Here is a 113202-nt window from a genome sequence, read left to right on the forward strand (position 1 = left end):
TCACATGTCACTGACGATCGGTTTTTCAAACCCGGGTACAGTCACTATCGGCGGTAAAACCGCAGCGACGATCAATGCGATGAACCAGGCAGAAGCGGACGCTTCCGACGAGGCGCTGGGCGTTGAAAAAGAGCCGAGCAACCAGGTCAGGACCGGCGGCCCTGCGCAAGAAGCCAGTCAGGCCGATAGCGCGGACAGCGGCGACAGTCTGAATGTCACCGTGAAAATGCTGCTCAAGCGGATGAAAGAGTTGCAGAAGCAACTGCAGGAGCAGCAACAGCAACTGGCGGCGGCTCAGGCTGCGAGCTATCCGACGCCTGAGGCCAAGTCGCAGGCGGTGATGTCCATTCAGGGTCAGATCGCGCAGACCAGCGGCGCACTCATGGAGGTCGCGGCGGCGTTGCTCAAGGAAATGTCCCAGGGCTCCACCAGCGGCAACGTGGTCAACACCACTGCCTGAGCATCGAGGGGCGAAGCAACGGATTCGTCCTTTAATCAATACCGATTTCTGATTGTTGACAAATGTCGGCGGGATTCGCATAGTTCGGTCTACGCAAACGTTTGCGCGGCGCTCTCGGGGCACTATGGCCCTGCAGATAGCCAAGTAGCTTACGCCAGCGCAAGCGTTGCTCACAATAATCATAAGATCGGAGTGAACCCATGAAGCTGCCATTCGCTGGACGTCTTCTTGCTGTCGCTATGCTGGCTGCCACAGCCGCCGCACTACCTGTCTCCTCGGCATTCGCCGAATCCGCCGAAAAACCCAAAGTTGCGCTGGTCATGAAGTCTCTGGCCAACGAATTCTTCCTGACCATGGAAGATGGCGCCAAGGCGTACCAGAAAGAACACTCCGCCGATTTTGACCTGATCTCTAATGGCATCAAGGATGAAACCGATACTGCTGGCCAGACCCGCATCGTCGAGCAAATGATCCTGGCCAAGGTCAATGCACTGGTGATCGCGCCTTCCGATTCCAAGGCCATGGTGCCGGTGATCAAGAAAGCCGTCGATGCTGGTATCACCGTGATCAACATCGACAACCAACTCGATCCGGCCATCGTCAAAAGCAAAAACATCAGCGTGCCCTTCGTAGGTCCGGACAATCGCAAAGGCGCCCGTCTGGTCGGTGAGTACCTGGCCAAGCAGCTCAAGGCCGGTGACGAAGTCGGCATCATTGAAGGCGTGTCCACCACGACCAACGCTCAGCAACGTACCGCTGGCTTCAAGGATGCGATGGACGCCGCACAGATCAAGATCGTTTCCCTGCAATCAGGTGACTGGGAAATCGACAAGGGCAACAAGGTTGCCGCTTCGATCCTCAGCGAATACCCGGACGTCAAAGCGCTGCTGGCCGGTAACGACAGCATGGCCGTCGGCGCCGTTTCCGCAGTACGTGCCGCTGGCAAGGCCGGTCAGGTTCAGGTGGTCGGATACGACAACATCAACGCTATCAAGCCAATGTTGAAGGATGGCCGCGTGTTGGCCACGGCTGACCAGTTCGCTGCCAAGCAGGCAGTGTTCGGCATCGAAACCGCGCTGAAAATCATCAAGGGCGAGAAAGTCGACAGCGGCGCCAACGGCGTGATCGAAACACCGGTCGAGCTGGTCACCAAGTAAGTCTTCTGGCGACACAACGGCGCTCGTCCGTCCGGGCGAGCGCATGGAGAGTTTTTATGTCAGTTTCCGCCCCGAACGCTGTCCTCTCGGTCAGCGGTATCGGTAAGACCTATGCGCAACCGGTGCTCACCGGCATCGATCTGACGCTGATGCGCGGTGAAGTGCTGGCGCTGACCGGCGAGAATGGTGCCGGCAAAAGTACCCTGTCGAAAATCATTGGCGGACTGGTCACGCCGACCACCGGCCAGATGCAATTCCAGGGCAAGGACTATCGTCCGGGCAGCCGCACCCAGGCTGAAGAGCTCGGCGTGCGTATGGTCATGCAAGAGCTCAATCTGTTGCCGACACTGTCGGTCGCGGAAAACCTGTTTCTCGACAACCTGCCAAGCAACGGCGGCTGGATCAGCCGAAAACAACTGCGCAAAGCAGCGATCGAAGCCATGGCGCAAGTCGGTCTCGACGCGATTGATCCGGATACGCTGGTCGGCGAGTTGGGGATCGGGCATCAGCAGATGGTTGAAATTGCCCGTAACCTGATTGGCGATTGCCATGTGCTGATTCTCGATGAGCCGACCGCGATGCTGACCGCACGTGAAGTCGAAATGCTGTTCGAGCAGATCACCCGGTTGCAGGCGCGCGGCGTTTCGATCATTTACATTTCCCACCGTCTCGAAGAGCTGGCCCGTGTCGCACAGCGCATTGCCGTGCTGCGCGACGGCAATCTGGTCTGTGTCGAGCCGGTGGCCAATTACAACAGCGAGCAACTGGTTACGCTGATGGTCGGTCGTGAACTGGGCGAACACATCGACATGGGCCCGCGCAATATCGGCGCCCCGGCGCTGACTGTCACGGGTTTGAATCGCTCTGACAAAGTGCGCGATGTTTCATTCGAAGTCCGTGCCGGCGAGATCTTCGGGATTTCCGGATTGATCGGGGCAGGGCGCACAGAACTGCTGCGACTGATTTTTGGTGCGGACGTTGCCGACAGCGGCACCATCGCGCTCGGCTCCCCGGCCAAAGTGGTCAGTGTGCGCTCGCCGGTCGATGCGGTGCGCAACGGTATCGCATTGATCACCGAAGACCGCAAAGGTGAAGGCCTGCTGCTGAGTCAATCGATCAGCGCCAACATCGCACTGGGCAACATGCCGGAAATCTCCAGTGGCGGTGTCGTCAACAACGGCGACGAAATCGCTTTGGCGCAGCGTCAGATCGACGCCATGCGCATCCGCAGTTCGAGTCCGACACAATTGGTCTCCGAGCTGTCCGGTGGCAACCAGCAGAAGGTCGTGATCGGCCGCTGGCTGGAGCGCGACTGTTCGGTGCTGCTGTTCGACGAGCCGACCCGTGGCATCGACGTCGGCGCCAAGTTCGACATTTATGCCTTGCTCGGCGAACTGACGCGCCAGGGCAAAGCGCTGGTGGTGGTGTCCAGTGATCTGCGTGAGTTGATGCTGATCTGTGACCGCATCGGCGTGTTGTCGGCCGGCCGGTTGATCGACACCTTCGAGCGCGACAGCTGGACCCAGGATGACTTGCTTGCCGCCGCGTTCGCCGGCTACCAAAAACGTGATGCGTTGCTCAATGAAGCGGCGCCTAGGGATCTCCCATGAAAACTGCATCTCCTGCCGGCAAACGTAGTGGCAACTTCTACGGTCTGGGCACTTATCTGGGCCTGGCCGGCGCCTTGCTGGCGATGATTGCGCTGTTCTCGGTCTTGAGCAGCCACTTTCTGTCCTATAACACCTTCAGTACGCTGGCCAACCAGATCCCTGATCTGATGGTGCTGGCGGTCGGCATGACCTTCGTGTTGATCATCGGCGGCATCGACCTTTCGGTGGGTTCGGTATTGGCGCTTGCCGCTTCGACGGTCAGCGTCGCCATTCTCGGTTGGGGCTGGAGCGTATTGCCGTCGGCGTTGCTCGGAATGGCAGTGGCGGCGCTGGCTGGAACCGTCACCGGTTCGATCACGGTGGCGTGGCGGATTCCATCGTTCATCGTTTCTCTCGGTGTGCTGGAAATGGCTCGGGGTCTGGCTTATCAGATGACGGGATCGCGCACCGCGTACATCGGTGATTCGTTTGCCTGGCTGTCGAACCCGATCGCGTTCGGCATCTCGCCATCGTTTATCATTGCTTTGCTGGTGATTATCATCGCTCAGGCCGTGTTGACCCGTACCGTATTCGGTCGCTACCTGATCGGCATTGGCACCAACGAAGAGGCGGTGCGCCTCGCGGGGATCAATCCGAAACCCTACAAGATTCTGGTCTTCAGCCTGATGGGGCTGCTGGCCGGTATCGCTGCGCTGTTCCAGATTTCCCGTCTGGAAGCCGCTGACCCGAATGCCGGTTCCGGTCTGGAGTTGCAGGTAATCGCAGCTGTGGTTATCGGTGGTACCAGCCTGATGGGCGGGCGTGGTTCGGTGATCAGCACATTCTTTGGCGTGTTGATCATTTCGGTCCTGGCGGCAGGTCTGGCGCAGATCGGTGCGACTGAGCCGACCAAACGAATCATCACCGGCGCCGTCATCGTGATCGCGGTGGTGCTCGACACTTATCGCAGTCAGCGCGCCAGTCGCCGGGGCTAAGAGATGGCAACGATCAAGGATGTGGCAGCCCTCGCGGGGATTTCCTACACGACGGTGTCGCATGTGGTGAACAACACCCGGCCGGTGAGTCGGGAGGTGCGGTTGAAAGTCGAGGCGGCGATCAAGAGCCTCGACTATGTGCCGAGTGCGGTGGCGCGCTCGCTCAAAGCCAAGACCACTGCAACCATCGGCCTGCTGGTGCCCAACAGTCTCAACCCGTATTTCGCCGAGTTGGCGCGGGGCATCGAGGATTATTGCGAGCGTAACGGCTATTGCGTGATCCTCTGCAACTCCGACGACAATCCCGACAAGCAGCGCAGCTATTTGCGCGTGTTGCTGGAGAAACGCATCGACGGTTTGATCGTTGCTTCCGCTGGCGGTGACAGCGGTCTGGCGCAGGGGTTGGCCGGGGTGAAAACGCCGATGGTCATCGTCGACCGAGGTCTGGATGGCGTCGATGCCGATCTGGTGCGTATCGACCACGAATACGGCGCTTACCTCGCGACCCGGCACTTGCTTGAGTTGGGGCACCGCGACATCGCCACCATCGGCGGCCCGGCCAGCACCAGTGTTGCGCAGATGCGTCTGGCCGGTTATTGCCGAGCGCTGAAAGAGGCGGGCGTTGACGTCCGTCAGGAGCGCATGCTGGAAAGCGATTTCACCAGTACTGGCGGGTACAACGCAGCGGCGATTCTGCTCGAGCGCAATCCGCCGAGCGCAATCTTTGCCGGTAACGACATGATCGGCATTGGTGTGCTGCGAGCGGCGGCGGAGCGCAATGTGCGCGTGCCGAGCGAGCTGTCGGTGATTGGTTTCGACGATATCCAGATGAGTCGTTACGTCTACCCGGCACTCACCACGGTGGGGCAATCAATCCTGCAACTGGGCGAGATGGCGGCCGAAGTGCTGCTGCGCAGGATTGCCACGCCGAGCCTGGGCACTGATCAACGGATCGTGACCCCGAGTATTGTCTTGCGCGAATCCACTGCACCGTTGTCCGGCGTGTTCACCGAATACCGCTGAAACCGAATTGACGAGTAATGATGTATGCCAGCAAATGTAGTGGTAATAGGCAGCCTGAACATGGATCTGGTGACCCGGGCGCCACGGCTGCCGGTCGGCGGCGAAACGTTGATCGGTCATTCGTTTGCCACGGTTTCCGGCGGCAAGGGCGCCAATCAGGCGGTGGCCGCAGCGCGTTTGGGCGCGCAGGTGGCGATGGTTGGCTGTGTTGGCAGCGACGATTATGGCGTGCAACTACGCAACGCCTTGTTGGCCGAACAGATCGATTGCCAGGCAGTGAGCACCGTCGATGACTCCAGTGGCGTGGCGTTGATCGTGGTCGATGACAACAGTCAGAACGCCATTGTCATCGTCGCCGGCGCCAATGGCGCCATGACGCCCGCAGTGATCGACCGGTTTGATGCGGTGCTGCAAGCCGCAGACGTGATCATCTGCCAGCTCGAAATTCCGGATGCCACGGTGGGGCATGCGCTCAAGCGTGCGCGCGCGCTGGGTAAAGTTGTCATCCTCAATCCGGCACCGGCCAGTCGTCCACTGCCGGCGGACTGGTTTGCGGCGATCGACTACCTGATCCCCAATGAGAGCGAAGCGACCGTGTTGAGCGGCTTGCCGGTGGACTCGCAGGAAACGGCAGAAAGTGCAGCCAGTCAGTTGATCGCTATGGGTGCGGGCAAAGTCATTATTACCCTTGGTGCGCAAGGCTCGCTGTTCGCTAATGGCCAAAGCTTTGAGCATTTCCCGGCGCCCAAAGTGAAGGCTGTCGACACCACGGCCGCAGGCGACACGTTCGTGGGTGGTTTCGCTGCTGCGCTGGCCAATGGCAAGTCCGAGGCCGAGGCGATTCGTTTCGGGCAGATCGCCGCCGCGTTATCGGTAACCCGCGCCGGCGCACAGCCGTCCATTCCAACCCTATCCGACGTACAGGCCTTTAAACCCGCATGAAAAAGACTCCTCTGCTCAACGTCGCATTGTCGCGGCTGATCGCGTCCCTGGGCCATGGCGACATGGTGGTCATTGGTGATGCCGGGCTGCCAGTGCCGCCGGGTGTCGAGCTGATTGATCTGGCGCTGACTCACGGCATCCCGGATTTCGTCAGCACCCTGAAGGTCGTGCTCAGCGAGATGCAAGTGGAAAGCCATGCATTGGCCAAAGAAATCTTCGACAAGCAACCGACCGCGCTGAATACCCTGGAGCAGTTGAGTGAAGAGGGCGCTCTGGGCCGTCGTGATCTGCTCAGTCACGAGCAATTCAAGGTTCTCAGCCGACAGGCTCGGGCGATTGTTCGTACAGGGGAATGCCAGCCGTACTGCAACATCGTGCTGGTCGCTGGAGTCACCTTTTAACTTTTGATTTCACAAGCACAAGGAATGCGCCATGCAACGCTATGCTCAGAAACTGCATCAATTCATCCGGAGCCTGCTGCTTTTGTCCGTAATAACTGCCACCGGCGCCCAGGCGGCGGAAAAAATCGACCTGATCATCGACACCGACCCGGGTGCCGACGATGTGGTCGCCTTGCTGTTCGCCCTGGCCTCGCCGGACGAACTTAACATTCGCGCGCTGACCACCGTGGCCGGCAACGTGCGCCTCGACAAGACTTCGCGTAACGCACGACTGGCGCGCGAGTGGGCAGGGCGCGAGGACGTACCGGTTTATGCTGGCGCGCCGAAGCCGCTGATGCGCACACCGATCTACGCCGAGAACATCCATGGCAAGGAAGGCCTGTCGGGTGTCACCGTGCACGAACCGAAAAAGGGGCTGGCTGAAGGCAATGCGGTCAATTACCTGATCGATACCCTGAAAAAAGCCAAGCCGCACAGCATCACGATCGCCATGCTCGGTCCACAGACCAACCTGGCGCTGGCGCTGATCCAGGAGCCTGAAATTGTTCAGGGCATCAAGGAAGTGGTGATCATGGGCGGGGCGCACTTCAACGGTGGCAACATCACCCCGGTGGCGGAATTCAACCTGTTTGCTGACCCGCAAGCGGCTGAAGTGGTCCTGAAAAGCGGCGTGAAACTGACCTACCTGCCGCTGGACGTGACCCACAAGATTCTCACCAGTGATGCGCGCCTGAAACAGATCGCTGCGCTGAACAACAACGCGAGCAAGATTGTCGGCGACATTCTCAACGAGTACATCAAAGGCGATATGGAGCACTACGGTATTCCGGGTGGTCCGGTGCATGACGCTACCGTTGTGGCCTATCTGCTCAAGCCGGAACTGTTCACCGGTCGCTCGGTGAATGTCGTGGTGGATAGCCGTGAAGGGCCGACTTTCGGTCAGACCATCGTCGATTGGTACGACGGCCTGAAGGCGCCGAAAAACGCCTTCTGGGTGGAAAATGGCGACGCGCAAGGCTTCTTTGATTTGCTCACCGAGCGCCTGAAGCGTCTGAAGTAAGCTACTCGCCCGCAGGTGCCAGCCTGCGGGTTTACCCTTTCTCTACGTGTTCGTGTTCGACCTGTTCGGTCGGGTAGCGCTCGAAAATCTGCTTGATGAATTGCTTGGCCGCTTCTGTGCCCAACTCTTTGACCAATAAATCGATACCAATCAGCGCAAGCTCCTCGGTGGTTCCCGGGCTGTAAGAGCTGTGTCCGTCTGCCCATTTGGCATTAATGGCGGCGTCGATGCTGATGGTGGTCATGAGAGCGCTCGAATAGTCGGAAGATCTTGGGTTTGAGTTAACCATTTTGTCGGGCATTTGGCACTGCGACTTAGGCATGAACGGATCGCTATGCGACACTTGGTCTTTTAAAGCTTTTCAAGGATCGTGTTGTGCAGATCGATTTGAACACCCCTGACGGCCTCACGCTCGACGCGGTGCGCCAGTTGCTCGCCTCGGCCAGTGATGACGAACACACGCAGCTGCGCGTGACCAAGGGCGGTATCGCTTACATTTCCTCCGGCGTTACCGGTGGGCAGGATATCGACGGCTTGCTGTTTCGCCTGGAAACCTGGGCCAAGGGCTCGGGCTACGTGGGCAATGTCGCGGCCAGTGACGAGGTGTGGGTGATGCAAATTTTCAATGCGCTGAAGGACAACTGGCCGAATCCGCCGTATGACTACATCGACGTTTATTGAGCGTCGTTAATATTCAGTCACGATTGATTGATGAAGTGACGCATGCCCCTCAGGCACACTCGGCGTTTTTCCGATCGTGGGGCAGGGTGATTGGTGATGGCCTTGGCTGTGAAACCAATCGCTTGAATGGCGGTCGCACGATCTCAGTTTAACCATTTTGAAAACAAGGAGGCTTCATGCCTTTGAAGTTCGCGACACTGGGTGCACTTATGGCCGCTGCCATGCTGGCCGGTTGCAGCACGACCTCCAGCGAGTCGGCAAAGGAATCTGCGGCAACCGAAGCCGGTCACAGCCGCTGTGAAGCATCGGCGGCGGAATTCGCCATTGGCAAGAAAGCTTCGCCAGAGCTTCTGGAGCAGGCGCGCAGCAAAGCCGGGGCGCAAAATGCCCGCTTCCTCAAGCCGAACGACATGATCACGCTCGAGTACCGCTCCGATCGCTTGAACCTGAACACCGACAACAATCTGGTGATCACTCGCGTCAACTGCGGCTGATCACGCGCCACTTTTGTTGCAGGCATAAAAAACCCCGTCACTTGGACGGGGTTTTTTTAGTGCGCGCAGAAATTACTCTGGGCGAACCTGTGCAGCTTGCATACCCTTTTGGCCTTTCTCAGCCACGAAGGAGACGGTCTGGCCTTCTTTCAGGCTTTTGAAACCGTCGGATTCGATAGCTTTGAAGTGTACGAACAGGTCGTCACCGCCACCTTGAGGAGTGATGAAGCCGAAGCCTTTTTCATCGTTGAACCACTTAACGGTGCCGGTTTGGCGATTAGACATGGTGTATCTCCAAGAAACATATATTTTTCAGTACTGTGCTGCTCAGGCCAACTGGGCACACCCGGGTATCATAGTCGAAATGTTCGCTTTGGTAGCCCCCTGGACGTGCTGTTTGCCAATCAGTCGTGTTTTCTTTACTGCCTTTATCGGCTGAAAGCCCCGGTTTACAAGGCTTTTAGCGGAACGTAAAGACGATAAAAAAACCTGTAAAACCTGCATAAAACGTCTGAAAAGACGCAAATTCAGCCCTTTTCAAGGGCGCTGGGCCGAGTCAGGACGCTTTTTTTCTTACTTTTTCGCCGGAGTATTCGCCTTGCATTTGGCGATTTGGCCCAGCGCTTTCTGCTGCAGTTCAGGGGTGGCCTTGTTGTCCATCAGCGCCTGAATGTCGGCGGCAGGATAGGACTTGATGGCGTCAGCGCCACAGGCACAATGAGATTTGGCTGCCGCAGCGCCGATCTGTGGGGTCGCCGCCTGGGTGCACTGCGCCATGTACTTCTCGCGCTCGCCCTTCGGCCAGTCGGCGTGGGCGCTCAGTGGCAGCAGCATAACGATAGGGGCGACTACGGCGAACAGGGTATTCAGACGCATGCGAGGATGCTCCTTGTGGGTCAATGTCTTGTTATCTGAGGGCTGAAAGGCCTATCAAGTTCAGCACTCTGGCATAAAAACAGACGATTTGCCTTCTGATCAAACAGAGGCATAAGTGACCGCTCATCTGTGCTAGCATGCCGGGCTCAAGCGTTCTCTGGCGCCGGATGACCTTCAGTCCCGGCAGCGGTCAACGTGCGAATATTTTCGATTTGAATCCCAGTCACTCTGGTTCGGTTTTCCGGTTGGCCGCAAGGCTCCTGCCGCTGTAAGGCAGGCGTTCGTCATTGAATGGCCTGGATCGGATCTTGTACTGGCTCATCCCAACCCACGTGACCTTTGGTAGGGGTCACCACTAGGAGAGGAGGCGCCATGCCAACTATTACTCTTCCCGACGGCAGTCAACGTTCATTCGATCACCCGGTTTCCGTAGCCGAGGTCGCCGCATCCATTGGTGCCGGTCTGGCCAAAGCCACACTGGCCGGCAAGGTCAATGGCCAACTGGTCGACGCCAGCGACATCATCAGCAGCGACGCGACCCTGCAAATCATTACGCCTAAGGATGAAGAGGGGCTGGAGATCATTCGCCACTCTTGCGCGCACCTGGTTGGCCACGCGGTCAAGCAGCTGTACCCGACTGCGAAAATGGTCATCGGGCCGGTCATCGACGAAGGCTTCTATTACGACATCGCCTTCGAGCGTCCTTTCACTCCGGACGACATGGCCGCTATCGAACAGCGCATGCAACAGCTGATCGAAAAAGATTACGACGTCATCAAGAAAGTCACTCCGCGCGCCGAAGTGATCGAAGTGTTCAAGGCTCGTGGCGAAGACTACAAGTTGCGCCTGGTCGAGGACATGCCGAACGAACAGGCCATGGGTCTGTACTATCACGAAGAATACGTCGACATGTGCCGCGGTCCGCACGTGCCGAACACGCGTTTCCTGAAATCCTTCAAGCTGACCAAACTGTCCGGTGCCTACTGGCGCGGCGACGCCAAGAACGAGCAATTGCAGCGCGTTTACGGCACCGCTTGGGCAGACAAGAAGCAGCTGGCGGCTTACATCCAGCGCATCGAAGAAGCTGAGAAGCGCGATCACCGCAAGATCGGCAAGCGTCTGGGCCTGTTCCACACCCAGGAAGAATCCCCGGGCATGGTGTTCTGGCACCCGAACGGCTGGACTCTGTACCAGGTGCTCGAGCAGTACATGCGCAAGATCCAGCGCGACAACGGCTACCTTGAGATCAAGACGCCGCAAGTCGTTGACCGCAGCCTGTGGGAGAAATCCGGGCACTGGGCCAACTACGCCGACAACATGTTCACCACGCAGTCGGAAAACCGCGACTACGCGATCAAGCCGATGAACTGCCCGTGCCACGTGCAGGTGTTCAATCAGGGCCTGAAGAGCTACCGCGAGCTGCCGATGCGTCTGGCCGAGTTCGGTGCCTGCCACCGTAACGAGCCATCGGGTGCGCTGCACGGCATCATGCGCGTACGTGCGTTCACTCAGGACGACGCTCACATCTTCTGCACCGAAGAGCAGATGCAGGCTGAGTCCGCTGCGTTCATCAAGCTGACCATGGACGTTTATCGTGACTTCGGCTTTACCGATGTCGAGATGAAACTGTCCACTCGTCCGGAAAAACGCGTCGGTTCCGACGAGCTGTGGGATCGCGCTGAAGCTGCTTTGGCTGCAGCCCTTGATTCTGCGGGCCTGCCGTACGATCTGCAGCCGGGTGAAGGTGCGTTCTACGGTCCGAAGATCGAGTTCTCGCTGAAAGACTGCCTTGGTCGGGTCTGGCAATGTGGTACTCTGCAGCTCGATTTTAACCTGCCTGTCCGTTTGGGCGCTGAATACGTCTCTGAAGACAACAGCCGCAAACACCCAGTGATGTTGCACCGTGCGATCCTCGGTTCCTTCGAGCGCTTCGTCGGGATTCTGATCGAGCACTACGAAGGTGCGTTCCCTGCGTGGCTCGCGCCAACCCAGGCGGTGATCATGAATATCACTGATAAACAGGCAGATTTTGTTGCAGAAGTTGAAAAAACTCTCAACGAAAGCGGATTTCGTGCCAAGTCCGACTTGAGAAATGAAAAGATCGGCTTTAAAATCCGCGAGCATACTTTGCTCAAGGTTCCCTATCTTTTGGTTATCGGAGATAAGGAAGTCGAGATGCAGACTGTCGCTGTGCGTACTCGTGAAGGTGCTGACCTGGGCTCGATGCCCGTCGCCCAGTTCGCTGAGTTTCTCGCGCAAGCGGTTTCCCGGCGTGGTCGCCCAGATTCGGAGTAATTATTATTAAGCGTGAAATGAGACAAGATAAACGAGCTGCACCGAAAGCCCCGATCAACGAGAATATCTCGGCACGCGAGGTTCGGTTAATTGGCGCTGATGGCGAGCAGATTGGCATCGTCTCGATTGATGAAGCGCTTCGTATTGCTGAAGAAGCAAAGCTTGATCTGGTGGAAATCTCCGCAGACGCAATCCCACCGGTTTGCCGTGTGATGGATTACGGCAAATCGATCTTCGAAAAGAAGAAGCAGGTTGCCGCGGCGAAGAAGAACCAGAAGCAGATTCAGGTAAAAGAAATCAAGTTTCGTCCAGGGACGGAGGAAGGGGATTACCAGGTAAAACTGCGCAACCTGGTACGTTTCCTGAGTGATGGGGACAGGGCCAAGGTATCCTTGCGATTCCGCGGCCGTGAGATGGCCCACCAGGAGCTGGGGATGGAACTCCTCAAGCGGGTTGAAGCTGACCTGCTCGAGTACGGTTCTGTCGAACAGCATCCTAAGATGGAAGGACGCCAGCTGATCATGGTCATCGCCCCGAAAAAGAAGAAGTAATCAACAGGGCACGGCAGGCCTTCTGATTATGTTTATCAACTGAATGCGGAGTATCCGAACATGCCAAAAATGAAAACCAAAAGTGGTGCTGCTAAGCGGTTTCTGAAAACTGCTAACGGTATCAAGCACAAGCACGCTTTCAAGAGCCACATCCTGACTAAAATGTCGACCAAGCGTAAGCGTCAACTGCGCGGTAGCAGCTTGCTGCATCCGTCTGACGTGGCAAAAGTCGAGCGCATGCTGCGCCTTCGTTAATTTAGTCAAGAATAGAGGAAGTAACTCATGGCTCGTGTAAAGCGTGGCGTCATTGCCCGTAAGCGTCACAAAAAAATTCTGAAACTTGCTAAAGGCTACTACGGCGCACGCTCCCGCGTATTCCGTGTTGCCAAGCAAGCGGTAATCAAGGCAGGCCAATACGCCTACCGTGACCGTCGTCAGAAAAAACGTCAGTTCCGCGCTCTGTGGATCGCTCGTATCAACGCTGGTGCTCGTGTTAACGGTCTGTCCTACAGCCGTTTCATCGCTGGCCTGAAAAAAGCGTCCATCGAGATCGACCGTAAGGTTCTGGCTGATCTGGCAGTGAACGAAAAAGCGGTGTTTGCTGCGATTGTCGAGAAAGCTAAAGCCACCTTGGCTTAAGTACCCCCGACAATCACCCGGCCTCACTTCCGTGGGGCCGGGTGGTAAACGTCTTAAATAGGGGAAGAGCCTTCAAGCTCTTCCCCTATTTTGTATCTGGAGTCTGTACATGGAAAACCTGGATGCGCTGGTCTCTCAAGCACTAGAGGCTGTGCAAAGCGCTGAAGATATCAATGCCCTGGAGCAAATCCGGGTTCAATACCTTGGCAAAAAGGGCGAATTGACTCAGGTGATGAAGACCCTGGGGAATTTGCCGGCAGAAGAGCGTCCGCAAGTCGGCGCCCTGATCAACGTTGCCAAGGAACGTGTCACAGGCGTACTCAATGCGCGCATGGCTCTGTTTGAAGAAGCCGAACTGGCTGCCAAACTGTCCGCCGAATCCATTGACGTGACGTTGCCGGGCCGTGGCCAGACCTCTGGTGGTCTGCATCCGGTGACCCGGACTCTGGAACGTGTTGAACAGTTCTTCACCCGCATCGGCTACGGCATCGCCGAAGGCCCTGAGGTCGAAGACGACTATCACAACTTTGAAGCGCTCAACATCCCAGGCCATCACCCGGCCCGGTCGATGCATGACACCTTCTATTTCAACGCCAACATGCTGCTGCGCACCCATACCTCGCCGGTACAGGTCCGCACCATGGAATCGAAACAGCCGCCGATCCGCATCGTCTGCCCGGGCCGCGTGTATCGCAGCGACTCCGATATCACCCACTCGCCGATGTTCCACCAGGTCGAAGGCCTGCTGGTTGATCGCGACATCAATTTTGCCGATCTCAAAGGCACCATCGAAGAATTCCTGCGGGTGTTCTTCGAAAAAGAGCTGGCCGTACGTTTCCGTCCTTCGTACTTCCCGTTCACCGAGCCGTCCGCTGAAGTCGATATGGAATGCGTGATGTGCAGCGGTAAAGGCTGCCGTGTCTGCAAGCAGACTGGCTGGCTGGAAGTGATGGGCTGCGGCATGGTTCACCCGAACGTGTTGCGCATGTCCGGCATTGATCCGGAAGAGTTCTCCGGTTTTGCTTTCGGCATGGGTGTCGAGCGTCTGGCCATGCTCCGTTACGGCGTGAACGACTTGCGTCTGTTCTTCGACAACGACTTGCGGTTCCTCGCGCAATTTCGCTAGTCGTAACGAATTCTTAGGAGAGCAGGATGAAATTCAGTGAACAATGGCTGCGTGGCTGGGTTAGCCCGCAGGTAAATCGCGACGAGCTGGTTGCTCGTCTGTCGATGGCGGGCCTTGAGGTCGATAGCGTGACCCCGGCCGCCGGTGTTTTCAGTGGTGTGGTGGTGGGTGAGGTGCTGAGCACCGAGCAACACCCTGATGCCGACAAGCTGCGTGTGTGCCAGGTCAGCAATGGCGCGGAAACTTTCCAGGTCGTGTGCGGTGCGCCAAACGTGCGTCCGGGCCTGAAGATTCCGTTCGCCATGATCGGCGCTGAGCTGCCGGGCGACTTCAAGATCAAGAAGGCCAAGCTGCGCGGCGTCGAGTCGAACGGCATGCTGTGCTCGCAAGCCGAGCTGCAGATCGGTGAAGGCAACGACGGTCTGATGGAGCTGCCGGTCGATGCACCGGTGGGCGAAGACTTCCGTGTGTACCTGGATCTGGAAGACGCCAGCATCGAGGTCGATCTGACCCCGAACCGCGGCGACTGCCTGTCCCTGGCCGGTCTGGCCCGTGAAGTCGGCGCACTGTATGCCGCGCCGGTCACCCGTCCGGTGGTCATGGCCATTCCTGCCGCGCACGACGAAGTGCGTTCGGTAGAAGTGCTGGCCCCAGCCGCGTGCCCGCGTTACCTGGGCCGCGTTATCCGTAACGTTGACCTGTCCAAGCCAACGCCGCTGTGGATGGTGGAACGTCTGCGTCGCGCCGACGTGCGCAGCATCGACGCTGCCGTCGACATCACCAACTACGTGATGCTCGAGCTGGGTCAGCCGCTGCACGCCTTCGATCTCGCCGAAATCAACGGCGGCATCCGTGTGCGCATGGCGGAAGAGGGCGAGAAGCTCGTTCTGCTCGACGGTCAGGAAGTCAGTCTGCGTAGCGATACGCTGGTCATCGCCGACCACACCCGCGCGCTGGCGATTGCCGGTGTGATGGGCGGCGAACACAGCGGCGTCTCTGCGACGACTCGCGACGTATTCCTGGAGAGTGCGTTCTTCGACCAGATCGCTGTTGCTGGCAAGGCTCGCTCCTACGGCCTGCACACCGATGCTTCGCACCGCTATGAGCGTGGCGTTGACTGGCAACTGGCCCGTGAAGCCATGGAGCGCGCCACTGGCCTGCTGCTGGACATCACTGGCGGCGAAGCCGGCCCGATCATCGAGACCGTCAGCGAGCAACATCTGCCGTCGATCGCACCGATCACTCTGCGCTCCCAGCGCATCACCCAGATGCTGGGTATGGAAATGGATTCCGCCCAGGTTGAGCGTTTGCTCGGCGGCCTGGGTCTAGGTATTACTGCCGATGGCGAAGGCCAGTGGCGCGTAGAAGTGCCAAGCCATCGCTTCGACATCAGTCTGGAAGTCGATCTGATCGAAGAACTGGCGCGTCTGTACGGCTACAACCGTCTGCCGGTTCGTTACCCGCAAGCGCGTCTGGCGCCGCAAGCCAAAGCCGAAGCGCGTAGCGATCTGCCGGAACTGCGCCGCCTGCTGGTAGCGCGTGGTTATCAGGAAGCGATCACTTACAGCTTCATCGATCCGCGTCAGTTCGAACTGTTCAGTCCGGGCGTCGAGCCGCTGTTGCTGGCCAATCCGATCTCTAATGACATGGCAGCCATGCGCTCGTCGCTGTGGCCGGGTCTGGTCAAGGCGCTGCAGCACAACCTCAACCGTCAGCAAGATCGCGTGCGTCTGTTCGAAAGCGGTCTGCGCTTCGTTGGTCAGCTCGAAGGCCTGAAGCAAGAGCCGATGCTGTCCGGCGTGGTTTGCGGTAGCCGCCTGCCGGAAGGTTGGGCGCAAGGTCGCGACACGGTTGATTTCTTCGACGTCAAGGCTGATGTGGAAGCGGTGCTCGGCTTCGCCGGTGCACTGGATTCGTTCACCTTCGCTCCGGGCAAACACCCTGCGTTGCACCCGGGTCAAACCGCGCGCATCGAGCGCGAAGGGCGTGAAGTCGGTTTCATCGGCGCCATTCACCCGGAATTGTCGAAAGCCTTGGGTCTGGACCGTCCGGTCTTCGTTTTCGAGCTGGTTCTGGCTGAAGTGGCACTCGGTAAAATGCCGAAATTCCACGAGTTGTCGCGCTTTCCTGAAGTGCGTCGTGACCTTGCACTGATTGCGCACAAAGACGTCGCGTCCGCGTCCGTACTGGACGTAATCCGTGAAAATGCAGGCGAATGGCTCACGGATCTCAGGCTGTTTGACGTGTATCAGGGTAAAGGCATTGATCCTGATAGAAAAAGCCTTGCAGTTGGCTTGACCTGGCAGCATCCATCGCGCACTCTTAATGACGATGAGGTGAATTCGACGACGCAAAATATCCTCACCTCGCTCGAACAAAGGTTGAACGCCACGTTAAGGAAGTGACGTATGGGGGCTTTGACGAAAGCTGAGATGGCGGAACGTCTGTATGAAGAGCTGGGCCTGAACAAGCGGGAAGCCAAGGAATTGGTAGAACTGTTTTTCGAGGAAATCAGGCACGCTCTTGAAGACAACGAGCAGGTCAAATTGTCCGGTTTCGGCAATTTCGACCTTCGGGACAAACGCCAGCGGCCTGGCCGCAACCCGAAAACGGGGGAAGAAATCCCGATCACGGCTCGCCGTGTGGTCACCTTTCGTCCAGGGCAGAAGTTGAAGGCCCGAGTTGAGGCTTATGCTGGAACCAAGTCATAACGACGAACTACCCGTCATCCCGGGCAAACGCTACTTCACCATCGGTGAAGTCAGCGAGCTGTGTGCCGTAAAGCCACACGTGCTGCGCTATTGGGAGCAGGAGTTTCCTCAACTCAACCCCGTCAAACGCCGCGGAAACCGCCGGTATTATCAGCGCCAGGACGTGCTGATGATCCGGCAGATCCGCGCGCTCCTTTACGATCAGGGTTTCACCATCGGCGGCGCACGCTTGCGCCTGTCCGGCGATGAAGCCAAAGACGACACGACCCAATACAAGCAGATGATTCGGCAGATGATTGCCGAATTGGAAGATGTGCTGGTGGTTCTCAAGAAATAAAAAGCAGCGTTTGAATACTTCCAGTTTTCAAACGCTTGCGCTATATTCTTGAGCGTTCTTCGAGATGAAGAACGAGTTGCAAGACCAGTCGGGGCGTAGCGCAGTCCGGTAGCGCACTAGCATGGGGTGCTAGGGGTCGAGTGTTCGAATCACTCCGTCCCGACCATATAATTCAAGGGGTTGCGAGATTTTATCTCGCGACCCTTTTTTATGTTTGGTCGTTTTTACCCCCACAAAACCACCGGCTCTGGGTGGAATCCTCACGGCTTCCGCGTGGGCGGACGCAGGCTTTGGCGCTCACGCGTGGTCTCTTTACCAATGTTGATTGGTCTTTTTCTTCAGGTTCTGACGTTTTTGAGTGTTTAAGACTATTCTCCTGCGTATTGAGAACTACATACAGGTCAACCATCAGCTTGTATATCTCAGGTCGCTCGGGTCATCCTACGTACCCGGTAGTTAGGCTTGGGCGGCACTGGGATCGTATAGCCGTCGGGGACTAGACTGCGTAGGTCATAGCCCATCATGAATAATCCAGCTTCAAAGGCGTGGCAGCGGTCTACCAGCTGAGGCTGCTTGGCGAATAGTTCGGACCCTTCTAGTACCGCGCGGATGATCCAACCTAATTGGAGCTGGCGCCGTGCCCAAAGGTGGCGACTGGTGGTGGAGAGTTGCGGTGTACCGTTGTAGCCAAGCTTTAAGTGTTTTGGGTTTCGAATCTGGTCGCCGATCCCTGGCCCCCAGGCGAAGTCCAGTGCCTGCGGCGCAGTGGTGCCGGTGCCTTGGCGGTAAAGGCGGTAGAGCAGCGCGATGGCGGCACCGACCCGGCCGTCATAGATGGGAGAGCCAGTGGTATCGAGCAGGGCATGGATCTTAGTCATGCCCGAGTCGAATCTTAGGATGTTCTGCTTGGTGAGGTGGTTGAGCTGCTGCTTGCGGTCCAGCGCGAGAAGCGCTTGGCACTGCTTTAGGTAATTCACCAAGTTCTTGTCGTGCATTTGCTCTTTGAGGAATCCGACGGCGCCATCGACATTTCCCCACGCTAGGATCGCTTCGCAGGCCCCATGCGTGGCGAACTCATCGCGGGCTCGAACCGCAAGGCGCAAGCGAATGCGCAGCCGGCGCAGCTCCGCCTTTACCGTCTCCCAGTTCCCGCCCCACTGGTATTCCGCCTGAACCGCTTCGATACCTTGAACCTTGCAGTCGATCGCTTTGCGCACGAACCTGCTGCGCGAGACCTTCAGATGCACTGGCAGAGTGGGGAGGTTTTCGATTAGCCACTGGATGAGGCCGAGCACGTCCGGTTGCTCGAGAAACTGCTTGCGATTCATTCCATGGCTCCTGGTCGCGCCGTGATGCGGATGATGCTCTAAGGTAGCGCACGACGGGGTAGACTCGGGGATTGATCGTGCTGCGGTCTCGTGTCATCGGAAAAACCATGTTCTGAGTTCAGTGGACATGACCTGCGAAGAAGGGGGGTAAGTGACAAGAGTTGGGCAGGGCGCTTGCTCAGGTTTTTTATTAGCCTGATGAAGCTTTTGTGGAACAGCATTAGTAAAACCGCGACAGCAGGAAAAGCCATCGCGGTTGTTCTGCGTTTTAGCGGTTAGCGTCGGCCAAGCCAGCCTCAATGAAGCGCACGGAGCTCTCCATCGCCTGCTGACCTTCTGGCAGCATGGTGGCGTAGAAGTGCCAGGCGTGGAACATTGCTGGCCAAACTTCCAGGTTCACGCGAACTCGGTTATCAGCCAAGTGAGTTGCAAGGCGCATTGCATCACTCAACATCAGCTCGTTCTCGCCGATCTGCACCAAGATTGGTGGAAGACCGGTGACGTCCGCGAACACAGGTGAGGCCAGAGGATGATTGGCCAATGTGTCGCCCAGGAATGCTCTGGCGAGGATGTCCAAGACAGGCTTGGAGTTCAGAGGATCCAGACCTTCACGATTGCTCATGGAGGCACCGGTGTGTTCAAGGTTTGCCCATGGCGAGATGGACGAACCAACTGCAGGCAGTGGAAGCCCTTTGGATTTCGCAGCCACCATCACGCTGACAACCATCGCGCCGCCGGCTGACTCGCCAGAGAATGCGATCTTGTTAGCTGGGATCTTCTGCTCAAGCAGCCACTCGTAGGCGCGCAGTGTGTCGTCAATAGAGGCTGGGAACTTGTGCTCAGGGGCAAGGCGGTAGTCCGGCATGTACACACGAGCACCGAGCATTTTCGCGTAGTTGCCGCCGATACCGTGGTAGCCGTCTGGACGTCCTACAATGTAGGCGCCGCCGTGGATGTACATCACGACCGCGTCGGTTTTGATCTCGTCCGGAGTAACCAGTGTGCCGGGTACGCCGCCCATGTCGACTGCTTCGAATTTAACGCCAGCTGGCGCTGGATTTTGCGCGAGCATTTTTGCGTAAGAGTCGCGGATGTCGCTCATTTTTGTGGTGGTATCGATTCCCTTAAGAACGGGTACCAGATCGCTAAGGCTATTGGCCCAGGTTTGGACGGCTGCTTGGACTTTAGTGTTCATAATGACCTCAATTGATCGTTGGGAGTGGATTAGCTAATTGAGATACTATGCTTAGTATTGGGGAATAGGGTTCCCCATAACAGGTGCTGAGCCGCCCGAACGTTGAGACTACCGAGGCCGTATGGAACTCCATAACCTGAATGATATTGCCGCGTTTGTGAGCTCGGTAAACGCTGGAAGCTTCACTGCGGCGGCAAAACAGCTTGGCCTTACGCGCTCTGCAGTGGGGAAGTCGATAGTCAGGCTCGAGGCTCGTTTACAGGTACGTTTACTGAATCGCACTACGCGCAGTTTAAGCATGACGGATGACGGCCAGGTTCTGTATGAGCGCTGTGTGGGCGTTCTTCAGGATCTGGACGACGTGGAGGATGCCCTTGCGTTTCGTCGTTCGACACCCAGTGGGCGACTGCGGATGAGTCTGCCGGTTGCGCTGGGCAGACTTCATGTCCTTCAGCACATTGAGTGCTGCCTTAAGGATTGGCCCTCCCTGAGCGTGGATATCACCTTTTCTGACAGGCTGGTCGATCTGATCGATGAGGGATTTGATTTGGCCATGCGCATCGGGCCACCGAAGGAAGATTCTCGGTTGTTGACGCGCACTGTGGCCTACCAACAAATGATTACCTGCGCTTCCCCCAAATATTTGGCTGAGCACGCCGAGCCTAAAACGCCGGAGGATTTATCCGAGCACCAGTGCCTGCATTTCGTGAGTGGTGGGAGATTGCTTCCTTGGAATTTTCGCGTGAATGGTAGCTCTGTGTCCGTTACTCATGGTGGAAGGCTACAGATGGACAGTGCTGAGTCATTACACCAGTCAGCTGTAGCTGGCCTGGGTATCGCGACTCTTCCTTCCTACGTGGTGAACGACGATTTGAGGAGCGGCAAGCTTGTTCAATTGCTCGCTGGGTATGCAGAGGCCGCAGAGCCTATTCGGGTGATCTACCCTAGCAAGCGGCACCTATCTCCAAAAATTCGACTCTTCATCGATAAGCTCGTGGAGGCTTGGTCGCCATGCCCGCCATGGGAGCAGCATTCTGCGGAAGGCATTCACTCTGCCTGACCCGTGAGCAAAGCCCGCGCGGCTAGTCGATACCTAGCATATGCATCGCGCATTCATTTCACTTGAGCATCGACTTCCAGGCGTGGGCACTGCGCCCGTATTCCGTGCATTTGCCAAAGAAGCCAGTGCCTCAGAGGCTTAGTGCGCCGGTGTTTTCCACATCCTCAATATGATTGGCGCAGATGCTCATGACTGCGTTTCGTAGGAACTACTGGCGCTCCTTGCGGGGGAAGTGACCATGCAGACCGCTTGACAGCGGTGAAATATCCGAATAAAAATGAAGCGCTTCATAAATATCTCTTTTGAGAATAAATACAAAAAATAGAGTCGTGAAAAGAACACAGAATTTGTTGGCTTAGGCCCGCAGGATGTGTGAATGAAACGATTCATATTTGCCGTTTCCCTAGGCAAGTCTGGAGATCATAATGATCACTGCATCATTAGCCCTCGCTCGGTCAACCACGCCGGCGGCCCTCGCCACTCGCTTATCTAAAGTCACCGACCGCTCCGACACGGGGGCACTGGCTTCGCCACGCAAATCTCCTAAAACCACCCGCCTACATGAGTACGAAATTTTCGGTCAGCCAGTGCGGCATTGGACGCGTGTGAGCATCACCGCGTCTTGTTTCTGTTTTTTCAGCGCGGGGAATTTGTCGTGACGAATTTTCGACATTCAGGACGCACAGTTCTCATTACCGGGGCAGGAGGGGGCATCGGTGCCTCAATTGCCCGGCTGTACTGCGAGGAGGGTGCGCGGGTTGCCTTGGTAGATTTCGACGAACAGTCAGTTTCCGAGCTTTCCCGGCAACTCAGTGCTGCCGGACATTTGGTGGCTTGGGCTAAAGCTGACGTATCAGATTTCGCTCAATGCAGTCGAGCCTGTCTTGAGCTTAGTGAGCAGCTCGGCCCGATCGACACCTTGATTAACAATGCAGGTATTTCACCCAAACACGAGGGCGCACCAGCGCCGATTTGGGAAATGGATCCTCAGGAATGGGATCGCGTCGTTGGCATCAATCTGACAGGCTCATTCAACTTGGTCAGAGCTCTCGCACCAGCGATGGTCGAACGCCGTTTTGGAAGAATAGTGAATATGTCTTCCGTTGCTGGCAGCGCTTACCTCCCTATCGTCGCGGCGCATTACAGCGCCACGAAAGCCGCAGTTATCGGCTTTACCCGTCACCTGGCAGGTGAGCTCGGGCCCTATGGCATTACTGCAAACGCACTGGCTCCGGGACGCATCGAAACGCCGCTTCTTAAAACCGTTTCTGCGCAAGCGAACCAGGCAGTCGTTGATGAGACTCCGTTGGGCCGTCTTGGAACGCCACTTGAGGTAGCTAAAGCAGCATGCTTTTTGACTTCAAACGACAGCGACTTCATCACGGGCCAAGTTGTGGATGTGGCGGGTGGCTGGTTGATGCGCTGATCCATCCGGGCTCGTATTCAACGTAACGATTTATCTCACAGTTTTTCAGCAGCGGGTGGTGGCATGGTTCGAACAATGGGTTTTCCTGGCCGATACGAGCAAGGGCCAGGCGCGCTAAAGCAGCTTGGCAGAATCCTTTCCGATATGGGGCAATCGCGCCCATTGGTCTTGTGCGACGAGTTCGTCTCGAGGCATCTGTGGCCTGAGGTAGGGAATGCATTGTCAGAGCATGGCTTCGAGGCGAACAGTATCGTTTTTCCTGGTGAATGCACCAAAGCTGCAATTGCGTCTCTCTGTGAGCGATCAGCAGATTACAGGCCAGACACCATCATCGCTTTGGGCGGGGGTAAGACAATTGACACGGCTAAAGGGATGGCTGCTCAGCTTAACGTCCCCATTGTCGTATGCCCGACCATTGCTTCCAGCGACGCCCCAACCAGCCGTTTGATTGTGCTTTACGACGAGGCGCACAAGGTCGTTGGTGTCGAGTACCTGAACATGAACCCCTCCGCAGTCGTCGTGGACACCGAAGTGATCGTCCGTGCGCCTGCAAGGTTTTTCGCCGCAGGCATCGGCGACGCCATCAGTAAAAAGTTTGAGGCGCAACAATGTCAGTCTGCCGGAGGCAATAACTCATTTGGTACTCCAGCGTTGAACACTGCATTGCTGCTGACAGAGGCTGTGTTTAAGACGCTTATGACCTACGGGTACAGCGCTTACCAAGCAGTAGGCCGGCACGAGGTTAATGATGATGTCGAGCGGGTTGTTGAAGGAACCGTCCTTATCAGTGGCGTTGGGTTCGAGAGTGGCGGCTTGTCGCTAGCTCATGCGCTTGTGCGAGGTCTTACGGCAATTCCTGCGATTACTTCCATGCTGCATGGTGAGCTTGTCGCATTCGGGACACTGGTGCAGATGTCCGTCGAAGAGCGCCCAGACTCAGAGATCCTAGAGGTCGCTCAGCTTCTGAATGATGTGAATCTTCCCGTCACCCTCGACGGCCTTGGCCAGACGTCTGCGTTTACCTCTGAGGAATTGGACATTGTCGTCCAGGCAACACTGGGTGCGGTGTACGCAAAAAATATGGCGCCAGCCCTTACGGCTGAACGACTCATCCGAGGACTCGCTCGTGCCGACGAGCTGGGACAACGATTTGAACGTTTCAACTAACCGCTAAATGCAGCACAGCTAATCCAAGAATAAAAGAGGCTCAGAAAATGACAGACAAGACCGTTCCGCATATTCATGACTTGCTCAAAGACTCCCCTAAGAACTGGGGTAAGTGGGGCCCGGATGATGAGGTAGGCTCACTCAACTACCTTACAGGTATCGAAGTTCTCCAAGGGGTCAAAGAGGTCAAGCAAGGCAAGACATTTACTTTGCAGGTGCGGATGGCAGATCCTGCTGGTGACCCGGTCTGGCCTGGTCGCTCCCAGTCAAAACGCATGAATATCATGGATCGTGGTCACTACAACTGTGGCAAAGGCCCACATTTTCCGGGCTCTTACGAGTTCGCCGACGACGTGATGTTTTTTCATCTTCAAGGGTCAACTCAGTACGACGCCCTTGGGCATGTCTGGTACGACGATCAGATTTGGAATGGCTACAGCGCCGATACCACTATCGGTTCCCTGGCCAAGGCGAGCGTTGCTCCATTGGGTGAAAAAGGCATTGTTGGCCGAGGTATTCTGATCGATATAGCACGTCACCGTGGCAAAGATGTGCTTGATGCCGGTGAGACGTTCAACCATGAGGATTTGATGGCTGCGGCCCGGGCTCAGGGCGTCTCTATCAACAAGCGCGACATTCTCATCATCCGCACTGGATGGATTGGCTCGTTTTATAAACGCGACCCGGAAGAGTTCTACAAAGACTTTATCGAGCCAGGCCTGACCTACAGCCCTGAGCTGGTGAAGTGGTTTCAGGAGATGGAAATTCCGAACATTGTCACTGACACCATTGCTAACGAAGTCACCGTCGATCCCGTGTCAGGGGTTGCGTTGCCGTTGCACAACGCACTCATGAGGAACTTGGGCATCACTCTCACTGAGATCGCTCAGCTTGATCCTCTCGCTGAGGACTGCGCTGAGGACGGTCAGTGGACGTTTCTCTACACTGCAGCCCCTCTAAAGGTCGTTGGCGGAACCGGAGCTCCTGTGAATCCGATCGTCATTAAATAAGTGTCTTTGCCTGGGGGCAGCAGAAACGCTGTTCTCAGGTTTTTCCCTCCAATTAACGGCTCCCGAACGGCAGGCTGTTGGCTTATCATCCTCTGCGCAAATCGAGGGCGTTCTTCTGATCGTCCTGTCTCCGCGCTACGATCGAGGATGCTGAATCTCCAATGAAAAAAATCGAGAAACCGAAGCTCAAGGATGTGGCTGAATTGGCGGGCGTCTCGATGGGGAGTGCTTCAAGAGCATTGGCTGTCCCGCACTTAGTGAAACCTGCAACGCTGGCCAAAGTACAAGCAGCTGTTCAAGAGCTCGGGTACGTGCGAGACGGGGCCGCGCGTGCTTTGGCATCCAGGCGCACGCACAGCATCGGAGCCGTTTTTCCTACTTTTAACAACCCTGCGTTCGCTGAAGCTGTCCAGGCCCTCCAGTTAAGGCTAACGGAGCTTGGGTATCACCTAATCATTTCTTCCCATGAATACGACCAGGCGCAAGAACTGGTAAACGTAAGGAACATGATTGAGCGGGGCGTCGAAGGCCTACTGTTAGTGGGTACTGAACATAGTCCTGAAATTTATGAAGCACTAACTGCCGCCCAATGCCCATTCATTCTCATGTGGTCACTAGATGGTGCTCACGACCATCACTGCGTGGGGTTCAGCAATGAGGAGGGTGGTCGATTGATAGCCAGGCACTTGCTTAGCCTTGGTCATCAAAGTATCGCCATGATCAGTGGAGTTGTTTCTAACAACGAACGGGCAAAATACCGTCTGAAAGGAATCACCGCTCAGCTACTCGAGTCAGGGATAGAGCTTTCAAGTGAACGGATTATTGAGCAGCCATTCACGATTGAGGGAGGGCGCGCCGGGCTGCGGATTGCTATGGAGCTTAACCCCAAGCCTACGGCCATTGTCTGCAGCACTGACCTCACCTGTATCGGAGCGTTGGCGGAAGCGCGCTCCAATGGGATCGACGTCCCCAAAGAACTATCAGTCAGCGGGTTCGATGATATCGAGTTCGCGGCTGCCTACGTGCCAGCCCTGACGACCGTCAGGGTGCCGACTTCGAAAATTGGTATCAGCAGCGCCAACAACATCGTTGCGCTGATCGAGGGGCGCCCACTTGCACGCCGCGAGCGCATACAAATCGAACTCGTCGTCCGAGATAGTACGGCGCCACGGCCCTAGAGCGTTTCCAGGAAGGGACTAAACTCTTGGTGCTTCTTTGGCATTGAACCAGCCTGGGCGGTACTCGCTCCAGGTCAGTTGCCAGAAGCCTTCATGCTTGCGACGAAGCCGCATCCGGTAATGCGCGCCATAGAGAGGCGTGCCATCTTGCGTGTGTGAGTTTCCAGGAATGACTCTGCCGACAATCATTTCCGCTACACCCTTTTCCTCGTCGGACTTGATCTCCAGCACGTCCGCGAAATGCTGCATCCACGGCCAGGGCCTGCGAAACTCTTTGAAGGAGCCGATGATCGCGTGGCGCCCTTCAATAAGGCCCATCGGTTGGAAATCACCAGCGGCATCGTTGGCAAAGCAATGGGCAAGTAGCTGCATGTCAGCCTGATCCAGCGCCCATGAGTAACGAGCGTAGGTTTCAGCAATACACTCCTCGCTGGGTACCGAAGGCGTTGAGCTTGGGAAAGCAAGCCATGGCGCGTTCAGTTCGCTCACGATGGTCGGGGCTGGGTCGCCAATTCTCCATCCGTCGTCACCTGGTGGAAGCTGCCAGTGAGTTGCAAGCGAGTAGTCCCCGGTTACCCAATTCAAGGCAATCAGCACGCTGTCGAGGTGCCAGGTGCCTGCTGTCTTTTTCAGAGAGCCCGTGACAGTCATTCCAAATCTGAGCTTGGCCGACTTTGTGGCTTTGCTGATATGGCCATAGGCGTAGAAACTGAAAGTGGCGTCGGTTTCTCCACCTCCCACATAGTGATTGGTTGCCTTCACTGAAAAGCCATCAGCCTTGACACGGTCTTGCTGGAAAGCTCTGACAATCTTGCGTTCACCCTCATGAGCGGACATGTGGCTTGTCACCAACTGGCAATTTTCAGTGAATATATCCCCAGCAGACTCCCAATTACCGCTCTCCCAGGCTTCCAGAAAGGTGGCTATAACGCCCTTAATGTCGGTGCGATCACTTGAGCCGGTCACTGGGTCACCTGCGAGGCAGGTTGGCCTATGGGAAAGTGTGGCAGGACATACTCAGCCATCTCCTCCAGGACATCAGCGGCTGGTCGCTGCAGAGGTTTGATATTCAGTGCGACGTGTGAAACACCTTCATCCTGTTGCCGTTTCCAGAGCTCCACGAGAGCATTACGCCCGATCCTTATTCCGTTGTAGCCTCGTTCCAGCGGTGTGTTCGGATCCTTCGCCAGATCGAAAAATGTCGCGTAGCCGTATGGTTTTGCATTGCCGGTCTGGCTGGCAGAACGGAACTCGCGGATGAGGCCGGGCAAACGATTGAAGTCGCTCAGATGCCAAATCCAGGCATCGGCATTATTGGCTATCCACTCAAGCGTCTGACGGGCCCGGCCTACGACAATCATGGGGAGTCGAGGGCCAACTGGCTTGGGTACCATGTCTAGCAAGCCTTCCAGCTGGCCGAAAAGTTTGGTTGAGACGCTTGGGAAGCTGTTTTCAGTGACTGTCTTAATCAGCTCGAAGCCTTCCCGGTATCGTTCTTCTCTCGCTTCGAAATCAATCCCGAATGCTGGATATTCAATCGGGCGATCTCCGCTGGATAGCCCTAGCAAGAAACGACCGCCGGTTAGCTGGTCGACCGAAACGGACTGCTTAGCGACGATCAGTGGTTCACGTAACGGAAGAACGATGCCCGTTGTGCCCAAGGCAATGTTTTTGGTAACAGCAGCCAGATATCCCAGATATACAAACGGGTCGATCATTTGACCAGTATCACCAAAGCTCGGGTCATAGAAGGGCACATCTCTCATCCACAGACTTGCGAATCCAGCCTCGTCCGCGATGCGAGCAAGGCGTTGATGATCCTGCAGCGTGGGAAACGGTGAATTCGGATAGCCCTCCAAGGGCATGATGTATCCGAAGGTGAGGCATTCGGGCTGGAACACTCGCGAATAGGCCGGATGAGCTGCAAGCTCGGGACTGAGCTCAAGGGAAGGGCTGAGAGAAGTCATTGCTAAACCTCATTATTTCAAGCCGATTACTACTGTGTAAGCGGCTTTCAGATGAACAGGTCTGCATGGTAGTGAAGGTATTGGGGAAAATGTGTCCCCTCTGATGGGGCGCGATCCACTGGTCGCCGCTATCCACTCAATGAAAAATCTTCTGGGTCAATCGCTTGAACTCGTCCGTAGTAGGCGTCTTAGATGTGTCGCGGCCTTCAACGGGATGAGTCTTACGCGCTGTGACGAGTGGTCACAGATGGTGTGAATTTCTGAGTATTCTCCTGTGCGAGAGCATCACCTACTCTCACTCAGCGATTGAAATCCTGGCTCGCTCGCCAGTCACACGTTGAGAGAAATTATAATGAATACGCCCGTTAAACCTGATGAACTTGCCATTCCTTATGCTTTGCCGCAGGTGCCTTTCATGTCTCCAGACATGGTGCATCCAGGCGTTATGACCACTTGGCTCGAAGACGATAATCTCTGGGTGCCCGTCACCAAGTCAGTATCTTTCAAACCACTGCTGCTGAGCGTTAGCGGTGGGTACTACATCAACTTGCTCCGAGTGCGGCAGAGCGGGGTTTTGTCACGTCACCGCCACTCAGGTGCAGTGCATGCGATCGTGTTGAAGGGGCGTTGGTACTACCTCGAACACGATTGGGTTGCTGATGAAGGCTCCTTTGCATTCGAGCCGCCAGGGGAGACTCACACTCTGTTCGTCCCTGAAGATGTCGAAGAAATGATTACCTGGTTCCACGTTCAGGGTGGCTACACTTACGTCGACCCACAGGGTGTCGCGGTTGGCTATGAAGACGTTTTCACCAAGCTGGAAGCTGCCCGCAGCCATTACAAAAATTTGGGCTTGCCGGACGATTATATCGAGCAGTTCATTCGCTGATTTTGGTTCAAAAAAAACGCGCTACGGCGCGTTTTTTTGTTTAGATAAACAGGTGGATTCAGTCGCGTAAGGAGCGTACCGAAATGGATCAATACTCTCAAATGCTAGCCTTCATCTGGTCAACAGAGTGCGGAAGTTTTTCTGCTGCCGCCAGGGCGCATGAGATGACTCCGTCGGCCATCAGTAAATTGATAGCGCGGCTAGAGGATCGGCTTCGGGTTCGACTTTTCCAGAGGGGTTCTCGAGTCCTCACTCTGACGGAGGAGGGTGCTGCTTATCTGCGCAGTGCGAAAGCTGTGGTTGAGGCGATGAGTGAAGCTGACTCTTTGGCAGAAGGGCTTCCTTCAAGGGTCAGTGGCACGCTTCGCATCCACACGATGACCTCTTTTGCGAAGCAGCAGATCGTGCCTTGGTTGCCGGAATTCCTCGACACTTATCCCGGTCTTGATGTCGAGATTCAGTTAGGCGCTCAGTTCGTTGACCAGTTCGAGCAGGGATTGGACATAGCCATCCATAGCGGGATTCTTCCGAGCTCTTCCAGAATCGCAAAGAAGATAGGCGAATGTGAATGGTTGCTGTGTGCTTCACCTGACTACCTGGAAAAGTATGGAATACCGCAGCAGCCACAAGACCTGATGAATCATCGATGCTTTAACTTCAGTTTTGCCAGCCCTTGGAACAAATGGGCCTTTATCCAAGATGGCCTAGGTGTGACGACCCCTGTGAAGCCTCGAGGATCCTTTACCCAGGGTGAGCTGCTGAGAGATATGGCCAAATCAGGTGCGGGTATAGTCCGTCTTGCGGATTTCCACATTGGAAAAGACATTCAGGACGGATCGCTGGTGCTTCTGCTTGACGAGTACAAAGCGGAGATCTTAGAGCCTATTTACCTGCTCTACTCGGATAGAAAACATCTAAGTCCCCGCATCCGGGTGTTCATCGAGTTTTTCCAAAAAAAATGGATTGCACATCCATGGAAGGTCGTGAGAGGGCTACCCGAAGCGAATTGATAGGTAAGCGTCCGGCGAACTCACCTTCCGAACTCAAATTTTAAGGGCGATGGTGTCCGCGTATTTTTAAGCGGACGCGATCACCCTCATCGCCAAGATTTCCATGCGCCAACGAAGCTCTTATCCGAAACCATTCAAAGCCCAAGTCGTTCAGGAATGCCTGCAACCTGGCGCAATCGTATCAAGTGTCGCCATCAACCACGGCATCAATGCCAACGTCGTCCGCAAATGGATGCCGCTCTATCGAGACCAGCCCTCCAGCGACTTCACTACCGGCATTCGTACCGCTAAAAGCGGTGCTGAACCAGGGCGTGATTCACGCTGACGAAACGCCGGTTCAAATACTTGCGCCAGGCGAGAAGAAAAACCGCCGGGCCTACGTCTGGGCTTACAGCACGACGCCGTTTTCGGCACTGAAAGCAGTTGTGTATGACTTCAGCCCAGTCGTGCCGGGGAACATGCGCGTAGCTGCTGCCGCATCAGTGGGGGCCGGCCTGACTTACGCAAGGCGAGGTGGGCGGACGCTTACGCGATAAGAAGACTGTAGTGAGTTCGTTAAGGAAATCGTGCTCCAGCAGCTATGGGGCGGGAGGGACTCACGGCCCATTGTTGGCGCTAGGTCAACGCCGCTCGGATTTCTGACGTCGTTCAATGAAGAAGTCGAGATCTTCACTGACGCCCCTAATTACGACTGGGAGCTTATTTTGCGACTTGGTTTATGAGGACGGACGCTAGCCCAGGATCGTTCGTAATTTTCCTACCGATGCAACGACGCTCAAGCCAACCCGCGAAGGCGCGGAGTTGCCACACCACGCTTTGCTCGATGCCAGGATTATCGCTGGCATGTTTGCAGCTGTGAGCTGAGTGATCCAGCAGTGTCATTCCGCTTCTGCTTCGCGCTCATCAAAATCCAATTGCGCCTTGACGACTGTCGCCAGATGCACAATCGTCCAGATATGTAGAGCTTTGAAAGGTTCTTCCAGTGTCCGCCCCAGCGGCGTGATTCGATACTCCACCCCAACTTGTGAAGAGGGTATGACACGGCGCGCAAGGATCCCGTTGCGTTCGAGCCTTCTGAGCGCCTGGGTCAGCGCTTTTTGAGTGATACCGTCCAGGCACCGCTTCAGTTCGTTAAAGCGAAGCGGCTTTTCACACAGTGTCGTAAGAATCAACATCGTCCACTTGTCACCGATCTGATCCAACAAATAGCGGCTTGGACAGCTGGCCGTCCCGCTCGATATGTCGATGTTGGTATTATTCATGGATCACGCCTCGCGCTCGCGCATGTGGTGTATTTGGATATACCTGATTACTTTAAAGTGCGTAATTGTTATTTGATCCGCATCTTATACCCTGAGGCCTTACTTAACTTAGGGTGTTAGTCATGTCCTCTCAATACGATCAAGAAACCGCTGACAAGCTTGCAGTCGCCGAAGCTCTATATGGCTACGCTGCAGGTATTGATCTTCGTGATGCCGGGCTTATGGCCTCGGTGCTTACAGATAGTGCCGCTTCTGATTTCCGGCCCGCAGCAGCCAAAGCCGGTTTCGAATACCCTGTTCTTGAAGGTCGTGACACCATCGTACAGGCCCTCATGACGTCACTTAGCCAAGTCGACACCACGCACTCTGTGAACAATCCCCGCGTCACCCTTGAAGGGGATAAGGCAGTGCTGGATGCGTTGGTAGAAGCCCAACATGTTTTGAAAACTGATCACTCCCGTTCCTATCTCATGAAAAACCGTTACGACGTGAACCTGGTCAGGCAGGGTGAAACCTGGCGCATTCAGCACATCGTGGTGGACAACGTCTGGCGGACGGGAGATCCCGCAGTCCTCGCCGGTATTTGATCTGATCAAGCCCTTGAAACTTTACTCTCGTGCTGAATGCGCGCAGCGTCTCGTGAGGGCGGTAGCCCGAAGACTTTTGCGTAATCTCGGCTGAACTGGGTGCTGCTTTCATACCCGACTTCAAAGGCAGCCGCAGTGACGCTTCTGGCGTTGGCAACCATAAGGGTGCGAGCCTGAAGCAGGCGTACACGCTTCTGATATTGCAGAGGGCTCAGCGTGGTTACCGCCTTGAAGTGTCGGTGAAATGCCGAAACGCTCATCGCTGCTTTCTCTGCCATATGTTCTACCCGAATAGATTCGGCGAAGTCGCGGCGGATCCATTGAATGGCCTGATTGACGCGGGCCATCGCAGAGTCCGGCGCGGCGATTTCACGCAGCATCCAGCCGTGAGGGCCTTGGAGTACACGGTAGAGGATCTCGCGTTCGTATGCGGGCGCCAGGGCGGCGATACTTTGCGGGTCACCCATCAAGCGCAGCAGGCGCACCCAAGCGTCCATCAACTGAGGCGTGACCGGCGCTACTGAAAAACCCGGATCTTGGTCATGGCGATCAGCCGGAAGAGGTAGGTCGGCCAGCAGCGTGGTTAGCGCCACCGGGTCGAGCGTCAGGCTTACCGCGAGATAAGGCTCTCCAGTCGACGCCGGATAAACTGTGCCCACGGCGGGCAGCTCGATGGACATCACGAAGTACGTCGCCGGGTCATAGTGCAACGTCTGCTCCCCGACGGTCATGGTTTTACTGCCCTGGAGAATCAGGTTGATCATCGGCTCGTAGACGGCGGCCAGCATGTGCTCGGGAATCTCACCCTGCACCATGGCTACCCTGGGGATTCCTGTCTCAGTGCGCCGATTTTCAGCACTTGAGGTCAGGGCTCGCAGTTCATTCAATTGTGTGGTCATGGGCTGGATCCTGCCCGGCTCGTTTGGGACTTGGCAAGCAAAAAGCAGAAACAGGCAGGTTTCGAGTAGGAATGGCCACGTTCTGGATGGCCGGGGACTCTACTGTGGAGGCTCAAGTCATCGACACGGGAAGTGCACCATGGGCGTCATCGTTATCACCGGAGGCAGTCGCGGCATCGGCGCCAGCGCTGCTTTCCATATTGCCGAACGGGGGATGGGCGTCATCCTTACCTACAACCAGAATCCTGATGCAGCTCACCAGGTCGTCCGGCAAATCGAGGCCGCTGGCGGCAAGGCGGTTGCGCTGCGGCTGGACGTAAGTAACACCTCAAGCTTTGCTGCATTTCGTGATGCCGTGGTCTCCGCTCTGGAAATTACCTGGGGCACAAACACGCTGGCAGGTCTGGTAAATAACGCAGGCTACGGTCTGTTCAACCCGCTGGAGTCAGTCAGCGAGGAGCAATTCGACGGTCTGTTCGCAGTGCACCTCAAGGGGCCTTTCTTCCTCACTCAAACGCTGCTGCCGCTACTTGAAGATGGCGCGACCATCGTCAACCTGACCAGTGCCACAACACGCGTCGCGACAGCAGGGGTCGCGCCGTATGCGGCCTTTAAAGGCGGTCTCGAAGTGCTGACCCGCTATATGGCGAAAGAATTTTGTGAGCGCGGTATTCGTGCCAATGCGGTTTCGCCTGGTGCCATTCGTACTGAGCTGGGGGGCGGTTTGAACGATGAGTTTGAAGCCATGCTGGCCGGTCAGACAGCACTGGGCCGGGTGGGCGAGCCGCAAGACGTCGCTCGTGTTATTGCGATGCTGCTGTCTCAGGAAAGCGCCTGGATCAACGCGCAAACCATCGAAGTCGCAGGCGGCTACATCATCTGAATCATGGAGGCTCCATGCTCGATCATATTTTTCTCTCGGTAAGCGACATCAAGCGCTCGATACACTTTTATGAGGCAGCACTGACGCCGCTTGGCATCACCGCTCGTCTGGATTACGACGGCAAGGACGGGCCTCCTGGTCATCCTGACCTCAAGGGCTTTGGCGCCCATGGCCGAATGTTCTTCTGGCTGCGCGAAGGGGTAGTGGAGGGACAGGCGGTGCACGTAGGTTTCGTCGCCAATAGCCGTGCCGAGGTCGATGTCGCCTATGCAGCGGCCATCGCCCAAGGCGCAACAGATAATGGCCCTCCCGGCGCACGTCTGCATTACGACCCGAACTACTACGCGGCCAATGTCCTCGACCCGGACGGCTATAGCCTCGAATTCGTTTACAAGAACTGGCAGCACGCCCAATGAAAACTCTGATGATTTATGGTGCGACCGGCTACACCGGACGCATGGCCGCGCAGCACGCCAAAGCGGTGGGCCTGGATCTGATTCTGGCAGGCCGTAGCGCTGACCGACTGGCGCCTCTGGCCGCCGAACTGGAGCTGCCTTTTCGCGTATTTGGCGCTGAAGGTGTGACGGCAGACGCATTGGACGGTATCAGCGTCCTGCTGAATTTCGCCGGGCCATTCGCATATACCGCAGAGCCTTTGATGCGCGCCTGCATCGGGACAGGTGTGGACTACCTCGACATCACCACAGAGATTAACGTTTACCGGCTGGCCGAGTCATTGAATCTCGAAGCTGCGCAAGCGGGTGTCATGTTGTTGCCTGGCGTTGGCTGGGACGTGGTGCCGACCGACTGCCTGGCTCTGCATGTCGCAGCCAGGGTTGAACAACCCCAATCGTTGAACGTGGCGCTGCAAGTGGCAGGCCCCATGTCTCGCGGCTCGGCATCAAGCGTGAGTGAGATCATCGGCGTAGGGGTTCTGGCGCGTATTGAAGGGGAACTCGTGGCAGCCCCCGACCAGCCTCCCCGCGAGTTTGATTTTGGCGCTGGCCCAAAGCTGTGTGTGCCATTGTCATTCGGGGATCTGGTGACGGGTTGGCGCTCCACAGGTATCCCTAACATAGCCGTGTACGTGCACATCCCGGATGCCGCCTTTCCCGAGGGCGACCTCTCGCTATTGCCGGAAGGCCCGAGTGAAGAGCAGCGTCTGGCGCATCGAGCATTGGCCGTGGCCGAGGTCGTGGATGCAGATAGCAGCGTGGCCCGCTCGGTGATCGAGACCGTCAACGGGTACACCTACACACCGCTGGCGGCGGTTGAGGCGGCACGCCGAGTGCTGAGCGGGGAACGGCGTGCAGGTTTTGAAACCCCGGCACACCTGCTCGGCGTCGGTTTCGCCGAAACCGTAGCCGGTACAACAATCACCGATTTCTAGCCAGAGTTGGGCAGCCGAGTGAATGCTGCCCTGACGTTATTAATCGAAAAACAACGACTAAGGGGCGACTGTGGGCGATCAGGTGTTGGGAGATAAGGGTCATCGCGCCCGCTTAAAATACGCGGCCACCATCGCCCTTAATGCTGGACTTTGGAAGGTGAGTTAGCCGGACGCTTACCTTGACAGCCACTACGGCCCCGCGCTTACTTTCGCTCTACCTCCGCGCAAGCTTGCAACTTTGGCTCCTGCACAAGGGAGCCAATACTCCACCTCTCTGTAATTTCCCCTCCTGATCCGTGCCCAACAGAGCTCTCAAAAATTTGAGACCTACTCCCCAGTATTTACTTAGCCAAATGCTTCGCTGGCGCTTCTCTCATTTTGTGCCACTGACCTGTTCCTGGCGGTCACAGCAGGTGTGCTTTGCCAGCTATATTCAGCCCTGAAATTGAGCCATAACCTCTGTCCATGGTGAGCAGTACGACAAGTGCTGGATCATCTCGGATGTTGAGGCGTATGTGTGCAAAACACCGATCCTCAGCCGGAGAATAAAAATAAATACCCGGAGATATCCCCATGGGATTTGCTCAAGACAAAATCGAAGCATTACCTGCGGTCAATCGTGTGCCAAAAGGAGCAGGTGCAGCCTCGTGGGGCGCGATGGCTCTTTTGTGGCTCGTGTATGCCATGGATGCCAACTCCCGCCAGATGTTCTTTATGGTATTGCCCTCCATCACCAGCGAGTTCAAGACAAGCGCTGAGCTGACTGGGCTGCTTGCCGCGTTCATCACGATCGCTACATCTTTGATAGCCGTGCCTTGCATGATTTGGGCTGATAAAGGCGGTCAGGGATGGATGCGAAAATACCGCCACCTGCCAATCGTGATTGCATACACGCTATTCACCTTTCTGACCGGCCTCAATTTCTTGACAGGCTCGCTTGGAGTGCTTGTCGCGCTGCAAGTGATGTCTCACGCATTTGGCGGTGCTGGCGAAGCCATCGAAGTCACCTCCTTGTCTGAGTGGTGGTCGAAGGAGCGCCGTGGTTTCGCCCTAGGACTTCATCACACCGGATACCCTTGGGGCACATTGATCGGTGGCTTAGCGATCAGTGCTCTACTCCACGCTTACGGCCCGGAAAATTGGCGCTTGGCATTCCTGCTGTTCCCTGTACCGATGATCATCATCTTTTCGGTCTACTGGTGGTTCAGTACGAAGAAGCGTTACCAGTCCTTTGTTGAACACGCTCAAGCCGTCGGTGAGACCCCTCCATCAATGGAAGCGGTACAGGGTGTGGTGGAAGTGCCTAAAGGCGCGTTCAAGTCTGCAATGAAAAATCCGAACATCTCCGCTATCGCTCTTATCTCGATGTTCGCAATCGTTGGCTACTTCGGCATCAGCTTCTGGCTACCTCAGTACCTGGCTTTTGTTGCCCATTACAACTTCGCAGAGGCAGCTGCTTACTCAGTGCTCTTCACGATCACCGGTGGTATCGGCCAGATCGTTTGGGGGTGGATTTCAGACCGTGCGGGCCGAAAGCTTTGCCTAGTGCTTGTTTTCGCGTGGCTTGCGGTGGGCATGTACCTCTTCAAATACTCATCCGTCAGCCTGACTTGGCTTATCGCGATTCAGTTGTTTGCTGGATTCGCGATGAACGCGCCCTACACGTTGCTGTATGCCATTGCGTTTGACTCTGCGAAGCAAGGCACGACTGGCCTGGCGGGCTCAATCGTCAACGTCGGTATTTACGCCGGTGGCTTTGGGCCATTCGTGATCGGGATGTTCATCGGCGCAGGTGGTGGCTTTGAGCAGGCTGCGGGCTACAACTACGCGCTCTACTTTATCTCCGGTCTCATGGTACTGGCGGCCATCATCACCATTTTCTTCACCCGTGAAACTACTGGCTGGTTCCTTAAGTACGACAAGGCGCTGGTATCGAAGTCCTCTTGCAACATGGGTTTGTAACGAACCGATCGTACCTGCAATTACAAGAAAATCCCCTTGGGGATAGTTAAAGCTAGGAGAAAGTCATGACCCTTATTAATGATGCCAAATGGTTGAGCCAATTCGCCGACGAGTTAAACGGTGATGCTGATTGGACTGCCGCTGCTCGCTATTTTGATGGGCGCATTCAATTCAAGCACAGCACAGGTTTCTCAACGCTTGCGGTTCTCGCCGGTAAAGTCGTTGCGGTTTACCCCGAAGGAAGCCCGTTGGGCGCAGACATCATTGTGTCTGGTGCTGATGATGAGTGGCAGCGCGTTCTTGACGGAAAGATTGACTGGTTTGAAGCGTTGTCCCCTGGATTGGGAAAACTTGAGCTTGAGGGCAACGTGGTCGCTGCATGGCAGTACGTAGATGTGATGGCCCGCGCGTTCGACGCAATGAAGCGTGTAGGGAAAGCCAATAATAACCCACCAGTCTCGTACTCTCCCGGGCCTAAGCCGTCGGGGAAAGAGACGGTAGGACGGTACATTACTGTTGATGGAATTCGCGTTTACTACGAAGAATCAGGGGAGGGGCGTCCACTCGTTTGCTTCCACGCAGCATCACAAGATTCTCTGATGTACAGGCACGTACTGGACGGTCTCTCAGATGAGTTCCGCGTCATCGCAATTGACGCCCCCGGGCACAGCAAATCAGAGCTACCCGAATCAGGCCCATTCCACAGCCTCACTCGCCATGCGGAGTTCAATGAGCACCTTATGGAGGCCTTGGGACTTGAGAAACCCGCCATCATGGGATGCTCGATGGGTGGCAATCTGGTGCTGGAATTGGGGGCGCGTCGGCCCGATGCGTACAGCGCGATCATTTCAGCTGAAGGGGCAGATTTTACCCCGACGGTTTCCGAGTTCTTCCTCGATATGTTGCTCATGAATGGGCCAGAGATCATCGGTGCCTGGTCTCGTTCGATGACGGGCAATCGCACTCCACCAGATCGTGCGAGGGAGGTGGTGTGGCAGATCTCGCGAACTACGCCGCAGGTGATGAAGGGTGACCTCACAGGCTATGCGAACTTTGATCAGCGGCAACAAGTTGGAAAGATCAAAGCGCCTGTTTTACTTCTGCGCGGTGATGCGGATTGGTTGGTGTACCAAGAGAAGGTTGAGGAGACAGCATCTCGCATTCCCGGCAGTAAAATCGCCGTGCTCGCAGGTACTGGCCACTATCCAATGACTGAGAACCCATTGGAGTTCTGTGACACGGTACGCGCTTTCCTTCGTGAAGCGGGTCACGGCCACGCAGGCTGAAAGATCTGATTGAGGAGCCCGCTCGTCAGGCGGGCTTTTCTGCGTTTATTTAACGCGAAGGTTCAATCCCGAAAAAAACCTTTTCTATTCCCGCACAAAAACCTAAAGCGCGCCGACCCACCGAGGCTCAGGCCGTTGCGGGAGCTATCTCGACCCTCGAATCCCTTCCATAGCCGATCGTCAGACAATCAGAATTATTTTCTTGTGATCTGTGATCACAGTGGATAGCATCTGTCTCAGAGCGAACATCTGAGCGTCAGCATTGTTCACCAACCGCTCAAACGATTACTCCTAAACATAAATACAAAATTTGGAGAACATCATGCGAAGTACAACTCCATCTGCGACCGAGCGTGGCCCCATTGCAATCGTTGGCGCAGGCCTGATTGGGAGAGCTTGGGCGATTGTTTTTGCTCGGGCGGGACATTCGGTGCGTTTACACGACATGGATCTGCAGACAATGCAGAACAGCCATGCCTACATCGAAGCGAGACTTAATGAGCTCGCAGAATTCGATCTTCTTAATGACGCCCCCCTCACCGTGCTGGCACGCATTACTTGCGTTCCCGACTTGGCTGATGCGCTACGTGACGTGGTGCTCGTACAGGAAAACGTTCGGGAAACGGTGGAGGCGAAAATCGATATCTTCAGTCGAATGGATGCGGTGGCGCCCAAGGCCGCGATTCTTGCCAGTTCAACTTCATGGTTACCGGCCTCCGAGTTCACTAAAGATCTACCAGGTCGGGGGCGCTGCGTAGTTGCACACCCTACCAACCCACCTTACTTAGTTCCTCTTGTGGAGCTTTGCCCAGCGCCGTGGACAGAATCTGAAGTGATGATTCGAGCACATGAGATCTACACCGCAGCAGGGCAGAGCCCTGTCGTTCTATCCCGAGAGATCCACGGCTTCTTGTTGAACCGAGTCCAAGCAGCAGTCCTCAACGAATGCTTCAAATTGCATGAGGAAGGCTTTGCCAGCTCTGAGGATATTGATCGGGTGCTCAAAGATGGACTCGCCCTCCGCTGGTCATTTATGGGCCCCTTCGAAACCATCGATCTCAACGCCCCTGCCGGCGTATCTGACTATGCCAAACGCTACGGTCAGCAAAATCGCGAAACGATCAATTCCGAAAATGCTTTTGACTGGTCGGAATCAGCAGTCGCCCGAGTACATGACGAGCGCCGCCAAAAACTTGAACTTGAAGGCATTGCATTGCGATCCGCCTGGCGTGACCGCCGCCTTATGGCTCTCGCTGCGCACAAGCGTCAAGCACCAAATTCCTGACGGCATCACTTCATCCTGAACACCAAAATAAAAGTAACCAGGAGGTCACCATGGCTCGTAAAGTCATCATCACTTGCGCGGTCACCGGCGCAATTCATACACCTTCCATGTCCCGTTACCTGCCGGTAACACCAGGTCAAATTGCCGAAGCGGCGATTGGTGCCGCTGAGGCTGGCGCCTCAATTGTTCACCTACATGCTCGTAACCCAATTGATGGCAGCCCCTCTCAGGATCCGGAACTGTTTAAGCAGTTTCTGCCGGCTATTAAAGAGGCTAGCGATGTGGTGATAAACCTGACTACAGGTGGCGCACCGACAATGTCGCTTGAAGATCGACTTCGTCCAGCACATCAGTTCAAACCGGAAGTGGCCTCACTGAACATGGGCACGATGAACATGGGTCTTTACCCAATGCTTAATCGGTTTAAGGAGTTCAAACACGCTTGGGAGGAACCATACCTCGTCGGCAGCCATGACCGCATTTTCAAAAACACATTTACCGACATAGCCCACATCCTCGAGTCATGCAGTGAGAACGGTACCCGTTTTGAAATCGAATGCTATGACATTGGGCATCTCTACACCGCTGCACATTTCATTGATCGCGGCCTCATCAAACCCCCATTTTTGATCCAATCGGTTTTCGGCATTTTGGGCGGTATCGGCGGTCACCCTGAGGACGTCCTGCATATGCGTCGCACAGCTGATCGTCTTTTCGGAGATGACTATCAGTGGTCGGTTCTTCCAGCAGGAAAGCAGCAGATGAGCATTGGTGCTCAATCAGCCACGCTTGGAGGACACGTGCGTGTGGGTCTTGAAGACTCGCTTTGGGACGGGCCGGGCCAATTGGCAAAAAGCAACGCCGATCAAGTCTCGCGTATGCGCAAAATTCTCGAAGGGCTTTCACTTGAAGTGGCGACACCTGCTGACGCGAGGGAAATCCTGAAGCTCAAAGGTGGCGATAACGTCAATTTCTAAACGCGGGTATTCATCCCCGTAAAGCCTATCTAGAGGATATTTTGATAACTAAAGGTCGCGGCACAACACTCGCGCCTTAGCAACTTATCCTCATGAGGAGAAAATGAACCATGTTAGCTACGACCCATACAAAAATACAAAAGGGACAGTCGCTGAACGCTTTAATGTTTCGCAAACTAATGCCGATGTTAATCTTTGCTTACGTTATAAGCTTTCTAGACAGAACTAACATTTCACTTGCCAAAACACACATGGCAGTAGACTTGGGTATTTCCGCTGCCGCCTACGGTTTTGGTGCAGGGCTCTTCTTCCTTACCTATGCACTCATGGAGGTACCCAGTAACCTGATCATGCACCGGGTAGGTGCCCGACTCTGGATCACCAGGATCATGATCACCTGGGGGTTGTTGTCTGCCGGTATGGCCTTCATTACCGATGAGACTACGTTTTACATTGCCCGCGCGCTACTGGGCGCAGCTGAAGCCGGATTGTTCCCAGGTGTAATGCTCTATCTAACCTATTGGTTTGGTCGTGAGCAAAGGGCACGAGCCAGTGGCTATTTTCTAATCGGGGTCTGTCTCGCGAACATCATCAGCGGGCCGGTTGGCGGGCTGCTGTTAGAGATGGATGGAATCTGGGGTTGGCACGGCTGGCAGTGGCTTTTCTTCTTGGAGGGGATTCCAGCTGTTCTATTCTCCGTCGTGATTTGGCGAAAGCTTCCGGACGGCCCATCTACGGCAAGTTGGCTGTCAAAGGAACAAGTCACTGAAGTAGAGCAAGTTCTGAAGAAAGAACATGATGAAGAAATCGCCTCCGGTAATGTAGGTCATTCTTTTAAGGGCGTTCTTAAAATCCCTCAGATTTGGCTTGCGATCGCGGTGTACTTCCTCCACCAAGTGAGTGTGTATTCGGTAATTTTCTTCTTGCCGGGCATCATTGGCACGTATGGAGGCTTGTCATCGTTACAAATAGGATTGTTAAACTCAATCCCATGGATCGCAGCAGCACTCGGGGCAGCGTTTCTTCCAAAGTATGCAACTACTCCGAAAATTTCACGCAAAATAATGTTCGGTGGGCTGCTCCTGATGTCGGCTGGATTGACCCTCGCGGCCTTTACCACTCCACTGATAGCTCTAATAGGATTCACTCTTACGGCATCGATGTTTTTCGTTGTTCAGCCTGTGATATTCCTCTTTGCCAGTTCAAGACTGGCGGGAGCAGGTATGGCGGCGGGTCTGGCGTTAGTGAATACCTTTGGTATTACTGGCGGTTTCTTCGGCCCTTCACTTCTGGGCTTCGTTGAACAAACTACTGGGAGCACGAAGAATGGACTCATTATTGTAGCGGCTCTATTAACGCTCGCGGCATTCCTGAGTTTGAAACTACGTCAGGCACAAGAAACGATTACTAAAAAAACGCGGGACAACATTGTATTGCCCCAGGCTGCGCCGTGTATTACTGATAATGCGAGGACAAAATGAAGAGTACATCCCTGGCACTTAAACTACATCTCGACGATAATGTTGCAATCGCACGCGCTTCGATACCTCAAGGAACCGTGGTTACGGAGTTCGGTAATATCGTGGTGCTCGCCGATGTGCCCGCAGCGCACAAAATCGCCCTTGCACACGTAAACCCAGGTGATCCTGTTCTGCGTTATGGCCAGATCATTGGCTTTGCTACTAAATCCATTGAGCCAGGCGATTACGTGCATACGCACAATCTGGAGATGGCGACGTTCGAGCGAGACTACGCGTTCGGCGAGGATGCCAAAGTCGCGTCGCCTGCAGCCTCTCCTGTGACATTCCAAGGTTTCGTCCGCGCTGACGGGCGAGTAGCGACTCGAAACTACATTGGTGTAGTGAGCACTGTGAACTGCTCCTCCACTGTTACCAAAATGGTGGTTGAACACTTCTCGCGAAACGGTGTGCTGGATGCTTACCCAAACGTGGACGGTGTGGTGCCGATCACCCACAGCTTCGGTTGCTGCATAGAGCACAATGGCAAGGGGGTGAACCAACTGCGGCGCACGCTAGGCGGTTTCATCAAGCACGCCAACTTCGCTGGCGTGGTCGTCATCGGCCTTGGCTGTGAAGCCAATCAGATGGGGGCGCTGTTCATGGCCCAGGGCATCGAGACCGGCAAGCTTATCGCTCCCGTGGTCATCCAAGACGTTGGCGGAACCCGCAACGCAGCGGATGCCGCCATTGCCGCCGTGGAATCGATGCTGCCGGTTGCCAACGAGTGCCGACGCGAGCCGGTCTCGGCGCGGCACCTGACCGTGGCGCTCCAGTGCGGCGGTTCAGACGGATACTCGGGCATCACGGCCAACCCCGCCCTCGGTGTGGCTGTCGATATGCTCGTAGCGCAAGGTGGAACTGCAATCCTTAGCGAAACGCCGGAGATCTACGGCGCTGAACACCTGCTGACTCGTCGCGCGGCAACCCGTGAGGTTGGCCAAGGTATCGTCGACCTTATCAAATGGTGGGAAAGTTACGCAGACCGCGAAAAAGGCAGCATCGATAACAACCCCACACCTGGCAACAAGGCTGGCGGCCTGACGACCATTCTTGAAAAGTCTTTAGGCGCAGTTGCCAAAAGCGGCTCCTCCGCACTCATGGGCGTTTATCGTTACGCCGAGCCCATTACAGTCCGAGGCTTGGTGTTCATGGATGCGCCTGGCTATGACCCGATGGGAGCCACTGGCCAAATCGCCAGCGGCGCAAACCTCGTTGCGTTCACCACCGGACGCGGCTCGTGCTTTGGCGCCAAACCTGCTCCTTCGATCAAGCTTGCGACGAATACCAAGATGTACACTCGCATGAAGGATGATATGGACATCAACTGCGGGGATGTCATGGATGGCGATGCCACCCTTGAATCGAAGGGTAAAGAGATTTTCGACATGCTCATACGAGTGGCTTCTGGGGAAAAATCTAAGAGCGAGGCGTTGGGCGTTGGCAATGAAGAAACAGTGCCTTGGATGATCGGTGCTCAAATGTAATAAGCGAGCAAAAAAGAGGCGCTCTGTTATCAGGGCGCCTCTTCTTAAAACTTGTTGGTGAAACTAATCAGCTTCGACAGGGTTGTGCGCATCGGCAACGATCAGCGCCCCTGTATTCAGGATAAACTCGGCAGCACTTTTGATGTCATCTTGCAGTGACTCACAGGCGGCAACGGGGTCACCCTTCTTTAATGCATCAACCATCGCTGCGTGATGACTGGCTTGCACTCGCTGAACCACACGCTCAGTGCCAGATCGCAGGTCATAGTTGATGATAGGCCCTATTCTCAGCCACAGGGACTCAACTATCTGGAGCAGAATGGGCATGTCCGCCTGATTATAAATTGCGAAATGCAATTCTTTGTTCAGCGTAATCAGCCGTGACTCATCGGGAGCGCCTTTTGCAAACTCTGCGCAAAATGCCTCGTGTATCTTTTCAATCTCAGCCAGCGCCTGCGAATCAACAAGCTCCGCAGCACGAGCTGCCGCTTGCCCCTCCAGATTCAACCGGATACTGGTGATTTCCCGGAATTGACTGACTGTCAGTACAGGAACGCGAATATATCGATTAGCCGCCATTTCAAGCGCTTGCTCAGCGACCAACCTGTGAACAGCCTCTCGCACTGGCATGACGCTAACACCAAGAGCGTCCGCTATAGATCTGAGCGAGAGCTTTTCCCCAGGCATAACGCGTCCGCTTATCAGCAGATCACGCAGTTGGGCATAAACGTCCGCACTGAGGGTCTGGCGGATCATGGGCGTTACGAGTGTGGATAGGTTCATGACGAGAATTATAGGCAGGTTCGATCAGCCAGCATAGGAAAATGAGACAACTGTGATCACGGATGTGCCGGTATAGAAAGTGACGGAATTCGGGAGAAACGAGCTCTTTAGCACACGCACAATAAGCGTCTCGCTACCACGGTCGGTGGCGAGACGTGTAGGTCTGACTAATCAAAGATACTCGACATTGCCGTCGATGCTGATCGCTTGCCCTGTCACATTGTTAGCAGCAGGAGAGCATAGAAATAAGGCCATTGCTGCCACGTCTTCGGGTGGAGTCATCCGGCGCAATGATATTTTCTTCAATGTTTGTTGGCGCATCTCCGGCTCTGAAATGCCTAACTGTTTGGCGCGATCACTGATGACGCGATCCTGGCGCGGGCCCTCGACGATGCCTGGCAGCAGTGCGTTGACTCGAATGTCTTTTTCGCCCAACTCGGCTGCCAATGACTTCATAAGACCAACGATGGCCCACTTGGTCGCGGCGTATGGAGTCCGCCAGGCATAGCCTAAGCGCCCCGCGACCGATGAAATATGAATGATGTGTGCGTGTTCTGACTTCGTTAGGAGGGGGACAGCATGATGAGCGAAGCGATACTGCGCATTGAGATTGATGTCTATTGTCTGTTCCCATTCTGCATCGCTAATTTTGTCGATTCCGCCGGTCGGCCCTGCTATGCCTGCATTGTTGATAAGTACATCGAGCCCATCCACCCAATCCTGTTGTATCTCGAAGACTCGCTTAATTTGAGCAGAGTCGGAGACGTCAGCCAATGTGGCCAAAGCCTCTGGATAGCGCTCACGAAATTGTGCGATCGCCTGCTCACTTACATCGCATACATGGACTCTTGCCCCAATTTCGAGATATGCAGCCGCGATCGATTCGCCAATGCCTGCTGCCCCACCGGAAATCAAAACTCTCAATCCGGTATAGGGTGTCAGCCGCTTCATCACGTTCATAGCTAATGCGTCCTGTCTTATTTTTGTTCATGAGTTCTTTCGTGGCTACGGAGTGCGTAGACAAGAAAACCTCATTAAGTGATATGTGATCACAGTTTGTTTGTCAAGACAGGCTTGCCGCAGATTTGCAGGTGATTACCGGAGAGGGCGCAGACTCCTACTCCGGCTCAGCATTGCTACCTGCCGGCCCGATTAATCTGCGAGAGGCAGCTGGCAGCGACTGCGCTTCCCGCAGCACTTCATCGTTATCGAATCTGGGCCATGGTCGGGTAATCCGTATAACCTCGCTCCTCACCCTGATAGAAGGTGGTCGGGTCTGCGTCATTCAATGCGACACCCTGTTCGAATCGCTCTACCAGATCCGGGTTGGCTAGGAACGCAGTGCCAAAGGACACCAGATCAGCATTTCCTTCTCTGAGGGACGTTTCTGCGCGTTCCGCGTCATAGCCCCCATTGGCGATGTAGGTGCCTGCGAAACGACGCTTCAGTTCTCTGAAGTCGAATGAACCCGCACCGACTTCTACTACGTGAATGTAGGCTAGCCCGTAGCGACTGAGCATTTTTGCTGCATAGTTGAATGTCGCTTGGGGATCGCTGTCGCTCATGGAGAAGTAATTAAAAATCGGTGACAGGCGAACGCCCACGCGGCTAGCCCCGAATACTTCGATGACCGACTCCACAACCTCCTTAAGAAACCGAGCGCGATTTTCTGCAGAGCCGCCGTATGAATCGGTTCGGGTGTTGGTGCCATCGCGCAGGAACTGATCGATCAAGTAGCCGTTCGCGCCATGTATTTCCACACCGTCAAAACCTGCACGCTTCGCGTTTTCAGCACCTTGGCGAAAATCCGCAATCACACCAGGAATTTCATCCAGACTCAGAGCTCGTGGCGACTCGTAAGGCTTCAGTCCTTCAGGCGTGTAGATCTCGCCATCAGCTTTGATCGCTGAGGGGGCTACCGGCAGCTGATTATCGATCTGTACTAGGGAGTGTGACAGGCGCCCAACGTGCCAGAGCTGGAGAAATATCCGTCCGCCTTCTGCATGCACGGCGTCGGTCACGTGTTTCCAGCCGGCGATTTGCTCGTTGGTGAAAATGCCCGGTGTTCTCATATAGCCTTTGCCTTGAGCCGAGACCTGAGAACCCTCAGTAATGATGAGGCCGGCGCTTGCACGTTGACGGTAATACTCGACCACTGTGGAAGTTGGAACATCGCCTTGGCCAGCTCGGCTTCGCGTCAGCGGCGCCATCGCCATGTGATTTTTCAGGGGGAGGTTGGCGATTCGGGTGGGGGACAAAAGAAGGTTGAGATTGCTCGCTGTCATGACGTGCCTCAGTATGATTTGGGGTGTTGGATAGTTATCGTCGAGATGATTTTCACGCCGGGTTGAGCGGCGCTAGTTGAGCCGTCCTTGCTGCCGCAGCCGTGTACCAATCCGCTGTATTTCCGTTTCGCCCTGCGCCAGAGCTGCCTTGCTCGTGTGAACCGAGTAGTTACCTGTTACCAGGTCGTACGGATGCTTTACCGCCGACCCCATCACGAAGGAGCAATCGCCTTTCGCGATGAAGTTGATGTGGTGCTCTGACTCTTCGAACACAGCTAATTCGCCGACATTGACCAACCCTCCTGCGTCCAGACTTCCTGAACTAACCGCGAGCCAGGCAACGTTGTGACCGGACGGTGGGGTGTAACGCCAGTGCTCACCGTCTTTTAAACTCACGGCGAGATAGTTCATTTCACTCGGTACTTCGATCAGGCTTTGGGCTGCCCCGTAACGTCCCAGTAGTACCCGTGCTGGGCCCACTTGTGGAACTTGCGACGGATCAAGGTAGGTACTCATCGCGGGAGCGTTTTCAAGCGGGGGCGGCAATGCCACCCAGAGCTGGAATCCCTGTATTGCGGACTCGCTTGCTAGCGTAGCGTCGTGCCACACCCCATTGCCGGCCTGCATCCACTCAACACCCCCTGCGAGCAGTAAACCGGTCGCCCCAGTGGTGTCCTCATAAGAGACATCCCCTTTTGTCATGAAGGTAACCGTTGCGATTCCTGAGTGCGGATGCATGCCGAAACTCGACTTACCACCTCTGGCGTTCAGGCTGAAAATGTCCAGGAAAATAAACGGCTTCAACAGCTCTCCTAGATCACCTGGACTCATAAGCCTCGTTATGGGGCCGTGTGTGGTTCCTTCAGTAAGATGGACAATGGCGCGTGGTCGAACTGCTACGGTGGCGGTCATATGCTCTCTCTTTGTTCTCCCTTGCCGACAGACGATGTCGTCGAGCGGAGTTCCGGCTGGCTGGACCGGATGTGGATTAACTCGTGATGCCGAAAAGCCTTGACGGTCAGCCCGTAGGAGAATCCGGCAACTGAAGATCAGCTGCAGCAATGACTGAAGGATATGCGTCTATTGATTGCTTTATTAGATGGCATAATTGGATTGAAATGATCCATTTTTGGAGTGGGTGGCAGCAAGATGATCGATCTGAATGACGTCGCATTGTTTGTAAAAGTGGTGCGCAGCGGTAGTTTCGCTGAGGCAGCACGGCAGCTTGGAATGCCCTCAAACACCTTAGGCCGGCGGGTTCAACAGCTTGAGGCTCAACTCGGTACAAGGCTGCTGCAGCGCTCCACGCGCAAGCTCACACTCACCCATTCTGGCGAGGCTTTTCACGAGCGATGCTGTGGAGCCGTGGATGGACTGATTGACGCTGGTGAGCAGCTGATGACAGGAAACCAAGTGCCGAGTGGCACCGTGCGCATTGCGGCAATGGCTGATTTTTTCGACTTCTTTCCTATGGAGTGGGTAGCCGATTTTCTCGAGGCGCATCCACGGGTAAACGTCGACTTTGTGCTGAGTGATGCACGCGCCGATTTGATCGCTGATCGTATCGACATTGCGTTTCGAGGCGGAGCGTTGCAAGACTCAGGATATGTCGGTCGCCAACTCCTTGGAGCTGGTAACGAAGGTCTGGTGGCCAGCCCGAATTACCTTAGAAAAAAAGGCATACCTGATTCACTTGGAGATTTGGTCAATCATGATTGTGTAACTTTTGGCCATCCTAGTGGCGTCACCACCTGGACTCTCCATGGGCCAAATGGTGCAGCGGAAGAAGTGCGGGTCACTAGCCGTTTCAATGGAAACACCGCCCAAGCTTTGCGCAAGGCGACGTTGGCCGGGCTAGGAATTGCCTTGCTGCCGCCCGCCATGACAAAGTCTGATCTTCAGACAGGGCGCCTTGTGTCTGTGCTTCCGCAGTACCATAGAACCGGATACGGCCTGCATGTGCTTTACCCCAGCCGGCAACATTTGCCGTTAGCGGTGTCTGCATTCATTGGGGTGGTGATGGAGAAACTGGAGGGACAAGAATTCCCCGTGACGGCTCGTTCCTGATCAACACATTGCCCAAGTATCGTTCAAGCAGTTGTCTTCGAAAGAAGGGGGGCAGGGATGCAGTGAAAAGTCAGGAAGTGCCTGCGCCCGTCCTCAACACCTTTTTTTGTGCAGTTCCAACAGCTCCGCCGGTGAAAGGATGCGGTTTCTTTCGGCTTCGTAGTCGACAGGGGTCAGTGGGGTGATGTCGACCAGTTCCGTCGGATTGCCCTCGACCAACAAGGCCCGCCAAGTTGGCGCTTTCTGGCCCAACTGAGTTGCCATCTTTACGCGCGACGCCATCCAACAGCCAGGCCTTGATCAGGTCCTGGACGGTCAGCGTTTGCACCTTCGTCGTTTTTACTTGTTCGGCCTCTACGTTAGCAGCGGCGTATGCCTGTGCCTTGGCGGTTTTCTTTTGCTCGTTGGGATTGATCTGCTCATCGATGAGCGCACGGGCCTGGTTGCGTGCCTTGCGGATGTCCGTCAGGGATTTGCGCGGCCAGGATCCGCAGGCGTACTCTTTGTTCTGGTTGCCCCAGCGATACCGATAGAAAAAGCTGACTGACACACCGTCCATACGGACTGAGATTCGACCGGCCAGATTGCCATCCTCCCGGAGGATGCGGCCGGCATCATTGGCGGTCAGCGACTCGAGTTCTTTGATGGTAATTTTGGCCATAAAATGGACTCCCCCTACTTTTACCCCCACAAAAACGTCGGCTCTTGATGGACGTTACTGGACTCTCGCAGAGCAGAACACCGCTGGAGCTCAAGTAAATAACGGCTTGGAAAAATCCAGGGTAAAATTTTGGAAGCTATCAAGAAGTATGAAAAAGGAGATGGGGTGCTAGGGGTCGAGTGTTCGAATCACTCCGTCCCGACCATATAATTCAATGACTTAGCCCAATCTGAAAAGATTGGGCTTTTTCATGCGCAGTGATTTTTGCTCTCTATAGAAGAGCATTTCCCGTCAGCTTCTTTCACTCGCCGTTTTCTGCGCCGAATCGATGCAAAGCGAATAAAAAGTTTGCTGAAAGTCAGCCACCACCTTCTCCTGCTTCCTCGCGTCCGACTCCCTAGGCATGTCGTAGGCCTGCCCGATCAAGGCTTTGTACAAACTACCCACATACTCGCTCTCCTTTCCTGCGTTGTCCGCCAGTTCCAGGACGGAGGAGAGGGGCACGCCTCCTTGCCTGGCTTTCATGATGGCTTTGGCCGAATTTTCGACTCGCTGGCACTCTTCCAGATATTCGCTGGGCAAGGGTGCGCTGTGCGCTGCAAAGCTGAAAGTGAGGAGTATTGCCGTTGTCGCCAGAAACCGATTGAACATGGCACGCCATCCCTGAATGTTGGCCGGGAACGTTAGCATTCATGGCTCGGCGCTACCATCTGTTCAGCGGCCAAAAACGGCGGTTCACTGGCTGGGTTTTTTAACATCTGCAGAATCGCTCGAGGTGTTGGCATCCTTCTGTGTTTCGTGTGCTTCGGCACCAGAATTTGATCCTGATGCTTCCTCGCCTTTCTTGTCAGCTTTGTCTTCTTTTGACTCGGATCCGCCTTGGTTTACGCCGGGAATCGCAGTGGCTGGAACTGAGGCCCCGCCTGTTTTTTCAGCCGCAAGGGAAAACAGTGGGCACAGTGAAAGCAGGCTTGCCAATCCGATAGCAATCATTCGCTTGTTCATGAGGTTGTCTTCCAGGTCGGGGATGTACTGCATTGGAAGAACTCACAGGGCGAAGGTGCGGTACATCAGACCAGCGGCATCCGGTTAAGTAAGGTGGCCAGGCGTTATACGTCTAAGAGATCTACGGCGCCAACTGGCTCCATTCAATCCCGAACCGGGCCAGGTACTTGCGCAAGCGGTCCGCATCATTAGGCTGCGCCTTGGCCAGGCGCGAGATGCCAAACAAGCGGCGACCGGCATCTGACAGGCTGTCTGCTTGCCGGCAGACCTCAAGCACTGCCCGCAACTGCAAGCGGTCAAACAGATCCATGCTCTCTTCATTCCCTGGCAAATCTTCTGAGTTGCTTCCCACTTGGGTCAGGCCCCAGGCATAACGCAACCGCTCAATCTCTTCCTGCACCTGCGCCTCATCAATTCTCCCGCTATCCGCCAATGTTGCCATGCGCGTGATCGACGCAGACAGTTCGCGGAAATTGCCCAGCCACGCCGCTTCGCTAGAGCTGGCGAAGGCCAGATAGCGGCGGCGTGCTTCAAGGTTGAAGCGCACCAATTGCCCATGCTCACGGGCATGGCGCTGCAACTCGAAATCAATATTCGGCTCGATATCCTCGCGGCGACCGGCGAGGCCGGGAAGGTCGAACGTCCAGAGGTTGATGCGTGCGTACAAGTCTTCGCGAAACAGGCCTTCAGCGACCCGGCTGCGCAGGTCGCGATGGGTGCCGGCGATGATCAGGAAGTCGCTCTCCACTTCCTTGTCAGAACCCAGTGGAAAGAAGCGTTTTTCTTCAATCGCTTTGAGTAGCATCGCCTGCTCGTCGGCGCCCAGTTCGCCGATTTCATCGAGAAACAGCATGCCGCCATCGGCCGCACGCAGCAGGCCGTCGCGTGCGTTCTGTGCGCCGGTGAAGGCACCTTTGCTGTGGCCGAACAAGGTCGACATCGCGCCGTCGCCACGCAGGGTGGCGCAGTTGACTTCAACAAAGCGGCCCTGCATCTGATGGCGGTTGCGTTTGAGTTCGTAGATGCGTCGAGCCAGAAAGGATTTGCCGGCACCGGTCGGGCCGATCAGCAACATGGGGGCTTTCGAGCGTACCGCAACGCGTTCGATCTGCTCGATGGAGCGGTTGAACGCGGCATTGCGTGTGGCGATGCCGGACTTCAGAAATGCCAGACCTTCCAGGCGTTTATTGGCGAAGCGTGAGGCGATGCGATCGTATCGCGACAGGTCGAGGTCGATCAGGGCGTGGGTGCCGCAGGCGTGCTCTTCTTCGCTCTTGCGCTTGGCGGGGGAGGTCTGGATCAGGCGAGCGGGCAAGTAGCGCGCCTCGGTCAACAGAAACCAGCAGATCTGCGCGACGTGGGTGCCGGTGGTGATGTGGACGAGGTAGTCCTCGTGTTCGGTGTCGAACGCGTAGGCAGTGGTGAAATCGTGCAGCGCGCCGTAGACCTCTTCAAAATCCCACGGATTGCGCAACGCCATCGAGTGCAGGCGCACTTCGGTTTCCGGTGAAACCTGCTGGATGTCGGCGCGCACTCGCTCGGCGAGACTGACGTCGCGGGCGTCGATGCCGTGAATCAGCTCAAGCCGATTGATCAGCACATCCGCCTGCTGGCAGAGGCCCACGCTCGGGCGCCAATGGCTCCAGCGATTAGCGCCTTTACCGACGCGATCAAGGGTGGCTCCGATAAAACCGATAGCGACGGTACGTCTATTTTGCATGCTTATCTCAAAAGATAAAAAACGATATCTAATGATAATTTTTCTACGCAGGGTTTGTCGTCAATTCAAACACTCAAAAAGTCGATAGATAATAAAGGTCATTTAAAACAGAGAGTTATGAAGTTTTTTCGGGGGAATTGAAAACCTGGCACGGGCGCTGCTATGTCTATCGCAACGAACAGCAAAACCCCGCGAGACGTCAAGATGGCCAACTCAAATTTCTTTAATACGCAGTCGAATAAAGACATGAAAGATCACACTTACCAATTGCTCGAAGTCGCCAACGGCAAACCGATCAAACTCTGGACCGAAGGCGTTCCGGTGGAAAACGAGGCCCGCGAGCAGTTGATGAACACCGCAAAAATGCCGTTCATCTTCAAACATCTGGCGGTCATGCCGGATGTGCACTTGGGCAAGGGCTCGACCATCGGCAGCGTGATCCCGACAGTCGGCGCGATCATTCCGGCAGCGGTCGGCGTCGACATCGGCTGCGGCATGATTGCCGCGCGTACGTCGCTGACCGCCGCTGATTTGCCGGACAACCTGCTCGGTCTGCGCAGCGCTATCGAGCAAGCGGTGCCACATGGCCGCAGTTCGACCCGTTCGCGGCGCGACAAGGGCGCCTGGGATGAGATCCCGCAGCAAGCCGATCAGGCCTGGGCGGGGCTGCAGCCACGGTTCAAATTGATCACTGACAAGTACCCGAAACTGGCCAACACCAACAACCGCGGGCACCTCGGTACGCTCGGCAGCGGCAACCACTTCATCGAAGTGTGCCTGGATGAAGCCAACCGGGTCTGGTTCATGTTGCACAGCGGCTCGCGTGGCGTCGGCAATGCCATCGGCAACCTGTTCATCCAGATGGCTCAGGCGGATATGCGACAGCACATCGCCAACCTGCCGGATCGTGATCTGGCCTACTTCGAAGAGGGCAGTCAGCACTTTGATGATTACGTGGAAGCGGTGGGTTGGGCGCAGGACTTCGCCAAACAGAACCGCGAGCTGATGATGCGCGCGGTGATTCAAGCGACACGGCAGATTATCCGCAAGCCGTTCGAAGTGGCGCTGGAAGCGGTCAACTGCCACCACAACTACGTGCAGAAAGAGCGGCATTTCGGTGAAGAGGTACTGGTCACGCGCAAAGGTGCGGTGTCGGCGAAGAAAGGCGAGCTGGGGATTATTCCAGGCTCGATGGGCGCCAAGAGTTTCATTGTCCGCGGCCTGGGTAACGAAGAATCCTTCAGTTCCTGCAGTCACGGCGCCGGCCGCACCATGAGTCGGACCAAGGCCAAGAATATGTTCACTGTCGAGGATCAGATTCGCGCCACGGCCCATGTGGAGTGCCGCAAGGACGAGGCGGTGATCGACGAGATTCCGATGGCCTACAAGGACATCGACAAAGTCATGCACGCCCAGCGTGAGCTGGTGGAAGTGCTGCACACCTTGCGTCAGGTGGTGTGCGTCAAAGGATAAAAGGAAAGCAAGTCATGGAACTGGAAGAGCGTCACCCGCTGTGCGCCACGATGCGCGCGCGGGTTCTGGCAGAGCTTGCGCGGATAGAACGCGAGCGCAATGTCACGGTGTTGTACGCCTGTGAGTCCGGCAGTCGGGCCTGGGGTTTTGCCTCGACCGACAGCGATTACGACGTGCGGTTTGTCTACGTGGAGAAGCCCGAGTGGTTCGTTCAGGTCGATGCGCCGCGTGATGTGATCGAGCGTCCGCTGGACGATGAGCTCGACGTCAGTGGTTGGGAGCTGCGCAAGACCCTCGGGTTATTGCGCAAATCCAATCCGACCTTGCTGGAGTGGCTCGACTCGCCGCTGGTTTATCGCAGTGAAACCGCGCAGGTGGCACAGCTGCGCGAACTCGCCGAAGCGTTCTACAGCCCGCCAGCAGCGCGCAATCACTATCTGTCGATGGCAAAGAAGAACTTTCGCGGTTACCTGCAAGGTGAAACCGTGCGTTTCAAGAAGTACTTCTACGTGCTGCGGCCACTGCTGGCGGTGCGCTGGATCGACCAAGGCCGAGGGCGGCCGCCGATGACGTTCGCCGACCTGCTGACCACCGTCGACGACCGCGCGTTGCTCGATGAAGTCGACGAATTGCTCGCCCTCAAACGCAATGCCGACGAGAGCGCCTACGGGCCGCGTCGTCCGGCGTTGCACGGGTTCATCGCCGCTGAACTTGAGCGCGAAGTGCCCACATTACTCAGAACTCAGGAAGACTCGCGACGGCTGGATCAGTACCTCCGGGATACCGTCGGGCTGTACGCGTAAGGAATGCCATGAAACAGGAAGTGATAGAACTGGACGGTGCCATCGGTGGCGGCCAGGTGTTGCGCAGCGCCTTGAGCCTATCGATGGTGACGGGCAGGGCGTTTCGCATTAAACAGATTCGTGCCAGGCGCAGCCGTCCGGGACTGCTGGGCCAACACTTGACGGCGGTGATGGCGGCGGCCGAGGTGTGTGGTGCTACGGTTGGCGGTGCACATTTGAGTTCGCAAGCCTTGAGCTTTGAACCCGGCGCGATTCGCGCTGGCGACTTTCAATTCGCCATCGGCACGGCCGGCAGTTGCACACTGGTGTTACAGACTTTGTTGCCAGCACTGTTACGGGCACCGCAGGCGAGTCGAGTGCGGATTTCCGGTGGCACGCATAACCCGCTCGCGCCGCCGGCCGATTTTCTCACGCGCAGTTGGCTGCCGCTGCTGCGCCGCATGGGTGCCAACGTTGAGCTGGACTTGTTGCACCATGGTTTTGCCCCGGCCGGCGGTGGCGAGATTGAGGTGAATGTGCAACCGGCGAACCTGACGCGACTCGATCTGTGTGACCGTGGCGAAGCGATTTCACCAAGCGCGTGGGCTCTGACCGCCGGGCTTGGACCTACGGTCGCCCAACGTGAGCTTAGCCGAGTGGCCAAGCGATTGAATCTTCCGGCTACGGCGCTGCACTCTGTGACGCTCGATCCAGCCCGCGGGCCAGGCAACGTGTTGCTGCTGGAGTACGTTTTCGAACACGTCACCGAGGTGTTCAGCGCGTTTGGCCAAGTGTCATTGCGCGCAGAGAAGGTTGCCGATGCTGCGATCAGTCAGGCTGCCGACTGGTTGCGCAGTGGCGCTGCGGTGGCTGAACACCTCGCCGATCAGTTGCTGTTGCCAATGGCGCTGGCCGGTGGTGGCTCGTTCACCACGCCGCGCATGACCGAGCATTTGCACAGCAATATCGCGGTGATCGAGCTGTTCTTGCCGATTCGTATTGATTGTCGCGAGGAGGGTGCCGATCAACTGCGCGTTGAGGTCATTGGCAGTTGATCGGTCATGAACAGGGCGACAGGATTTCATCGGGAATCCTGTCGCCCTTTTTTTGGCCCGCAAAAAACTCTGAAAAGGCGGCAAATTGCTGGCCCCCGGGCGTTCGCTTCCCCGGCAAAATCTCCTTTTTTCAAAAGGTTAGGTGGGCTCTATGCGGACGATTGTTATCACCGTTGCAACGCTTTCCCTGGCTGTCTTCGCCACAGGCGTGCAGGCGAAAGAGTTAAGCAAAAGCCATCGCTTTGCCTGCACCTGGGGTTCGGATATCGCTGCCGGTGCTCAGCAATCGAAGCTGTCAGGCGTCTCGCTGTATGGCGCGCGCAAACAATTGCAGGTGCGACGATTCCAGCAACCGTGGATGCGTATGACCGCGATGGGAATCACCGAGCAAACCTACAACAGCACGTCGAAACTCAAGCCTGCAGCTGTCAAGCAGACCTATTACGAACAATGTGTACGCCACGAATTGGCCCAGCGCTGAAGCAAAAAAGCCCAACCTGAACCGGTTGGGCTTTTTCATGCCCGACGAAATGTCAGGGTTACTTTTCGCTCTCGCAGTTGACCATCCACGACACGCCAAAACGATCGACCAGCATGCCGAAACGCGCCGCCCAGAACGTCGCTTCCAGTGGCATGTCGATGCGGCCGTCGCTGGCCAGCGCGTTGAACACGCGCTCGGCTTCGGCGATGCTGTCGACGTTCAGCGAAATCGAACAGCCACTCATGCCCTGAGTCGGGCGATCGGGTGTGGTGTCCGAGGCCATGATCATTTGATCACCCACTTTCAGGCAGGTGTGGATGATCAGGTTGTGGTGTTCTTCGGGCACGTGTTCGGCGGCGGGCGTTTCGCCGAACGTCATCATCGCCTCAAGCTTTCCTTGCAAGGCTTGCTCGTAAAAGGTGAAGGCCGCGCGGCAATCTCCGTTGAAGATCAGGTAGGGATTGATTCTCATGTCTCTGCTCCCGGCAGTCAGGCGCGGAGCGGGCGGGGGGTCGCCGGATTCCGCGTAGGGCGGTTAAACCATGGCAGAGCGTTGGACGCCGGAAAGGGCTGAGTCTTCCAGATTTTTTTGTTCTGAAAAGCACGTCGACGATAACGTGGTCGTCGTTCGAAATTCAGTCGTAGCGCTGGAGTACCATGACGCACAATCATCACCTGCAGAGTCCAATGCCCAATGCCTGATCTATCGCGTTTCACGTCTTTGTTCGATCAGGCGCAGCGAGCCTTGCGCCTGGTCTGGGGGACATCGCGTGGCTTGTTTCTGGGGCTGGTGCTGGCAACGTTGGTTGCCGGTTTGCTGCCGGCGCTGGCGGCATGGTTGGGCCAGCGGATTGTCGATGCGGTGGTGGCAGCGATGCAGTTGCACGCGCAGCACGGCAGTGCGCCGCTGTGGCCCGTGTTGCGTTACGTGTTGTTGGAGGCCGGTGTATTGGCGCTGTTGTCCGGCACGCAACGGGCACTGTCGGTGCAGCAATCGCTGTTGCGGGTGCAACTGGGGCAGAAGGTCAATACGCTGATTTTGCAGAAAGCGCAGACCCTGTCACTGGTGCAGTTCGAAAACTCCGAGTTCTACGACAAATTGGTGCGTGTCCGTCGCGAGGCTTCGACCCGGCCACTGGCGCTGGTCATGAAGTCGTTGGGTTTGATTCAAAACCTGATCATGCTGATCAGCTTCGGGGTGCTGCTGGTGCATTTTTCCCCTTGGGCGCTGGCGTTGCTGGTGGTCGGTGCGTTACCGGTGTTTTTTGCCGAAGCGCATTTTTCCGGTGACGCCTTTCGTTTGTTTACTCGCCGTGCGCCGGAGAGTCGGCAGCAGAATTACATCGAAACCCTGCTGTCCCACGAAACCTATATTAAAGAGGTCAAGCTGTTCGGCTTCGCGCCGCTGTTACTGCAACGCTACCGCGACACGTTCGCCAGGCTGTATGCCGAAGACCGCCGTTTGACGTTGCGGCGCGATGGCTGGGGTTTCGGCCTCGGCCTGCTTGGTACCGCGGCCTTCTATGCGGCCTATGCCTGGGTGGTGATCGATGCCGTACATGGCCAGATCAGCCTTGGTCAGATGACCATGTATCTGGTGCTGTTCAAGCAAGGCCAAAGCGCTGTGAGCAGCAGTCTGAGTGCGATCAGTGGCCTGTACGAAGACGGTCTCTACCTGACCAGTCTGTATGAATACCTGGCCGAACCGGTTCAGGTCGATAGCGGTCACCTGACGGTCGGCGTCTGCCCGGGCGATGGTTTGCGTTTCGAGAACGTCGGTTTCCGTTATCCGGGTGCCAGTCGGCCAGCGCTGGAAAACATTGACCTGCAACTGGTGCCAGGCCAGAGCATGGCGCTGGTCGGCGAGAACGGTTCAGGCAAGACCACGCTGATCAAGTTGCTGACCCGGCTCTACCGCCCCGATCAAGGGCGCATCCTGCTCGACGGCAGCGATTTGCAGGATTGGCAGGAGACCGCGTTACGTCGGCGCATTGGGGTGATTTTTCAGGACTACATCCGCTACCAGTTCAGCGTCGGAGAAAACATTGGCGTCGGCGATACCCTGGCGTTCAACGACGCGCAACGCTGGCAGGAGGCCGCGGCTCAAGGCATGGCGGCCCCCTTCATCGAAGGGCTCGACAAGGGTTATGCCACGCAGTTGGGACGCTGGTTTGCCGGTGGCCAGGAATTGTCTGGCGGGCAGTGGCAGAAGATTGCCTTGTCCCGCGCTTACATGCGTCGTGATGCCGACATTCTGATCCTCGATGAGCCAACGTCCGCCCTTGACCCGGCGGCCGAGGCGGCGGTGTTCGAGCATTTCAGCCAACACAGCGAAGGTCGCATGACGTTGCTGATTTCCCATCGTTTTTCCAGCGTGCGCAATGCCGACCACATCATCGTGCTGCAACAAGGGCAAATTCTGGAGCAGGGCGGCCACGATCAACTGATCGCCGCCGCTGGGCATTACGCGCAACTGTTCGATTTGCAGGCTCGCGGCTACCGTTAAGTGTCCCGCCCGTTGCGCACGGTGGCAGGTCCGGCCACCCGGGGGGCCGGTTTGCTCTGCATCAGGCTGTCGAGCGCCTTGCGGTAATTCTGCCCACCCAGCGCCATGCTGTTGTTATGCGTCGCGCCCGGCACCAACAGCAAACGCTTGGGTTGTTGCGCGGCGTTGAACAGTTGCTCGCTGAAGCGCGGCGGCACGAAAGCGTCAGCTAAACCGTGGACCACCAGCAGCGGCATGTGGATATCAGCGATCTTGTCGATCGAGTCGAATTTCTGCGACAGCAGCCAGCGCACCGGCAGCGAAGTGTTGGCCACCGACGCGGCAACATCCGCCAGCGTGGTGAAGGTGGACTCGATCACCAGTCCGCGAACCGGCAATGCAGAATGATCGCGAGCGGCGGCCTGGCCGAGTTCCGCGGCCAGATCGATGGCCACGGCGCCACCGAGGGAGTGGCCATAGATCAGGCGTTTGGCCGGGTCCGGTTGCAGTAGTTTGAAGCGTTCCCACGCCACCCGCGCATCTTCGTAAACGCTGCTTTCCGACGGCAGATCACCATGGCTCTTGCCGAATCCTCGGTAGTCGATGGCCAGCACTGAATAGCCCGCAGCGCGTAGTTGCTCGATGCGGAACAACTGCCCGGTGAGGTTCCAGCGCACGCCATGCAGATAGAGAATGGCCGGCGCATTGGCTTTTTCCGCCGGCCACCACCAGGCATGAATGTTTTCCCCGGCCTTGAAGCTCTTCGGTTGCAGGTCGAGTTCCTGCACGCTACCGGGCAAGCCGTGATACCAACCGGCAGTGCCCGGTTCGATGCGAAACAGCAGTTTGCGTTCGGTGTGTTCGAGCACGGCACAACTGGTCGGCACGCCGATAATCAGCGCGGCCATGCAGGCAAACGCCAAACGGCGGCGTCGCAGACGCGTCATGAAGGACAGGAACATTAAACGTTTCACCCAGGCGCAGACAAAGAAGGCTTTTTACCAGATGCCTCGGTCTGCGCGTGTTTTTTTCGACCACTGCCCCGGCGCAACAATTACCAAATGCTGCAAAGACTCACACGACCTGCAGAACGATCTTGCCGATATGGTCGCCAGCCTCCATGTGCGCGTGAGCCTGAGCGGCGTCGGCGAGCGGGTAGACCTTGTCGATCATCGGCAAGCAGCGCCCGGCAGCCAGCGCCGGCCATACGTGCTCGCGCAGTTGATCGGCAATCGCGGCTTTTTCGGCGGCAGTGCGGGCGCGCAACAGGGAACCGGTGATCACCGCACGTTTGGCCATCATTGCCAGCAAGTCAAAGTCATTGGCCCGTGCGCCGCCGAGGAAACCGAGCATGACCAGTCGGCCATCCATCGCCAGGGCGCTGACGTTATCGTTGAGGTACGAGCCGCCCATGATGTCGAGGATCACATTGACGCCTTGGCCTGCGGTTTTCTCGGCGATGACTGCCGCGAAATCCTCATCGCGATAATTGATCGCTGCGCCACCGAGATCGCGAATCGCTGCGCATTTGTCCGGGCTGCCGGCGGTGGCAAACGCTTCAATACCGAATTCGCGGCACAGCATCAGTGCGGTTGTGCCGATGCCGCTGGTGCCACCGTGAATCAGTGCGCGCTGACCACGACTGGCGCCACCGAGGCCGAACAGGTTGGCCCACACGGTAAAGAAGGTTTCCGGGATTGCGGCGGCGTGCACCCAGTCCAGACCGTGTGGAATCGGCAGGGTCTGGCCGGCGGGGACGGCGCAGTATTCGGCATAACCGCCGCCGTTGGTCAGCGCGCAGACGTTGTCGCCCACGGCGAACTGACTGACACCGGCTCCGAGTGCCACGATTTCGCCGGCGACCTCAAGCCCGGGAATTGGGTTCATGCCGGGTTTCATCGGGTATTTGCCGGCACGCTGCAAGGCGTCCGGCCGGTTGATCCCGGCGGCGTGTACGCGGATCAGCACCTCGCCTTCTGCGACGGCTGGAAGCGCCACGCGTTTGGGTTGCAAGACGTCGGGGCCACCGGGTTCGCTGATTTCGATTCGGGTCATTTCGTTGGGCAGGGACATATCGATTCCTGTTGGCATAAGTTCTGTAGATGGGAGCGTGCTATGCAAGCAATGATTCCCTTCAATTTGCACAGCAGCGCGACTCAGTAGGGGCGGGCAGCCATTTCATGGCTTGCTCCAGCAGCAGCGCCACGACGATTGCGCCAGCGGCAATGATGAACAACAGCGCGTGATGACCGCCGCTGGCATTGAACAGCGCTGAATAGGCAAATCCGGCCAGCGCCTGAAAGGTGGCGAATGACACCGTGGCACGGCTCCAGGCGATCTGCTGGCGATGATGTTCCGGCACCAGCTCATGCACTCGCGCCAGAGCCAGCGGCACAATGCCGGGCGGAAATGAACCGAGAATCACCGCCAGCAACGCCAGCGCCAGAAACGAGTGAGTCATTGCCAGCAACCCAAGGGCAATCGCCTGCACCACCAGCACCAGGCGAATGCCGGAACGTGCGCCAAGCTTATCGGCAAGAAAGCCATAACTCACCGGGCCGACAATTGCGCCCAAACCGTACATCACCCAGATCAGCGCGCCGATATGCGCCCCGGCACCGAGACCACGCGCCACGTAATCCACCAGAAACACCATGGCCGGCACCAGGCCGGCGGCCATGAAGGCGTATTGGGCGAACAGCAAATACACACCGCGCGGTGTCGGTTCTGCGGACACCGTTTCTTGCGCAACGACCGGGTGCAGGAAATCAGACGGCCAGCCAAACCAGCTCAGCGCCGTCAGCACCAAGGCCAAAGCCCCCAGGCCCAGCCATGTCGCTTGCAAGCCGAGGCTCAACAGCGGCGGCACCAGCGTCCCGGAACCGGCAATGCCAAGACCGATGCCGAGAAAGATCGCGCCACTGGCCAGCCCTTTACGCGCCGGCGGAACATGCGGCAGAACCGTCGCGGCCACCAGCACCATGATCGCGCCGCCGGCAATCCCCGACAGCAGTCGCCAGCCGAAGAACCAGCTCACCGACAACGGAAACGCGCAGGCAAAAAATGCTGCCGTGACCACCAGCATCATCAATCGCAAGGCATTTTTATTGCCGAGCTGGTGCGCTGTCGGCCGGCCGAGAAGCGCGCCGATCAGATAGCCCACCAGATTGGCCGCACCGAGGTAGACCACATCGTTGGCGCTGAACCACTGCGCCTCAATCAGCGAAGGGATCAACGGGGTATAAGCGAAACGCGCCAGCCCGATGCTGACCAGGCTGGCGCAGAGGCCGGCGAAGATCGGCAGCCAGATACCGGTGGAGGTTGCAGTGCGCATGATAGCGATCTCGCGGAAGGTTTATGGCGTTCAGCATATCGGCTATTGTTGCTGCGTTAATGCAGCGATTTAGCGTTGCTGCGATGCGAATTTGCATCACTTGGAGGCAGCATGAATTGGGATGACGCACGGGTATTTCTGGCCGTTTGCCGCGAGTCGACGCTACGTGGCGCTGCACGGGTTTTGGGGGTGGATCAGGCCACTGTCGGGCGACGGATCACGGCGCTGGAAAAGTCCCTGAGCGCTACGTTGTTCCTGCGCACCTCCGACGGCTACGCGTTGACCGCTGTCGGTGAGGCGGCGCTCAGGAGTGTGGAGAAAATGGAGCATTCGGCACTGGAGCTGGAGCGGCAGATTCAGGGCCTGGATGATCGCCTGACCGGCACGGTGCGCGTCAGTACCACGGATTCGCTGGCGATCGACTTTCTGATCCCGGCCATCGCCCGTTTGCACGAGCAGCACCCGGACGTACGAGTGCAACTGGACGCGTCCACGCAGATCCTCAGCCTGGCCAAGCGCGAGGCGGATATCGCGGTGCGCAACACCCGGCCGGACAATCCTGATCTGATCGCTCGGCGAATCGCCCGATGGCCGGTGGGCCTGTTCGCCTCTCAGGCCTATATAGACGCCAATGGCGTGCCGCAACCGGACACAGCGTTTGAGGGGCATGATCTGGTGGTCTATCAACCGTATCTGCAAAGCAAAAAGGACCTGACCCTGGTGTCGGAGCCGCTAAGTCGCGGTCGCATCGTCGCCAGCCTCAGTTCCAGTTTGCTCGTCCGTCGGTCAATTGCCGCAGGGTTGGGTGTAGGGGAAATCCCGGTGTACATGGGTGAGCGCGATGGTCTGATCAGGCTCTGGCCGGAGCGCACTCGACCAATGCCGTACGAAGTGTGGTTAGTGACCCACGCGGATTTGCGGCATACCGCGCGGGTGAGGGCGGTGATTGAGCAGATTGTCGACGTGTTCGTGTCGGAGAATGACTAGGCAGACGTTCTTTTGGCAGGGCTACAAGCTCTGACGAAACGGCCTACATCAGAGGCAGAATCTCCCGGCTTGTGAGGCGGTTGGATGGGGCCTATTGTTTCGTCATGTCGGTGAGGGGCGCAGGGCTCGCACTGATGTTGATACCAGGGACGGTATCGGTAAACCCAGGAAGGTGTCGAATTGAGAACCACGGAATTCAGTCAAAACCCAATCAGTGACCTTGCGAGCAAAGGTCGGAATACTCAAGCCATGAACGCTATCAGTCGTGAAGAATTCAATGCCAGGATAGAAACCATTGAGACCAGAATGGACGCTCGGTTCGAGGGTGTGTCGACAAAAATCGATGCTTATCTTTTGACTCAGGCGGAGAGGGACAAACGATACGATCTGATGTGGGACGGCGTACAACAAATCGCCGAAGACTCAAAAGAAGCCATCAAACATGCCTCGACAGTGAAGGCGCATTGCTGGGCGACGACCGCCGTCCATTTTCTCGGAATGATCACCGTCGTCGTAGGGGCGCACTTTGCCAATCAAGCAGCGGTATTAACCACCTTGCAGACGACACTCGCCGCGATCCAGATCGGCAAGGATATAAGTGCACCAAGACCTGCTTCGCAACAAGCACCCGAATCACCACAATAGAAAACGGCCTTCAAAGAAGGCCGTTTTTCGTGAGCATTGAAACACCGCATCATGGCATTTCTGGCAACTCCTGCGGCCGCAAGTCGAACACCAGCACCTCGGCATCGACACCATTGCTCAAGGTCAGCAACTGTTCTTCGCGAACCCGTACGCCGTCACCTTCCTGCAAGGGCTGGCCATTGAGTTCAACACTGCCACGCGCCACATGCACGTAGGCATAACGGTTGGCTGGCAGCTCCAGCGTGGCAGTTTCTTTACCGTCGAACAGCCCGGCAAAGACCCGTGCGTCCTGACGCACTTTCAGCGAACCGCCGTTGCCGTCCGGCGAGATGATCAATTGCAGGCGACCGCGTTTTTTCTGTGCGCTGAAATGTTCCTGTTGATAACGCGGTTTGGCACCGCTGACTTCCGGCACGATCCAGATCTGCAGGAAATGCACCGGTTTGGTCGCCGAATGGTTGAACTCGCTGTGCGCTACGCCGCTACCAGCACTCATCAGTTGCACATCGCCTGGGCGGATCACCGAACCGGTGCCCAAGGTGTCTTTGTGTTCCAGTGCACCTTCCAGCACGTAGGAAAAGATCTCCATGTCGCGATGCGGGTGTTGGCCGAAGCCTTTGCCGGCAGCGACGCGGTCATCGTTAATCACCAGCAGATCGGAAAAACCCTGCTCACGCGGGTCACGGTAGCTGGCAAAGGAAAAGGTGTGAAAGGACTTCAACCAGCCATGATTGGCGAGGCCACGATCGGAGGCTTTGCGAAGGGTCAGCATGATGAAATCTCCTTGCGGGACGTGAATTCGTCCGAGTGAGGAGAAGGTTACTGTTTACTGTACTGCGCAATAAGTAGATGAAAACTGAAAGACTGTCCCTGTCAGGTTGACAGTTTTGCGATAGCCTTCACACAAAACTTTTGCGCTCAAACGGCTACAGTTGGCCATAATGTCTGGTCCGTATCATGTCTCTCTGATTGAAGTGATGTCTTCCCATGAAAACCGTGGCAATGGTGCTGTTTCCCGACTTTCTTCTGCTCGACATGGCCGGGCCATTGGAGGTTTTTTCGGTTGCCAATCGCTACCTGAAACCCGATGCGCATTATCAATTGATCACCCTTGGCACCGAAGAGGGCCCGCTGCGGGCCTCCAATGGTGTGATGGTGCAGGCCGACCGGATCATTGGCGACGACACCGAGCGTTATGATTTGCTGCTGGTGCCGGGAGGCCCCGGTGCCTACAACCAGCAGTTCCCGTCGTTGTTTGCCTGGCTCAAAGACGCAGTCCGGCGCGTCGAGTACTTCGGATCTATCTGCACTGGCGCTTTTGTCCTGGGGCACGCCGGTCTGCTTGACGGTTACCGTGTAACCACGCACTGGAACTACACCGAACGCCTGATCAAGGGGTTCCCGAAAGCCCATGTCACGACTGATCAGATCTATGTCGAGGATCGCAACCTGATCACCTCGGGAGGCGTTACGGCGGGGATCGATATGGCGCTGGCTGTGATCGCCCGCGATCACGGCAAGAAGCTCGCGCAGGATGTGGCCAAAGTCCTGCTGGTGGTGATGAAACGCCAGGGCGGGCAGGCGCAGTTCAGCCCGTTGATGGCTGCCGTGGCACCGCAGGAAACGCCGATTACCCGCGCGCAGAGTTACGTGCTGGAACACCTCGACGAAGCCTTCACGGTCGAGCGCATGGCGGCGATTGCCAATATGAGCGCGCGGCACTTCGCGCGGGTGTTCACCCGCGACATCAACATGACGCCGATGGAGTTTCTGCAAAGTGCGCGCATCGACTGCGCACGAAACTTGCTGGAAACCAGCGATCTGCCCCTTAAAACCGTGGCTTACAAAAGTGGTTTCGGCAGTGTGCGGCACATGCGTTCGCTGTTCGCTGAAAAGCTCGGCCTGACGCCCGCGCAATACCGCGAACAGTTCAGCTAGAGCGCTGTTGTCCGTCTGGCGCACCCGTATGTCCGAATTGAGTCTCGTGTAGCGGTTGTCGCGTCATCTGAGGCTGCCAAGATAGTTGGCATGGATAGCCTCATCGATTTGAACACGGCGTCGGTGCTGCATTTCGGCCCCTACGCCTTCCACCTGCGCCAACGGCTGATACTCGACGGAGATCGGCCTTTGCGCATGGGTGGTCGTGCGCTGGACATTTTGCAGGTGCTGGTCGAGCGTGCCGGGCGAGTGGTCAGGAAGGAGCAATTGATTGCCCTGGTTTGGCCAACGTCAGTGGTCGAGGAGATCAACCTGCGCGTGCACATCGCCGCGCTCAGGCGCGCCTTGGGTGACGGCGAAAACGGTCAGCGCTACATCGTTAACGTGCCGCAATGCGGTTACAGTTTTATCGCCCCGGTGCGCTGCGACAGCGTCGCGCAAGTGGCCTTCGAGGGGCTGCGAACACCCGAGCATAATCTGCCGGCGCGACTGACCCCGGTCGCCGGGCGCGACTCGCTGGTCGGCGGGCTGGTGCGGCAAATGCCGCTGTGTCGGCTGATGACCGTCACGGGGGGCGGCTGGTGTGGGTAAATCCACTGTCGTGTTGCGGGTCGCGGAACTGCTGTTGCAGTACTACAGAGACGGCGTGTGGCAGATCGATCTGAGCTTGATCGACGACGACACACCGCTGCTCGATCAGGTGCTACGCACTCTTGAAAGCGATTTGCCCGGACTGTCGACTCGCCATGCGTTGCTGCTGCTGGATAACTGTGACCACCGTCTCGGCGCTTGCCGGGCAGCAGTTGAAACGTTGCTCGAGGCCGCTCCCCGCCTGTCGGTTCTCGCCACCAGCCGCGAGGCCTTGCAGGTCGGTCTGGAAACCCTTCAGGGCGTGCCACCGCTGACCCTGCCGAAACGTTCCGCAGGCGATTGCATCACTGAAGCCATGGGCCATTCTGCGGTGCAGTTGTTTGTCAGCCGCGCTCGCGCACGACAGCATGATTTCCGCCTGCGTGAACAGGATGTCAAAGCCGTCCTGGAGATCTGTCGCCAACTCGACGGTTTGCCGCTGGCGATCGAACTGGCGGCGGCGCAGATCGATGCCTTGGCATTGGTCGGCTTACAGGCGCAAATGAGCAATGGTTTGCAAGTGCTCAGCCATGGCCGGCGCACCGCGGTACCGCGGCATCAATCGATGCAGGCAGCACTCGACTGGAGCTATCAACGCTTGAGCGAGCAGGAGCAACGCGCGCTACAGCGGTTATCGGTGTTCAAAATGGCGTTTACCCTGGAGGCGGCACTGGCGGTGATCAGTTGCCCGCAACTCGCGTCGTCGCGGCTTGCTGCGATCATTGAAGGCTTGGCGTGCAAGTCATTGCTGGTGGCGGAGCGGGGCGGCAGCACAGGCCGATACCGAATGCTCCACACCACTCGCTGCTATGCGCGTAAGCAACTGGAGCGTTGCGGTGAAGGGATTGATCTTGAGCGCCGGCATACGCTCTATATCAACCGGATACGCCGGGCCTCAGGCGTGCCTGTGCTCGCGTAAATCGTCGATCAGCAGGCGCACCTTGCGCAAATCCGGGGTCGCGTAGCCCTCGGTGAAGCGCTGATAGATCGGCGTGAGCAAATCCAGCGCCTCTTGGCTGCGCGATTGGCGCTGCCAGAGTTGCGCCAGTGAGGTGGCACTGCGCAGTTCCCAGGCGAGCGCACCTTGGCTGCGGGCGATGGTCAGCGATTGTTGCAGGAGTGCTTCGGCTTCCTTGAGGGTCTCTTCGCGAGCAAGCTCGCTCTCACATGGGTTCCGAGTACACCCAAAATCCCTGTGGGAGCGAGCTTGCTCGCGAAGGGCCCCGTCCAGGCAATCCGGATCGTCTTTCAATAACGCAGCAGCCCGAGCCCGCAAAATCTCCGCCGTGCTCCATCCCGCATCACCACTCAGCGCTCGCTCAAACAGTGCGTCATCCACAAAGCGGTCATCCAGCGTCACCATGATTTCCCGAATCAGCCCACTGCTGTCCTTCGGCACGGGCGTGCTGGTTTGCGTGTCGATCACCTGCGCGTAATGTCGCGCCCACGTGTTGAACAGCAGCACCGAATGCTTCTGCGATTGTTCCAGCAGCAGTTGCAACAGCGCCCGGGCGTTTTGCTGATCGCCGTTGTAATGAGCGATCAGGCAACTGGCCAGTGCCAGGGTGTAACAAATCGAGGTGCCATGGTCGATCTGCACGGCAATATCCAGGGCCAGTCGCGCCGAATGCCACGCTTGCTCCGGCAATCCCTGCATCCATAGCACCCGCGCCAGCACCGTCAGCGACGCGACGCTCTGGTCGTATTGCACGCCAAAACCGTGGGTGAAGCGGTTGACGTGGCCGCTGTGTGCCATGCGCTGCAGCACCTGCTCGGCATGATTGCGCGCCTGCGGCTGGTCGCCGGCATAGTGCAGGGCCAGCACGCGTAAACGGTGGGTGCTCAATGACAGCAGTGGGTCGCCGTGCACGCCGAGGCGATCGAAGTGCTCACTCTGCGCCAGCGCCATGCGGTAGTGCCCGCAACTGAGGTTGACCGCCATGTGTCCGGACACCGCGCGCAATTGCCCGGCGACGTCGTCGTGTTCGAGGGCCAACTGCCGAGCCTCGACGAACGCCAGGATGGTTTCCGGGGTGCCTCCCCACGTGTGATAACAGGCACTGCCGAGGGCCAGTTTCAGGGAGATTTTCAGACGCGGGCAGGGGGCACCGAGTTCATCGAGCAGGCTCAGCGCCCGCCGCACATAGCCGCCATACTCCTTGAGCAGCGACAACTCTTGCCACAGGGGCGCCGACGCTGCTGTCAGGCGAATCCCCAGACTACCCGGGCCGACACCGTTCAGGCTCCAGTCCAGTGCCGCGCGCAGGTCTTCCAGCCCTCGGGCGTAACGCTCGATCCACAAAGCCGTCGGTGTCATTTCCCAATCGCTTTGCGCCTGTTGCATCAATGCCAGGCAGCGTTCGGCATGGCGTTCGCGGGTTTCTTCGCATTCGGCGGCGTGCTCGAGTTTTTCCAGTGCATAGCGGCGGGTTGTGTCGAGCAGACGATAGAACACCTCTTCGTCACCGACTTCGACGCTGAGCAGGGATTTCGCCACCAGTTGGGTGATCGATACACACACCACACCCGGATCGATCTGTTGGCCGACGATGACGGCCGCCGCCGACTCCAGGGTAAACCCTCCGCAAAACACGCTCAGACGGCGCAGGCAGGTTTGTTCGCACCGGTCGAGCAGGTTGAAACTCCAGTCCAGCGTGGCGCGCAGGGTGAGATGGCGCTCAAGACTGCTTTGATTACCCGCTGCCAGCGGTGGCAAACGGCCCTGCAGTTGGCTCAGCAAACCTTCCAGGCCCAGTTCGGCGACCTGCGCTGCCGCCAGCTCCAGCGCCAGAGGAATACCGTCGAGTCGGTGGCAGATTTCGATTGCTTGCGGCAACTGCGCATCTCTCAGTTCAAAGCTTTCCTGCGCGGCCGTGGCCCGTTCGATGAACAGTTGCAGCGCCGAATAATCCAGCGCTTGCTGACGATTCAATGTCGCGTTCATCAATGGGTATTCGAGCGAATCGAGACGCTGCACGAATTCGCCCTCCGCCCGCAGGCTCTCGCGGCTGGTGGCGAGGATATGCACCTTCGGCGCGCCGCGCAGAATGCTTTCGCTGAGCATCGCGACGGCATCGATCAGGTGTTCGCAGTTGTCGAGCAATAACAGCATCTGTCGCTGTTGCAGGCCATTGACCAGCGCCGCCAGCGGATCGCCTTCGGGGAGTGCCAGATCGAGCAGGGCGGCCAGGTGTGAGCAAATCAGCCGCGGATCGTTGAGCGGTGCCAGGTCCACCAGCCGAATACCGTCGCGGTAATGCCCGATCAACTGCTCGGCCACGCGCAAGGCCACCGTGGTCTTGCCGATCCCGCCGGGGCCGACCAGGGTGATGCAGCGTTGGCGCGGCAACTGCGTCATCAAGCTGTCGACCAGCGCTTGGCGGCCGAGCATCCGCGTGCGCCGCAAGGGCAAATTGTGCCGACCGCCAGCATCGCCCACAGGACGCTCCTCCATGGATTGCGGTAGAACCGGGGCGACGAAACTGTAACCGCGTTGCGCCACGGTGATGATGTAACGCTGGCCGGCCTGACCGTCACCGAGGGCTTTGCGCAGTGCCGCCATGTGCACCCGCAGGTTGATGTCCTCGACCACGCTGTCCGGCCAGACCCCGGCCATCAGTTGCTGCTTGCTCACCACTTCGCCGGCATGGGCCAGCAGAATCAGGAGGATGTCCATCGCCCGTCGGCCCAGGCGCAACGGCTGCTCGCCTTCGAGCACCAAGCGTTGGCCGGGATGAATCCGATAGGGGCCAAAACCGAGGGCCTGATTCGGGGAAAGACTCAACAGCTCACTCCTGCGGTGCTGCGGCGGACAGAGCGGAGTAGGGCCGGGCGCGTGCGCAGGCCTTCTAATCCGGGGTGTCCCGGCATAATCCTCAGGTTTGAGCGTCAGTGCAACGGGTGCCGCGATCAAAACATGGCGGGTTGTGAACGCTGGGCTTTGGGTTCACGCATGATCTGGCAGCGCCAGGCAAACGGATTAATGCCCTCGCTGCGGGTAAACATATGGCAGAAGTGCGCCTGATCGCAGAACCCGCATTCCAGGCTGATTTGCGTCAGGCTCAGGTCGGTGTGCTGGATCAGCAGCTTGGCTCGCGCGAGACGCTGGGTGCGAATCCAGTCCTGCGGCGATAACCCGGTGCTGCATTTGAAGGCGCGGGAAAAATGGCTGCGTGACAGTGAACAGGCGCGGGCCAGTTCGGTCACTTCCAGGCTTTCGCCGAGGCGTTCGAGGATCAGTTGTTTGACCTGTCGTTCGCGTTGCGGACTGAGTCCGCCGACCCCGGTCTTGCGTGGTTCGTTGGCAGGGGCAAGGGCGACGCTGTGCTGTAAGTGAGCCATGGCCAAAGTCCGTGTTGATGGGGAATGCACGGTCGGCGCATCCCCTCAGGTCAAAAAAACAACGCTGCGCAGAGGGTTTCATTGTTGGCCGAGGGCGGGAGGCTGACGAGTTAATCGTTGTTAATTCCAGCGCATTGGCCTGAACTCAGCACATCCCTGCAAGTCTGCGCCCCGCGGTTTGCGGCACGATGACTGCAAGCGCGGCGAACCGAGGGGGCGCCGCAATCGGCAGGTCCAAGGGGAATCAAATGAAAGGCATTTTCAAAGCGGCGGCGCTGACGTTTGCGCTGGCCACTTCCAGCGCGATGGCGCAGGCACCACAGCAGGGCACTCAGGCGCCGGGCTATTTCCGCCTGGCCGTGGGGGATTACGAGGTCACCGCGTTGTTCGATGGCTACAACGACCTGTCGCCCAAGCTGTTGCAGGGCATGAGTCAGAGTCAGATCCGCGCACTGCTGGCACGCCGTTCGATTGAAACCCCGGGTGTCCAGACGGCGTTCAATGCCTTTCTGGTCAACACCGGCAAGCAACTGATTCTGGTCGACAGTGGCGCCGGGCAATGCATCGGCGCCACCGCCGGGCAGCTCGTGGCGAATATGCAGGCGGCCGGCTACCGGCCAGAGCAGGTCGATACGGTTTTGCTGACGCACCTGCACCTTGATCATGTCTGTGGTCTGGTCGATGCCCAGAAACAACCGTTGTTCAGCCATGCCACGGTGTATGCCGCCAAGGCTGAAGCGGATTACTGGCTCGATCCGGCCGCGCTGGCCAAAGCTCCGGCCGGCGCCCGAGAGTTTTTCAAGATTGCCCAGGACTCAACCGCGCCCTACGTCGCCGCCGGGCGTTTCAAGACCTTCGCCGCGGGCCAGTCGCCGTTGCCGGGGTTAGTCGAAGCGACACTGGAAGCCGGACATACGCCGGGCAGCACCACCTACCGGTTCACCTCGCAGAATCAGAGCATCGTCTTCATGGGGGATCTGGTGCATAACCTGGCAGTGCAGTTTGAGCATCCGGAAGTGTCGATCGGCTTTGACGTCAACAGTGCGCAAGCGATCAACGCGCGTCAGGCAGTCTTCAGTGCGGCGGTCGCCAGCAAGACGTGGGTGACGGCGGCGCACCTGCCGTTCCCGGGCATCGGTCACATCACCGCGCAGGGCAAACATTTTCAGTGGGTGCCCGTGGAATACGGTCCATACAAGCGCGCGGCCAAGGTGCCGTTAATCGAGTAAAGTGCGCAGCGCCCACCCGCAAAAGCAGCTGACACCGAAAAGGAAAACATGCCCATGAACCGTAACGATCTGCGTCGCGTCGACATGAACCTGCTGGTGATTTTCGAAGCGCTGATGTTCGAAAAGAACCTGACCCGCGTTGCCGAAAAGCTGTTCATGGGGCAACCGGCCGTCAGCGCGGCGTTGGGGCGTTTGCGTGATCTGTTCGACGATCCGTTACTGCTGCGCAACGGTCGCGGCATGGAGCCGACCGCGCGGGCGCTAGCGATTCTCAAAGAGCTGCAACCGGCGATGGACGTCATCTCTGGCGCGGTCAGCCGGGCCAAGGAGTTTGAACCGGCGAGCAGTTGCGACGTGTTTCGCATCGGCCTGTCGGACGACGCCGAATTCGGCCTGTTTCCGCCGTTGTTGCGTCAGCTTCAGCAAGAGGCGCCGGGGATTGTCGTGGTCGTGCGCCGCGCCAATTACTTGTTGATGCCGGCACTGTTGGCCTCTGGGGAAATCTCAGTGGGCGTCAGCTACACCACCGATCTGCCGGCCAACGCCAAGCGCAAGACATTGCGCGACATTCCCTGCAAAGTCCTGCGCGGCGACGACCGTCCGGGGCCGCTGACCCTCGACGAATACTGCGAGCGCCCGCACGCGATGGTGTCGTTCTCCGGCGACCTGAGCGGCAATATCGACATGGACCTGGCCAAGGTCGGTCGTACCCGCCGCGTGGTGTTGGGCGTGCCGCAATTCAGCGGCCTGCGCGCCTTGCTCGCCGGCACCGAGATGATCGCCACTGTGCCGGATTACGCCGCCTGCGCGTTGGTGGAAGGGTGTGCGCTGCGCGCCGAAGATCCACCGTTTCCGATCGATGCGGCGCAATTGTCGATGGCCTGGAGCGGGGTGCATGACAACGATCCGGCGGAGAAATGGCTGCGCTCGCGGATCAGTCAGTTCATGGCGGCGCCGCTGAATATCCCAGCTAGCTGAATCCCTACGCCAATCTCAAATACAGCACTGATCCCTGTGGGAGCGAGCTTGCTCGCGAAGGCGTCGTATCAGTCGATAAATATTTCGAATGACACACCGCTTTCGCGAGCAAGCTCGCTCCCACATTGGGACGGCGTGATCCCTGAGTTGTTGGTGGTTTAAACATCGCCGTTTAAGCAACACCATCAGACACTCTTTCAGGCTACGCAACCTTGCGCCTTTGCCTACAGCTACGCCAGAATCCGCCGGCTTGCGCGCTTGTGGTCGGGTCTCTATCGTTTGGTGGTCGCTGAAAACTCAGCGATCGGGTTTAGCGACTCGGACCAAAAAAGTGCATCAGCGCTCCATGCTTCGTAGCAGGCTATCGTCTGCACTTCGCTATGGCGGCTGTATGCGGGAGACCTTCGGGTCTACCGGGTTGCCTTTTTACCGGTTCGCTAACCTGCATACGGTCGCCACCTCGACCACTACCTCCTTCCACCCGGCTCCACGCCACCGCCACGCAGAACTCGCGGAACCGCCGACACCAAAGCCGAAGAACTGCTGACTGACGCCAGCGAAACACTCGCCTCGGCCAAGACCATTGCCCAGGACGTCGCCCACCTGTTGCCCGCGCCGCAGCGCCGGGCGCTGTTGGGGATTGCGCAGTTGATCATGCTCGGTGAGCTGGCGGTGAATCGGGTGCTGGATAACCTTGAACCACCGGCCTGAACCCATTCCCTGTGGGAGCGAGCTTGCTCGCGAAGGCGTCGGGTCAGTTATAAATACTTTGAATGGCACGCCGCTTTCGCGAGCAAGCTCGCTTCCACAGGGGGCTGCGGTGCTCCAAGAATTTTGGAATGTCGCAGAACTGAGCACATCTATCCAATTTCCTCCCGACCATCATTGGCATGATTCCAGTCAATGACATTTCAAGGGTCGGGTCATGAATGCCTCAACAGATGAACGGGCACGCGACATCGGTTTGCTGTTCCTGCGGGTCAGCGGCGGGTTGTTTCTGCTCTGGGTCCACGGCTTGCCCAAGCTGCTGGATTTCACCGCGCAACTGCAACTGATCGAAGACCCGTTCCACCTCGGTGCCCACCTCACCCTGATCCTGGCGATCTTCGCCGAAGTCCTCTGTCCACTACTGATCGTCGCCGGGGTGCTGGCGCGATTGGCGTGCTTGCCTATTCTCTTTGTGCTGCTGGTGGCACTGCTGGTCGTGCATCCGCAATGGAGTGTGGCCGAAGGGCAGTTCGGCTGGTTGCTGTTGATCCTGTTTACCACTGTGTTGATCGCCGGGCCGGGACGGCTGGTGATTCCTGTTCTTCTGCCCGGAGTGCTGCGTTATGCCTGAAGTCCTCGATCCACAAACGCCGGGGGCCGATGAGGCGGTCACGCTGATCATCAAGCACCGGGTCAAGGCCGGTTTCGAGTCAGCGTATGAGGCCTGGCTGCGCAATATCGTCCGCGTCGCGAGCCAGCGTGAAGGCCATTTGGGCGTGGACGTGGTGCGCGGCAAGCGCGGGCGTCTCGATTTTTACACTTGCGTGCTGCGTTTCAGCTCCACTGAAGCGATGCAGGGCTGGCTGGAATCGCCGCAGCGTCAGGCACTGGTCGCCGAAGCGGCGCCAATGTTGGCTGACGGCGATCAGACTGAAGTCGCGCCGATCAAGGAATTCTGGTTTACACCACTGGCCGATGCCGCTTCGCCGCCGCCGCGCTGGAAGCAAGCGGTCGTCACGCTGCTGGTGATTCTGCCGCACACCTTGCTCGTGCCGCTGATCTGGGGACCGCTGCTGGCGCTGCATCCGATTCTTTCCAACTACGTGGTGGCCACGTTCCTGATCACCCTGACCATCGTTCTGTCGGTGGTCTACGTGGTGATGCCGCCGGTAACCCGTTTGTTTACGCCGTGGCTCGAAGCCAGCCAAGCCCATGAACACCTCGATTCCCAAGAGACCTCGCCACGCTGAGCGCGCGGGGTTTGCTCCTTTTCACTTTGCTTGAGGAACTGCGATGAGCGCCGATCTGATTTTATTCAATGGCCAGTTTCATACCGTAGACCGCACCAAACCGCTGGCCAGTGCCGTGGCCATCACCGACGGCCGCTTCGTGGTCGTTGGCAACGACAACCAGGCCATGGCCCTGCGCGGGCCGAACACGCAAGTGGTCGATATGCATGGCCGCTGCGTTATTCCCGGCCTCAATGACTCGCACTTGCACTTGATCCGTGGCGGTTTGAACTACAACCTCGAACTGCGCTGGGAAGGCGTGCCGTCGCTGGCCGACGCGCTGCGCATGCTCAAGGATCAGGCTGACCGCACACCGACGCCGCAATGGGTGCGCGTGGTCGGTGGCTGGAACGAATTCCAGTTCGCTGAAAAACGCATGCCGACTCTGGAAGAAATCAACCAGGCCGCGCCGGATACCCCGGTGTTCATCCTGCACCTGTATGACCGCGCGCTGCTCAATCGCGCCGCCCTGCGCGTGGCCGGCTACACCCGCGACACGCCGAACCCGCCGGGTGGCGAGATCGTTCGCGATGCCAACGGCAATCCGACCGGCATGCTGGTCGCGCGGCCTAACGCGATGATCCTCTACTCGACGCTGGCCAAGGGGCCGAAGCTGCCGCTGGAATATCAGGTCAACTCGACCCGCCAGTTCATGCGCGAACTCAATCGCCTCGGCCTGACCAGTGCGATCGATGCCGGCGGTGGTTTCCAGAACTACCCGGACGATTATCAGGTGATCGAGCAACTGGCCAAAGACGACCAGTTGACCGTGCGCATCGCCTACAACCTGTTCACCCAGAAACCGAAAGAAGAACTGAGCGATTTCCAGAACTGGACCGGCAGCGTCAAGTTGCATCAGGGCGATGACTTCCTGCGTCACAACGGCGCCGGCGAAATGCTGGTGTTCTCGGCAGCCGATTTCGAAGACTTCCTCGAACCGCGCCCGGACCTGCCGCAGACAATGGAGGAGGAGCTGGAGCCGGTGGTGCGCCACTTGGTCGAACAGCGCTGGCCGTTCCGTTTGCACGCGACCTACAACGAGTCGATCAGCCGCATGCTCGACGTGTTCGAGAAGGTCAATCGCGACATTCCGTTCAACGGTCTGCCGTGGTTCTTCGACCACGCTGAAACCATCACCCCGCAAAACATCGAACGGGTGAAAGCACTGGGCGGCGGCATTGCGATTCAGGATCGCATGGCGTTCCAGGGCGAATACTTTGTCGACCGCTACGGCAAGCAAGCCGCCGAAGCGACGCCACCGATCAAGCGCATGCTCGCCGAAGGCGTACCGGTCGGCGCCGGCACCGACGCCACGCGGGTGTCCAGCTACAACCCGTGGACTTCGCTGTACTGGATGGTCAGCGGTCGCACCGTCGGCGGTCTGGCCTTGTACGAAGAAGGTCTGCCGCGCGCCACCGCGCTGGAACTGTTCACCCACGGCAGCGCCTGGTTCTCCTCGGAGCAGGGCAAGAAAGGCCAGCTCAAGGTCGGCCAACTGGCGGATCTGGCGGCGCTGAGCGCGGACTTCTTCCATGTTGAAGAAGAAGCGATCAAGTGGATCGAATCGGTCATGACCGTGGTCGGCGGCAAGATTGTCTACGCGGCCGGCGACTTCGAAGACCTCGGCCCACGCTCGATTCCAGTGCTGCCGGACTGGTCGCCGGTGGTCAAAGTCCCAGGCCACTGGCGGCCAAATTCGCCATTGCAGGCGCAGGTTCACCAGTGCAGCGGGCCGTGTGCAGTGCACACCCACAGCCATGAAAAGGCGCGGATGTCGAACGCACCGGTCAGCGACTTCGCCGGTTTCTGGGGCGCGTTCGGCTGTTCCTGCTTCGCTTTCTGATTTCCCCTGAAGCGCCGGCCATCCGGTCGGCGCTTCATGCTTCATCCATCCGTCCATCAGGAGTTTTCCCATGAGCGTTCCTTACACACGTCTGAACAAAGATGACGCGGTTGTATTGCTGGTCGATCACCAGACCGGTCTGATCTCGCTGGTCCAGGATTTCACTCCGAACGAATTCAAAAACAACGTGCTGGCGCTGGGCGACATCGCCAAGTTCTTCAAGCTGCCGACCATCCTCACCACCAGTTTCGACGCAGGCCCGAACGGCCCGATCGTGCCTGAGCTGCGCGAGCAGTTCCCGGATGCGCCATTCATTCAGCGCCCAGGGCAGATCAATGCGTGGGACAACGAAGATTTCGTCAAAGCGATCAAGGCCACCGGTCGCAAGCAACTGATCATCGCCGGTGTGGTGACGGACGTTTGCGTGGCGTTCCCGACCCTGTCGGCGATTGCTGAAGGCTACGAAGTGTTTGTGGTGACTGACTCGTCCGGCACCTTCAACACCACCGTGCAGCAGGCGGCGTGGGCGCGGATGTCGGCGGCGGGTGCCCACCTGCTGAACTGGTTCTCGGTGGCGTGCGAGCTGCAGGGTGACTGGCGCAACGACATGGAAGGTTTGGCGCATTTGCTGTCGGAGCGTCTGCCTAACTATCGCAATTTGATCAACAGCTATACCAAGTTCACGGCCAAGTAATCGGCTGATCTTGAAGAACCCCTCACCCTAACCCTCTCCCGGAGGGAGAGGGGACTGACCGAGGGGTTCTTGCGAGGTACGCCGACGTGCAATACCGAGCCGAACTCAGGTCTTGAAATGCCCGGAGATCGACTCCTTTCGTGGTACGTCGACCTGTAATACCGAGATCGAACTTCAATCTTGAAATACATGGAGATCGGCTCCCTTTCCCCCTCGCCCCCTTGGGGGCGGTCCGACGTTTCGGGAGGGTTGGGGTGAGGGGGAGGCTTTTGATCTTGATCTTGCCGCTTCAACGCTTCTGCAACCAACCGAGAAAACCACCTTTCCTCACCGCCACCGGTTTAGCCATCAACGCGAGGCGACTGTTCTGCTGACGCACCGCCTGCAATTTATTCAACGCCTGACCCACCTCCGTGCGGTGCTCCATGCACTGACGGGTGAGGCTCTTGTCGAGTCGATAAATGATGCTCGACGTCAACGCCGTGAACGTCGCCTGCGACGGCGTATCGGCGAGAATACTTTGTTCACCCATGACCTCACTCGGCCCCATGCGCCCGGCCTCGACCTGGCTGTCGCCGTCCGGCACCGTCGCACTGACCACCCCGGTGGCAATCACGAACAGACTGTCCGGAACCTCGTCCAGATCCAGCACCACCTGGCCCGCCGTGTACTGCTGGGCAACCATCGATTCCGCCAGACGATCGCGCTCATCACTGCTCAGCGAGCGGAAGATTTTCACTTCATCGAGCAACGCACGGGCGCGGGTCGAGGGTTCGATCACGCCATCCGGATGCCGCGAAATCCCTGCCGCTTCCAGATGCCGGTGGGCGAGGTCGAACAGTTGATTGCGTACTTCGCTTTTCTTGCCGAGCTCGGCGATGAACCCGCTGGCGACGTACTCCGACATGGTTTCGCCGGCCTCTTTCAGCACGGCTTTCGGCGCTGGCGTCAGCAACAGCGAACTGCTGCCCTGCAAGGTGCGATCAAGCGCATCGAGTACCCGCCGCGGGCGGATGTGATTCGGCACCTGAATGCTGATCGACACGCCGTGCATGTTGTTCGGGCGACTGAGGTTGACGATCTTCGCCTTGGCCGCGACCGAGTTCGGCACCACCGCCATGGTCCCGGCGCTGGTCAGCAAGTGCGTGGCGCGCCAGTCGATGTCGAAGACCTTGCCTTCGACGCCGTCGATCACCACGAAATCATCCACCTGATACGGCTTGGTGGTGTTGAGCACGATCCCGGAAAACACATCGGCCAGGGTGCTCTGCAGCGCCAGACCGACAACGATGGCGACCACGCCGGAGGTTGCCAGCAAGCCTTTTACCGGCAGCTCCAGCACATAACCGGCCGCGGCAACAGTGGCGACCAGAAACACCAGGGCGCCAATCACGTCTTGCAGCAAACGGCCGCTATGGCCGATGCGGCGCATCAGCGCCAGGCCGACCACCTCGGTCAGCACCCGCGCAGCGTACAGCCACCAGAGAATCCCCAGCGCCGTCGCACCCAGTTGCGCCACGCGATCATCGGTGAATTGTGGTGCTTGCAACGGACTGACGCCGGCGTTGATCACCAGCGCCGTGAACGCCAGAAACAACACCAGGCGCACTCCGACTCTCGGGGCGCGATGGCTGAAGGGCGAGAAGTGCCAGAGCACCGCGTCGAGCAGCAGCAGGGCAGCGCTCCAGGACAGCAGGTGAGTGTAGAAAAAGGTCATGGCCGGTGCTCCGCAGTGTCTGCCAATAAAAAGATCGCAGCCTGCGGCAGCGCCTACAGAAGAACGTATTCCAATGTAGGCGCTGCCGCAGGCTGCAATCTTTTGCTGTTAAGGATTCAGATGAGTCTTCAGCTCAGCCGCCGCCTGACGCACCGCCGCTTTCACTTCCGGAATCTGACTCAGCGGATTGAGCAAACCAAAGTCATGAATCATCCCGTTGTAGCGCACCGAGGTCACCGCTACACCCGCCGCATCCAGGTGCCGCGCATAGCCTTCGCCTTCGTCACGCAGCACATCGAACTCGGCAGTCTGCACCAGTGCCGCAGGCAAGCCCTTGAGCTGTTCGGCGCTGGCATTCAGCGGCGAGGCATGGATCTGCGCACGCTCGGCCGGGTTGGTGGTGTAGTTGTCCCAGAACCACTGCATCATGCCTTTGGTGAGGAAGTGGCCCTCAGCAAATTGCTGGTACGAACCGTCGTCGAACTGCGCGTTGGTCACCGGCCACATCAGCAGTTGGAAGCGCAGCGCCGGGGCTTTCTGCTCCTTGGCCATCAACGCCACGACCGCCGCCATGTTGCCGCCGACGCTGTTGCCGGCCACGGCCAGGCGCTTACCGTCGACACCGATCTCCTTGCCGTGCTCAGCCACCCATTTCGTTGCGGCGTAGGCCTGATTGATCGCGGTCGGGTACTGGGCTTCCGGCGACGGCGTGTAGTCGACGTACACCGCGACCGCACCGGAACCCACCACCAAGTCACGAGTCAAGCGTTGGTGGGTCGGGAAATCGCCGAGCACCCAGCCGCCACCGTGGAAGAACATGAATACCGGCAACTCGCCTTTGACCTTGGCCGGCCGCACCACTTTCAGGTTGAGGGTCTGGCCATCGACCTTGATCGCTTTGTCACTGACTTCAACACCGGACAAGTCCACCTTCACCGAAGCCTGCGCGCCGGTCAGCACCGCACGGGCGTCTTTCGGGCTCAGTTGCTCCAGCGGTTTGCCACCACCGGCGGCGAGGGCGTTGAGGAAGGCTTGGGTGTTGTGTTCGACACCGCTGGTTTCGGCGGCGAAAGCGTTGCCGATGGACAGGGCGAGGAGGGAAGCTGTGAGGGTTTTCTTGACGATGTTCATGGTGGAAATCCTTTTGAATGTTTTTGATTTTTTATGCCTGGGTTGCGGGCTGCTGTGGCGCTGGGCTTCAGGGCCTCAGCAACACCGTGAGCACAGATTAATGGGCTGCTCAAAAGTGAAAAAGCGGCTATAAAGCGTTTAACTGTCTACCAGAGAGTGACAATGAACCCGTTCGAAGACATGCGTATTTTTTGCCAGGTCATGGACTCCGGCAGCTTCACCTCTGCGGCCGATCAACTGGGCCTGTCCAAGCAGTTCGTCAGCCGACGCTTGATGCAGTTGGAAGAGCGTCTCGGCGTGCGCTTATTGAACCGCTCGACCCGGCGACTCGACGTGACGCCGCTGGGGCAGAGTTATTACGAATCGGCGTTGCGCCTGTTGGGTGAAGTCGAACAAGTGGAGCAGGGCATCGCCGGGCAGACTGCCGAGCCACGCGGGACGATTCGTCTGAGTGCGCCGCTGTCGTTTGCCGTGGCACATCTGGGCTGTCTGCTGCCGCTGTTCTTGCAGCGCTATCGTGAGGTTACGGTAGAGGTCGATCTGAGTGATCGGCCGGTGGATTTGCTCGGTGAGGGCTACGATCTGGCGCTGCGCATTGGCGTGCTCGAAGACTCGACGCTGATTGCCCGGCGCATCGCGTCAATCGAACGCGTGTACTGCGCCAGCCCGTCGTACCTCGCCGAGCGCGGCACACCGCTCAAGCCGGAAGACCTGCACAGCCATGACTGCCTGCCTTATGGCCATGGGCGTTCGGTGCAATGGCGCTTTAACGCGGGGCAGGGTAAGCCGTTGTTGGTGAATGTCACCGGGCGCATGCGCGTTAACAACGGCGAGTTGCTCAGGGATGCCGCAGTGCAGGGGATGGGCATTACCTATTTGCCGACGTTCATTGTCGGCGCGGCGCTGAAGGATGGCCGGTTGGTGCCGGTGCTGGATGACTTGCGCCCCGAGCCGCTGACGTTATCGGCGGTGTATCCGCAGCATCGTCAGGCCTCAAGGCCGGTGCAGGCGCTGGTCGAATTCCTGCGCGAACGCTTGAACGAGAGCCACGTCGCCCTCTGAGCCTTACAGCAGATTTTCAAACCCTGCAAACCCCTGTGGGAGCGAGCCTGCTCGCGAAAGCGGTGTGTCAGTTAAAACATCATTGGCTGACCCTCAGCATTCGCGAGCAAGCTCGCTCCCACATTTGATAAAGGTCGTCTGTGAAATCTGCGCACGCCACAAAACCCTGTGGGAGCGAGCCTGCTCGCGATGGCGGTGTGTCAGTTAAAACATCATTGGCTGACCCTCAGCATTCGCGAGCAAGCTCGCTCCCACATTTGATAAAGGTCGTCTGCGTAATCTGTAAACGCCGCAAAACCCTGTAGGAGTGAGCCTGCTCGCGATGGCGGTGTGTCAGTTAAAACATCATTGGCTGACCCTCAGCATTCGCGAGCAAGCTCGCTCCCACATTTGATAAAGGTCGTCTGCGTAATCTGCGCACGCCACAAAACCCTGTGGGAGCGAGCTTGCTCGCGAAAGCGGTGTGTCAGGCAAAACATCATTGGCTGACCCTCAGCATTCGCGAGCAAGCTCGCTCCCACATTTGATAAAGGTCGTCTGCGTAATCTGCGCACGCCACAAAACCCTGTAGGAGTGAGCCTGCTCGCGATAGCGTTCTGTCTGTCACAGTTTCAGTGTCTGAATGACCGCTATCGCGAGCAGGCTCACTCCCACAATTGATGTTGGTCGTCTGCGTAATCTGCGCACGCCACAAAACCCTGTGGGAGCGAGCTTGCTCGCGAAAGCGGTGTGTCAGTCAAAACATCATTGGCTGACCCTCAGCATTCGCGAGCAAGCTCGCTCCCACAGGTTTTGCGGTGTGTCTAATTATCAGTTGGCGCGCTTGTCATCGCCCGGCTCGCCGCCGACATGTACGCCGCGATCATCGCCGGCTTCAGCCGCAGCGTGGACGCCACGATCATCACCGACTTCACCAGCGCGGTGGACCCCGTGGTCATCGCCGACTTCTCCAGCGCGGTGGACGCCATGGTCATCTCCCGCTTCAGCATGGGCGCCGTTGCGGCCGGATGAGGCGCTGTCGCCCGAGTGTCCCGAGCCGTGGTCGCTGCCGCTGTGGCCACTGTTGCCACCGCCACCACCACTGCCACTGTTGCCGCCACCGCCGTGACTGCCTCCGCCGCCACTTCCGCCCCCACCATTTCCACCGCTGCCACCTCCACCGCTGCCACCACCGTTGCCACCGTGACCGCCACCGCCCCCGCCACTTCCTCCACCTCCGCCCCCACCATTTCCGCCGCCGCCGCCCCCTCCGCCACCACTGCCTCCACCACCACTCCCACCATCCTTGGCATGAGCACTGGATACTCCGGACAAACTGTCCGGAATCAGCACCGTAGACGCTGACAGAACTGCGCCGATGGCCATTGCGAGCACGAGCTTTTGAATGTGCATATCGTTCTCCGTCTTTGTGGTTTTGTTGGGAACGTAAAAGTGCATTGTTGCAAGGACCGGACCCGTTCCTAGGGGTCAGTGAATACTCGAAGCCAGTTCGAAAATCGGGATGTACATCAGGATCACAATGACCCCGATCAGCAGGCCGATGAAGGTCATCAGCAGCGGCTCGAACAATTTAACGAACCACTCCAGCCAGCGGCTGATTTCCTCGTCGTAGAAGTCGGCGCTGCGTTCCATCATCTGCCCGAGGTTGCCGGACTGTTCGCCGGCGCGCAGTAGGCGCAGGGACACCGGTGTCACCAGGTGATTGAGCTCCAGCGCGGTGGACAATGACTGCCCCTCGCGCACCCGCTCGCAGGCCTGATCCAGGCGCACCCGCGAGGCAACGGTGAGCAAGCCACGCACCATGCTCATGGCGGTCACCAGCGGAATTCCGCCTTGCAGCAGAATCCCCAGCGAACGATAAAACCGCGCCAGCTCATACATGAAAATCCGTTGATGCACGGCTGGCAGTTTCTCCACCAGCCGATCCAGCCCACGGCGAAACGCCGGTTGCTTCTGCAGGACGGCGAGGGCAATGACCAGCGCCGCCAGCCCGCCAAAAAACTCAGCCTGATGCGCATGCAAAAACATGCCGCTGCTCATCAGCACCTGCGACAGCCACGGCAGGTTATTGCCCAAGCCTTCAAACACCAGGCTGAAGCGTGGCACCACATAACCCATCAAGAACAACACCACGCCACCACCGACGATCAGCAACAGCATCGGGTAGATCGAGGCACTGATGATCTTCTGCCGTACCTCGTCCATGCGCTGGCGATAACTGACGTAGCGACCGAGCGCATCGCCGACCGCGCCGGTCTTCTCGCTGGACTGTACCAGCGCCACGTACAACGGCGGGAACACCGCCGACAACTGGCCCAACGCCTGCGAGAAGGATTTGCCCTCATAAAGCAGGCGCACCAGCTCACTCAAGGTTTTCCGGGCAGATGGCGCTGTTTCTTTTTCGGCGAGGCTTTCCAGCGCATCGATCAACGGTAGGCCGGCATTGAGCAGGGTGGTCAATTCCTGGCTGAATAACACCAGGTTGAAGGTCTCGCGCTGGCGCAGTTTCAGTGAGCGCCAATGCTTGTCGGCGTGCGAGCTGAGCACACGCAAGCCCTGATCCTCGGCGATCCGCCGTGCGTCGCTGTCACCCGCCGCCTCGACGCTCAAGGACACCACGCCCGCCTTGCCGACCGCTTTCAAATGAAATCGCATGGGCCGCGCTCCGTTTACTGCCAGTTGGTCACTTCAGCGTTTTCACCTTCACCGCCGGGCTGGCCGTCCTTGCCCATCGAGAGCAAGTCGTACTCGCTGTTTTCGCCGGGATAGCGGTAGGTGTAATTACGTCCCCACGGATCCTGCGGGAGCTTTTTCTGCAAGTACGGGCCGGTCCATTTCGCTTCGTCACTCGGTGCAGTGACCAAGGCCTGCAAGCCTTGTTCGGTGGACGGGTAGTGGCCGACTTCCAGTCGATAGATATCCAGCGCTTTGCTCAGCCCTTCGATCTGCGCCTTGGCCACTTTCACTTCCGAGCGACCGAGTTGGGCGAAGTATTTCGGCGCGACGATCCCGGCCAACAGGCCGAGCACCACCAGCACCACGAGCAATTCGAGCAGGGTAAAACCGCGTTGGCCACGCGGACGAAATTGCAGCTTCATGATGACCTCCCGTAAGTGGCAGCCGTGTCGCCTGAAGGGCCTATGCAATTGCCATGCTCAGCCTCACTGAAAACCGGCTGATTGGCTGAAGCCCTTGTAAATCGGGCATTTCAAGAGTCGGCACAGTGCTTGCGTATGGCTCAAACGTGATCGGCCATTGGGGCATTTCCCCCAATTTATCGGGGTCGATCCGGGGAGGCCCGACATGAAATTTCTCGCCAGCGGATTGCTCGGATGTGTGCTGCTCAGCGGCGCCGCGCAAGCCGACGTATTCATCTCCGTGGACGCCAAGGGCAGCTATGTCCTGTCCAACGTTCACCGGCCCGGACGCACCTACGAACGGGTGATCCACGAGGCTGAAATGCCTGTGGCCAGCCTCGATCAACAGCCACAAATGATCGCCAACCAGCCCTACGCGGAACTGGTCTCGGCAGCCGCCAAAGTCAATCAATTACCCGAAGCGCTGCTGCACGCGGTGATCAACGCCGAATCCCACTACAACCCTGGTGCGACCTCAGCCAAAGGCGCGGGCGGACTCATGCAGTTGATGCCCGACACCGCGCGCGAACTGGGTGTGACCGACGTCTACGACCCCAAGGCCAACATCCAGGGCGGGGCGAAATATCTCAAACGCCTGATGACCTTGTTCGACAACGACATTGCTCTCGCCGTGGCGGCCTATAACGCCGGGCCCGACGCGGTGCTCAGCCGTGGCCGGGTGATTCCGCCGTTTGCCGAAACCCAGCGTTATGTACCGAACGTATTGCGTCAGTACCGGCGTCTGCAGGGCCTGGCCATGGATGCGCCGTTGTGACCCAACCCGGTTTTCCCCACATTCGGGGGCAAACCGCAGAGGCCCGAAAAGTGGGGAAAACCGGTGGGGAATATCCCCCGGATCCTCAAATGGTTGCGGTAACTGATTGAACGGTAATGAAATTTTTTGTGGCACGCGGATTGCTCCGAGGCATTTGTCGAGAAGTGTTCCCAAGAGCACCCACTACGAGGTTACTGATCATGGTTGGCATTCATCACGCTCCGTCTCTGTTGAATTGGCTGGTGATTCTGGCCTCGATGCTCAGCGTCGAGCTGGCCGGTGCAGCCGTGCGTTGCGAGCGCAACCTGGTGGCCAACGTCGTCGCCTTCGATCAACCGCTGATGTTCAACCGCCTCGGTGCGCAGAACATCAACGGCATGATGTTCGCCCTGCGCCGCGACGTGGTCGATGAACATGAGCAGTCGCTGGCTTACGGCGGCGCCGCAGTGCCGGGCAAAGTCTCGCTGCGTCCGGACAAGCGCCCTCGGCCATTGGTATTGCGTGTGGCCGCCGGCGATTGCCTGACGATCAATCTGCAGAACCTGCTCGACTATCAGGCCAACCCGAACAAGCACTTTGAAAACCAGGGCGAAGAAGAGGGCGCGGAAAACGCCAACGGCGCCGAAGCCTTCAAAGTCGATGAACAAGTGGCGGATCGTCACGTCGGTTTCCAGGTCAACGGCCTGCAAGCGGTGAACAGCATTGATGACATCTCTTCGTTCACCGGGCGTAACGCCAACAGCCTGGTGCCTCCGGGCTCCAGCCGTTCCTACACCTTGTTCGCCGAACGTGAGGGCGCGTTTGCCGTCAGCAGCCGAGGCGCGACGTTTGGTGGCGAGGGCGCGGCCGGCAACGTTGCCAATGGTCTGTTCGGCCAGGTCGTCGTGCTGCCCAAGGGCGGTCGCACCTATCGCAATACCCTCACCGAAGAAGAAATGCGCCTGGCCACCACCGGCCGCGCACCCACCGGCCAACCGATCGTCGATTACCAGGCGCGCTACCCGCAGCGCGAACCGTGGTTGCGCGAAGGCAAGGCCGGTACGCCGATCATCGGCATGGTCGACGGCAATGAAATCATCTCCAGCGAAAGCGATGCGATTGTCATGGGCAGCAACGCCGACGGCAGTTTCCCATCCAGCACCTACCCGCTGGAGTCGATGGGCAAACGCAACCCGGCGATTCCCAATCGCCTCGAAGCGTTCCGCGATTTCGCCTCGCAATTCCAGGACGAAACCGCCGCTACTCAAGCATTCCCGGCCTATTGGGCTGACCCGGTAATGGCCCATGTGCTGGAGCCGACCCGCGACTCGTTCATGATCAACTACGGCTCCGGCGGCATGGGCGCCGAAGTGGTCGCCAACCGCTTGGGCGTGGGGCCGATGCACGACTGCCTGTCGTGCGCCTACGAAGAATTCTTCCTCAGCTCGCACACCGTCGGCGATGTAGCGATGCTGGTGGATGTGCCGGCCAACACCGGGCTTGAGAACATCGCCCCCGGCCAGATACCGCGCGCCGATCAGATCGGTGTGAAAGCCACCATGGCGCTGTATCCGTCGGAGCCGTCGAACGTCAACCACAGCTACATCGGTGACTTCGTCAAATTCCGCAACACCCACAATGGCCACGAGCAGCACATCTTCCACCTGCACGGCCATCAGTGGCTGTTCAACCCCAACGACGACAACTCCGATTACGTCGACGCCCAAGGCATTGGCCCGGGCGCCGGTTACACCTATGAAATCGCCAATGGCGGTTCGGGCAACCGCAACCGCGTGGCCGGCGATGCGATCTATCACTGCCATTTCTATCCGCACTTTGCCCAAGGCATGTGGGCCATGTGGCGGGTGCACGATGTGTTCGAAGAAGGCACGCGACTCGATGTTTCGCAGCAGGGCGCCGACGGCTATCACAGCGAACCGTTTGCCTTGCGCAGTGGCAAACCGGCGGCGGGTGCACGGGCCTTGCCCGATGGCGAAATCGTCGCCGGTACGCCGATTCCGGCCATCGTGCCGCTTCCAGGCAAAGCCATGGCGCCAATGCCGGGCAAAGTCGTGGTCGTGCCGAAGATCGGCGAAACCCTGGTCGCCGAAAATGATCACGACGATGACGAAGAAGAGGGCGATGACGACGGTGAGCACCATGGCGGCAATGCCGCTGGTCAAGCCATCGGTTCGCTGGCGCTGGTCGATCGCAGCGAAGCCAATCGCAATGCCGACGGCAGCCTGAAAAACCCTGGCTATCCGTTCTGGATCGGCGGCATGGAAAGCTCGGTCGGCCAACGTCCGCCAACGCCGCCGCTGGACATGCTCGACGCGGCCACCGCGCAGTCTTTGAAGGCCAGCGGCAAGGCACTGTGGGCCAATCTCGACCCGGCGCAGTCCGGCGGTTGGAATGGCGGCTTGCAGCGTCACGCACTGGATGGCGTCGCGGCCGGTGGCGAAGCGCACACCGTGACCACTTCGCTGGACTTCTCCAAGGAAGTCAGACGTGCCAAGCCGATTTACCTGCCTGAAGAAGGCACCGAAGTCGAACAAGCGGCGATGGCCTTCCACGCGAAGAAAGATCACCCAAGCTATGCCTTGCTGCCCGGTAATCAAGTGGTCGCCAAGCCGTTCCGCACCAACGGTGCCTTGCCGATGGCCGGCGCGCCGTACTACGAGCCGTGCATGGACGATCGGCAAAAACGCCTGACCAGCAACGCCGGCAGCGGCGAGTTCGCCAGCGGTGAGCGCATCGACGGTATGTCCTTTGTCGGCGCCTCGAGCTTCACCGCCGACCGCCCACGGATCTACAAAGCCGCCAACATTCAGTTCGACGCGGTGTACAACAAAGTCGGTTATCACTTTCCGCAGGCGCGCATTCTCGCGCTGTGGGAAGACGCCTGGCCGGTGATCACCAAGCAACGTCCACCAGAGCCGCTGGTGATGCGCATGAACACTTTCGATTGCGTGCAATACCAGCAAACCAACCTGGTCCCGGCCACCTATGAGATGGACGACTATCAGGTGCGCACGCCGACCGACGTAATCGGCCAGCACATTCACCTGCCGAAGTGGGATCTGACCTCGGCGGACGGCTCGTCCAATGGCTGGAACTACGAGGACGGCGTGCTCTCGCCCGGCGCCGTGCAGGAACGCATTCATGCGATCCGCGAGTTCAACCAGTGCGCCGGCACCGATCCACGTGACGGCACCCAGGCCTGCCCGATAGCCAGGAACCACCCATTTTTCGGCCAGTATGGTCGCGCCGACTGGCTGGGTGCGCGCACGGCGATGCAGCGCTGGTTCGTCGATCCGGTGGTCAACGCCAAAGGCGTCGATCGCGGCCTCGGCACCATCTTCACCCACGACCACTTAGGCCCATCGACGCATCAGCAGATTGGACTGTACGCGACTGTGCTTGCCGAGCCGGCCGGTTCCACCTGGTTCCACGCCGAAACCGGCGAGCCGTTGTACAGCGGCGCGCGCCAGGATGGTGGGCCGACCTCATGGCAGGCGGTGATCAACACCGGCGACCTCGATGGCGACGGCAAGAACGACAGCTTCCGCGAGTTCTTCCTCGAATACAGCGACTTCCAGCACGCCTATGAAGCTGGCGTTTACGTCGGTGCCGGCCCTAACGGTGTGCCGAATGCGCAGGCGTTCCCGGCCACCGCCGACAGCTTCCGTTACGCGATCAACCCGCCAGTGCGCAACAACGCCAGCAACTTGCTAGAAGGCGTGCTGGAAGTGCAGGGCGGTCAGGTGCCGGGCTGCCCGAGCCGGCCATGTCCGCAGGCGATCTCGGTGGATGATCCGGGCATGTTCGTCGTCAACTATCGCAACGAACCGCTGGCCCTGCGCGTGTACGACCCGAACAAGGTCGGCCCGGATGGCAAACGCGGCATGCAGGCTGACGGCCTCGGCGGTGATCTGTCGTTCGCCATGCAAAGCCGTACCGACCGCGCCATTCCGGCGATGAATCTGGCGCCGAATCTGCTCACTTCGGCGACCGGACCCACCGGCGGTACCACGCTGTTTCCACCGCACATCAACAAGGGCGGCGCCGAGCCGGGCGATCCGTTCACGCCGATGCTGCGCACCTATACCGGCGACAACGTGCGGTTGCGGGTGCATGCCGGCGGCCATGAGGAAGAGCACAACGTCACCCTGCACGGTGTGAAATGGCTGCAGAGCGGTTCCGGTTTCGGCAACAGCTCCAACTCCGGCTGGCGCGCGTCGCAGATGATCGGCATCTCCGAGCAGATGGGCTTCATTGCGCCGGTGTCGATGCTGTCCAGTTCGGCGGCGACCACGGGTGATTATCTGTACTCGATGGACGCTTCGATCGAAGGCTACTGGAGCGGTATCTGGGGCGTGATGCGCAACTACACCGCCAAACGCGCCGACCTGTTCGCCATCCCCAACAACCCGAATCCGGCGGGCATGCGCAACACCGTGGCGTTCGAGGGCAGTTGCCCGCGCTATGGCGCCAACCCTAACGGCATTGGCACCCGGCCTACGGTGCAGCGCAACTACGAAGTGGTCGCGGCGCTGGCCAACGACATTCTCGGCAATGCGCTGGGCCTGACCATCGGCGATCCCGAAGGGCTTGGTCAACATGTCGGCGGGCCGCTGAATCCGGCGGGTGGCACCCTGGTGCTGAACTCGCGCACGGTGAGCATTCCGCAGGTCACGGTGACCGATCCGGAGGATGGCGAAACCATCACCATCGGCGGGCAGAGCGGGCCGTTGCATGACCCAACCGCGATTCTCTATGTGCGTAAATCCGATCTCGATCCGGTGAGTGGCAAGCTGAAACCCGGCATTCCGGTCGAGCCGTTGGTGCTACGTGCAGCCGCGGGGGATTGCATCAACATCACTCTGGAAAACCGTCTGCCGAGCGTGATGCCCGACTTGACGCAAACCGCGGTGATGCAAGGCATGGTCAAGCGTGATCGCAACAGTGGTCTGGGCTCGACCACCTTCAGCAATAACCTGATGCGGCCGTCCAGCCATGTCGGCCTGCACGCGCAGTTGCTGGCGTACGACATCACCAAATCCGACGGCGCCAATGTCGGCGCCAACCCGATTCAGACCGTGCCACCGCGTGTCGGCAACAGCGGCGCGTACCCGACCCGTACCTATCAGTACTACGCCGGACACCTGGAGCGTGAAGGCAAACCGGTAACTCAACTGGGCCGCAGCGTCGACAACATCAACGCCACAGCGGTGGAGTTCGGCGGCTTGAACATCACCCCGGCGGACGTGATCAAGCAGCCGCAAAAAGGTCTTGGCGGAGCGATGAGCATCCTGCCGATCGGCGCGACCTGGGTCGACGATGCGCGCAAGGTCAACGCCACGGTCACCGCGCCTGGGCAAACCAGCTACCGCGACTTTGCGATGGTCTGGCACAAGGCGCTGAACACCCGTTGGGCCAATGGCCGGCCGGTGGAAGGGATTGCGGCTGAAGGCTTCGGCGTGCCGACCGATCCGCAGGACAACTCGAGCATGGCGATCAACTACAAGACCGAACCGCTGTGGTACCGCTTCGGCCTCGCTCCGGACGCACCGTTCGGGCATGCCGATGGCGCGGGTTACGGCGACATGAGTAATGCGCACATGGCCTACAGCAACGCGTTGGTGGGCGGTGATCCGCAGACGCCGGTGCTGTATGCCAAACCCGGGCAACCGTTCCGCACGCATATTTTGATGCCGAGCGGTGGCAGTCGTGGCACCACGTTCCAGCTCGATGGGCACGTCTGGTCGGTCAATCCGTTCCAGGCCGAGAAGAGCGATACCGGGGGTTATCCGATGGGGTCGCCGGGCGTCGGCTCAGTGCGCTTCGGCTACAACCCGATGTCGATGTACATCGGCGCCCACGAAAGCGTCCTGCCGGCCGCGCACTTCAGCTTCATGATCCCGAGCGCTGGTGGCAGCAATGCGATCCCGGGGGATTATCTGTTCCGCGATTACGCCGCCTACGGCAACACCTCCGGGTTATGGGGCTTGCTGCGCGTGACCAACGAACCGGAACCGGCGCCGCAGGGGCAGTAGCAGAGCGGCAATGCCCCGGTGGATGCAAATCCCTGTGGGAGCGAGCTTGCTCGCGAAGAGGGCGGCACATGCAACAGGTGTGTTGGCTGACAGACCGCTTTCGCGAGCAAGCTCGCTCCCACAGGGGACAGTGGTTGGCAGTGAGGAAGTGGATGTACGCAAATCCCTTGTGGGAGCGAGCTTGCTCGCGAATGGGGGCAACTCGGTTTGTGAGGGTGAGGCTGAAGACGCTTTCGCGAGCAGGCTCGCTCCCACATGGGGGGCGGTGTTTTGCCAGGTGAAGAGGTAGGGGAGAGTTAGATGAACAGGATCATCAACATCATCGGTATTTGTACGCTGGCCATGGCCGGTGCGTTGCTGACGCTGAGTGAGATTGCGCTGGCACAAACCGGTGCGGGTCAGACGCTGAACCGCGACGGCGTGGCGGTGGATTTCCACCTCAAGCCATTGGCCGCTGACGGCAAACTGCGTGAAGGTGAATTCGCCGATGTGCAGTTTCGCGTCACTGACAGCGCCTCCGGCCAGCCGTTGTCCGGGGTAGCGCCGGGGGCCTGGGTCGATCCGCAAACCCTCGCCGCCGATCAGGCCCAGGGCCGCGACCAGAGCTGCAAGGCCCGGGTCGGGGTGTTTCTCAAATCCAACATCGGTGCGCGACCGTTGCTCGACCTCAACAGCTATTTCCTGCTGGTGATGAACCGCGACGTGAGCATCGCTGTGGTCGATCCGTCGGTGTCGGTCGGCGGCATCACCAGCACGCTCGCGCGAATCGAACTCAAGCAATCGCCGATGGACTGGGTCACGCCCAAAGACAACAAACGCGTGTTCGTTTCCATGCCGACGGCCGGCGAAGTGGCCGTCATCGACAGCGAACAATTCAAGGTTCTCGATTCGATTAAAGCCGGCAGCCAACCGGTGCGCCTGGCGCTGCAACCGGATGAGCGTCTGCTCTGGGTCGGCAACAACGCCAGCAAAGCCGAAGACTCCGGCGTCACAGTGATCGACAGCCAAAGCCTCAAACCCCTCAAATACTTGCAGACCGGGCGCGGCCACCACGAAATCAGCTTCAGCAAGGACAGCCGCTTCGCCTTCGTCAGCAACCGTGACGACGGCACCGTCAGCGTGGTCGACATCGCCAGCCTGACCATCGTCGAGCAGATCAAAACCGGCTCGCATCCGCTGTCAGTCGCCTATTCCGCGCTGTCCGGCGCGGTGTATGTGGCCGATGGCAAGGACGGCACGGTGACCGTGATCGACGCCAACACGCACGCCATCCGCCGGGTGATCAAACTGCAACAAGGCCTCGGCCCCATGGGTTTCAGCGCCGACGGCCGCTTCGGCGTGGTGCTCAACACCGTGGAAAACCGCGCCAGCATCATCGACGCCGCGACCAACAGCGCCATTCACGACCTCGACGTCAGCGCCGAACCCTACCAAGTGGTGTTCACCCAGGCCTACGCCTACATCCGCGGACTCGCTTCACCGAAAGTCACCATGATCAACCTGTCTTCTTTAGGCGAAGGCCGCCAGCCGATCAGCCAGGGGTTCGAAGCCGGCCCGCAAGCGCCGCGTCTGGCCGGGGATTTGCCACTGGCCTCAAGCCTGGCGGTGTCGCGCGACGACAACGCGGTGTTCGTGGTCAACCCGGTCGACAACACCACCTACTTCTACGCCGAAGGCATGAACGCGCCGATGTCCGGCTACCCCAACCGTGGCCAGATCGCCCGCGCCGCCATGGTCATCGATCGCAGCTTGCGCGAAATCTCGCCGGGACTGTACAGCGCGCGGGTGAAGCTGCCGGCGGCGGGGCGCTTTGACGTGGCGTTCCTGCTCAATCAACCGAACATCATTCACTGCTTTACCGCGCAGATCGAAACCAATGGCGCCCTGGTAAAACACTTCGGCGCACCGAAAGTCGAGTTCCTCCTCGACAAGACTGCCGTGGCGCTCAACGACCCCTACGTCGTGCGTTTCCGCATCGTGCAGGGCAAAGACAAAACCCAGCGCAGCGGCGTGAAAGACGTGCAATTGCGCTACTACCTCGCGCCCACCTCGCATCCCCGCGAAGTGGCGGCGCTGGAAGTCGCCGACGGCGTGTACGAAGCGCCGATCACCCTCGACCGCAGCGGCGCTTGGTATCTGCATGTGCGTGCGGCCTCTTTGGGCGCCGGTTTCGATGACAAGACCTTTGCCAGTGTTCGGGTAGCCCCCGGCCAGGCCCGTTGAAGAGGAGTTTCGACATGAACCGATTTGCATCCAGTGGCCTGCTGACCCTGTGCCTGTTGAGCCTTGGCGTTCAACACGCCAACGCTCACTCGGCCGACGAACACGCCGGACACAAAGCCCCGGCCAGCAGCACTCAGGAACACGCCCAGGTGAAATTCGCCAACGTGCCGCTGCTCGACCAGAACGGCAAAACAGTGCGCCTGGAACAAGACCTGGTGCAGGGCAAAATCGTCGTCATGAGCTTCATCTACACCAGTTGCACCACGGTGTGTCCGGTGGTCTCGTCGATCATGGGCAAGGTGCAGAAACAGCTCGGTGCGCGGGTAGGCGAGGAAGTGCAACTGGTGTCGATCAGCATCGACCCACAGCGCGACGACCCGAAACGCCTGCAGGATTATGCCCGCACCTTCCAGCGCGGGCCGGGCTGGAGCTGGCTGACCGGCTCGCCGCAGTCGATCAATGAAACCCTCAAGGGCCTCGGCAGTTTCAGTGGCGACTTCAAGAATCACCAACCGTTGATCCTCGTCGGCGACGGCAACAATCGTCACTGGATGCGCTATTACGGCTTCACCGATCCAGCACTGTTGGCCAAGGAAGTGGAAAAACTCAGCGGCCTGCGCACCCACGCCAAACACACAGCCATCGCCATGGAGCAACAGCCATGAGACTGCTCGACTGGATCGCCCTGACCGTGTGCTTCTGGATTCTTGGTAACGTCGCGTTTGCTCACGAAGACCACGTCTCTGAGCCGCCAGCCGCTGTGGCCGCCGCGCCGGCCAAAGGTACCCACGACGCGAAAACCTGGTTCACCGACACGCCGTTACAGGATCAGAACGGCGCGACCCTGCGCTTCTACAGCGATGCGCTGCAAAACCGCATCGTCCTGCTTAACGTGATCTTCACCAGTTGCAATGACGCCTGCCCGCTGATCACGCAAAAGCTCAAGGAAGTCCGCGAGCTGTTGGGCGACAAGGCGCAAGACATCACCTTCATTTCCCTTACCAGTGACCCGCTGCGCGACACGCCGGCGGTGCTCAAGGCTTACACCTTGAAGCAGGGTTCCGATGACCCTCATTGGCTTTTTCTTACCGGCGACAAGGCGCAGATGGACCTGGTATTGAGTCGCATCGGCCAGATCGTACCGACGCCAGAGCAACACTCCACGCAGTTGATCGTCGGTGATGTCGCCAATAAACGCTGGAGCAAAATCCGTCCCGACGCCCCGGCTGCCGCCATTGCCCAGCGCTTGCAGTTGCTGACAATGCCCGTGGCCGGCCGCTGAGTCCGCGCCATGAAACGCTGCCGCGTACTCGCCATGATCCTGCTCGCTGGCGTCAGCCTTGGCGCGGGTGCTGCGCCGCTGACCCCGGAAGAGGCGGCGGGCAAGCGCCTGTACCGTCAGGGCTTTTCGGCCAGTGGCGAGGCGATCATGGCGCGGGTTGGTGCGGCAGATGTGTTGCTGCCGGCGACCAGCCTGCCGTGCGCCAATTGCCATGGCGCCGATGGCCTCGGGCGACCTGAAGGTGGCGTGCGTCCCCCCGAATTGAACTGGGCGCGACTGACCAGCACGTATGGCCAGCAACAGGTCAACGGCCGCAGCTATCCGGCCTACAGCGAAAGCACTCTGGCCACGGCCATTGAGCAGGGCCGCGACCCCGGCCACAACCGTCTCGACCCGAGCATGCCGCGCTTTCTGCTGTCGATGAAGGATCAGCGCAACCTCACCGCATACCTCAAGCGCCTCGCCGATGAGCGTGATCCCGGCCTCGATGCCGAGACCTTGCATCTGGGCACCTTACTGCCCAGCCAAGGGCCGCTGGCCGAGGAGGGCATGACCGTTGCGGCGGTGCTCAACGGCAGTGTCGCGCGGATCAATCAGGCCGGTGGCATTCACGGCCGGCAGTTGCGCTTGACGGTGATCGATCCCGGCCCGGACCGCGCCAGTGCCGAGCAAGCCTTGCAGCAGTTGATCGAGCAGGAGCAGGTGTTCGCCCTGATCGCACCACTGGCACCGGCTCTTGACAGCGAACTGGGGGCACGCCTGGAACAGGCCGGTATGCCGCTGATCGGGCCGATGTCGATCCTCGGCACCCTGCAGGCCAGTCCGCAGATATTCGAGCCATTACCGGGATTGCGTGAGCAGTTGATCGCGCTGGCCGATTACGCCACGGCCAGTTTGCGCGTGCTGCAAGGGCCGACGCTGATTGCTTATCCCGATGACCCGATCCAGACGCAAGCCGCGCAAAATCTCGGCCAGTACTTGCAGGATCACGGCTGGCAGAAAGTCCATCTGCAAGCCTACGACCCGGCGGCGGATGCGCTGCCGCTGGGTTCGCGTTCGGTGTTTTATCTGGGCACTGGCGGCGGCTTCAGTCGTCTGGCGACGCGGCTGCAAAGCGCCGGGCAAGTGCCTTACCTGTTTGCCGCCTCTAGTCAGGTGGCGGGTGATCTGCTGCAAGTCCCCGACGGATTCACCCGGCGGGTGTTTCTCGCCTATCCGTTCGTGCCCAGCGATTGGACCCAGGCTGGGCGCATGGCCCTGACGTTACTGCGTGAAGGCCAAGGACTCGGCGCCCAGCACGCGGTGCTGCAAGTCGGCGCCTATGCCTCGATGCTGCTGCTCAGCGAGGGCATGAAACAGGCTGGCCGCGACGCCAGCCGCGAGAAACTGGTGACGGCGCTGGAAGGCCTGCACGACTTCGACACCGGCCTGACCCCGCGCCTGAGTTTCGGTCCCGGTCGACGGCTGGGCTTGAGCGGCGCGCATGTGGTTACCGTGGATTTGCCCGATCAACGTTTCTATCTGGTCGCACCCTATAAACCGATGGTTGCCAGCCCCTGAACGGAGGGCCCGATCATGAAACGCACAACGCTGATCTTGCTGCTGACTTGCTGGCTGCCGCTGGCGTGGGCGAATAACGAGCCGGCCGTGGCACGGGTCAACGGCACGGAGATTTCCGGGTTTCGCTTCGAGCGCTTCTTCGCCGAATACCTGGAAGATCAGGGCCGCGCGGTGACGAATATTCGCAGCCCCAAGGCCTACAAGGAACTGCGCCAGGCGGCGCTGCAAATGCTGATCGACAAAGAATTGCTGTGGCAGGAATCGCAGAAACGTGGCCGGCAGATCGACGAGCAAGCGCTGCGTCAGCAGATCGAGCAAACCCGCATGGCCATCGGCGGCGTGGAAAAATTCGTCCGGCGCTTGCAGGACGCCGGTTTCGATGAGGCCTCCTTCACCGAGTACACCCGCCGCGAACTGGCGGCGCAGCAGATGTTCGCCGAACTGATCCGCGCCAATACCTTGCAACCCCGTCACCTGTTGATCCGCGTGCCCGTGCAAGCAGATGCAGCCACAGTGGCTCAAGCGCGTCTACGCTTGATGCAAATGCGCGCCTCGATTGTCAGCGGGGCGAGTTTTGCCAGCCAACCACTGCGTTCACCGTTTGGCTGGCATGTGATTTATTTGCCGAACCACTTGGAGGCCGCCGATGTCCCAGATTTACAGGGGCTGGATACAGTCAGGGCAGAGCTCGCCCGACAGCAACAGACCCAGGCTCGTCGTCAGGTGCTCGCGCAATTACGGGTGCAGAACAGGATCGAACGAATTGACGACGACTGAAGGTTCCCCCCCAATAGTGGGGAATGGCTTCGATGCCCATTCAGGTGCTTCCCCGTTTCTGGGGAACGGGGTACCAGGACGAGCGGGCATTGTCATTAAATTCAAGGACATGAAGACATAAAATTACCGGCGCTCAGCCTGGCATGAAGTGTGCGTTACCCCTGGTAAGGCGCACTCTCAGGGCGGGGTCATCGGACCTGCTGTTTCAAGGAGTCGACCTTGGTTAACAAAGTACTGGTTGTCGAAGACGAACAGCTGCTTGCACAGAACCTTCAGGATTATCTGTCGGCGCAGGGGCTGGACGTCGCGATTGCACATGACGGAGCGACGGCTATCGGTTTGGCCGAAACCTTTGCCCCCGACGTGCTGGTGTTCGATTACCGCTTGCCCGATATGGAAGGCTTTGAGGTGCTCGACGCAGTCCGCCAGAACAGGACGTGCCATTTTGTGCTGATAACGGGTCACCCGACCGCTGAAGTCTGTGAGCGGGCGCGGCAACTGGGGGTCAGCCACATCCTGTTCAAACCGTTTCCATTGGCGGAACTGGCGCGGGCGGTCTGCGACCTTCTGGGCATCAAGCGTGAAGCGAAACCCGGTGCGAGCCCTTCCGAGGGCTTTGTCGAACGGCGCCAGAGCAGGACCGAGAGCTTCCCGTTGCAGTTGTACGATGGCAGTTGGGTGTTGGCGGATCGGCGACGACAGTCGCACGCCATGGCACCGGACGACGATCAAATGCTCACCGGGGAGTAATGGCGCGAACAGACGTTCCGGCACTTGCCGCCAAGGTTTGCCGCGCCGACAGGGCTCTAAGCCCCGGTTGGAGAGCAAGCCATGGAACGTCTGTCCGTTGTCGTCGAACCGCTGTTGGCCACAAGTGCCCCCGCGCGCTTTCCCAGTGAATACTTTTCCAGCGAGCAGTTGTCCCAGGCCCGGGCGCGGGCCGCCACCTCCGGCGAACGCGTCCTAGAAGCCCTCGGCGTGCTCTGCGAACTGGCGCCGATGCCGTTCATTCACACCCTTGGCGCCACCCTGCATTACCCGGTGCTCGACACCGACAGCCTGTTTGCCGCGACGCCGGTGTTCGACCGGGTCACCCTCGCGCAATGCCTGAAACGTGAATTCATCCTGCTGCGCCACAACGACGAAGTCATCGGCGTATTTGCCGACCCCTTCGACCCGGCGCGGCTGGCCTGGATCGACGATTGCCTGCACGGCGCGCCGCTGTATCTGGTGCACGCCGATGACCTCAAGGCCTATCTGGCCCGCCACGAAGAAAGCTTTCATGCCGTCGAATCGCTGAACGCTCAGGGCGACACTCACCACGAAATCGACACCCTGCAAAGCCTGTCGCTGACCAGCATCAGCGAAGACGCCAGCAGCGTGGTGAAACTGGTCAACTCGACCCTTTATGACGCGCTGAAAATGCACGCCAGCGACATCCATCTCGGCACCACCGGCCATGGCCTGGTGATCAAGTACCGCATCGACGGCGTGCTCAACAACATCAGCAAAGTCCAGGGCAACGAATTCGCCGAGCAGGTGATTTCGCGGGTCAAGGTCATGGCCGAACTGGACATCGGCGAAAAACGCGTGCCGCAAGACGGTCGCTTCAAGATCGGCATCAGTGGCCGCCAGATCGACTTTCGCGTGTCGATCATGCCGAGCATCTTCGGCGAAGACGCGGTGCTGCGGGTGCTCGACAAACAGGATCTGGCCGACAAGGTCTGCGGCGTGCAATTGCAGGCGCTGGGCTTTGAAGACGAAACCCTGCGCCAGTTGCGCCGCCTCGCCGCCGAGCCCTACGGCATGGTGCTGGTGACTGGCCCGACCGGCAGCGGTAAAACCACCACGCTGTACGCGATGATCACCGAGATCAACCACGGCGTGGACAAGATCATTACCATCGAAGACCCGGTTGAATATCAATTGCCGGGGGTGCTGCAAATCCCGGTCAACGAGAAAAAAGGCCTGACCTTCGCCCGTGGCTTGCGCTCGATCCTGCGCCACGACCCGGACAAAATCATGGTCGGTGAGATCCGCGACCCCGACACCGCGCAGATCGCCGTTCAGTCGGCGCTCACCGGCCACTTGGTGTTCACCACCATCCACGCCAACAACGTCTTCGACGTGATCGGCCGCTTCACCCAAATGGAAATCGACCCCTACAGCCTGGTCTCGGCGCTCAACGCGATTCTCGCCCAGCGCCTGATCCGGCTGGTGTGCGCCAGTTGCAGCGCACCGGTCAATCCAAGCGATGAAGAACTGCGCGCCTCGGGCCTCGATCCGCAGAAAGTCGACCACTACCACTTCGTCCACGGCAAGGGCTGCGGACACTGCCGGGGCAGCGGTTATCGCGGGCGCACGGCGATTGCCGAACTGCTGCACCTCGACGACGAACTGCGCCAGATGATCGTCGAGCGCCAACCGATCACCCAAATCAAAGCCCTGGCCTGTGCCCGTGGTTTGCGCCTGCTGCGCGAATCGGCGCTGGAGCTGGTGGAACAAGGTCGCACCACGCTGGAGGAGATCAATCGTGTCACATTTATCTCGTGAGCGTTTTGTCGCCGTGCTCGGCGCCAGCGGTGTTGGCCTCGGTCAGCGGCGCGGTAGCGACACCCTGTGGCTGGGCAGCGTCGGCTACATCGACGAAGGCTTCCAGAGTTACGCGGTGGCGCTGGACACCCTCGATCGCCTGCTCGGTGAACACGCCCGCGCCGGTGCCGAATTGAGCGTGGTCATCTCCGGGCATTTCAGCCGCTTCTGCCTGGTGCCATGGAGCGCGCAGATCAGCAGCCCGGAAGAACTGCGCGGCTTTGCCCAACTGTGTTTCGAAGACCTGTTCGGTCCACCAACCCAGCCGTGGAGTCTGGTGTTGTCCGCCGAGCCGGCCGGTTACGACCGCATCGCCAGCGCCTTGCCGCAAGACTTGCTCGAACGCCTGCGCACGCTGGTCAGTGCTCGCGGTTTGCGCCTGCGCTCGGTGCAGCCGTACCTGATGGCGGCGTTCAACCGCTTCGACAAAAGTCTCGATGCCGGCGACTTCCTCTTCGTCGTCGCCGAGCCGCAGCGCAGCGTGTTGTTGCTCGCAAGGGAAGGGCGCTGGGCTGGCGTGCGTTCGGTGGGCGGCAGCGACAGCGATGCCGCGTTGAATGCACTGATCGGTCGCGAACGGCAGTTGCAAGCCTCGACCACCGAACGCGCCTTCAATGTATATCTGCATGCGCCGGCGCGGCTCGATGCGCATCCGGACGTGGCGGGGGTGCAACTGCGCACCCTTGAAGACGACGCGATGACCGTGCGTGACGGCTTGTACGTCATGTCCCGGGCGGTGGCCTGACATGCGCGCGCTTAATCTCGATTTTCAGCCACGGCCACGTTCCGGCCCGTTGGGCTGGAGCCTGCTCGGCGGCGGCGTGCTGCTGGCGCTGCTGTGCTTCGGCGTCCAACAGCACCTCGACGCGCACACCGAACAGCAACAAGGTCATCTGCAAACCACGCAGCGTCAGCTCACCGGTGACAGCGGCGCCAAGTCCACCCTGAGCCCGGCGCAAATCCGCGAGCAAGCGGCGAACCTCGCCGAGATGCGCAAGGTCTCGCAACAACTGCGCCGGCCGTGGGAACGCCTGTTCGCCATGCTCGAAGCGATGCCGCGCGATGACGTCGCGCTGCTGAGCCTGACCCCGGATGCCCGTAAAGGCCAGGTCCGCATCAGCGCTGAAGCGCGGGATCTGCAAGCGATGCTCGATTTCCACAAACGACTGGAAGCCAGCGACGAGCTGTCCGACGTGTCGCTGCTGAGCCACGAAATTGTCGTCAAATCGCCGGAACAACCGGTGCAATTCAACCTGTCGGCGACCTGGGAGATGGGCGATGCGAATCCCTAGACTGATCGTCCACGAATACCTGCAAGGCCTCGGCATTCCGGGCCTGGCCGGGTTGGCGCTGCTGCTGGTCGCCGTGGCTTGGGCACTCGGTGGCTTGCTGCCGGGCTGGCAATCGTTGCAGCACTTGAGCCAGCAGACTCAGGAAACCAGCGCGTACCTGGCCAAGGTTGAAGACGGCAGCATCGCGCCGCCGGTGGTGCCGCAGCGTCAGCTCGACGACTTCCGCAACAAACTGCCGGCGCAGCCGCAAGCCACGGTCGCCATCGACCGCATCTACGCCCTCGCAGCCCAGGAGCACATCACCCTGGCGCGCGGTGAGTACGCCCTCGGTGTCGACCCGAAAACCCATCTGGCGCGCTATCAGATCCTCTTGCCAGTGCGCGGCAGCTACCCGCAACTGCGCCGCTTCGTGCACGCCTTGCTCGGTCAGTTGCCGGCAGTGGTGGTGGAAGACCTCGAATTGCAACGCAAGAAGATTGGCGACACCGACCTCAATGGCCGGATCCGTATGACCCTTTACCTGTCGAGGTCGTGATGAATACCAAGCGCGTGACAGGGTGGCTGGCGTTCTTCGGCGTGGCGGCGGCGCTGGCATGGTTGCCGGAGTATTTCTCGCCAAGTGAAGACGCCGATTCCAGCGAAGTAGCGGTCGCCACGCCGGGGAAAACCCGGGGCGCGCTGCCGGCCAGCACCGCCAAGGCCAAAGACGCGCCGATCAGGGACCTGAGCCCGGCCGGCGATCTGTTCGCGGCGAAATCCTGGAAGGCCGCGCCGACCCTGGCCACGGTCACCGAACAAGCGATCAACCCGGCCACAGTGGTGCAAGCCCCGAGCCTGCCACCGGTGCCGTTTCAGTTCGTCGGTCGGCTGCATGACCGCAGCGACCTGCAAGTGTTTTTGCAGAACGGCGAAAAGATCTACGTCGTGCGCAACGGGGATGTGATCGACGACACCTGGAAGATCACCGGCATTTCCGATCTGGAATTAAGCCTGGTCTACCTGCCTTTGCATTTGTCGCAGACCTTGTCTGTGGGGAGTACGCAATGAACCGTTCCCGTTTGCTGATGAGCCTGGGCCTGTGTGCCGGGCTGGCCGCGTGCAGCACTGCGCAGGTGGCCAATAAGGAAGCCGCCGACCTGATTGAACAGGGTCAGTACGAGGCGGGGCTGGCGCGGATCGAAGAAGGCCTGCGTGAAAACCCTCGCGACACCGAATTGCACCTGCTGCTCAACACCGGCCGGGCCAAGGCGATCACGGCGTTGCTGACGGCCGGCGACACCGACCGCGCGCGTCGCGATTTCACCTCGGCGCGCACTGCATACATGCGCGTGCTGACCATCGAGCCGAACAACCGCCGCGCCCAGGATGCCCTGAAGCAGATGGAGTACCTGCGCAGCATGGACGAAAAACTCGAGCTGGCCCGTGGCGATCTGCGTCGCGGCGACATCTACGGCGCTGATCGTCAGGTCAAACAGATCCTCGAACTCGACCCGGCCAATGAAGGTGCGTTGGAGCTGCAAGGCAACATTCGCCTGGTGCAGAGCCGCAACGTGATTGCTTATCCGCAACTGCGCACCAAGCTCGATCGTCCGGTGACTCTGGAATTTCGTGACGCCAACCTGAAGACCATTTTCGAAGTGCTGTCGCAGGTCGCCGGACTGAATTTCATCTTCGACAAAGACCTGCGCCCGGACATGAAAGCGACGATCTTCGTGCGTGACGTGCGCATCGAAGACGCCGTGACCTTGCTGCTGCAACAGAACCAGTTGCACCAGAAAGTGGTGAACGAAAACACCTTGCTGATCTACCCCGATTCGCCGCAGAAAGTGAAGGATTACCAGGAACTGGTGATGCGCACCTTCTACCTGACCAGCATCGACGCCAACACCGCGCTGAACATGGTCAAAACCATGCTCAAGACCCGCGACGTGTTTGTCGACGAACGCCTCAATACCCTGACCATGCGCGACACCGAAGATGCCGTGCGCATGGCCGAGAAACTTCTGCAATCGCAAGACCAGTCCAACCCGGAAGTGGTGCTCGAAGTGGAGGTGATGGAAGTCGCCACCCAGCGCATTCTCGACCTTGGCCTGCAATGGCCGAGCACCTTCGGCGTGGTCAACTCCGATGGTTCGCCGGTCACGCTGCTCGGGCAACTCAAGGGCATCAACTCCGACCGCATCTCCATCGGCCCGTCGCCGCAAGCCAAGATCAACGCGCAGGACAACGACATCAACACCCTCGCCAGCCCGGTGATTCGCGTCAGCAACCGTGAGCAGGCGCGCATCCACATCGGCCAGCGTGTGCCGATCATCAGCGCCACCTCGGTGCCGTCGACACAGGGGCCGGTGATCACCGAAAGCGTGACCTATCTGGATGTCGGTCTGAAGCTCGAAGTGACCCCCACCGTACACCTGAACAACGAAGTGGCGATCAAGATCGCCCTGGAAGTGAGTAATGCCACGCCGCTGGAGCCGACCCGCCAAGGCACGATCCCGGTGCAGGTCGATACCCGCAACGCGCAAACTTCGCTGCGTCTGCACGACGGCGAAACCCAGATCCTCGCCGGGCTGGTGCGCAACGACCACGGCGCCACCGGCAACAAGATTCCCGGCCTCGGTGACATTCCCGGACTCGGCCGCTTGTTCGGCAGCAACAAAGACACCATCGGCAAATCCGAACTGGTGCTGTCGATCACCCCACGGATCGTGCGCAACCTGCCGTACCAGAGCCCGTCGGACATGGAATTCTCCACCGGCACCGAAACCAGCATGCACATTCAGGCACCGGATCGTTCGCAGAGTTACGTGATGCCGTCGCCTGCCGCGCAGCCACGTGCCGTCGGTGAATCGGCCGTGGCCACCACCCGCGTCACTGTCGAGAAGCCTTGATCATGAACGCCTCCCAACGCGGTTTCACCCTGATCGAAGTCGTGGTGACGCTGGCCCTGATCGGCCTGTTGGCGAGCATGGCTGCGCCGCTGACCGAGACCCTGGTGCGGCGTGGCAAGGAGCAGGAATTGCGCAACGCGCTGTACCAGATTCGCGATGCCATCGACGCCTACAAACGCGCCTTCGATGCCGGGTACATCGAGAAGTCGCTGAACAGCAGCGGCTACCCGCCGAACCTGAAAGTGCTGGTCGAAGGCGTGCGCGATGTGCGCAGTGCGAAGGGCGCCAAGTTCTACTTTTTACGCCGCATCCCGCGCGATCCGCTGGTGCCGGCGAAACGGGATGACGAAGGGGGTTGGGGCGTGCGCGCCTACGACAGTTCGGCTCAGAACCCGCGCGATGGCGAGGACGTCTTTGACGTCTACTCCCACGCCCGGGGCAAGGGCCTCAACGGCATCGCCTATCGCGAGTGGTGAACCTCATGCGCCGGGAAAAAGGTTTTACCTTGCTGGAGCTGATGGTGGTGATGGCGATCATCGCCACGCTGATGACCATCGCGCTGCCGCGCTACTTCAACAGCCTCGAAGCGTCGAAGGAAACCACCTTGCGCCAGAGCCTGTCGGCGATGCGCGAGGCGCTGGATCACTTTTACGGCGACACCGGGCGGTATCCGGATTCCATCGAGCAACTGATCGAACAACGTTACCTGCGCAACGCACCACTCGATCCGATCACCGAACGCAAAGACCAGTGGGTGCTGATCGCGCCACCGGACGGCGTTGCCGGCGGCGTGGCCGATATCAAAAGCGGTGCTACCGGGAGGGCGCGTGATGGCAGCCAGTATTCCGAGTGGTAACCGCGCGCAGCAGGGCGGCTTCACTTACCTGGGCGTGCTGTTCCTGATTGTGGTGATGGGCATGGGTCTGGCCAGTGCTGGCGAGTTGTGGTCGACCGCGTCGCGCCGTGACCGTGAACGCCAGTTGCTCTGGGTCGGTACTCAATACGCCCAGGCGCTGCGCAGCTACTACCGCAGTTCGCCGGGGCTGGCGCAGTACCCGAAAGAATTGGTCGACCTGCTCGACGATCAACGTTTTCCAGAAGCGAAACATCATTTGCGTCAGCTTTATCCAGACCCGATCGGTCAGGGTGAATGGGCAGTGCAACGCGGTTTCGATGGACGCATCACCGGCCTCAACAGCCCGTCGACCGAGCTGCCGTTGAAGCAGGCGGGCTTCCCGTCGCAGTGGTCGGATTTCGAAGGCATGCAGCGTTATTCGGACTGGCAGTTCGTGGCTGAAAAAGCCTTTCTTGAGGGCACTGGCACTAGTAGCGGGGGCCCGGCCAAAGGTCAGTCAAATTTGCCGCAGGCGTTGCAGCCATGACTCGCCAATGGTGGTGCGCGCTGATCCTCACCGCTGTGGCGTGCTGCGCCCACGCCGGTGAAGAAGACGAAATGATGGGCTTCATCGTCGACGACACGATCTCGCACATCGGCCACGACTTTTACTACTCGTTCAGTGAACGCCTGCGCGACACCAGCCCGATGGATTTCAACCTGGTGGTGCGCGAGCGCCCCGACGCGCGCTGGGGCAGCCTGGTGACCGTGGAATATCAGCAACGCCTGGTTTATCGGCGCTTCCTGCCGCCGAACACCGTGGAACTGAAGGACGAGGCCTACGCGGCCGCCGACTGGGTTCGACGCCAGGTTGTCCAGCGCAAGCTGGAGGCTCTGTTGCAGGACACCACCGACCTTGAGAAGGACGAATTATGAACAGCACAACGTTCTCACGGCGCAGCGGATTCTGGATCTCGGGGTTGTTGATCGGGCTCGCCAGCGTTGCGGCTGTCCAGGCCACTGAACTGGTCTACACGCCGGTCAACCCGTCGTTCGGCGGCAACCCGCTCAACGGCACCTGGCTGCTCAACAACGCGCAGGCGCAAAACGATTACGACGACCCTGATCTCAAGAGCCGTTCGACCGTGGCCGGCACCTCGGCGCTGGAGCGCTTCACCAGTCAATTGCAATCGCGGCTGCTAGGGCAGTTGCTGGACAACATCTCCACCGGCAACACGGGGAGCCTGTCCACCGACTCTTTTATCGTCAACGTCATCGACGACTCCGGGGCACTGAGCATTGAAGTGACCGATCGAGCGACCGGTGAGGTTTCGGAAATTCAGGTGAACGGCCTCAACCCATGACGGGCTGACGGTTCCGGGGAGTGATGGACATGAAAAAGATCATCGCGTTAGGGCTGCTGTTGGCGACATTACAAGGGTGCAGTCTGCGTGAGCCGATGTCGGCCGAGCAGGACACCGAAACCCCGACCTTGACTCCAAGGGCTTCGACTTATTACGACTTGCTGAAGATGCCGCGGCCCAAGGGGCGGTTGATGGCGGTGGTGTACGGGTTCCGTGACCAGACCGGGCAGTACAAGCCGACGCCGGCGAGTTCGTTTTCCACCAGCGTGACTCAGGGTGCGGCGTCGATGTTGATGGACGCGATGCAGGCCAGTGGCTGGTTTGTGGTGCTGGAAAGGGAAGGGCTGCAGAACCTGTTGACCGAGCGCAAGATTATTCGCGCGTCGCAGAAAAAGCCGAATACGCCGGTGAATATTCAGGGTGAGCTGCCACCGTTGCAGGCGGCGAACATGATGCTCGAGGGTGGGATCATCGCTTATGACACTAACGTGCGTAGCGGTGGGGAAGGGGCGCGGTATCTGGGGATTGATTTGCAGCGTGAGTATCGGGTGGATCAAGTGACCGTGAATTTGCGGGCGGTGGATGTGCGCAGCGGGCAGGTGTTGGCGAATGTGATGACCAGCAAGACGATTTATTCGGTGGCGCGTAGCGCGGGGATTTTCAAGTTTATCGAGTTTAAAAAGTTGCTTGAGGCGGAGGTTGGGTATACGACGAATGAGCCGGCGCAGTTGTGTGTGTTGTCGGCGATTGAGGCGGCGGTGGGGCATATGGTGGCGCAGGGGATTGAGCGGCATTTGTGGCAGGTGGCGGGGGACGCTTCTACGCCTGGGCAGGATGATGTGTTGAATCGGTATTTGACTCAGAACAAGGTTGATCCGGAGGCGGAGTGAACGTGGCGGCCTTCGGGCCGACCAGGTTCTGGTTGGGCAGTGAGTTCTGGTTGACTGGGTGCATATCCGTTGCTGCGGTAACGGCCACCTAGGGTTTCGCCCTTACGGCGACTCACTTTTTTTACAAACGCCTAAAAAAAGTAAGCAAAAAAACGCTTGCTCCTACGTACGGCCCGCTCGCTGGGGCTCGGGGTCCCTTCGCTCCGGGCTCCATCCGGGCGCAGCGCCTACGGTTTGCTTCGCTGCACCTCCTCTCGCTGTGTTTGGCTGCGCCAAACGGTCGCTGCGCTCCCTCTCCCGGATGAAACCCTCCACTCAGCCTTCCGACGTCGCCTGTGGATCAAGATCAAAAGCAGGCGAGCTGACACTCGGCCTATTGAGTGGTTAAGGGCCAAGCGGTGTTCGGCTGTTGATTTGTGTTGTGGCTACCCCTCACCCCGGCCCTCTCCCGAGGGAGAGGGAGTCGATTTTTGGGCTTTTCAAAACCTGAGTTCAACGCGGTATCGCACGTCGGCGTACCTCTGCCAAACCACTCGGTCAGTCCCCTCTCCCTCTGGGAGAGGGCTAGGGTGAGGGCTGCGTGCAGTGGTCTAATTTCTGCAGTGGTCTAATTTCTGCAGTGGTCTAATTTCCCTGGACACCCCGATAGGTGGAAATCGTCATGCTGGGCGAACTGGCGGTGAATCAAGCCCTCGATCACGTCGAGCTGAAGGATGGCTAATTCCCCGAAGATCCAAAACGATAAGGAAGTGGAAAAGCTCCGTCCGACCTTGGAAGCGTTGGCCGATGTGGATGCTGATCGCGTCATCGATGATCAAACAGTGCGGGACTGGGCTGACTCTTCGATTCGCTCGGAATCAACATCAAAGAGTTCCCCATAGCTCAGGAAAAATAGAAAACAAAAAACGCGACCCTGGAAAAGGTCGCGTCTTTTTTCGTTAGCAAATAATTACGTTTGATCTGCGTTATGGATATTCCTGACGCGCATGCAAAACGCTCAAAATATTTATCCGACCCACCACTTGATAAATGATCAGGTAATTGGGGTGCACGACCATCTCGCGAGTACCGGGCGCTCGACCCATTCGATAGAGGTGTGGATGTTGAGCAAGGGTAACCGTAGCGCCTTCGATAGCTTGGGAAAGTCTGTCAGCCGCTACTAAGTTCCTGTCACTGATGTAATCAAGTATTTTCAGGAGTTCAGCCCGAGCTTCGGGCTGCCACTCAACCTGCATCGTATTTTTTACGCTTTGCTTCCATCAGGGCACGCATCTCGGCCATAACCTGATCATTTGGAATGCTCGGTCTTGTATCACTCAGCGAAGCCTGCACTTTGGCGATTAACCAACGGTCATAGCTCGCGGCCTGCTCTTCGGGGTCAAGATCTGAAACAACTGGGCACAGTGGGTCGATTAAAGACGGGTCGATCATGGCACCTCCGGGTTTAATGCCTCGAAGTCTATTCGGTAAAGCATTTGCTGTCGTCGCTGGCTGGATGAATAGCACGTTGGTCAAGCTCCATGAGGATCAATTTGTCCCAAAGAATCCTAGACGCCCTGCTTCCGACGGCCAACCGCTAGACGTGGTAGGAAAACGTGCAGCTTTTCCATAAACCATTCATTTTTCTGTAGGACGTGGCGCGTCTGGGCTTTAAACAACGCGTGTCGTTGATCGGTCCTACGGACACAAAAAAACCGCGACCCCCCTCACCAGAGAATCGCGGCCCATCAACACCCAACCCCTACTGCTGCAAAACCGTCGCCTGGTTAGCCGACCCGAACTGCTGAATATTCGCCGTCTGCGTAACCCCACTCTGATCGACATTGGCAATGTTCCCCGTCCCGCCCTGGGTCACGTACGCCACGTTCATCGTGTCCGCCTGTTTCACCGTGATCATGTTGTCACTGCCATACAACTGCGCGGTATACGCCTGGTTGCCAGACCCGGACTGATCAAACTCAGCACTGTTGCCGGTGCCATTCGAAGAGCCCTGCACCAGGTTGCCCGTGCCGCGCTGATCCGAGATCAAAATGTTGTCGCTGCCGTTCTGATCAAAATACAGCTCGTTATACGACTCCGCCTGACTGACCGTGGTCTTGTTGCCAGCCCCGGTCTGGTGCGTGGTCATCACATGGCCGACGCCATCCTGAGTGAAGCTGGCGATGTTGCCATTGCCCGCCTGGGTGACGGTCGCACGCTGGTTACTGCCGAACTGTCCACCCGATTGCGGGCCTTTCCAGTTGCTGGCGTAGACCTTGTTGTCATTGCCCACCGAGGTGGCGCTGAGCGTGTGGCCGTCGCCGCTCTGATAGGTGTAGTGGACGTTGCCATTGCCGACTTGATACAGCGCCAGTGTCGAGTTGACCGATTCGAATTGGTCGGCGTAGATCGCGTTGCTGTTGCCGACCTGGGTGACGGCGGCGCTGTTGTTTTCGCCGAAGCTTTGGTCGACCACGGTTTCGTTGCTGTCGCCGTATTGGTTGACGGTGGCCTGACTGGCGAGTTGCGCGTCCTGCCAGATTTCGCTGCCGTTGAGGTTGCCGAACTGGTTGATGGTGATGTTGCCGCCGGTGCCGTTGCGCTGGTCGCCGTAGGCGTAGTTGCTTTCGCCGGCCTGGTTGATGCCGATCTGGCCGCCGTTATGAGTGACCTGTTCGGCGGTGCCGTAGTTGGCGGTGCCGTATTGGGTGATCACTGAACTGTTGCCGCTGCCTTCATAGAGTTGTTCGATGTTGGCTTCGTTGCTGTCGCCGAACTGGAAGGTTTTGCCTTCGCTGCCGTTCTGCGAATCCTGATAGATGAACGAGAAGTTGCCCGTGCCTTGCTGCTGTTGCAGCGCGCTGTTCGGTGAGCCGAAGCCCAACGACTGGCTGGCGTGGGCGGTGTTGAAGGCGCCGACTTGTTGCTGGGTGATGGTGGCGTTGTCTTCGTAAAGTTGTTCGGCGTAACCGGCGTTGTAGTCGCCGACCGCGTCCTGGGTGATCACGCTGCTGGCGTGGTCTTGCACGGCGGCGGCGTCGTTGCCCTGGCCCAGTTGGGTCTGGGTGGCGGTGCTGAACGGTGCCTGGGTCTGTTTCACGTCGGCGATGTTGGCGGTACCGACCTGGCTTTGGTTGGACAGGCTGTCGTCGGCCATCGCCTGGGCACTGATCATGACCAGGAGGGCGGCGGTGAGGGGCGTCAGTTTGAACATGATGATCTCTCCGATGATTTACAGTGCTTAGCGATATTGCTTGACCGAAACGCTCATGCCGTTGCCCGACTGGGTCACGGCGCTTTGCAGCCCCGCGCCGGCCTGCTCGATGCTGGCGTCGTTGTTGTTGCCGTTTTGCGAAATCTGCGCGCGGTTGTGGCTGCCGTTCTGAGTGATCGAGGCGGCGTTGCCGGAACCGTTCTGGTTGATCAGCGCCATCAGGTCGCTGCCCTGTTGCAGGATGTACGCCTCCTGATTGCTGCCCGATTGCACGATCTTCCCGAGCAGCGACTGACCGTTCTGTTGCAGCAGGGCGACGTTGGCCTGGCCGAGTTGGTCGATCAGGGCTTGCTGACCCACCGGTGGGGGCAGTTCGCCGAGGTCGCTGCTGGTCGGGGCCAGGTCGTCGTTGTCCATCAGGTCGTCGGCGCGCACGCCTACTGTGCTGCACAGCAGGAGCAGGCAAAGCAGGGCGGCGGTCGGCGTGTTCATGGCTCACATCCTGTCAGGCGTTAACCGGTTCGAAGTCGGCCCCAGCCACCCGCGAGTGGCTGGGGATCTGGCTTACAGCGTGGTCACCGAGACCGTGCGCACGGTGCCCTGGGACGAGCGGATCGTCGCGGTCGGGTTGGCCGATGGCACTACCGTCGTGTTGTTCAGCGTCAGCCGCCAGCGTCCGGTGACCGGTACGGTGGTGGTGCCGAGGGTGACCAGCCCGGTCGGGGTGGTGACCTGCACGGTGATGGTGTTGCCGGTGGTCACTGACGAGGTGCCGGTGAAGTCCCAGTTGAAGCGCCCGCCCGAGCGTGCCTGCACCGTGGAAGCGGTGACGGTGAAGGTTTCCGCTGCTGGCCGTGGCGACACTTGCACCGTGACCGTGGCCGGCGTCGACAGGGCGCCGAAGCTGTCCCGGGCGATGTAGGTGAAGGTCGTGGTGAACGCCGTGGTGACGGTGGCCGGTGGGGTGTAGGTGATTACCGTGCCGTCAGTGCTGACCGTGCCACGGCCGGCGGCCGGTTGGGTCAGGCTGGCGACGCCCAGCGGTACGTTGCCTTCCGGATCGGTGTCGTTGGCCAGTACGTTGATCGGGATCGCAACGCCCAACGTGGCGACGCTGTCGGCGACGGCGGTCGGTGCCCGGTTTGGCGCGACGGTGATCGTCACGGTGGCCGGGTTGGCCGAGGCCAGACCTTTGGCGTCCTGCGCTTTGTAGGTGAAGGTCGTGGTCAGTGGCGTGTTGACCACGGCTGGCGGCGTGTAGACCACGGCGGCGGTGCCGCTGAGGGCGACGGTGCCTTGGCCGGCCGCCGGTTGGGTCAGCGCGGTGATGCCCAGTGGGTTGTTGCCGTCGGGATCGCTGTCGTTGGTCAACAGGCTGAGGGTGATCGGCACGCCGAAACTGGTGCTGCCGGTGTCGGCGTTAGCGATCGGTGCCTGGTTTTCTCCGGTGTCCGGTGCGGTGCCGACCACGACAACCGGCTCGGTGTCACTGCCACCAGCGGCGGATTTCACCGTCACGGTGGCCGGTGGCTGAGTCAGGTCGGCGACGGTGATGCGCTGCAAGGTGCCGGACTTCGATAGACGTCCGTAACCTTGCGCAACCATGTCCGGGATCGCTACTTCATCGGTCGATGTCGCTTCGATCAACAAGGTTTTGTTGGACCAGTTGTAGCGCGCAGTCTGCACTTTCACCACGTCGGTGAGCTTGCTCGACACCGATGTCGGGCGTGTGGTCCCGGCCGGGTTGGTCGCGGTCACGACGATGACTGACGGCAGGGTGCCGTTGCCCAGGCGCTGACCGAAGAACAAACCGGTATTGTCACCGGTCAGGCTGGTCTGGCAAGGCGTTGGCGGAGGGCCGGGCAGCAGCGCCACGGTTTCGCGGAAGCACAGGGTCGAGCTGCTGTCAGCCTTGGCGAACACTTCGGCACGCACACCGGCCGAGGTGCGGCGATAGGTGGCGCGGTCGAGTTCGACAGCGGTTTGCTGACGGTTGTCGAGCACTTTGCCGGCGACGGTAAACAGGCTGGTTTGAATCGTACCCGCAGCGGATGGCCCGACAATGCGTACGAAGTTGGTGTCGAACGGGCTGCCGGTCACGGCCTCGGTGAGGTTCGGATCACCGACGAAAGTTTCGACACCGCCGCTGTCAGGATTCACTTCGGTGTAAGGGCCGTTGACGCTGCGCAGGAACGGGCCAATGGCACCGGTCAATGCGCCGCTGAAGTTGCCCGGCGCGCCGATGCCGATGTCCTTGGTGATGTTGATTGCACGGCGCCCGGGGGTGGTGACGTTGACCGTTTCGACGCCATACGGGTGGGTGATGGTGTATGTGCCGGCTACGGGAACGTTCACCCTGATGCGAATTCGCGCGAAAGCTATTTGATCGCCGTCCACCGGATTACCGGAGGAAAACGCTGCTTCTATCCCCGCGACATAAGCGTCCATGCCATAGCCCGCGCCGTTGTTGGGAATAGTGGTTTCGGCGAGAAACCAGAAGGCTTCCGGCGGCCAGTTGTCGGGGAACACCATCGGCAGGCTGTCATCGAAGATGCCCGGTTCCGGCAGCAGAGTGCACATGTAGGCCGGTGGCGTGCTGACCGCTACTCGCGAGCTGGCGGCGCGCGACTGGCAGAGCTCCATCGACAGCAGATTGTTGTCCTGGTACCACATCGGGAATTTCCCGGTGGCAAAGGTGTAGGGGCCGGGGTCGACGGCGGCGAGTTGCGCATAGGCACTGCCGGTCAGCGAGAGAGCGAGCCCGAGCGCGTTGAGCGCAAAGCGTGGCCACTTGTTCATGATGCCTCCTGATGCGGATCTGGGCATGTGAGCGTTCATTGCACGATGACCACTTCTTCGGTGTCGCTGCCGCCGTTGGACGACGTCACGCGCACCTTGGCTGGCGGTATCGGCGAGATCCCGGTGGCCAGACTTTTCAGCGCGCCGTCGCCGCTCAGCGCACCGATGGCGGCGCCGCTGCCGGAGGTGGCGGTGAGTACCGGTGGCGAGGTTTCGTCACTGGTCGAGGCCACCACGGTGAGTTGTCCGGAGCTCAGGCTGTATTGCGCGCTCTGGATCACTACCAGGTCGGTCAGGGTCATGGGCAGGGTGGTCGGCGTGCTGCTGGCGATGGCCAGGTGGTTGTCGGCGGTCACTTGCAGGACGCTCGGGACGGTCGGGTTGGCCGACGATTGCGCGTACCAGGCACCGGTGGAGTTGGCTTCGGTCATGTTCAGCACCGGGGTGAAACTGGTCACGGCGACGGTGCCGGGCGCTGGTGGGGCGAGGACGAACACGTCTTGCTGGGCGACCGGTGCGCTGGTCCCCGCCTTGCGTGAGTAAGTGCTGCGCTGGGTAATCATTGGTGTGGGTCGAACTACCGTCGACAACTTGCCGGAGACGGCAAATGTCGTCGTCCGCAGATCCAGACCATTGGGGCCTTCGATACGGATGAAGTTGGTGTTGAACGGGCTGCCGGTCACGGCTTCTTCAAGGTTCGGATCACCGACAAACTGTTCTGCCGAGCCAGTCACCGGGTTGGTTTCGGTGTAGGGCCCGTTGAGACTGCGCAGGAACGGTCCGACGTCACCCTTGAGCGCGCCGTCGTAGGTTTTCGGTGTGCCGATGCCGATGTCGCGGGTCATGTTGATCGCGCGGCGGCCGGGCGTGTCGATGTTGAACACTTCGACGCCATACGGGTGGGTGATGACGTAGGTGCCGGCCGTAGGAATATCGACCCGGATGCGGATCCGCGCGAAGCTGATCTGATCGCCTTCCGCCGGGTCACCGCCACTGAACGCGGCTTCGATCGCCGAGCCGTAGGAGAGGTTGATGCCGCGCGCGGCGTCGACAATCGTGCCGTCAGCGGTAAACCAGAACGCCTCGTCGGGGAAGTTGCTGGGGAAAGCCAGCGGTTGGGCGTCATCGAATA

Annotated in this window: 106 protein-coding genes, 1 tRNA gene and 5 pseudogenes (1 of these 112 cut by a window edge); 77 read left to right on the plus strand and 35 right to left on the minus strand. The window is 58.7% G+C overall.

What is annotated here, in order from left to right:
- Positions 1-4: 4 nt before the first annotated feature.
- The 8 genes from AB4N74_RS04745 (at position 5) to AB4N74_RS04780 (ending at position 7627) form a co-directional block, all read left to right on the plus strand.
- Positions 5-460: a hypothetical protein gene (locus tag AB4N74_RS04745; protein WP_093432134.1), complete on the plus strand. Its 456-nt coding sequence runs from the start codon at positions 5-7 to the stop codon at positions 458-460.
- 200 nt (positions 461-660) lie between these two features.
- Positions 661-1617 (plus strand): sugar ABC transporter substrate-binding protein, encoded by a 957-nt coding sequence (locus tag AB4N74_RS04750; protein ID WP_016984936.1) that lies wholly within the window; start codon positions 661-663, stop codon positions 1615-1617.
- Positions 1618-1673: 56 nt separating this feature from the next.
- Positions 1674-3227, plus strand: coding sequence for a sugar ABC transporter ATP-binding protein (locus AB4N74_RS04755; protein ID WP_460098449.1), 1554 nt, complete (start codon positions 1674-1676; stop codon positions 3225-3227).
- Complete coding sequence (locus tag AB4N74_RS04760) at positions 3224-4201, plus strand: ABC transporter permease (protein ID WP_093432140.1); 978 nt, start codon at positions 3224-3226, stop codon at positions 4199-4201. The genes AB4N74_RS04755 and AB4N74_RS04760 overlap by 4 nt, the downstream gene beginning before the upstream one ends.
- A 3-nt stretch (positions 4202-4204) precedes the next feature.
- Complete coding sequence (locus AB4N74_RS04765; RefSeq protein ID WP_186624928.1) at positions 4205-5224, plus strand: LacI family DNA-binding transcriptional regulator; 1020 nt, start codon at positions 4205-4207, stop codon at positions 5222-5224.
- Between the two features lie 24 nt (positions 5225-5248).
- Positions 5249-6166: a ribokinase gene (gene rbsK / locus AB4N74_RS04770; RefSeq protein ID WP_116255302.1), complete on the plus strand. Its 918-nt coding sequence runs from the start codon at positions 5249-5251 to the stop codon at positions 6164-6166.
- Complete coding sequence (rbsD, locus tag AB4N74_RS04775) at positions 6163-6567, plus strand: D-ribose pyranase (protein WP_093432146.1); 405 nt, start codon at positions 6163-6165, stop codon at positions 6565-6567. Before rbsK ends, rbsD begins: the two co-directional genes overlap by 4 nt.
- Before the next feature lie 31 nt (positions 6568-6598).
- Positions 6599-7627, plus strand: coding sequence for a nucleoside hydrolase (locus AB4N74_RS04780; protein WP_093432149.1), 1029 nt, complete (start codon positions 6599-6601; stop codon positions 7625-7627).
- Positions 7628-7658: 31 nt separating this feature from the next.
- Here the strand turns inward: AB4N74_RS04780 and AB4N74_RS04785 are convergent, their stop codons facing one another.
- Positions 7659-7871 carry a hypothetical protein gene (locus AB4N74_RS04785; RefSeq protein WP_460098453.1) on the minus strand — a complete coding sequence of 71 codons (213 nt, stop codon included), beginning with the start codon at positions 7869-7871 and terminating at the stop codon, positions 7659-7661.
- Between the two features lie 131 nt (positions 7872-8002).
- On the opposite strand from AB4N74_RS04785, the gene AB4N74_RS04790 reads away from it, so the two are divergent.
- Both AB4N74_RS04790 and AB4N74_RS04795 read left to right on the plus strand, forming a co-directional pair.
- Positions 8003-8308 carry a hypothetical protein gene (locus AB4N74_RS04790; RefSeq protein WP_007913485.1) on the plus strand — a complete coding sequence of 102 codons (306 nt, stop codon included), beginning with the start codon at positions 8003-8005 and terminating at the stop codon, positions 8306-8308.
- A gap of 176 nt (positions 8309-8484) precedes the next feature.
- Positions 8485-8802: an I78 family peptidase inhibitor gene (locus tag AB4N74_RS04795; protein WP_093432154.1), complete on the plus strand. Its 318-nt coding sequence runs from the start codon at positions 8485-8487 to the stop codon at positions 8800-8802.
- Between the two features lie 72 nt (positions 8803-8874).
- On the opposite strand, the gene AB4N74_RS04800 is transcribed toward AB4N74_RS04795, so the two are convergent.
- Positions 8875-9087 (minus strand): cold-shock protein, encoded by a 213-nt coding sequence (locus tag AB4N74_RS04800; RefSeq protein ID WP_003179963.1) that lies wholly within the window; start codon positions 9085-9087, stop codon positions 8875-8877.
- A 288-nt stretch (positions 9088-9375) separates the two neighbouring features.
- Positions 9376-9678: a hypothetical protein gene (locus AB4N74_RS04805; protein WP_093432157.1), complete on the minus strand. Its 303-nt coding sequence runs from the start codon at positions 9676-9678 to the stop codon at positions 9376-9378.
- A gap of 372 nt (positions 9679-10050) precedes the next feature.
- Here AB4N74_RS04805 and thrS point away from each other — a divergent pair, with 372 nt between their 5' ends.
- The 9 genes from thrS to AB4N74_RS04850 all read left to right on the plus strand — a co-directional run bounded on the left by thrS (position 10051) and on the right by AB4N74_RS04850 (position 17503).
- Entirely contained in the window at positions 10051-11973 is a 1923-nt protein-coding gene (gene thrS, locus AB4N74_RS04810) for a threonine--tRNA ligase (RefSeq protein ID WP_007913488.1), read from the plus strand.
- Positions 11973-12524 (plus strand): translation initiation factor IF-3, encoded by a 552-nt coding sequence (gene infC, locus AB4N74_RS04815; protein ID WP_171057393.1) that lies wholly within the window; start codon positions 11973-11975, stop codon positions 12522-12524. Before thrS ends, infC begins: the two co-directional genes overlap by 1 nt.
- A 60-nt stretch (positions 12525-12584) precedes the next feature.
- Positions 12585-12779, plus strand: a complete 195-nt coding sequence (gene rpmI, locus AB4N74_RS04820) for a 50S ribosomal protein L35 (RefSeq protein ID WP_002553160.1) — start codon at positions 12585-12587, stop codon at positions 12777-12779.
- Positions 12780-12806: 27 nt separating this feature from the next.
- The gene (rplT, locus tag AB4N74_RS04825) at positions 12807-13163 is read left to right on the plus strand and encodes a 50S ribosomal protein L20 (RefSeq protein WP_007913489.1); all 357 of its coding nucleotides are present in this window, start codon (positions 12807-12809) and stop codon (positions 13161-13163) included.
- Positions 13164-13272: 109 nt separating this feature from the next.
- Complete coding sequence (pheS, locus tag AB4N74_RS04830) at positions 13273-14289, plus strand: phenylalanine--tRNA ligase subunit alpha (protein ID WP_003226365.1); 1017 nt, start codon at positions 13273-13275, stop codon at positions 14287-14289.
- Between the two features lie 26 nt (positions 14290-14315).
- Complete coding sequence (gene pheT, locus AB4N74_RS04835) at positions 14316-16694, plus strand: phenylalanine--tRNA ligase subunit beta (protein ID WP_460098456.1); 2379 nt, start codon at positions 14316-14318, stop codon at positions 16692-16694.
- Between the two features lie 3 nt (positions 16695-16697).
- On the plus strand, positions 16698-17000 hold the full coding sequence (gene ihfA / locus AB4N74_RS04840; RefSeq protein WP_002553164.1) for an integration host factor subunit alpha: 303 nt from the start codon (positions 16698-16700) through the stop codon (positions 16998-17000).
- Positions 16981-17337, plus strand: coding sequence for a MerR family transcriptional regulator (locus tag AB4N74_RS04845; protein WP_003179985.1), 357 nt, complete (start codon positions 16981-16983; stop codon positions 17335-17337). Before ihfA ends, AB4N74_RS04845 begins: the two co-directional genes overlap by 20 nt.
- 89 nt (positions 17338-17426) lie before the next feature.
- Positions 17427-17503: transfer RNA gene (locus AB4N74_RS04850), tRNA-Pro, on the plus strand.
- 256 nt (positions 17504-17759) lie between these two features.
- On the opposite strand, the gene AB4N74_RS04855 is transcribed toward AB4N74_RS04850, so the two are convergent.
- Together AB4N74_RS04855 and AB4N74_RS04860 are read right to left on the minus strand one after the other, a co-directional pair.
- Positions 17760-18665, minus strand: coding sequence for a hypothetical protein (locus tag AB4N74_RS04855; protein WP_320337344.1), 906 nt, complete (start codon positions 18663-18665; stop codon positions 17760-17762).
- A 268-nt stretch (positions 18666-18933) separates the two neighbouring features.
- A complete protein-coding gene (locus tag AB4N74_RS04860) occupies positions 18934-19860 on the minus strand; it encodes an alpha/beta hydrolase (RefSeq protein WP_027620514.1) in 927 nt (308 codons plus the stop codon).
- 121 nt (positions 19861-19981) lie between these two features.
- On the opposite strand from AB4N74_RS04860, the gene AB4N74_RS04865 reads away from it, so the two are divergent.
- From AB4N74_RS04865 to AB4N74_RS04885, 5 genes are all read left to right on the plus strand, one after another.
- Positions 19982-20920 carry a LysR family transcriptional regulator gene (locus AB4N74_RS04865; protein WP_027620513.1) on the plus strand — a complete coding sequence of 313 codons (939 nt, stop codon included), beginning with the start codon at positions 19982-19984 and terminating at the stop codon, positions 20918-20920.
- A 622-nt stretch (positions 20921-21542) separates the two neighbouring features.
- Positions 21543-22346 carry an SDR family oxidoreductase gene (locus AB4N74_RS04870; protein ID WP_460098459.1) on the plus strand — a complete coding sequence of 268 codons (804 nt, stop codon included), beginning with the start codon at positions 21543-21545 and terminating at the stop codon, positions 22344-22346.
- A 75-nt stretch (positions 22347-22421) separates the two neighbouring features.
- Positions 22422-23513 (plus strand): glycerol dehydrogenase, encoded by a 1092-nt coding sequence (locus AB4N74_RS04875; protein WP_414927516.1) that lies wholly within the window; start codon positions 22422-22424, stop codon positions 23511-23513.
- Between the two features lie 47 nt (positions 23514-23560).
- Entirely contained in the window at positions 23561-24523 is a 963-nt protein-coding gene (locus AB4N74_RS04880) for a cyclase family protein (RefSeq protein ID WP_027620510.1), read from the plus strand.
- Positions 24524-24684: 161 nt separating this feature from the next.
- Entirely contained in the window at positions 24685-25701 is a 1017-nt protein-coding gene (locus AB4N74_RS04885) for a LacI family DNA-binding transcriptional regulator (protein ID WP_105162266.1), read from the plus strand.
- Positions 25702-25719: 18 nt separating this feature from the next.
- On the opposite strand, the gene AB4N74_RS04890 is transcribed toward AB4N74_RS04885, so the two are convergent.
- The gene (locus AB4N74_RS04890) at positions 25720-26667 is read right to left on the minus strand and encodes a nuclear transport factor 2 family protein (protein WP_093439441.1); all 948 of its coding nucleotides are present in this window, start codon (positions 26665-26667) and stop codon (positions 25720-25722) included.
- A complete protein-coding gene (locus AB4N74_RS04895; protein ID WP_093439438.1) occupies positions 26664-27668 on the minus strand; it encodes an LLM class oxidoreductase in 1005 nt (334 codons plus the stop codon). The genes AB4N74_RS04890 and AB4N74_RS04895 overlap by 4 nt, the downstream gene beginning before the upstream one ends.
- A gap of 352 nt (positions 27669-28020) precedes the next feature.
- On the opposite strand from AB4N74_RS04895, the gene AB4N74_RS04900 reads away from it, so the two are divergent.
- The 5 genes and pseudogenes from AB4N74_RS04900 to AB4N74_RS04920 form a co-directional block, all read left to right on the plus strand.
- Entirely contained in the window at positions 28021-28557 is a 537-nt protein-coding gene (locus AB4N74_RS04900) for a 2,4'-dihydroxyacetophenone dioxygenase family protein (RefSeq protein WP_007913179.1), read from the plus strand.
- An 83-nt stretch (positions 28558-28640) separates the two neighbouring features.
- On the plus strand, positions 28641-29567 hold the full coding sequence (locus AB4N74_RS04905; RefSeq protein WP_460098463.1) for a LysR family transcriptional regulator: 927 nt from the start codon (positions 28641-28643) through the stop codon (positions 29565-29567).
- Positions 29568-29670: 103 nt separating this feature from the next.
- Positions 29671-29892: a transposase gene (locus tag AB4N74_RS04910; RefSeq protein WP_080750778.1), complete on the plus strand. Its 222-nt coding sequence runs from the start codon at positions 29671-29673 to the stop codon at positions 29890-29892.
- Positions 29858-30036, plus strand: a pseudogene (locus AB4N74_RS04915) (IS66 family transposase); the annotation flags it as partial. The gene AB4N74_RS04910 and the pseudogene AB4N74_RS04915, both read left to right, overlap by 35 nt.
- A 67-nt stretch (positions 30037-30103) precedes the next feature.
- Positions 30104-30431, plus strand: a pseudogene (locus tag AB4N74_RS04920) (hypothetical protein); the annotation flags it as partial.
- 14 nt (positions 30432-30445) lie between these two features.
- On the opposite strand, the gene AB4N74_RS04925 reads toward AB4N74_RS04920, so the two are convergent.
- A complete protein-coding gene (locus AB4N74_RS04925; RefSeq protein ID WP_093439429.1) occupies positions 30446-30829 on the minus strand; it encodes a winged helix-turn-helix transcriptional regulator in 384 nt (127 codons plus the stop codon).
- Positions 30830-30951: 122 nt separating this feature from the next.
- Here AB4N74_RS04925 and AB4N74_RS04930 point away from each other — a divergent pair, with 122 nt between their 5' ends.
- Complete coding sequence (locus tag AB4N74_RS04930) at positions 30952-31416, plus strand: nuclear transport factor 2 family protein (RefSeq protein ID WP_093439426.1); 465 nt, start codon at positions 30952-30954, stop codon at positions 31414-31416.
- 5 nt (positions 31417-31421) lie between these two features.
- Here AB4N74_RS04930 and AB4N74_RS04935 read toward each other — a convergent pair whose 3' ends face one another.
- Positions 31422-32315, minus strand: a complete 894-nt coding sequence (locus AB4N74_RS04935) for an AraC family transcriptional regulator (protein ID WP_175559659.1) — start codon at positions 32313-32315, stop codon at positions 31422-31424.
- Positions 32316-32454: 139 nt separating this feature from the next.
- On the opposite strand from AB4N74_RS04935, the gene AB4N74_RS04940 reads away from it, so the two are divergent.
- The 9 genes from AB4N74_RS04940 to AB4N74_RS04980 all read left to right on the plus strand — a co-directional run bounded on the left by AB4N74_RS04940 (position 32455) and on the right by AB4N74_RS04980 (position 43102).
- Complete coding sequence (locus tag AB4N74_RS04940) at positions 32455-33198, plus strand: SDR family NAD(P)-dependent oxidoreductase (protein ID WP_093439421.1); 744 nt, start codon at positions 32455-32457, stop codon at positions 33196-33198.
- Positions 33199-33212: 14 nt separating this feature from the next.
- Positions 33213-33614 carry a VOC family protein gene (locus AB4N74_RS04945; RefSeq protein WP_016980706.1) on the plus strand — a complete coding sequence of 134 codons (402 nt, stop codon included), beginning with the start codon at positions 33213-33215 and terminating at the stop codon, positions 33612-33614.
- A complete protein-coding gene (locus AB4N74_RS04950) occupies positions 33611-34588 on the plus strand; it encodes a saccharopine dehydrogenase family protein (RefSeq protein WP_460098467.1) in 978 nt (325 codons plus the stop codon). The genes AB4N74_RS04945 and AB4N74_RS04950 overlap by 4 nt, the downstream gene beginning before the upstream one ends.
- Before the next feature lie 573 nt (positions 34589-35161).
- On the plus strand, positions 35162-36550 hold the full coding sequence (locus AB4N74_RS04955) for an MFS transporter (RefSeq protein WP_093439415.1): 1389 nt from the start codon (positions 35162-35164) through the stop codon (positions 36548-36550).
- Positions 36551-36615: 65 nt separating this feature from the next.
- Positions 36616-37836 carry an alpha/beta fold hydrolase gene (locus AB4N74_RS04960; protein ID WP_150694411.1) on the plus strand — a complete coding sequence of 407 codons (1221 nt, stop codon included), beginning with the start codon at positions 36616-36618 and terminating at the stop codon, positions 37834-37836.
- Positions 37837-38158: 322 nt separating this feature from the next.
- A complete protein-coding gene (locus AB4N74_RS04965) occupies positions 38159-39121 on the plus strand; it encodes a 3-hydroxyacyl-CoA dehydrogenase (RefSeq protein ID WP_460098469.1) in 963 nt (320 codons plus the stop codon).
- Between the two features lie 50 nt (positions 39122-39171).
- Positions 39172-40098, plus strand: a complete 927-nt coding sequence (locus AB4N74_RS04970) for a beta-keto acid cleavage family enzyme (RefSeq protein ID WP_093439407.1) — start codon at positions 39172-39174, stop codon at positions 40096-40098.
- A gap of 110 nt (positions 40099-40208) precedes the next feature.
- A complete protein-coding gene (locus AB4N74_RS04975) occupies positions 40209-41579 on the plus strand; it encodes an MFS transporter (protein ID WP_460098471.1) in 1371 nt (456 codons plus the stop codon).
- Positions 41576-43102, plus strand: coding sequence for a UxaA family hydrolase (locus AB4N74_RS04980; RefSeq protein ID WP_460098473.1), 1527 nt, complete (start codon positions 41576-41578; stop codon positions 43100-43102). Before AB4N74_RS04975 ends, AB4N74_RS04980 begins: the two co-directional genes overlap by 4 nt.
- Positions 43103-43165: 63 nt before the next feature.
- On the opposite strand, the gene AB4N74_RS04985 is transcribed toward AB4N74_RS04980, so the two are convergent.
- From AB4N74_RS04985 to AB4N74_RS05000, 4 genes are all read right to left on the minus strand, one after another.
- Positions 43166-43858 (minus strand): GntR family transcriptional regulator, encoded by a 693-nt coding sequence (locus AB4N74_RS04985; protein ID WP_414927509.1) that lies wholly within the window; start codon positions 43856-43858, stop codon positions 43166-43168.
- Between the two features lie 198 nt (positions 43859-44056).
- Positions 44057-44845 (minus strand): SDR family oxidoreductase, encoded by a 789-nt coding sequence (locus AB4N74_RS04990; RefSeq protein WP_038364716.1) that lies wholly within the window; start codon positions 44843-44845, stop codon positions 44057-44059.
- A gap of 245 nt (positions 44846-45090) precedes the next feature.
- On the minus strand, positions 45091-46170 hold the full coding sequence (locus AB4N74_RS04995) for an alkene reductase (protein ID WP_460098476.1): 1080 nt from the start codon (positions 46168-46170) through the stop codon (positions 45091-45093).
- A 72-nt stretch (positions 46171-46242) separates the two neighbouring features.
- Positions 46243-47082, minus strand: coding sequence for a pirin family protein (locus tag AB4N74_RS05000; protein ID WP_414927508.1), 840 nt, complete (start codon positions 47080-47082; stop codon positions 46243-46245).
- Between the two features lie 237 nt (positions 47083-47319).
- On the opposite strand from AB4N74_RS05000, the gene AB4N74_RS05005 reads away from it, so the two are divergent.
- Entirely contained in the window at positions 47320-48237 is a 918-nt protein-coding gene (locus AB4N74_RS05005; protein WP_427119539.1) for a LysR family transcriptional regulator, read from the plus strand.
- Positions 48238-48339: 102 nt separating this feature from the next.
- Here AB4N74_RS05005 and AB4N74_RS05010 read toward each other — a convergent pair.
- From AB4N74_RS05010 to rtcR, 4 genes and pseudogenes are all read right to left on the minus strand, one after another.
- A pseudogene (locus tag AB4N74_RS05010) lies at positions 48340-48898 on the minus strand (Arm DNA-binding domain-containing protein); the annotation flags it as partial.
- 291 nt (positions 48899-49189) lie between these two features.
- Positions 49190-49549: a hypothetical protein gene (locus tag AB4N74_RS05015; protein WP_093439384.1), complete on the minus strand. Its 360-nt coding sequence runs from the start codon at positions 49547-49549 to the stop codon at positions 49190-49192.
- Positions 49550-49633: 84 nt separating this feature from the next.
- Entirely contained in the window at positions 49634-49903 is a 270-nt protein-coding gene (locus AB4N74_RS05020) for a hypothetical protein (RefSeq protein ID WP_257358514.1), read from the minus strand.
- 121 nt (positions 49904-50024) lie between these two features.
- Positions 50025-51623, minus strand: a complete 1599-nt coding sequence (rtcR, locus tag AB4N74_RS05025; protein WP_460098479.1) for an RNA repair transcriptional activator RtcR — start codon at positions 51621-51623, stop codon at positions 50025-50027.
- A 246-nt stretch (positions 51624-51869) separates the two neighbouring features.
- Here rtcR and AB4N74_RS05030 point away from each other — a divergent pair, with 246 nt between their 5' ends.
- The 4 genes from AB4N74_RS05030 to AB4N74_RS05045 all read left to right on the plus strand — a co-directional run bounded on the left by AB4N74_RS05030 (position 51870) and on the right by AB4N74_RS05045 (position 55414).
- Entirely contained in the window at positions 51870-53096 is a 1227-nt protein-coding gene (locus AB4N74_RS05030) for an RtcB family protein (protein WP_116255304.1), read from the plus strand.
- A gap of 14 nt (positions 53097-53110) precedes the next feature.
- Positions 53111-53899, plus strand: coding sequence for a nucleotidyltransferase domain-containing protein (locus AB4N74_RS05035; RefSeq protein ID WP_093439371.1), 789 nt, complete (start codon positions 53111-53113; stop codon positions 53897-53899).
- Between the two features lie 8 nt (positions 53900-53907).
- A complete protein-coding gene (rtcA, locus tag AB4N74_RS05040) occupies positions 53908-54933 on the plus strand; it encodes an RNA 3'-terminal phosphate cyclase (RefSeq protein WP_460098482.1) in 1026 nt (341 codons plus the stop codon).
- Positions 54934-55084: 151 nt separating this feature from the next.
- Entirely contained in the window at positions 55085-55414 is a 330-nt protein-coding gene (locus AB4N74_RS05045; protein WP_093439361.1) for a hypothetical protein, read from the plus strand.
- Positions 55415-55472: 58 nt separating this feature from the next.
- Here the strand turns inward: AB4N74_RS05045 and AB4N74_RS05050 are convergent, their stop codons facing one another.
- Positions 55473-55886, minus strand: coding sequence for a VOC family protein (locus AB4N74_RS05050; RefSeq protein WP_460098485.1), 414 nt, complete (start codon positions 55884-55886; stop codon positions 55473-55475).
- A gap of 222 nt (positions 55887-56108) precedes the next feature.
- Between AB4N74_RS05050 and AB4N74_RS05055 the strand changes: the two genes are divergently transcribed.
- The gene (locus AB4N74_RS05055) at positions 56109-57920 is read left to right on the plus strand and encodes an ABC transporter ATP-binding protein (RefSeq protein WP_099758564.1); all 1812 of its coding nucleotides are present in this window, start codon (positions 56109-56111) and stop codon (positions 57918-57920) included.
- On the opposite strand, the gene AB4N74_RS05060 is transcribed toward AB4N74_RS05055, so the two are convergent.
- From AB4N74_RS05060 to AB4N74_RS05070, 3 genes are all read right to left on the minus strand, one after another.
- On the minus strand, positions 57917-58861 hold the full coding sequence (locus AB4N74_RS05060) for an alpha/beta hydrolase (RefSeq protein WP_427119535.1): 945 nt from the start codon (positions 58859-58861) through the stop codon (positions 57917-57919). The two genes, AB4N74_RS05055 and AB4N74_RS05060, sit on opposite strands and share 4 nt — an antisense overlap.
- 112 nt (positions 58862-58973) lie before the next feature.
- Positions 58974-59972: an NAD(P)H-quinone oxidoreductase gene (locus AB4N74_RS05065; RefSeq protein WP_093439347.1), complete on the minus strand. Its 999-nt coding sequence runs from the start codon at positions 59970-59972 to the stop codon at positions 58974-58976.
- Between the two features lie 61 nt (positions 59973-60033).
- Positions 60034-61233 (minus strand): YbfB/YjiJ family MFS transporter, encoded by a 1200-nt coding sequence (locus AB4N74_RS05070; RefSeq protein WP_460098488.1) that lies wholly within the window; start codon positions 61231-61233, stop codon positions 60034-60036.
- A gap of 111 nt (positions 61234-61344) precedes the next feature.
- On the opposite strand from AB4N74_RS05070, the gene AB4N74_RS05075 reads away from it, so the two are divergent.
- Both AB4N74_RS05075 and AB4N74_RS05080 read left to right on the plus strand, forming a co-directional pair.
- Positions 61345-62220 carry a LysR family transcriptional regulator gene (locus AB4N74_RS05075; protein ID WP_460098490.1) on the plus strand — a complete coding sequence of 292 codons (876 nt, stop codon included), beginning with the start codon at positions 61345-61347 and terminating at the stop codon, positions 62218-62220.
- Between the two features lie 249 nt (positions 62221-62469).
- Positions 62470-62865 carry a hypothetical protein gene (locus AB4N74_RS05080; protein ID WP_460098492.1) on the plus strand — a complete coding sequence of 132 codons (396 nt, stop codon included), beginning with the start codon at positions 62470-62472 and terminating at the stop codon, positions 62863-62865.
- 49 nt (positions 62866-62914) lie between these two features.
- On the opposite strand, the gene AB4N74_RS05085 is transcribed toward AB4N74_RS05080, so the two are convergent.
- Complete coding sequence (locus AB4N74_RS05085) at positions 62915-63637, minus strand: pirin family protein (protein ID WP_093439338.1); 723 nt, start codon at positions 63635-63637, stop codon at positions 62915-62917.
- 215 nt (positions 63638-63852) lie between these two features.
- Here AB4N74_RS05085 and AB4N74_RS05090 point away from each other — a divergent pair, with 215 nt between their 5' ends.
- Positions 63853-64803: a GlxA family transcriptional regulator gene (locus AB4N74_RS05090; protein ID WP_093439335.1), complete on the plus strand. Its 951-nt coding sequence runs from the start codon at positions 63853-63855 to the stop codon at positions 64801-64803.
- Between the two features lie 90 nt (positions 64804-64893).
- Positions 64894-66352: pseudogene (locus tag AB4N74_RS05095) on the plus strand (ATP-binding protein).
- Here the strand turns inward: AB4N74_RS05095 and AB4N74_RS05100 are convergent.
- Together AB4N74_RS05100 and AB4N74_RS05105 are read right to left on the minus strand one after the other, a co-directional pair.
- Positions 66329-69217: an ATP-binding protein gene (locus tag AB4N74_RS05100; protein ID WP_460098495.1), complete on the minus strand. Its 2889-nt coding sequence runs from the start codon at positions 69215-69217 to the stop codon at positions 66329-66331. The pseudogene AB4N74_RS05095 and the gene AB4N74_RS05100 sit on opposite strands and share 24 nt — an antisense overlap.
- Before the next feature lie 125 nt (positions 69218-69342).
- Complete coding sequence (locus AB4N74_RS05105; RefSeq protein ID WP_099758570.1) at positions 69343-69774, minus strand: helix-turn-helix domain-containing protein; 432 nt, start codon at positions 69772-69774, stop codon at positions 69343-69345.
- Positions 69775-70022: 248 nt separating this feature from the next.
- Between AB4N74_RS05105 and AB4N74_RS05110 the strand changes: the two genes are divergently transcribed.
- From AB4N74_RS05110 to ycaC, 7 genes and pseudogenes are all read left to right on the plus strand, one after another.
- The gene (locus AB4N74_RS05110; protein ID WP_460098497.1) at positions 70023-71003 is read left to right on the plus strand and encodes an MBL fold metallo-hydrolase; all 981 of its coding nucleotides are present in this window, start codon (positions 70023-70025) and stop codon (positions 71001-71003) included.
- 54 nt (positions 71004-71057) lie between these two features.
- The gene (locus AB4N74_RS05115; RefSeq protein ID WP_093439319.1) at positions 71058-71981 is read left to right on the plus strand and encodes a LysR family transcriptional regulator; all 924 of its coding nucleotides are present in this window, start codon (positions 71058-71060) and stop codon (positions 71979-71981) included.
- A 444-nt stretch (positions 71982-72425) separates the two neighbouring features.
- Positions 72426-72692, plus strand: a pseudogene (locus AB4N74_RS05120) (DUF6124 family protein); the annotation flags it as partial.
- Between the two features lie 214 nt (positions 72693-72906).
- Complete coding sequence (locus AB4N74_RS05125; protein ID WP_460098499.1) at positions 72907-73320, plus strand: DoxX family protein; 414 nt, start codon at positions 72907-72909, stop codon at positions 73318-73320.
- Positions 73313-73939, plus strand: coding sequence for an antibiotic biosynthesis monooxygenase (locus AB4N74_RS05130; RefSeq protein WP_460098501.1), 627 nt, complete (start codon positions 73313-73315; stop codon positions 73937-73939). The genes AB4N74_RS05125 and AB4N74_RS05130 overlap by 8 nt, the downstream gene beginning before the upstream one ends.
- Positions 73940-73982: 43 nt before the next feature.
- Positions 73983-75821, plus strand: coding sequence for an amidohydrolase (locus tag AB4N74_RS05135; RefSeq protein ID WP_460098503.1), 1839 nt, complete (start codon positions 73983-73985; stop codon positions 75819-75821).
- A 70-nt stretch (positions 75822-75891) separates the two neighbouring features.
- Positions 75892-76515 (plus strand): isochorismate family cysteine hydrolase YcaC, encoded by a 624-nt coding sequence (gene ycaC, locus AB4N74_RS05140; RefSeq protein ID WP_007913541.1) that lies wholly within the window; start codon positions 75892-75894, stop codon positions 76513-76515.
- Positions 76516-76804: 289 nt separating this feature from the next.
- Here ycaC and AB4N74_RS05145 read toward each other — a convergent pair whose 3' ends face one another.
- Complete coding sequence (locus tag AB4N74_RS05145; RefSeq protein ID WP_460098505.1) at positions 76805-78232, minus strand: mechanosensitive ion channel domain-containing protein; 1428 nt, start codon at positions 78230-78232, stop codon at positions 76805-76807.
- 108 nt (positions 78233-78340) lie between these two features.
- The gene (locus AB4N74_RS05150) at positions 78341-79363 is read right to left on the minus strand and encodes an alpha/beta hydrolase (RefSeq protein WP_460098507.1); all 1023 of its coding nucleotides are present in this window, start codon (positions 79361-79363) and stop codon (positions 78341-78343) included.
- Between the two features lie 162 nt (positions 79364-79525).
- Here AB4N74_RS05150 and AB4N74_RS05155 point away from each other — a divergent pair, with 162 nt between their 5' ends.
- The gene (locus AB4N74_RS05155; RefSeq protein WP_116255317.1) at positions 79526-80425 is read left to right on the plus strand and encodes a LysR family transcriptional regulator; all 900 of its coding nucleotides are present in this window, start codon (positions 79526-79528) and stop codon (positions 80423-80425) included.
- A gap of 810 nt (positions 80426-81235) precedes the next feature.
- Here AB4N74_RS05155 and AB4N74_RS05160 read toward each other — a convergent pair.
- The 3 genes from AB4N74_RS05160 to gspG form a co-directional block, all read right to left on the minus strand.
- Complete coding sequence (locus tag AB4N74_RS05160; protein WP_460098509.1) at positions 81236-81817, minus strand: hypothetical protein; 582 nt, start codon at positions 81815-81817, stop codon at positions 81236-81238.
- A gap of 75 nt (positions 81818-81892) precedes the next feature.
- Positions 81893-83080 carry a type II secretion system F family protein gene (locus AB4N74_RS05165; protein WP_460098511.1) on the minus strand — a complete coding sequence of 396 codons (1188 nt, stop codon included), beginning with the start codon at positions 83078-83080 and terminating at the stop codon, positions 81893-81895.
- 14 nt (positions 83081-83094) lie between these two features.
- Complete coding sequence (gene gspG / locus AB4N74_RS05170; protein WP_064120121.1) at positions 83095-83523, minus strand: type II secretion system major pseudopilin GspG; 429 nt, start codon at positions 83521-83523, stop codon at positions 83095-83097.
- A 205-nt stretch (positions 83524-83728) separates the two neighbouring features.
- On the opposite strand from gspG, the gene AB4N74_RS05175 reads away from it, so the two are divergent.
- The 20 genes from AB4N74_RS05175 to AB4N74_RS05270 all read left to right on the plus strand — a co-directional run bounded on the left by AB4N74_RS05175 (position 83729) and on the right by AB4N74_RS05270 (position 106078).
- Positions 83729-84337, plus strand: coding sequence for a lytic transglycosylase domain-containing protein (locus tag AB4N74_RS05175; RefSeq protein ID WP_093439292.1), 609 nt, complete (start codon positions 83729-83731; stop codon positions 84335-84337).
- A 200-nt stretch (positions 84338-84537) separates the two neighbouring features.
- Positions 84538-90372, plus strand: a complete 5835-nt coding sequence (mnxG, locus tag AB4N74_RS05180; RefSeq protein WP_460098513.1) for a manganese-oxidizing multicopper oxidase MnxG — start codon at positions 84538-84540, stop codon at positions 90370-90372.
- A gap of 300 nt (positions 90373-90672) precedes the next feature.
- A complete protein-coding gene (locus AB4N74_RS05185) occupies positions 90673-92595 on the plus strand; it encodes a YncE family protein (RefSeq protein WP_460098515.1) in 1923 nt (640 codons plus the stop codon).
- Between the two features lie 14 nt (positions 92596-92609).
- A complete protein-coding gene (locus tag AB4N74_RS05190; RefSeq protein ID WP_257358141.1) occupies positions 92610-93260 on the plus strand; it encodes an SCO family protein in 651 nt (216 codons plus the stop codon).
- Positions 93257-93877, plus strand: coding sequence for an SCO family protein (locus tag AB4N74_RS05195; protein WP_093439276.1), 621 nt, complete (start codon positions 93257-93259; stop codon positions 93875-93877). The genes AB4N74_RS05190 and AB4N74_RS05195 overlap by 4 nt, the downstream gene beginning before the upstream one ends.
- A gap of 9 nt (positions 93878-93886) precedes the next feature.
- Positions 93887-95437: an ABC transporter substrate-binding protein gene (locus AB4N74_RS05200; protein ID WP_460098517.1), complete on the plus strand. Its 1551-nt coding sequence runs from the start codon at positions 93887-93889 to the stop codon at positions 95435-95437.
- A gap of 15 nt (positions 95438-95452) precedes the next feature.
- Positions 95453-96214: a peptidylprolyl isomerase gene (locus AB4N74_RS05205; RefSeq protein WP_460098519.1), complete on the plus strand. Its 762-nt coding sequence runs from the start codon at positions 95453-95455 to the stop codon at positions 96212-96214.
- A gap of 219 nt (positions 96215-96433) precedes the next feature.
- On the plus strand, positions 96434-96964 hold the full coding sequence (locus AB4N74_RS05210) for a response regulator (protein ID WP_257358144.1): 531 nt from the start codon (positions 96434-96436) through the stop codon (positions 96962-96964).
- Positions 96965-97045: 81 nt separating this feature from the next.
- Positions 97046-98767 (plus strand): GspE/PulE family protein, encoded by a 1722-nt coding sequence (locus AB4N74_RS05215; protein ID WP_116255323.1) that lies wholly within the window; start codon positions 97046-97048, stop codon positions 98765-98767.
- Positions 98748-99551 carry a hypothetical protein gene (locus tag AB4N74_RS05220; RefSeq protein WP_460098521.1) on the plus strand — a complete coding sequence of 268 codons (804 nt, stop codon included), beginning with the start codon at positions 98748-98750 and terminating at the stop codon, positions 99549-99551. The genes AB4N74_RS05215 and AB4N74_RS05220 overlap by 20 nt, the downstream gene beginning before the upstream one ends.
- A gap of 1 nt (position 99552) precedes the next feature.
- Positions 99553-100098 carry a PilN domain-containing protein gene (locus AB4N74_RS05225; RefSeq protein ID WP_034152599.1) on the plus strand — a complete coding sequence of 182 codons (546 nt, stop codon included), beginning with the start codon at positions 99553-99555 and terminating at the stop codon, positions 100096-100098.
- A complete protein-coding gene (locus AB4N74_RS05230) occupies positions 100085-100633 on the plus strand; it encodes a GspMb/PilO family protein (protein ID WP_460098523.1) in 549 nt (182 codons plus the stop codon). The genes AB4N74_RS05225 and AB4N74_RS05230 overlap by 14 nt, the downstream gene beginning before the upstream one ends.
- Positions 100633-101145 carry a hypothetical protein gene (locus tag AB4N74_RS05235; protein WP_093439249.1) on the plus strand — a complete coding sequence of 171 codons (513 nt, stop codon included), beginning with the start codon at positions 100633-100635 and terminating at the stop codon, positions 101143-101145. Before AB4N74_RS05230 ends, AB4N74_RS05235 begins: the two co-directional genes overlap by 1 nt.
- On the plus strand, positions 101142-102989 hold the full coding sequence (locus AB4N74_RS05240) for a secretin N-terminal domain-containing protein (protein WP_093439246.1): 1848 nt from the start codon (positions 101142-101144) through the stop codon (positions 102987-102989). Before AB4N74_RS05235 ends, AB4N74_RS05240 begins: the two co-directional genes overlap by 4 nt.
- Positions 102990-102991: 2 nt before the next feature.
- Positions 102992-103465, plus strand: a complete 474-nt coding sequence (locus tag AB4N74_RS05245; RefSeq protein WP_016987878.1) for a type II secretion system protein — start codon at positions 102992-102994, stop codon at positions 103463-103465.
- Between the two features lie 5 nt (positions 103466-103470).
- Positions 103471-103845 carry a type II secretion system protein gene (locus AB4N74_RS05250; RefSeq protein ID WP_007919395.1) on the plus strand — a complete coding sequence of 125 codons (375 nt, stop codon included), beginning with the start codon at positions 103471-103473 and terminating at the stop codon, positions 103843-103845.
- Positions 103820-104371, plus strand: coding sequence for a type II secretion system protein (locus AB4N74_RS05255; protein WP_093439240.1), 552 nt, complete (start codon positions 103820-103822; stop codon positions 104369-104371). The genes AB4N74_RS05250 and AB4N74_RS05255 overlap by 26 nt, the downstream gene beginning before the upstream one ends.
- Positions 104368-104760: a curli production assembly/transport protein CsgE gene (csgE, locus tag AB4N74_RS05260; protein WP_093439237.1), complete on the plus strand. Its 393-nt coding sequence runs from the start codon at positions 104368-104370 to the stop codon at positions 104758-104760. The genes AB4N74_RS05255 and csgE overlap by 4 nt, the downstream gene beginning before the upstream one ends.
- Complete coding sequence (locus AB4N74_RS05265) at positions 104757-105188, plus strand: curli assembly protein CsgF (RefSeq protein WP_093439234.1); 432 nt, start codon at positions 104757-104759, stop codon at positions 105186-105188. The genes csgE and AB4N74_RS05265 overlap by 4 nt, the downstream gene beginning before the upstream one ends.
- A gap of 29 nt (positions 105189-105217) precedes the next feature.
- Positions 105218-106078, plus strand: a complete 861-nt coding sequence (locus tag AB4N74_RS05270; protein ID WP_077572085.1) for a CsgG/HfaB family protein — start codon at positions 105218-105220, stop codon at positions 106076-106078.
- Positions 106079-107043: 965 nt separating this feature from the next.
- Here the strand turns inward: AB4N74_RS05270 and AB4N74_RS05275 are convergent.
- The 6 genes from AB4N74_RS05275 to AB4N74_RS05300 all read right to left on the minus strand — a co-directional run.
- Positions 107044-107313 carry a type II toxin-antitoxin system RelE/ParE family toxin gene (locus AB4N74_RS05275; protein WP_150650815.1) on the minus strand — a complete coding sequence of 90 codons (270 nt, stop codon included), beginning with the start codon at positions 107311-107313 and terminating at the stop codon, positions 107044-107046.
- Complete coding sequence (gene relB / locus AB4N74_RS05280) at positions 107303-107509, minus strand: type II toxin-antitoxin system RelB family antitoxin (RefSeq protein ID WP_460098528.1); 207 nt, start codon at positions 107507-107509, stop codon at positions 107303-107305. Before relB ends, AB4N74_RS05275 begins: the two co-directional genes overlap by 11 nt.
- Before the next feature lie 310 nt (positions 107510-107819).
- Positions 107820-109271, minus strand: a complete 1452-nt coding sequence (locus AB4N74_RS05285) for a curlin (RefSeq protein ID WP_460090395.1) — start codon at positions 109269-109271, stop codon at positions 107820-107822.
- 27 nt (positions 109272-109298) lie between these two features.
- A complete protein-coding gene (locus tag AB4N74_RS05290) occupies positions 109299-109763 on the minus strand; it encodes a curlin (RefSeq protein ID WP_460098530.1) in 465 nt (154 codons plus the stop codon).
- Positions 109764-109835: 72 nt separating this feature from the next.
- On the minus strand, positions 109836-112070 hold the full coding sequence (locus AB4N74_RS05295; RefSeq protein ID WP_093439213.1) for an Ig-like domain-containing protein: 2235 nt from the start codon (positions 112068-112070) through the stop codon (positions 109836-109838).
- A 35-nt stretch (positions 112071-112105) separates the two neighbouring features.
- A protein-coding gene (locus AB4N74_RS05300) for a hypothetical protein (protein WP_093439210.1) crosses the window boundary here: on the minus strand, positions 112106-113202 show its 3' portion. The gene runs 250 nt beyond the window's last position; the window shows 1097 of its 1347 coding nt (coding positions 251-1347); the start codon falls outside the window, past its right edge — the gene reads right to left on this strand; the stop codon is at positions 112106-112108.

It is taken from the genome of Pseudomonas sp. H3_C08 (genome assembly GCF_054669455.1).

What these genes read in the sequence shown, in the direction of transcription:
- AB4N74_RS04875 (WP_414927516.1), top strand. Translation starts at nt 22,422, where the DNA reads ATGGGTTTTCCTGGCCGATACGAGCAAGGGCCAGGCGCGCTAAAGCAG.
- AB4N74_RS05225 (WP_034152599.1), top strand. Translation starts at nt 99,553, where the DNA reads ATGCGCGCGCTTAATCTCGATTTTCAGCCACGGCCACGTTCCGGCCCG.
- AB4N74_RS05070 (WP_460098488.1), bottom strand. Translation starts at nt 61,233, where the DNA reads ATGCGCACTGCAACCTCCACCGGTATCTGGCTGCCGATCTTCGCCGGC.
- AB4N74_RS04955 (WP_093439415.1), top strand. Translation starts at nt 35,162, where the DNA reads ATGGGATTTGCTCAAGACAAAATCGAAGCATTACCTGCGGTCAATCGT.
- AB4N74_RS04980 (WP_460098473.1), top strand. Translation starts at nt 41,576, where the DNA reads ATGAAGAGTACATCCCTGGCACTTAAACTACATCTCGACGATAATGTT.
- AB4N74_RS05290 (WP_460098530.1), bottom strand. Translation starts at nt 109,763, where the DNA reads ATGAACACGCCGACCGCCGCCCTGCTTTGCCTGCTCCTGCTGTGCAGC.
- AB4N74_RS05145 (WP_460098505.1), bottom strand. Translation starts at nt 78,232, where the DNA reads ATGACCTTTTTCTACACTCACCTGCTGTCCTGGAGCGCTGCCCTGCTG.
- AB4N74_RS05020 (WP_257358514.1), bottom strand. Translation starts at nt 49,903, where the DNA reads ATGAACAAGCGAATGATTGCTATCGGATTGGCAAGCCTGCTTTCACTG.
- AB4N74_RS04900 (WP_007913179.1), top strand. Translation starts at nt 28,021, where the DNA reads ATGAATACGCCCGTTAAACCTGATGAACTTGCCATTCCTTATGCTTTG.
- AB4N74_RS04975 (WP_460098471.1), top strand. Translation starts at nt 40,209, where the DNA reads ATGTTAGCTACGACCCATACAAAAATACAAAAGGGACAGTCGCTGAAC.
- AB4N74_RS05015 (WP_093439384.1), bottom strand. Translation starts at nt 49,549, where the DNA reads ATGTTCAATCGGTTTCTGGCGACAACGGCAATACTCCTCACTTTCAGC.
- AB4N74_RS05270 (WP_077572085.1), top strand. Translation starts at nt 105,218, where the DNA reads ATGAAAAAGATCATCGCGTTAGGGCTGCTGTTGGCGACATTACAAGGG.
- AB4N74_RS04950 (WP_460098467.1), top strand. Translation starts at nt 33,611, where the DNA reads ATGAAAACTCTGATGATTTATGGTGCGACCGGCTACACCGGACGCATG.
- AB4N74_RS05115 (WP_093439319.1), top strand. Translation starts at nt 71,058, where the DNA reads ATGAACCGTAACGATCTGCGTCGCGTCGACATGAACCTGCTGGTGATT.
- AB4N74_RS04905 (WP_460098463.1), top strand. Translation starts at nt 28,641, where the DNA reads ATGGATCAATACTCTCAAATGCTAGCCTTCATCTGGTCAACAGAGTGC.
- AB4N74_RS05185 (WP_460098515.1), top strand. Translation starts at nt 90,673, where the DNA reads ATGAACAGGATCATCAACATCATCGGTATTTGTACGCTGGCCATGGCC.
- AB4N74_RS05275 (WP_150650815.1), bottom strand. Translation starts at nt 107,313, where the DNA reads ATGCAGGTTGAGTGGCAGCCCGAAGCTCGGGCTGAACTCCTGAAAATA.
- ihfA (WP_002553164.1), top strand. Translation starts at nt 16,698, where the DNA reads ATGGGGGCTTTGACGAAAGCTGAGATGGCGGAACGTCTGTATGAAGAG.
- AB4N74_RS04995 (WP_460098476.1), bottom strand. Translation starts at nt 46,170, where the DNA reads ATGACAGCGAGCAATCTCAACCTTCTTTTGTCCCCCACCCGAATCGCC.
- AB4N74_RS05215 (WP_116255323.1), top strand. Translation starts at nt 97,046, where the DNA reads ATGGAACGTCTGTCCGTTGTCGTCGAACCGCTGTTGGCCACAAGTGCC.
- AB4N74_RS04845 (WP_003179985.1), top strand. Translation starts at nt 16,981, where the DNA reads ATGCTGGAACCAAGTCATAACGACGAACTACCCGTCATCCCGGGCAAA.
- AB4N74_RS04925 (WP_093439429.1), bottom strand. Translation starts at nt 30,829, where the DNA reads ATGAATAATACCAACATCGACATATCGAGCGGGACGGCCAGCTGTCCA.
- AB4N74_RS04755 (WP_460098449.1), top strand. Translation starts at nt 1,674, where the DNA reads ATGTCAGTTTCCGCCCCGAACGCTGTCCTCTCGGTCAGCGGTATCGGT.
- AB4N74_RS04865 (WP_027620513.1), top strand. Translation starts at nt 19,982, where the DNA reads ATGGAACTCCATAACCTGAATGATATTGCCGCGTTTGTGAGCTCGGTA.
- rpmI (WP_002553160.1), top strand. Translation starts at nt 12,585, where the DNA reads ATGCCAAAAATGAAAACCAAAAGTGGTGCTGCTAAGCGGTTTCTGAAA.
- rplT (WP_007913489.1), top strand. Translation starts at nt 12,807, where the DNA reads ATGGCTCGTGTAAAGCGTGGCGTCATTGCCCGTAAGCGTCACAAAAAA.
- pheT (WP_460098456.1), top strand. Translation starts at nt 14,316, where the DNA reads ATGAAATTCAGTGAACAATGGCTGCGTGGCTGGGTTAGCCCGCAGGTA.
- AB4N74_RS05200 (WP_460098517.1), top strand. Translation starts at nt 93,887, where the DNA reads ATGAAACGCTGCCGCGTACTCGCCATGATCCTGCTCGCTGGCGTCAGC.
- AB4N74_RS04800 (WP_003179963.1), bottom strand. Translation starts at nt 9,087, where the DNA reads ATGTCTAATCGCCAAACCGGCACCGTTAAGTGGTTCAACGATGAAAAA.
- AB4N74_RS05135 (WP_460098503.1), top strand. Translation starts at nt 73,983, where the DNA reads ATGAGCGCCGATCTGATTTTATTCAATGGCCAGTTTCATACCGTAGAC.
- AB4N74_RS04960 (WP_150694411.1), top strand. Translation starts at nt 36,616, where the DNA reads ATGACCCTTATTAATGATGCCAAATGGTTGAGCCAATTCGCCGACGAG.
- AB4N74_RS05195 (WP_093439276.1), top strand. Translation starts at nt 93,257, where the DNA reads ATGAGACTGCTCGACTGGATCGCCCTGACCGTGTGCTTCTGGATTCTT.
- AB4N74_RS05085 (WP_093439338.1), bottom strand. Translation starts at nt 63,637, where the DNA reads ATGCTGACCCTTCGCAAAGCCTCCGATCGTGGCCTCGCCAATCATGGC.
- AB4N74_RS05240 (WP_093439246.1), top strand. Translation starts at nt 101,142, where the DNA reads ATGAACCGTTCCCGTTTGCTGATGAGCCTGGGCCTGTGTGCCGGGCTG.
- AB4N74_RS04765 (WP_186624928.1), top strand. Translation starts at nt 4,205, where the DNA reads ATGGCAACGATCAAGGATGTGGCAGCCCTCGCGGGGATTTCCTACACG.
- AB4N74_RS04895 (WP_093439438.1), bottom strand. Translation starts at nt 27,668, where the DNA reads ATGACTTCTCTCAGCCCTTCCCTTGAGCTCAGTCCCGAGCTTGCAGCT.
- AB4N74_RS04985 (WP_414927509.1), bottom strand. Translation starts at nt 43,858, where the DNA reads ATGATCCGCCAGACCCTCAGTGCGGACGTTTATGCCCAACTGCGTGAT.
- AB4N74_RS04795 (WP_093432154.1), top strand. Translation starts at nt 8,485, where the DNA reads ATGCCTTTGAAGTTCGCGACACTGGGTGCACTTATGGCCGCTGCCATG.
- AB4N74_RS05245 (WP_016987878.1), top strand. Translation starts at nt 102,992, where the DNA reads ATGAACGCCTCCCAACGCGGTTTCACCCTGATCGAAGTCGTGGTGACG.
- AB4N74_RS05150 (WP_460098507.1), bottom strand. Translation starts at nt 79,363, where the DNA reads ATGAACATCGTCAAGAAAACCCTCACAGCTTCCCTCCTCGCCCTGTCC.
- AB4N74_RS04945 (WP_016980706.1), top strand. Translation starts at nt 33,213, where the DNA reads ATGCTCGATCATATTTTTCTCTCGGTAAGCGACATCAAGCGCTCGATA.
- AB4N74_RS05230 (WP_460098523.1), top strand. Translation starts at nt 100,085, where the DNA reads ATGCGAATCCCTAGACTGATCGTCCACGAATACCTGCAAGGCCTCGGC.
- AB4N74_RS05055 (WP_099758564.1), top strand. Translation starts at nt 56,109, where the DNA reads ATGCCTGATCTATCGCGTTTCACGTCTTTGTTCGATCAGGCGCAGCGA.
- AB4N74_RS04885 (WP_105162266.1), top strand. Translation starts at nt 24,685, where the DNA reads ATGAAAAAAATCGAGAAACCGAAGCTCAAGGATGTGGCTGAATTGGCG.
- mnxG (WP_460098513.1), top strand. Translation starts at nt 84,538, where the DNA reads ATGGTTGGCATTCATCACGCTCCGTCTCTGTTGAATTGGCTGGTGATT.
- AB4N74_RS05110 (WP_460098497.1), top strand. Translation starts at nt 70,023, where the DNA reads ATGAAAGGCATTTTCAAAGCGGCGGCGCTGACGTTTGCGCTGGCCACT.
- rtcA (WP_460098482.1), top strand. Translation starts at nt 53,908, where the DNA reads ATGAAACAGGAAGTGATAGAACTGGACGGTGCCATCGGTGGCGGCCAG.
- AB4N74_RS05285 (WP_460090395.1), bottom strand. Translation starts at nt 109,271, where the DNA reads ATGTTCAAACTGACGCCCCTCACCGCCGCCCTCCTGGTCATGATCAGT.
- rbsD (WP_093432146.1), top strand. Translation starts at nt 6,163, where the DNA reads ATGAAAAAGACTCCTCTGCTCAACGTCGCATTGTCGCGGCTGATCGCG.
- AB4N74_RS05250 (WP_007919395.1), top strand. Translation starts at nt 103,471, where the DNA reads ATGCGCCGGGAAAAAGGTTTTACCTTGCTGGAGCTGATGGTGGTGATG.
- AB4N74_RS04855 (WP_320337344.1), bottom strand. Translation starts at nt 18,665, where the DNA reads ATGAATCGCAAGCAGTTTCTCGAGCAACCGGACGTGCTCGGCCTCATC.
- AB4N74_RS05075 (WP_460098490.1), top strand. Translation starts at nt 61,345, where the DNA reads ATGAATTGGGATGACGCACGGGTATTTCTGGCCGTTTGCCGCGAGTCG.
- AB4N74_RS04880 (WP_027620510.1), top strand. Translation starts at nt 23,561, where the DNA reads ATGACAGACAAGACCGTTCCGCATATTCATGACTTGCTCAAAGACTCC.
- AB4N74_RS04935 (WP_175559659.1), bottom strand. Translation starts at nt 32,315, where the DNA reads ATGACCACACAATTGAATGAACTGCGAGCCCTGACCTCAAGTGCTGAA.
- AB4N74_RS05155 (WP_116255317.1), top strand. Translation starts at nt 79,526, where the DNA reads ATGAACCCGTTCGAAGACATGCGTATTTTTTGCCAGGTCATGGACTCC.
- AB4N74_RS05050 (WP_460098485.1), bottom strand. Translation starts at nt 55,886, where the DNA reads ATGAGAATCAATCCCTACCTGATCTTCAACGGAGATTGCCGCGCGGCC.
- AB4N74_RS05175 (WP_093439292.1), top strand. Translation starts at nt 83,729, where the DNA reads ATGAAATTTCTCGCCAGCGGATTGCTCGGATGTGTGCTGCTCAGCGGC.
- AB4N74_RS05005 (WP_427119539.1), top strand. Translation starts at nt 47,320, where the DNA reads ATGATCGATCTGAATGACGTCGCATTGTTTGTAAAAGTGGTGCGCAGC.
- AB4N74_RS05255 (WP_093439240.1), top strand. Translation starts at nt 103,820, where the DNA reads ATGGCAGCCAGTATTCCGAGTGGTAACCGCGCGCAGCAGGGCGGCTTC.
- AB4N74_RS05130 (WP_460098501.1), top strand. Translation starts at nt 73,313, where the DNA reads ATGCCTGAAGTCCTCGATCCACAAACGCCGGGGGCCGATGAGGCGGTC.
- AB4N74_RS05295 (WP_093439213.1), bottom strand. Translation starts at nt 112,070, where the DNA reads ATGAACAAGTGGCCACGCTTTGCGCTCAACGCGCTCGGGCTCGCTCTC.
- AB4N74_RS05065 (WP_093439347.1), bottom strand. Translation starts at nt 59,972, where the DNA reads ATGTCCCTGCCCAACGAAATGACCCGAATCGAAATCAGCGAACCCGGT.
- AB4N74_RS05105 (WP_099758570.1), bottom strand. Translation starts at nt 69,774, where the DNA reads ATGGCTCACTTACAGCACAGCGTCGCCCTTGCCCCTGCCAACGAACCA.
- pheS (WP_003226365.1), top strand. Translation starts at nt 13,273, where the DNA reads ATGGAAAACCTGGATGCGCTGGTCTCTCAAGCACTAGAGGCTGTGCAA.
- AB4N74_RS05060 (WP_427119535.1), bottom strand. Translation starts at nt 58,861, where the DNA reads ATGTTCCTGTCCTTCATGACGCGTCTGCGACGCCGCCGTTTGGCGTTT.
- AB4N74_RS04930 (WP_093439426.1), top strand. Translation starts at nt 30,952, where the DNA reads ATGTCCTCTCAATACGATCAAGAAACCGCTGACAAGCTTGCAGTCGCC.
- AB4N74_RS05265 (WP_093439234.1), top strand. Translation starts at nt 104,757, where the DNA reads ATGAACAGCACAACGTTCTCACGGCGCAGCGGATTCTGGATCTCGGGG.
- AB4N74_RS05235 (WP_093439249.1), top strand. Translation starts at nt 100,633, where the DNA reads ATGAATACCAAGCGCGTGACAGGGTGGCTGGCGTTCTTCGGCGTGGCG.
- AB4N74_RS05035 (WP_093439371.1), top strand. Translation starts at nt 53,111, where the DNA reads ATGGAACTGGAAGAGCGTCACCCGCTGTGCGCCACGATGCGCGCGCGG.
- AB4N74_RS05160 (WP_460098509.1), bottom strand. Translation starts at nt 81,817, where the DNA reads ATGCACATTCAAAAGCTCGTGCTCGCAATGGCCATCGGCGCAGTTCTG.
- AB4N74_RS04785 (WP_460098453.1), bottom strand. Translation starts at nt 7,871, where the DNA reads ATGACCACCATCAGCATCGACGCCGCCATTAATGCCAAATGGGCAGAC.
- csgE (WP_093439237.1), top strand. Translation starts at nt 104,368, where the DNA reads ATGACTCGCCAATGGTGGTGCGCGCTGATCCTCACCGCTGTGGCGTGC.
- AB4N74_RS05125 (WP_460098499.1), top strand. Translation starts at nt 72,907, where the DNA reads ATGAATGCCTCAACAGATGAACGGGCACGCGACATCGGTTTGCTGTTC.
- AB4N74_RS05205 (WP_460098519.1), top strand. Translation starts at nt 95,453, where the DNA reads ATGAAACGCACAACGCTGATCTTGCTGCTGACTTGCTGGCTGCCGCTG.
- AB4N74_RS04970 (WP_093439407.1), top strand. Translation starts at nt 39,172, where the DNA reads ATGGCTCGTAAAGTCATCATCACTTGCGCGGTCACCGGCGCAATTCAT.
- AB4N74_RS05165 (WP_460098511.1), bottom strand. Translation starts at nt 83,080, where the DNA reads ATGCGATTTCATTTGAAAGCGGTCGGCAAGGCGGGCGTGGTGTCCTTG.
- relB (WP_460098528.1), bottom strand. Translation starts at nt 107,509, where the DNA reads ATGATCGACCCGTCTTTAATCGACCCACTGTGCCCAGTTGTTTCAGAT.
- AB4N74_RS04760 (WP_093432140.1), top strand. Translation starts at nt 3,224, where the DNA reads ATGAAAACTGCATCTCCTGCCGGCAAACGTAGTGGCAACTTCTACGGT.
- AB4N74_RS04860 (WP_027620514.1), bottom strand. Translation starts at nt 19,860, where the DNA reads ATGAACACTAAAGTCCAAGCAGCCGTCCAAACCTGGGCCAATAGCCTT.
- AB4N74_RS04780 (WP_093432149.1), top strand. Translation starts at nt 6,599, where the DNA reads ATGCAACGCTATGCTCAGAAACTGCATCAATTCATCCGGAGCCTGCTG.
- ycaC (WP_007913541.1), top strand. Translation starts at nt 75,892, where the DNA reads ATGAGCGTTCCTTACACACGTCTGAACAAAGATGACGCGGTTGTATTG.
- AB4N74_RS05000 (WP_414927508.1), bottom strand. Translation starts at nt 47,082, where the DNA reads ATGACCGCCACCGTAGCAGTTCGACCACGCGCCATTGTCCATCTTACT.
- AB4N74_RS05030 (WP_116255304.1), top strand. Translation starts at nt 51,870, where the DNA reads ATGAAAGATCACACTTACCAATTGCTCGAAGTCGCCAACGGCAAACCG.
- AB4N74_RS05190 (WP_257358141.1), top strand. Translation starts at nt 92,610, where the DNA reads ATGAACCGATTTGCATCCAGTGGCCTGCTGACCCTGTGCCTGTTGAGC.
- AB4N74_RS04805 (WP_093432157.1), bottom strand. Translation starts at nt 9,678, where the DNA reads ATGCGTCTGAATACCCTGTTCGCCGTAGTCGCCCCTATCGTTATGCTG.
- rtcR (WP_460098479.1), bottom strand. Translation starts at nt 51,623, where the DNA reads ATGCAAAATAGACGTACCGTCGCTATCGGTTTTATCGGAGCCACCCTT.
- AB4N74_RS04940 (WP_093439421.1), top strand. Translation starts at nt 32,455, where the DNA reads ATGGGCGTCATCGTTATCACCGGAGGCAGTCGCGGCATCGGCGCCAGC.
- thrS (WP_007913488.1), top strand. Translation starts at nt 10,051, where the DNA reads ATGCCAACTATTACTCTTCCCGACGGCAGTCAACGTTCATTCGATCAC.
- AB4N74_RS04965 (WP_460098469.1), top strand. Translation starts at nt 38,159, where the DNA reads ATGCGAAGTACAACTCCATCTGCGACCGAGCGTGGCCCCATTGCAATC.
- AB4N74_RS05090 (WP_093439335.1), top strand. Translation starts at nt 63,853, where the DNA reads ATGAAAACCGTGGCAATGGTGCTGTTTCCCGACTTTCTTCTGCTCGAC.
- gspG (WP_064120121.1), bottom strand. Translation starts at nt 83,523, where the DNA reads ATGAAGCTGCAATTTCGTCCGCGTGGCCAACGCGGTTTTACCCTGCTC.
- AB4N74_RS04910 (WP_080750778.1), top strand. Translation starts at nt 29,671, where the DNA reads ATGCGCCAACGAAGCTCTTATCCGAAACCATTCAAAGCCCAAGTCGTT.
- AB4N74_RS04990 (WP_038364716.1), bottom strand. Translation starts at nt 44,845, where the DNA reads ATGAACGTGATGAAGCGGCTGACACCCTATACCGGATTGAGAGTTTTG.
- AB4N74_RS04750 (WP_016984936.1), top strand. Translation starts at nt 661, where the DNA reads ATGAAGCTGCCATTCGCTGGACGTCTTCTTGCTGTCGCTATGCTGGCT.
- rbsK (WP_116255302.1), top strand. Translation starts at nt 5,249, where the DNA reads ATGCCAGCAAATGTAGTGGTAATAGGCAGCCTGAACATGGATCTGGTG.
- AB4N74_RS05080 (WP_460098492.1), top strand. Translation starts at nt 62,470, where the DNA reads ATGAACGCTATCAGTCGTGAAGAATTCAATGCCAGGATAGAAACCATT.
- AB4N74_RS04745 (WP_093432134.1), top strand. Translation starts at nt 5, where the DNA reads ATGTCACTGACGATCGGTTTTTCAAACCCGGGTACAGTCACTATCGGC.
- AB4N74_RS05045 (WP_093439361.1), top strand. Translation starts at nt 55,085, where the DNA reads ATGCGGACGATTGTTATCACCGTTGCAACGCTTTCCCTGGCTGTCTTC.